Consider the following 115343-nt stretch of genomic DNA (forward strand, 5'->3'; position numbering starts at 1 on the left):
GATAAAACCTACGTCAACCACTCAAGCGATCCCAGACTTTTCTGCTTACGAGCAAGTGGTTGAAAAGAAACAAGCCTTCTTTGACTATTTAAGACCAGAAGTAGAGCGGCAAAACGACTACTTACTCAATTTGCGTTTGCAAATCCAGAATATGCAGCAAGACTACAATGAGAAAGGCGGGCTCTCTAGCCTTGATGGGAAACGACTGAAGTGGTTGATCGCAGAATATAACATTGAGCCCGACTTATCTATCGATGAGCAATTTGAATTGCTGATGCGTCGCGTTGATATTATTCCTGCTGATTTAGTGCTTGTGCAGGCGGCAAACGAGAGTGCATGGGGCACGTCACGTTTTGCTCAAGAAGGTTACAATTTATTCGGTCTGTGGTGCTTTCGCAAAGGCTGTGGGTTCGTGCCCAGACGCCGTAATAGTGGGGCCAATCATGAGGTCGCTAAATTTGATAACCTTTCCCGTGCTACATACACCTATATGCGTAACCTGAATCGTCACAGGGCGTACACTCAGCTACGCGATATTCGGCGTAAACTGCGCGCCAATCAAAAGCCTATAACGGGGATCGCACTCAGCGAGGGTCTGATGCAATACTCAGAACGAGGTGAAGACTACATTGAAGAGCTTCAGCACATGATTCGAATAAACCGAGAGTATATTACGCTATGAAAATCCAAATTAAATGCGTAATGGCGTTAACAATTGCGCTGATAAGTATACCTGTATTCGCCGAGACTATTGAGTTGCGGTATAAAGACTTCTACAGCCACGTGCGCAAGCTATCCGGTGAGGATACACAAGCGTTGCAATTTGCGTTTGGTTTTCAGCATGTAAGTGAAGCTCGACTCTGTGAATTAACTAGCGCTGAAATTGTGACTCAAAAACAACGGTTACCACTGGCTATTAGCGCGGAAAATCGTTTTACCATCCAATCAGAGAGAGCCCTTAACCTAGCAGATGCAACGGTTGTTTTAGAGACAAGCGATTCGGTTGAACAGTGTGATATGTCAGTGCAATTGGAAACTAAACCTGAATACTTAAAACAATACTATACCAGCGAGGAACTGAGGTTTATCTTTGAGCAATACGCCGCTTTTTTCAATGAGATGGGGAGTTTTCTATCGTTCATGATGCCCCAAGTGGATGGCTTGATGTTACACTTTGACGACCCAGAGTTAGATCACGATATTCGGGACGCACCGTCAATTGTCAACGGAATGTTGCAACTGCGAAGTGACTATTGGCAGGGGAATAAAACCTTAGTTTTGCCAGAGGTACCACTGCGAATAACCGCTAGAACTGACGAGTCGTAAAATTAAAAGAAACAATCTTATTCTTCTGGGTTAACAGCAACATATCGGTTTCGTCCACTGCGTTTAGCTTCGTATAGTGCGCTGTCTGCTCGTTTGATGATGTCCGTGTGATTTAGCGTCGACACAGGAACAGTGCTTGAAGCGCCAACACAGCACGTAATCCTAACCACTTTATCATCGTGCTCAATTTGCATCGACTCCACAGCGTGTCTGATCCGTTCTCCAGTGACTTTTGCACCTTCGGCATCAGTATTAGGTAAAAGCGCTATGAATTCCTCGCCGCCGTAGCGTGCGATGCAATCAGTAGGGCGCTTTAACTCATTAGAAATAACCGCCGCGGTGCGCCTAAGTACCTCATCACCAAACAAATGACCATATGTATCATTGAGCTTTTTAAAGTGGTCTAGGTCAATCATGATGACTGAGATTGGCGCATTCAATCGATAGCTACGCCGCCATTCGTTGTCAAACTCTTCATCAAAATACATCCGATTTTTCAACTGGGTTAATTTATCGGTGGTACTGAGTTGCTCCAGCTCGGTCGCTCGTTCTTCAGCGATCAGATGATTTTTGATCGCCGACCAATAATTTTCGCGCGGATACTTCGACGCTGAAATGATATAGATGTATGAAATTAGGATGGATACTGCGTAAACAGTGTTCAGCGGATCTTGCGAATAATAAAACATAAATAGCGGTGGCACATACAACGCTAGTGGATAGAAAATTCTTAATACATTGGAAATGGCCAGAGCGCTTGCACCACCCATCGCGAATGCTGGCAAGACGATTAACATTAAATGCGATGCATTGTTAGCGGATTCAAAGGTTAACACCCATGCGGTTAAAACTCCCCAATGCAATGCCGACAAGAGTACGCTGAAAATGAGTAAGTGGTAAAGGAGTTGAACATTATCTTCATTAGCATTTTTGATGTAACTCATGTGCGCAATGCGAATCGCCATCATCACGAGCAAGATAATAGAGTTAATCACAACCAACGGGATGCTCATCGCGACAAAATCAAACGCAATAACGAACACAAGCCAAATCGCGCAGTATATATAGATACCCGCTCTGGCTCGCATAGACAGATCAAATAACGCCTGCATCTTCAGTTGTGAGTCTTGGGATAATTTCATATGTCAACAGCATACGTATTAATACCACAAGAATAGGTTGTGGTTATAAAGACTGCAACTTTAAGCATCAAAATCAATAAGTTGATATGCGTTTGAAAGACCTGTCACGGCTAGCCAGGTTGGTCGTTATGACATATTGAGCTGATAGCGAATTTGCTGAGCTAATCGTTCAACGCTCTCTTCGCCACGCTTGGCTAACTGCTCTGCGCGATGAAACTCAAGTAAACCCACGTCTCGTAGTTGTGGCTCAATTAATATATCTGGCGGATCACCAGCGAGGCGCGAACGAGTTACCCTCGCTTGAAGAATCTCTAGCGAGCTACTCATGACACTCATTATACCGGGTACCGATTTTTTTTCTGGTTTAGGGTCTGGTGAAAACCACTGGCGCAACATAGATGTTTGCTGATTCGAGTCTAGAAACTCGTCAGTTTTTTTCTGCATTTTTTGGTGCTCAATACTATTTTGCTCCAACACCTGCGGTCGAAAATCGGCACTAAGGTTAACGGCGATAACAAAGTCAGCCCCAAGCTGTCGGCACAAATTCACTGGAACAGGGTTGACAACAGCACCATCAACAAGGAATCGTTCACCGTGTTCTACTGGAGAAAAAAGCCCAGGAATGGCACAAGAAGCGCGAATCGAATCACCAATTTCACCCGAATTAAATGTAACTTCTCGCCCGCTGTACAGGTCAGTCGCAACCGCAGCAAAGGGTTTTTTCATTTGTTCATAGCTGGGTTTGCAGAAATCTTCAGCAAGCTTATCAAATACCTTTTGACCGTTTGCCAATCCGCCACGGCGAATACCGATCCCTAACAAGCCAAAAACTTGCCACTCGGTGAGGCTGCTTGCCCAAGCTTCGAGTTCCAACAACTTACCACTCGCATAGGCAGCACCTACATATGCACCGATAGAACAACCAGCAACAATGTCGATATTGATACCCATACGCTCAAGCGCTTTAATGATACCAATGTGCGTCCATCCTCTAGCGGCACCAGCGCCCAGTGCAATTCCAATCTTCATTCTTGTTTCACAATCCTTTAATTTAATGAAATGATTTGTGGCTCATCATCGGCACTTATTGACTGCGGCTTTAGCTCAGGCGGATCAAATGCGCGATCACCTTCTCCTGCAAAAGAGGTGTCGGTGGTGATAGTTTTAAAATCAAATAAATCATTATCTGCCAAATGCGAGGGGACAACATTTTGCATGCCCTTAAACATTGACTCAATGCGTCCGGGGAAACGCTTATTCCAATCTTGCAGCATTAGCTTGATGTTTTTACGCTGCAAATTCTCTTGTGAACCGCAAAGGTTACACGGGATAATTGGGAATTCAACAGCATCACTATAGCGCTGAATATCATGTTCGGTGCAATAGGCTAGGGGGCGAATCACCATATGTTCGCCATTATCACTGACTAACTTTGGTGGCATAGACTTTAATTTACCACCGTGGAACATGTTCAAAAATAGAGTTTCTAACATGTCATCTCGATGGTGCCCCAAGGCTATCTTTGTCGCACCTATTTCTTTAGCTGTCCGGTACAAAATACCGCGTCTTAACCGAGAGCAGAGCGAGCACGTGGTTTTCCCCTCGGGTATTTTGTCAGTGACTATGCTGTAGGTGTCTTCTTCAACTATCAGATAGTCGACTCCGACAGAATCCAAATAGCGAGGTAAAACATGTTCTGGGAAGCCAGGTTGCTTTTGGTCTAGGTTGACCGCAGTGATCTTGAAGTCAATGGGGGCAATATTGCGCAAAAACATCAATATATCGAGCATTGTGTAACTATCTTTGCCACCCGAAAGACAAACCATTACATGGTCATCGGCTTCGATCATATTAAAATCTGCGATCGCTTTACCCACGTTTCTCCGCAAGCGCTTTTGTAATTTGTTAAAACTGTAGCGCTTTTTACTGTCGCTAGGCTGTGCGTTTGTGTTACTCATCTAATGCAATTTACAATGACTAAAAACCGCTATTGTAAAGCTTTACGGCAAGGTCGCAAACACTCATATGACTAACTTTTTATCGGCGACTGAAATCCATCCGGTTTGATTGCTAGGACATCACAGTTCAACGCATCAATTACATGTTCAGCCGTATTACCTATTAGTGCCGCTGAAAGTCCGACTCTGCCGATAGTACCAATTACCACCAGTTCGGCATCAATATCAGCCGCGACTGTTGGAATTGCGACTTCAGGTAATCCTTGTTTTACATGCGTAACCTCGGCGTGCACGCCGTGCCGCCCTGCAAAGGCCTGCATTTCCTTTTCATGATGATGCTTAACATTGCTGGTGTAACCTTGAGGGTCAAATTCAGGAATTTCAATCGCTAGGTTGAGCGGGGTTCCAGGATACGCGTTTACGAGGTGTAACCGTGCCCCTAACAACTCGGTTATGAGTTTAGCTGTATTGGTGACCTTGTCATTAAGTGCTTGATGTTGGTTGTCTTCAGTACCGACATTGACTGCAGCGATCACATTGCCATTTTCGGGCCAATCATGCTGCTTGACCATCAATACCGATGTGGGGGATTTGCGCAGTAAATGCCAGTCTGTCGGCGTAAAGATCAGTGAAGCTAAATCATCATGTGAATTTGCTGCCTTAATTATGAGATCGGCCTTTATCTGTATCGCGTGTTTTATTGCGGCAGAATAAACAGAGTTATCCCATACGACACAAGTTTCGACTTCCTCAGGGCTATCATACGTTTTACAGATGTTTTGTAACCACTCGGCTCTATCAGTTAACACGGCCTGACGCATGGCATCGCGCTCTTCATGCGACAGCATTGTGGTCATTTCATAAGAAAAGTCATATATGCACATAAACGCCGTTACCTTAGCTCGTGTTTTGCGAGCTAATAAACAGGCACGTGCTAAGGCAGGTTGTGATTCACTTTCCGGATCAATAACAACGAGTAAGTTTTGATAGGTTGCCATATAACACCTCTGCAAGTAGAGAACACTTTTCAGTGTAATCAGAGTTACAAAGATTGCCAGACAGGAGGTTGCGCCAGATCAACGCAACCGCCAAAAGGATTAATCAATTGAACAAGTGGGGATTTCTGCAGCGTGCAGTTTTTCTTCCATTAAATCGAAGTCGAGAATTGTGATAAGTTTACCGTCGACAGCGATGATGCCGTTATTTTGAAAACGCGTTAACAAGCGACTGATGGTTTCAACCGTCAACCCTAAGTAGTTGCCGATCTCATTGCGTGTCATAGTGAGATTGAATTGTTTCGGTGAAAAACCACGCTCTTCAAAACGCTTGGATAAATGCGCAATAAAGTACATCAAACGCTCCTCAGCCGTGCGTTTGTTGAGCAACATCATCAAGTCGTGGTCTTGCTTTATTTCAGCACTCATAAAACTCATGATTTGCTTACGCAACTTGGGGAATCTGGCTGACATTTCATCAAGGGTATCGTAGGGGAGCTCACATACCATGGCTGTTTCCAGCGCTTGGCAATAACTCTGGTGTTGCTGCTCGCGCAGGGCGTCAAAACCAATAATATCGCCAGGGAAGTGGAATCCAATCACTTGCTCTTCGCCATCTTCATCGCTGATAAAAGACTTAAATGACCCCGAGCGCACAGCAAATAACGAGTGAAACTTATCGCCTGCTTTGATCAGCTTGTCGTGTTTGTGTAATGGTTTTTTACGCTCAATGATGTCATCAAGAGAAACCATCTCCTCTTCGTTAAGGGCGAGAGGCAAACACAAGTGACTAAAACTACAGGTTTGGCAATGAATCGACAGGTCGTTACGACCTAGCTTATTCGGCATAACACGCCTACAAAAAAAGTATTAAAACAGATCAATTTATATTCTTAAATAGCGTAAAAATCAAGTAGAGCCCAAAACTTACAAGCAACACAGCAATCAGTTGGCGGGTTATATGATGACGAAAAACAACGCTAGCTGACTTTGCACCGAAACTCACCGCTAACATAGCGGGCAGGGTGCCTGCACCAAAGGCTAACATAACCAGTGCTCCTCTAGACCAGCTTCCCGTGGTAAGTGCCCAACTCAGTGTTGAATAGACTAAACCGCAGGGTAAAAAACCCCACACGGCGCCGTATGCAATTGAATGTAATGGCGTTTTGAACGGGACAAAACGCTTGGCCAGCGGTTGAAACTGCCGCCAAACGACACCTCCTAGCTGCTCAAGGCGACTCAATCCCATGTACCATTGGCCGATATAGCACCCAAGCAATATGAGTAACACTGCACTCAACGCACTTAACACAGAAAAACCGAATGGACTCGCATGGGTTGCAATACTGCCAATCGCGCCAGCTAGCGCACCTGCTGCTGCATAACTAAATATACGACCAAAGTGGTAGGCTAAGGTATACGCATAAGAGTGCTTTCCCGCTGGTACTGCTGACTGCAAGGCTAACGTAATTCCACCACACATGCCAAAGCAATGCACGCCGCCCGCGAGTCCTATAACAAACGCTGCGAATAAGCCTATGTCACTCACTGCGTGACTCGAGGTCTTTCTTGCGTTGCTCAGCCAAGGCTTTTTCCTCTGGCGGTAAATCGTCGTCAAACAGAATGTTATATCCTTGACGCTCTAAATCTTCAAACTGATTTGACTTCACAGCCCAAAAAAACACTGCGACTGCTATGGCGACAATAATTACAGCGATAGGGATAAGGACATAAATAATAGTCATCAACAAATACTCACATTAACGCAGCAGTCGAGTCGAGTTCATCACAACAATTACGGAACTCAAAGACATACCTAACGCTGCCATCCATGGTTCTAGTACACCACTGACGGCGAAGGGTAACACCAGCACATTATATCCCAAGGCCCAAAGGATATTTTGTTTGATTTTCAACTTAGTTTTGTCAGCCAGTGTGAACAGTTGTGGTAATGCGGAAATACTCTCATTGAGTAACACTACGTCAGCTGAACTTTTGGCCAAATCGGTAGCATTGCCGACAGCCACTGATATATCGGCTTTGGCTAAGACAGGAGCGTCGTTAACACCGTCACCAAGCATCATAATATGCTTACCTGCGGTTTGTTGGGTGGTCACGTAATTCAGTTTATCTTGCGGTGACTGTTTGGCTAAGTAATCATTGAGTGCAAGTGATGAAGCAACGGCTTCAACATTGGGCTGAGTATCTCCGCTTAACAGAACCTTTTGAACTACGGGAATGCGTCGTAGTGTGTCGTCAACTGCAGCTTTTAACGTGTCATTTAACCAAAATATCGCGATAATGTTATCGTCTTTTGACAACCAAACACTGGCTTGTTCTAGCGCTTTATTGTCTATTGCTGTTACTTGGGTTCGCGCATGGGTACCAATAAACCTTTCAGCACCCATCCTATAGTGATGCCCCGAAATATCACCAGCGATGCCACCACCGATAGTCGTCGCATAATTCTCTACTTGGAGTGGCTTATCGGTACTAAACGCCGCGGCAATAGGGTGCTCAGAGCGCATTTCAAGTGATGCGGCAATCTGCATTACTTCAGCAGAATCAATGTCCGGTGCATGCCACTGTTGAGTAATTGAAAAGCGGCCTTCAGTGAGGGTGCCAGTTTTATCCAATACCAAGGTGTCAATTTGTGTTATTTGCTCGAGAGCGTCAGCGCGCTTTAATATGACGCCGTTGTTATTAAGCTTTGCCATAGCGCACGTAAGTGCAGATGGGGTTGCTAGGCCGAGTGCGCACGGACAAGTTGCTACCAACACTGAAATAGTAATCCAAAACGCTTCCGAGTTTCCTTGCCATGTCCAATAGGAAAATGTCAGTCCTGAGATCACGAGGACTGCAGTAACAAAATAACGCGATAACTTATCGGCAATCTGAGCAATTTGAGGTTTAGTCGCCATTGCGGTTTCTTGCATACGCACAATCTGATTAACCATTGCATCTTTCAAGCTACGGGTCACTTTGACCGTAATCGTACCCGATAGATTAACGGTTCCGCCAAAGACACGGTTACCAGGTGCTTTTGTTGCAGGCGCAAATTCGCCGTTTAACATAGCTTCATTAACTTCGCTTTCACCTTCGACTACCCGACCATCCACAGGGATTGTCTCGCCCGCCTTTACGAGTACTAATTGTCCGGGTTTTAATTGTTTCGCTAATACCGTCGTCACTTCCTGTTCTTGTACCAAGCTGGCAGACACAGGGATATATTGCAGCATGTTAGAAGAATAGAGTGCTGCTTTGTGCCTTGCGCGATGCTCTAATGCTCGACTGAGTAATAAGAAGAAAATAAACATACAAATGGATTCAAAGTACACTTCACCCACTTCTAAAAACGTTGCTTTGATCCCCGCTATATACGTACCAAAAATTGCGATAGTAACTGGGACGTCCATGTTGACAGTTTTCGCTGATATTGCTTTGAATGCACTGACGTAAAAAACACTGCCTGAATACAGAACCACCGGTGTGGTTAACACCAAGCTAATCCAATAAAAATACTGGCGAGTTTCGGCTTCGATATTACCGAACAAATCAAAATACAATCCCATCATTAGCATCATAACTTGCATCGTCATAATGCCAGCTAGGCCGACTTTTTTTAAAAAGGACTTTTGTTCGCGTTTAAACATGTCCTCGTGTTTATCTTGCTGAAATGGCGAGGCGCGATAACCAATTCGCTGGAAAGTACTAAGTATTTGACTCAGCTTTGTTTCTTCGGGCGCAAAATCAACCAATGCTCGGCGCGTAGAGACATTCACGGCGATGCGCTTGACGCCAGCGACCTTCGCCATTTGTTTCTCGATCAACCAACCACAAGCGGCGCAGGTGATACCCTCGACGGTAAGCTGTACTTGTTTGTGTTGCTGATTATCGAAAACAAATTCCTCTTGTACTTCTGGTTTGTCATAAATTGACAATTTCACCATTGTTTCATCCAGCAATTCATCGCCTTTGGATGCGGGTTCAGTACGGAATTTGTAATAGTCTGCCAAACCGTTATCTACGATTGCTTGAGATACAGCATGACAACCTGGGCAACACATGTGGTGTGTTTCACCATCGATTTGAACAGGGTATTTATGACCTTCGGTGTTGGGAAGGCCACAGTGAAAACATTGACTCAAGGGGCAAACCGTATTTCAGTTTGTTGCGGGAGACCAACGACTTGCTGAATTTTCCAGCTTTCATCCATGGGTAATAACGTAATTCGCCATTTTCCCGTTAGGTCTTCGTTTATAACGCCACGAAAAACGCCGGTGGCATCAGCAGTCAGTAAGACCTCAACATCGCGTTCGTGCAGGGTTACGTGGTACAAACTGAGCTTTAACGCAGTATTATCGCGTGGTAAACCACTAATAAAGCGCAAACTAACGGTGCCATTTTCAGTAATGGTAAGGCCAGTGACTATGCGCATTTCTTTTGCTTGTTGAATCTTGTCTAAACGCGCGTTAATGGCTCGTCCTTCCTTATAGTAATCGTCAACTACTAGACTATCAGTAGTATTAGTTGCTAGGTGTAAAACAAAAAAACCAACAATAAATGAGGAAAGCGGCACTGATATCAAAAACCACGGCCAAAACTGCTTATACCAAGGTGTGACTTTTGTTCGTTGCATATTCTAATCTTATCCCATAAAAAAGCCCCGCGAAAACGGGGCTGATTATCTCACTAATTTTTTACTTATTCGATAAGCTATAAACGTACGTTGCAACAACGTGAATCTTATCTTCGCCTAAGGTTTTATCAAAAGCAGGCATTACACCGTTACGACCGTAGTTAAGTGTTTCGGTTACACCTTCTAACGTGCCGTCGTATAGCCAGATTTGATCGGTCAAGTTTGGCGCACCAAGCAATTGATTACCTTTGCCATCCATTCCGTGACAAGCTGCGCAAGCAGCAAAACGGGCTTGACCTGCTGTTTTCAAACTTTGGTCTACTTCTCGACCACTCAGGCTAAGCGTGTAAGCGACAACTTCTTTAATACCTTGCTCGCCAAATGCATCCAACCAGCCGGGCATTTGACCGCTGCGGCCGAGGACCAAGGTCTCTTTAATTTTGTCGCCAGAGCCACCGTATAACCAGTCGTCGTCCGTCAAGTTGGGGAAGCCGCCATTTTGACCACGTGCATCTGAGCCATGGCACTGTGCACAGTTTTGCAAGAATAAACGCTGACCGATTTTAACCGCTTCTTCGTTGTGCATTAACTCTTCTACCGGTACTTTGGCGTACTCTTCGAAGATTGGATCAAAACGTTCGTTAGCGAACTTAATTTCGCGATCGTACTGAACCAGTGCACCAGAATCGATAGCCGCTTGCTGCTTAGCTTGTGATTCTTCAAGGCTAAGTACCCCTTGGTTTGAGCTCGTCCAGCCCAAGATGCCTTTGTATGCACCAAGGCCAGGGTAGAGCGCTAAGTACAACAAGCCCCAACCGATGACGATATAGAATAAAATTGTCCACCAACGAGGCAACGGGTTGTTGATTTCGATGATGCCATCGAATTCATGTCCCATGCTCTCGCCTTCTTCTACGCCAGTATTATTAGATAAACACCATCTTAGTAGCAGGAAACAACCTGCAATACATCCCAAGGTGATTACTGAAATCCAAATTGTCCAAAACATACTCATTAGTTTTAAGACTCCTGTTTATTATCTTTTGCGTTCTTTTTGTCTTCTTCATCGGCAAACACTAGGTTTGCTGCTTCGTCAAATTTGGCTTTGTTGCGACTGCTAAAAGCCCAGAAGACGATGCCGATGAAAGCGACGAATACGATGACAGTAAATATGCTGCCGATTACACCTTGATCCATAACTATTTCAGATGAGTTCCAAGTGATTGAAGATAGGCAATCAAGGCTTCCATTTCGGTTTTGCCTTGGACCGCTGCTTTAGCGCCTGCGATATCTTCGTCTGTGTAAGGCACGCCTAAATCTTTAAAGATTTGCAACTTCGCACCGGTTTTCTCGCCAGTCAGGATATTGTCTTGCAACCATGGGTAACCTGGCATATTGGATTCTGGAACTACGTCACGTGGATTGATTAAGTGAACGCGGTGCCACTCATCACTATAACGCTGACCGACTCGAGCTAGGTCTGGCCCAGTGCGTTTAGAGCCCCACAAAAACGGACGCTCCCAAACAGACTCACCAGCAACCGAGTAATGGCCGTAACGTTCAGTTTCAGCGCGGAAAGGGCGAATCATTTGGCTGTGACAGCCTGAACAACCCTCGCGGATATAGATGTCGCGACCTTCCATTTCTAATGCAGTGTAAGGACGCAACCCAGTAACAGGTTCCATTGTTTGTTGTTGGAACATCAATGGTGTGATTTGCACCATTGCACCGAAACTAATAGCGACCAAGATAAGAATCGTGAGTAAGCCTACGTTCTTTTCAATTAACTCATGTGGATTTGCCATTCTCGATGCTCCTTATGCTGCTTGAGCTTCTGGCTCTGGGCCAAAGCTTTCTTTAGGGGCGCGGATAGTCTTATAAGCGTTGTATGCCATAATCAACATACCCACTACGATGAACACACCACCAATGAAACGCACTATGTAGAATGGTTTAGACGCTTCTAGCGACTCAACGAAGCTGTAAGTCAGAGTACCGTCTGGGTTAACAGCACGCCACATAAGACCTTGAAGAACACCCGAAATCCACATTGCTACGATATACAGAACTACCCCAATAGTTGTTAGCCAGAAGTGCACATTAATCAAGCTAGTTGAATACATGCCGCGCTGACCGAATAATACTGGAATTAAGTGGTAGACCGAGCCGATAGAAACCATTGCAACCCAACCAAGTGCTCCTGAGTGTACGTGACCAACGGTCCAGTCGGTATAGTGTGAAAGGGCATTAACTGTTTTGATACTCATCATTGGGCCTTCAAAGGTAGACATACCGTAGAAAGACAATGAAACAATAAGGAAACGTAGTACTGGGTCAGTACGTAATTTATGCCAAGCACCTGAAAGCGTCATGATACCGTTAATCATACCCCCCCAAGATGGAACGAAAAGAATCAATGACATCACCATACCTAATGACTGAGTCCAGTCGGGTAGTGCAGTGTAGTGAAGGTGGTGAGGGCCGGCCCAGATATACAATGAAATAAGTGCCCAGAAGTGCACAATCGATAGACGATATGAATAAACAGGGCGTCCAGCTTGCTTAGGTACAAAGTAGTACATCATGCCTAAGAAACCAGCAGTCAAGAAGAAGCCTACCGCGTTGTGTCCATACCACCACTGCATCATTGCATCTACCGCACCCGCATAGAGTGAATATGATTTAGTGAACGACAGTGGAATAGCCATACTATTACCGATATGTAGCACCGCTACTGTCAGCATGAATGCGCCTAGGAACCAGTTCGCTACATAAATGTGCGATGTCTTTCGAATTACCATGGTGCCGAAGAAGTTGATGATATAAGCCACCCATACTAGGGCGATTAAAATATCGATAGGCCACTCTAGCTCAGCGTACTCTTTACCACCCGTGATACCCAACGGTAGTGTTACAACGGCGCTAAGGATAACGACCTGCCAACCCCAGAAGGTGAAGGCCGCTAGCTTGTCACTAAACAAGCGTACCTGACAGGTTCTCTGCACGATGTAATACGAGGTCGCAAACAGGGCGCAACCACCAAAGGCAAAGATAACTGCGTTAGTATGGAGAGGACGAAGTCTGGAGTAGGTTAACCATGGGAGGTCAAAGTTTAATGCTGGCGCAAATAACTGCGCTGCAAGTAAAACTCCAACGGTCATCCCGATGATACCCCAGATGATGGTCATCACGGTAAATTGCCGCACTACTTTATAGTTGTAGTCTGGCTGTGCTTGGCTGATTTCACTCATTTAACGGATCTTCCACTGCAATTGTAAAAACGTGTATTCTCAAAAAACTCAGCGCTTTAGTTGTTTTTATTGGCGCCAAGCCAAATTTTGACGGTGCGATAATAATGCTTTTAAATACATAAAGATACCAAAAGCATGTTTCAGTTGATCTCGGTCAATAAACGCTATTCAAACGTAAACTCAAGGTTAAAAATACGTTAAATGACGATGCAAAAATATACAGTTTTAAGTGCCACTATAATTTTATCTATAATAGCATTTATATATATAAATATTGCGGTTCAAACTGACGACTCGCTAACGTCTGATGCTCTTACTATAGCAGGACTGAATGGATGTTCTATTCAAAATAACTACTGTGAATTTGCGCTTGATCAACAAAATTTCGAAGTAAGCCTGCCAGAAGGCGCAAAAATTGAAGAAGAATCGTTTGTGAACATAACCTCTAACCAAGGGTTTGTGATCGAAGCTATTTGGATCGAGGGCGTCAACATGTATATGGGCCGCTCACCGGTGATTGCAGAGATAATTGAGGATACGCGTTTTAACGGCTTATTTTTCTTAGGTAGTTGCAATACTGCAAAAATGGAATGGGTTATGAAAATACAGCTGGCAAAAAAAACGCACCCAGTAGAGGTGCGCTTTTCAACATCGATGTAAGCTTACATCTGTGATTGTAAATAATTAGGTAAGCCTAACCGCTTAATGAGTCCGAGTTGCTGCTCTAACCAGTACGCGTGATCCATTTCTGTATCGTCGAGCAACACCATCAGCATATCGCGTGTCACGTAATCTTCTTCACGCTCAGCAAGCGCTATTACTTCTTTGAGCTTGGCATCAACTTCGTACTCTACGCGCAAATCACTTTCAAGCATCTCGGGAACGTCTTTGCCTACTTTGAAGCCCACTCGAGTTTGCATGTCTGGTGTACCTTCTAAAAACAGCATGCGCTCGATAAGCTTTGTGGCGTGGCCACGCTCATCGTCGAATTCATGATTAATTCGCTCATACAGCTTGTTCAAGCCCCAATCGAGGTACATCTGTGAATGAATAAAATATTGATCCATTGCGGCTAACTCATAACCCAAAAGCTCGTTTAATCCGTCAATTATATTTTGCTTACCTTTCATTTTATTCTCCTTCCTCGACTTGCGTCTGTAAGTAGTTTTCGAGGCCTAACGCTGAGATTTGGTATTGCTGGGTCTCAAGCCAATCTACATAGTCTTCTTCGTACTCAAGAATGTCTTCAAGTATATCGCGGCTCACGTAGTCTTGCTGCTCTTCACACAACGCGATTGCTCGCTTTAACAGTGGAAGTTGCTCCAACTCAAAATCCATATCGCACTGCAACATCTCTGGCGTGTGCTCGCCAATGTATAGCTTGCCCAATTTTTGTAGATTGGGAAGGCCTTCTAAGAACAAGATGCGCTCGATAAGGGCGTCAGCTTGTTTCATGTCTTTGATTGATTTTTTGTAGGCTGCACTGTTGAGGCGTTCAAGGCCCCAGTTTTTGTACATTCTGGCGTGTAAGAAGTATTGGTTGATTGAGGTCAACTCACAAGTGAGGACCTCATTGAGCACAGCGATTACCGAGCGATTGCCTTGCATTTATTTAATCCCAATGTTTAATTTAGTGAAGAAGTATAGAACATCGCGTGATTAAAACAAGAAAAACCTTTAAAATCAGATAGATGCATAATGATAATGGTTATCAATACGACCATTGTTTTTGTTTGGCTCAATCATTAACCCGTGTAATTGGTTGAACGGATTATTGGGTCATTAACTCGCGATCTTCAACGAAAGCGAGGCTCTCTTCAGCAAAACCTAACCCCGCTTCTTTGAAGAAATTAAACACCTTGTCTACACCGTTGTTGCGCAGTACTTCAACTTCGTCCTCATATCGCGCGATCGCCGCAATCTTGCCGCTAAAATTAACCGTACGTAATTGTTGCGCGATATTAATTGAATCCTCGATAGAGGGGAGGGCTAACATCACCAACTTGACATGACTTACGTCCAAGCTTTCCCATAAATCGGCGTCTTCACCATCACCGGTAATGACCTTCAAGCCCTGTTTCTCGAGCTTATGAATCTTACTGCGATCTGCATCCATACCCCATACAGCTCCATCAGCGAGCTTGTTAAGTGAAGAAAACGCGCCTAAACCCACACGTCCCATACCGACAACTAAAAATTGACATTGCTCAAGCGTAGGGTATCGATCCTCTGGTAATCGCGTGGACTTCTCTAGACGTTTAAGCTGATTGTTAAAGCGACCGTACAGATTATGTGCTGACCGATATACGATACTGGTCAGTACAAACGACAGTGATACCGCTAGTGCAATAATCACTAACCATTCTGCCGTCAACATATCGAGGGTCACAGCGAGCGCCGCTACAATTAATCCGAATTCACTAAAATTGGTCATCACCATACCCGTGAGAAAACTGGTGCGGGCACGTAGTCTAAGAATCGACAGAATTGCGTAAAACAAAAAGTACTTAAGTGGCAACAGCACAGCTATGACCAAAGCAATACCAAACATCTCCAAAGTAGGTAAAGCCGTTAAGCCGATACTGATGAAGAAGCCGATCAAAAATAAGTCTTTGAAGCTCAAGAGCGATTTTGCCATCTCAACGGCTTTGAAATGCGAGGCTAACAGTAATCCCATAACCAAGGCGCCCAGGTCACCTTTAACACCAACAAGCTCAAATAACTGGTAGCCGCCAAGCGCAAAAATTAAACCAGTTAAGGGTAGCAGCTCACCGTGTCCCGACTTGGTGATCACTTTGCCAAAAACAGGGGCCATCGGCAGCAATAACACCAAAGCCAATGCCCAAATTTCCGGTAACTTACCCGTGGCAACAACCAAGAAAATGACCGCGAAGATATCTTGCATGACTAGAATGCCCATGGCGACTTTGCCGTGTCTAGTTTTGCTTTCACCGCTTTCCTCTAACACCTTCATCACGCAGACAGTACTTGAGAAACTCAACGCAAAACTAATCAGCGCGATAGTTTGCCAGCTAACGTCACTGAAGTAGGCTAACCCGAGGATTGAAAGCGCAGTGAATATTAGGCCGGCTATCACAATCCATAAGCTAGTATGCAAGATACTTCCCAGCCAAACTTCACGCTTAGCCAGATCGCGCATATTGAGTTTAAGGCCGATTGTGAAAAGCATTATGGTAATACCGAGATCGGCCAATTGCTGAATGGTTGCGTTGGCCTCATAGCCAGCGAAATGCAAAATAAACCCAGCTAATAAGTATCCAACTAAGGGCGGAATACCCACTAACTTTACGGTTAATCCGCAAACAAAAGCAAACAGCAGAATAATATAATCCATAAATTAGATTGTAGTGCTCAATGGTGATGATGACTGTGATTGTGTAAGAAAAAGCCCGCACTTGTAAATAGTTGGCGGCACTTATTAGTGTTTGTCTTTTAACCTTTCCGACAAAGAGTTGAGCTCCATCAACAAAGCGTTTTCTTTAATCCGTAATGCACCTAATTCGAAAGTGATTTCAGCTTCCCGCTGTTTTACTTGTTCATAAGTCATATCTCGCGGGGCAAGATGGGGCACGGCGCGCGCCGGTTCAACTGGGGCTTGTGTTGCAGCAGATTGAGTTGGAGGCTCTGGCTTCTCGCGCAGCGCACGATTGCGTTCAGCCTTATCAATGAGCTCTAGTTTGTCAGCGAAACGCGTCAGCGCAATACGATTGATATTGATCCCGAGCTCATGACACTGCTCGAGAGTTTTATCGTACAGTCGATAGTTATTAGCGCGGATCAACTTTTTGACAAGTTCAACCTTATCGTCTTTAAACACAAAGCTCTCTATTTATTGCTGCTATTGGCGTTATCGGCCGAATCGAAATTTTTACGAGCGTTGCGTGGTAAAAATATGATTTTTAACGGCAAACGCGGTTCGCTCCGGTGCTTCCATCATCGGCATGTGGCCTAAATCGTACCATATGTGCACTGTGCATTGCAGACCTTGTTGCCAAACGTTGGCACTGCTGACATGGATAAGTTGATCTTGTGCGCCCCAAATCACTAAAGCTGGACAACCAATTTCACTGAGTTCTGCTTCTAGATAGTTGTGTTGACGGTTGTAGTCATTAAATATCTTCGCTAGTTCTTGGCTTCTGGCTTGATAGGTTTGGCTAAGCGCGTCGGTCACAACTTTCGGCGCAAAGGGGGGACGCGCCATCACCATGTTGTAAAACTCATAAAACTCCTTATCAGAGTTCATAACAAACGGGTTACGGCCACTTTGGAGCATCTGTAACATTTTACTCGGCTCTGGCGAGCTAACACCAGCGGGATCTATTAGCGTAATGCTGTTGCACATATTGCTGTAATACCGCCCCATATGTGCGGCAATAAAGCCCCCCATAGAGTTACCGACGATGTGTGCAGATGAACAACCTAAACAGTGCAATAGTGCAGCCATTCGTTGCGCCTGTGATTCAATTGAATAATCCCATTGTTGTTCGAAGCCTGTTTCACCATGTCCGGCTAAATCGGGAATAATGACAAAATAGTCGTTATTGAAGTAACGAGCGAAGCGCAACCAAACGGCATGGCTAGCACTAAAACCATGGATTAGAAGTAGGGCAGGTTTGTTCGATTTGCCATTGTGCCAATATACGTGGTCTATTCCCTCAATACTGACTATTGCGCGTTTGAAACCATATAGTTTTGCTTCTAGATTGTTACCGCTGTGATAAAGCCAATGACCAAAACGAGGGTAAGAATGCCAGTACGCAATTGCGATAGCTATCGCCAATAAACCTAAAATTATCATTTATCTACCTTTTTCTCTGGTACCTGAAATCCAGGGTGATCAAGTCTATAGTCATTTTGCATGTCTAATTGCCGCATTTGTTTACCGACCAATTTAGCCAACCAGTTTAAGGGCAACAGTCGCGAGGCCATATGCACTAAGCCCGACTGATTACCATAAACAATCCGCGCTTGGTTACGCATAACGCGAAGCGCAATGTGTTCAGCAATTTTTTGTGGCGCAGTAGTTAGAAACTTACGCTTAAAGGATTGTGAGTTATCACGCCGCGCAATGTTGGTGGAAATACCGCCTGGATGAACGAGTTGAATTTGAATGTGCGGATAAATTTCGGCTAGTTCTGCACGAAATGCCTCAGTGTAGCCACGCACAGCAAATTTACTCGCGCAATAGTCTGCCGCGTTGGCAGCGCCAATCATACCAAAGATACTCGATACATTGACGATTGCCGCCCAAGGACGGTCGATAAGATAGGGCAACACTGAGCGAGTGCCGTGCACAACACCGTAAAAATTTACCGCCATGACCCGTTCTAAAGTGGCAAAATCTGAAGCCCACACTGGTGCAGATGTACCTTCAATACCGGCATTATTTATACAGATATCAATGTGACCGAACTGCGTATAAGCCTGGTTAACAAAAGACTGCCACGCCTGTGGATCGGCAACGTCCATTTCACGCGTAATTACACTAGCTGCATTATGTTCTTCAATTAGCGCCTCAGCAGTAGCAACTAACAGTTCGCCATCTCTATCGCAGAGTGCTAAATTAGCACCATAACTAGCAAAAACCTTTGCTAGCGCTTTACCGATACCCGAAGCTGCACCGGTAACTATAACGGTTTTATTGGTGTAAAACGCTTGGACTGAGGGCATCAATTGCCTCCGAACTGGTGATGGTTGGGTTTAAACTTTGAACACAAGCGACGGAAGGTAAAACTGAAGCCAGGAAACATTGCGGTTACTTTACCATTTTTACTCTTATACCAAGAGTTACAACCACCTGATTGCCATACAGTTTGCTGCATCTCTTGGTGAATATGGTTGGTATAGTTTTCTTCAGCCTCTGGCTGTACTTCGATGAAAGCACAATTACGCTCTCGCACGGCTCTGATACAGTGCGCGATGTAGCGCATTTGTGATTCAATAACGAACAACGCGGATGTATGGCCTATGCCTGTATTGGGGCCTGTAACGATAAACAAGTTGGGAAACTTCGGAACGCTGGTACCCAAATATGCCCGCGGGTAGTCGTCCCATACATCGCTTAATTGCGCGCCATCTCTGCCAATAACGGGATAAGAAATAATCCCATCAGCGGCGTCATAACCAGTTGAATAGATCAAAACATCGATAGGTACTTCTGTACCTCGGGTGGTTCTGATACTCGATTCCGTTAACTCAGCGATTGCATCATTTTTGTCATGTAGGGTGGTACTCGTATGTGCTAATGCAGGTAATAACGTACTGGAGACGATGATCCGTTTGCAACCAATAGTGAAGTTTGGCGTTAACTTTTCGCGCAGTTCGGGATCAGCAATTTGTTTATTTAACTGACGTTTGGCCGGGATAGTACCCAAAAAGTGCAACAGGCGCCGTGAATATTTAAAGCCAAGAATACGAACTTCTAACAACCAGTAAATTAACCAGCGCAGCGCATAGTAAAAGGGTTTCTTGCGCAATAACCAACGCTGCCAAGGTTTGAAGATAATGTCCCAACGCGGCAGCAACCAGTGCGGTGTGCGCTGAAACACATGGAGTTCTTTGACCTTGTCTACAATAGCGGGGATCACCTGCGCAGCACTGGCTCCGCTACCCATTATTGCAACGCGTTTGCCCGCCAGATCAATACTGTGATCCCAGTTGTTGGTATGCCAAGTGTGGCCTGTGAACTTTTCTTGGCCAGGGATTTTGGGAATGATTGGCGTGCTGAGAGGCCCTGACGCATTAATTAAAAACTGACTAGTGTATATAGTTGAGTTATTAACTGTTACTTGCCAAAGACTTTGCTCTTCGAGCCATTTAACTTCGGTAACGTTGGCGCTGGTGACTGTTTTTTCTGTTAGCCTGTATTTGGTGTAAACGTGTTGTGTGTAGTTTTCTAGCTCTTTTTGCTCTGCAAACATACGCGACCAATCGTAGGGCTCGAAGGAGAGTGAATAAAGTGGGGAGTGGACGTCTACAGCTGCGCCGGGGTAGCTATTTTGCGCCCATGTGCCTCCAATGAAAGCTCGGCGCTCGAGTAGCAAATAGTCCGTAATACCCATTTTGTTTAATTCGATAGCGGCACATTGACCACCAAAACCACTGCCAATGATAAGGGCCGTGAACTGTTTTTCCTGTTGCACAGTCAGTCTCTTATTATTTTATTAATCAATACTCTACTCAGGCTGAGCGGGAGATGCTATAAAAACAGTAATCTGTTTGCCAATCACTACGATGGAGTTGTCAAAATGGAACAACGGGCGATAGCGATTTTAAGTCTTTTGTTGATAGTGTCGTTAGTCGCCACCGTTAGCTTTAACGGTCCAATCTGGGTTCCAGTGGCGCTTGCACTATTAACTGCGCTTGCGATTTATGACCGCGTGCAACGAAAGCACTCGATTCTTAGAAATTTTCCTTTTGTTGGGAGAGGGCGTTGGATAATTGAACGAATCCGACCGTTTATCCAACAATATGTTATAGAGTCGGACACCGGCGGTGCACCCATTCAACGCATGTTTCGCAACATCGTCTACCAACGTGCGAAAAATAGCCTAGAAACAATCCCGTTTGGCACGCAACTCGATACTTATCAAGAAGGGTACGAGTGGATTGGTCATTCATTATCAGCTAATGAAGTTGATAATATTGATTGTTCTCCCCGCGTAACTATTGGCGGACCAGCTTGCAAGCAGCCTTACAGTGCCAGCATTTTGAATATCTCTGCAATGAGCTACGGTTCGTTGAGTAAAAATGCAATTTTGGCATTGAATAAAGGTGCGCGAAAAGGGGGCTTTTATCACAATACCGGCGAAGGCGGCCTAAGTCCTTACCACCTGAAACACGGCGGTGATATTGTGTGGCAAATAGGCACTGGATATTTTGGTTGCCGAACCGATGACGGTAATTTTGACCCAGAGCAATTTAAACAAAATGCCCTGCGCGAAAGCGTGAAAATGATAGAGATTAAGCTTTCCCAAGGTGCAAAACCCGGTCATGGCGGTATCTTACCGGCGCATAAAAACTCACCTGAAATCGCAAAAATACGCGGTGTTGAGCCCTATACACAAGTAGATAGTCCAGCTCGTCACAGTGCGTTTAAAACACCGCTGGAAATGATGGATTTTATTCAACAACTGCGAGAATTATCCGGTGGTAAACCGATTGGAATTAAGTTGGCACTCGGTCGGCGCAGTGAGTTCGTTGCGATGTGCAAGGCAATGGTAGATAGCGGTATAAGCCCTGACTTTGTCACCGTCGATGGCGGCGAGGGCGGTACCGGTGCAGCACCACTGGAATACAGTAATTCAATAGGCACGCCACTCAAAGAAGCGCTTGCCTTCGTTGATGATATTCTCACTGGTTACGGGCTGCGCGATGCAATTAAAGTCATTGCTTCCGGTAAGATCATTACCGGTTTTCACATCACTAAACACATCGCGTTAGGTGCTGATATATGCAATAGCGCGCGTGGAATGATGTTGGCACTTGGCTGCGTTCAGTCACTATCGTGTAACACTAATAAGTGCCCAACCGGCGTCGCAACGCAAGATGAGTCACTGGCAAAAGGGTTAGTTGTTGAAGATAAATTTGAACGCGTTTATTCATTTCACAAACGCACGGTCCATGTTACAGCGGATATCATTTCTTCGGTTGGTTTAGCGCATACTGACCAATTAAATCGAGCCCACATATTTCGTCGCGTAAACCAAGAAACAGTTAAACGCTACGATCAAATTTATCCAATCATTGGGCACGGCGCATTTCTGCAAGGTATGGTTCCCGAGCACTATCGCTTAGATGTTGAAGAGGCCAGTGCGAATTCGTTTGTACCACGCGTGCAATTAACCAGTGTCGATCAAAACGAAACATTTATTCCAATCGCGGTGGTAGGAGAGAACAATGGCAGCAAGTAAAGTTGGTACAATGGGATGGCTAGACTTAACAGTCGATAATGCCGATGAGGTTAAAGCGTTCTATCAGCAAGTCGTAGGTTGGACATCAGCCGATGTATCGATGGGCGAGTATAATGACTATATGATGAAAGCTGAGAACGGTAACGAAACTGCAGGTATTTGTCACAATCGTGACGCGAATAAAGGCTTACCTGCAAAATGGTTACCTTACTTTATTATTGCAGATATCAAATCATCACTCACAAGTGTCACGAATTTAGGTGGTAAACAGCTATCTGAAATTCGCAGTTATGGGGACAGTCGATTTGTGATTATTAAAGATCCTGCGGGCGCAGTTTGTGCGTTATATCAGGAGTAATTGAGTTGGCCGACAAACATATCCGTTGGGGAATTTTGGGGTGCGGCGGCATCGCGCAGATGTTTATGAGCAGCATCCAACCTGTAGCCAATACATCCGTTGTAGCCTGTGCAGCACGAAATCATAAAAATGCACAGGCTTTTGCCAATGAGCATGGCATTAAAACGGCCTATGCGAGCTATGCGGATCTTATAAGTGCAGACGACCTTGATGCGATTTATGTCGCTAACACCCACAATGCGCACTATGCAACAGCGAAAGCCTGCCTTGAAGCAGGAAAGCCCGTGCTATGTGAAAAGCCACTCACGGTAAATACAGCTCAGTCAAAGGCGCTTTTTGAGCTAGCGAAGAAACACAATGTGTTACTGGTTGAAGCGGTATGGACACGTTTTTTACCCGCGATTATTGCGCTTCAAGAGCAACTATCTAAAGGCATTATCGGCGATGTTCTTTCGGTTAATGTAAACTTTTCAATTACCGGCGAATTCGACCCTAAGCACCGATTAAACAATCCAGAAACGGCAGGGGGTTCATTATTAGACTTAGGGATTTATCCGATCACTATGGCTGATATTGTTTTCGACGCCGAGCCGATTAATATTCAAAGTCAGGTAAGTAAGGGCCCAACCGGCGTCGATCAGCGCGCTCAATTTCTAGTTGAATACCCGAATGAAAAGCATGCAATGCTCAGCTGCGCTTTTGTGCAACACGCCCCCATTGTGGCAATAATTTCTGGCACAGATGGTTATATAGAGGTCCCGCATTTTTTGGGCGCTAGAGAATTAATCGTGCAAAGAGCAGGGCGCGTGGAGCAATTAAATTTTGAATATCCAGAGGGCCATAATTTCACACCTGAAATAACGCAGTTTAATGCGGATCTAAGTGATGGCAATATACATTCAACAATACTGCCACCAAACAAAACAATGAGAGTAATGAAAATTATGGATACTCTGCGTGAGCAGTGGCAATTGCGTTATCCTGAAGATATTGAGTCTGTGTAAACGGTTAAAAAACTTGAAGAGCAACGTAAAAGCATTGCACTATAAATTTCGAAACCACTTCTACTTTTTTATTGGAGTTAAAAATGATTAGGGAAGATCTAGAATACGTAGGTTTTTTTGCGAGAGTCGGGGCAAGCATCATTGACGGTGTTTTGTTATTGGTAATTTCTTTACCGGTATTATTTGTGATCTATGGCGACGATTATTTATACAGTACAGAAGTTATACAAGGGCCTGCTGATTTCTTCATTAATTATGTTTTACCCCCGTTCATTGTCATTTCTTTTTGGGCGGCAAAACAAGCCACTCCCGGTAAAATGGCGGTAAGAGCTAAAATTGTCGATGCACAAACGGGAAATGCTTGCGGGTTAGGTCAGTTAATAGGTCGCTACCTTGGCTACATCATATCCATGCTCCCTTTGGGATTAGGCCTATTATGGGTCGCTTTTGATGATAAAAAACAAGGGTTCCACGACAAACTGGCTGGGACGGTCGTTGTGCGTAAAAAAGAGCGTAAGCCGAAAGCTGTTTCCTTTGACTAATTTGCAACGTGTTTCGCGGGAGGGTTTAGCTCCAGCTTGACAACTCTAAAGACGAACATTGGAAGGTAATAATTCACTTGGAAAGCGAAGACTCGCGTAATTACTCGCTATTGGGATGCAAAGGAAAACCTATAAGCTATATTTATAACAATTGCACACAGTAATAATGATTTAATTCAAATGCCGTATGAAATTCATGTTAATGATAACCATGTATTGATAAGGCTCACCGAGGTAGTTACATCAATAGATTTGTTGAAATCCCTCGAAGATATTGAGTTTTTGAACTGTTTAGAAAAGACTGGCGTTGCGGTTTATGACTATAGTGACGCAAAAGAATCTCTTGTAACGATTGAAGATGCCGCACATTTAGCACATGTCGCGAATAAAATGGTTGAGTATCAACCATCGCTAAAGGTAATCATTATTCCGCTAGATCCCAATAAACTGGAAAAGGCACATGCTTACGAGTCGGCGATTACCAATCCTAAAGTCTCAGTGCACATATGTAAAAGCCTCAAACAACTAGACGAAGTATTGAATAACCAGTGACACATTGGTTGGATAGTTAGTTGATTAGCTCTTCGGCGTTTATTAACTTTGCGAAGGGCATACGTTCTTGGGTTTATAATCTTAATATAGTATTTAACATAATATACATTATGCGCAATATAGGGTATGTGTAAATAGTGTGCTAATTTAGCTATAACTGCTGCATATCATCGAAGTTTAATAACTGCCATTTAGTACGCCCTTGAAGTAACACGTGTACCCAAAGCCAGTTCTCTAATCTTGTTGTAATCAGACTTGCCCTGAGTGCCATATTTTTTATCAGTCGATTATTACTAGATACAGATACTGACGATATGACTCAGTCGTAAAAAAGCTTTTGCAATAATGCTAATTGAAAAAACGGCTTGTCACTGTAATATACAATTGCCTGATTAAGGAAACGTCATTTAAAACCTAAACTTAGCTGGGCGACCAAAGCAATGTATAACACTTAAATATTTCTAGGAATCACAACGGACTTGAATATTTTATGGTAGTAAAAAGTCAACGCAATGGCTTCACACTTATTGAGCTTATTTTAGTCATTGTAATAATTGGAGTGCTTGCAGTTATTGCTGCCCCGCGGTTTATCGACTTATCCGGTGATGCGAATGCGGCAGTAATGAAAAACATGGAAGGCAACCTGGAAACATCGCTCAATTTAATCCTTGCGAAAAAAGCGATACAAAGAGCAAGCAGTACCGTTGACTACGGTGGCGACACGATAGTCCTACAAAGTGGATTCCCACAACCCGATGCGTCCCAACTGCGCTATTGGCTCAATACCTCTCTACCTTCAACTACATTTACAGCCGATCGCTACACGGTTCCTTGCGATCTCTCTGACTTCTGTGTCGTTGGCAACAGACCCGCTTCTGAAGCGCCTGTAATTCCCGGTCTAAATTCTGGAACAAAGCTTTATATTTGGCCTAAAGGATACGTACTTGATGCTTGTTTTGCCTATTACGGAAACCCAGATGATGGTAGCTTGCCAGTTATCGGTGCAATAACTACAGGATGCTAATCTTTATTACGTCGCTTTCCTTTAATTTCATTCAGAAACAAATTCCATATCCAGTGTAAATTGAGTATTCACCGTGTAAATCCAACGGTTTATTGATTATGCTGATAGACTTACGTTTTCATTTAGATAAAACACCGATTGAGCAAAATCATTGAAACCCATTTTTAAAGACCTCACCCCGAACAGTATCTATTTATTTGTGTTGGGATTAGCGCTTGTTGCGCTTGGCCACAACCAATTTATGGCGCTAGCGGAAGGTATAAATCCCAATTTTGTTCTGGTATTAATGGTATTGGGACCCGGTTGTTTATTTATGGTGTCATTCATAACCACTGCTTCACCAAAGCTTTGTCGCAGTCACCTTCAAGCCTACGTTGCCTTTATCAGTGGCGTTGAAATTGGTATCGCTATGTACTTGGGATATTGTGCCGCGAAATGGTATCAATTCCCTGATGCGTCGCACCTAGAGCCAACAGTCGTTTGCTTAACCCTGGTCATTGGCTGCTTACAGTGGTCTAAAAGTAAGTGGGAAAAAAGAGTTAAAGCATTAATAGAAGTCACTCAACAAGCTAAATAACGACCTAAACATTGGGCGTTACAACCCCCTACTCAATACCCTAATCAACATAGCTCTTGGTTAGTTCAAGTTGTTCAACAACGGCTTGTTCTGCTGCTGCAATAATTTCTTCAAGTTCACCGCTATCACGAAAACGTCTTATAACAGCGTCAACCTGAGAAACCATATTGGCGTGGCGAATATGCAAGTAGTGATACAGTTCGCGCTCATCGATTATGAGATTATGGACTTGGATATTTAACGATGGTTCAAACTGTAGTGCGAGCTCACCATTGAGCCGATGCGTTAAGCCAATATCGGCAAAGCCGTCATCTAACAAACGCATCATGGTTGAAGTGCTATTGATATCCGCGGTTTTAATTGCGTTTTGACTCAGTATGTCGGTAACTACTATGCCTCTTATCTTAACGATTGAATAATCATTTAATTGTTCAGGCGAATCTAATTCGATACCGCTATTTGAGTGCGAAAACGCAGCGGTTGAGACAACATAATAAGGTGTTGGGACACGAACAACGCTAGGGTTGTTCACTCCGTACTGATAGATCCGCATAACCTCGCCATCCACTATCCCAGCGCGCAGCGAGGAAGCAAGGCGTTTGGCCGGTTTATGGATAACATCAATGTCGATGTTTAACTCAGCATAAACGCGTTCGATGACTATTTCGCCTACGCTCTGCTCGTAGAGATGACTAATCCTACCCAACTCTAATACTGGCTTTTCAGCAAAAACATTATAAGAAAAGCTTACCGAACAAATCAGAAAAAATAGTCGCTTAGTACAAAACCTGTGCACTTTTCTATTCTACTCTACACGTCATTCCTGTTTGAACACTATTCTAGTAGAAAAACTATTAAATCTCTTGCTGAAGAACCATTGTTTAAAATTTAAAATTACGACAGGTATAAAGTTTAATTTATGCTCTTATGTGGAAACAGGTATCAAATAAAACCACAACAATTTCAAATAGTGTTATATATACTGTAACAAGTGCAGTAATCCAAATGTCAAATGATCCGGTCCATTTTTAACAAGTATTACCAAAATCTGCTGATTGTGATTCTGATTTCACTGTTAGCGGTATTTGCAGTTACCTGTTTTATTGCCATCAATAATATCGTTAGTGAACAAAGTAAGATCCAACAACAATCAGTTTCTCCGGTTTATGCGTTGGTTAATCGAGAACTGTTAAAACCCCTTCACATTGCTGAGACGTTTGCTGAAACGATAACATTTAATGGTTTACTTGATGGTGGTGCCGTCGACCAAGACCTTATTCTTGAGCAATTGGCGCGTATGGAAAAGCGCTTGAACCTTACTTTTTTCGTTGCTTTAGAAAATGAACGCGTTCAGTTAATGTCCAACGGACGTCAATTTGACCTCATCGAAGGTCAAGTTTATTGGTACTTTGAGGCACTAAAAAGCGACAACCGTATACTGGCCGATCTTGGCCAAGTGGGTGACGTGCACTTGTTTTTTGACGTCCGCATTTATAGCGATGATGGCGATTTTCTTGGGTTTGTTGGGGTTGGAAAGCGCATAAAACACTTTGTTGATACTTTTGCTAGTTATAAGGAAACGTATAACTACGACTTTTTGTTTGTCAATGAAAACGACCAAGTTATTCTGACTTCCCTACCCGATCTTGTCGTTACCGATGAATTTATTCCAAGTCTTGCATCTTTAGCGTGGTTTGAAGACGGACAAATGAATTTACAGAATCTCGACAGTCAAATCGTTGAGCATGATGGTCTTGATACGCTGATTACAGAAATACAAATTCCACAGTTAAATTGGCGCTTGTTATTACTAGTACCATTGGCAGAACGTCAAGCAAAACTCACGCGCACTTTTGTGGTCAATGCGGTACTGGCATCTACGGTAATCATCGTTACCTTGTCTATCATGTTCTTCTTATTTGTCACCTACAAGCGTCATCTAGAGAAGAAACTGGAGATCGACAACCTAACTGGCTTGGTGAATCGAAGTTATCTACATCGTCGCTTCAACCGTTTACACACAACATCGACTGACCTATGTGTTGCAATCGTTGATCTTGACCACTTTAAGCAGGTCAATGACAACTATGGGCATAACGCCGGTGATCTGGTCCTAAGACAGGTGGCAAATATCTTAACGTCGGTACTGCGAGCCGATGATACTGTCTGTAGATGGGGGGGCGAAGAATTTGTTCTGATGTTACCAAACACGTCGGCTGATAATTGCATGGCCCTACTCGAACGGGCACGGCTTAAATTTGTTGAAACACCCGTTGTATTTGCAGGAAATACTATTGAATACTCCGCAAGCTTCGGTATCGTTGCCGGTAACTCAAAAGATCAATTGTCTAAATTGCTAGGTAACGCCGATGTTGCCTTGTATGAATCAAAGCGTCAGGGCCGCAATCGCGTTACGCTCTACTCAGAATAAGCGAGTTTAAAAGCATCATATCGCATATTGCTTTACACATTTGAAAGCGGTAACGATGTTTCATTCTTTATCTTTTCCATCGCAAAACTCGACGTAACGTCAGTCAAAGGCACACCAGCTATAAACCGCTTATAAAAGTTATCATAACCCTGCATGTCAGCGACCATTACCTTTAGCATATAATCATACTCACCACTTAATCGGTAAATCTCTATTACTTCCTCAAAGGCTGCGGTATGACTAGCGAACTGCTTAAGCCAAGTAGGTTCATGCCTCGCTGTTTTTATATGAACAAACACGGTCAGTTTTAAATTTAGCTTGTCAGGATCTAACAGCGTTACTTTTGATTTGATTATGCCGATTTCTTGTAGTCGCTGGATCCGTTTCCAACACGGAGTAGTAGACAAGCCTACTTGTTCTGCTATCTCAGCCGTCGTTTGTGTTGCGTCTTTTTGCAATACACTCAAAATATGTTTATCTAACTTATCCATAGTAAATATTTTCATAATTTGGATATTTGTAAGAATAGTATTCTATAAAAAGGCCGCAAGGAAGAAATTATGGAATTATATTCACACGTGCAAATGGCACACTGTCTTACAGTTACGCAACTGGATAATACACAATGAAGCCATTAACGGGATATCACCCTTTCGCACAGCAATCGTCACAACGCATTTGTGCTGATATTACAGAGTGTATTGGCAATACACCGATGATTGAGCTTAGTCGTCTCGCAAACCTGCAAAACTTTGCAGGGCGGGTTTTGGCCAAAGCAGAATTTTTTAACCCGATGAGTTCGGTTAAAGATCGTCCGGCCTACGCAATGCTCCAAAACTTAATGGCTTCGCCAGATTTTTCAGAACACACTCAAATTATTGAAGCTACATCCGGTAACAATGGAGTGTCGTGCGCTTGGCTTTGTGCCATCTACGAAATACCACTGACAATCGTGATTCCAGAACATATGTCAATTGAACGTCAAAAAATGATTAAGCATTTCGGCGCCAAAGTAGTTACAACTCCGAAGCATCTTGGTACAAAAGGAGCGATTGATTTGGCGACGCGGATGGTTGCCGAACAGCCGCACGCAGTAATGCTCGATCAGTTTGCTAACAACGCTAATCCACAATGCCACGCCAACTCGACAGGGCAAGAAATTTTGCAAGCGACTGGTGGCAATGTCGATGTTATTGTCGCTGGCGTTGGAACCGGTGGCACTTTGTCAGGTATTGCTAAAACACTTAAACAATATAATAAAAGTATTCAAGTAGTTGCTGTCGAGCCTGCTAACTGCCCGGTACTCAGTAAAGGACAAAGCGGCGTGCACGGCATACAAGGGCTTAGCTCGGGACATGTACCCGATACATTATCGCGTGAACTTATTGATACAATCATCACTGTTGAAGATGATGAGGCTATCGCATTTGCTCGCTTGCTTGCGCGAACTGAAGGACTTGCTGTGGGAATTTCTTCTGGAGCTAATGTATGCGCAGCTGCTAGTTTAGCTGTCAGGCCAGACTACGCGGATAAAACTATAGTAACGATCTTGGCAGATACCGCAGAACGTTACTATAGTACTGGGCTATTTAGCCAATAGGTTATCAATCTCGTGGATCGGGCAGGTGCACCCTGCCCTCCATTAATATCCTTGCGCTGCGACTCATAATAGCCTTATCAATCGTCCAATCACCGTCGTTGTTCGTTGCGGCTGCACCGACTTTTAAGGTTCCGGAAGGATGACCAAAGGTCACAGTTTCCCGCTCAGTACCGCCGGCAGCCAAGTTTACCAATGTGCCTGGAACCGAAGCCGCAGCCGCTATCGCAACAGCTGCAGTGCCCATCATCGCGTGATGCAACTTGCCCATGGATAGCGCTCTAACCAGTACATCAACATCCTTCGTCGTAATTGCTTTACCACTACTAGACACGTAGTCCTTGGGCGGAGCTACGAACGCAATCTTCGGTGTATGTTGGCGCGCTTGAGCTTCGCTAACGTCGCTAATCAACCCCATCGCAACGGCACCATGTGCACGCAAGCTCTCAAATTTAGTTAATGCTATAGGGTCCTCATTAATCGCGCCTTGAAGCTCAGTACCTGTGTAGCCAATATCTTCAGCATTGACAAAAATAGTCGGTATGCCAGCATTAATCATGGTTGCTTTCAACGTGCCAAATTCTGGCACCGTGAGCTCATCAACTAAATTGCCTGTTGGAAATAAGGCCGCATCGCCTGCTGCCGGATCCATAAACTCAACCACGACTTCCGCTGCTGGAAACGTTACACCGTCTAACTCAAAATCCCCGGTTTCTTGCACTTCACCATTAGTAACAGGAATGTGCGCGATAATCGTTTTTTGGATGTTAACTTGCCAAATTCGCACCGTTACAACGCCTGTGCCTTTAACACTTAACAATGGGTCGTTAACCATACCGTTGTTTATGGCAAAAGCGCCAACTGCGGCGGTTAAGTTGCCGCAGTTACCACTCCAATCCACAAAGGCTTTATCGATAGCCACTTGTCCAAACAAGTAATCAACATCATGCGATTTAGAGTCAGACGCGCTCAAGATCACTGTTTTACTGGTGCTTGATGTCGCGCCCCCCATCCCATCGGTTTGTTTGCCGTAGGGATCGGGACTGCCAATGACGCGCAGCAAAAGCGCGTCACGCAGCGGTCCTGGTTGCTGCGCAAACTCAGGCAAATCGGCTAGTGCAAAAAATACCCCTTTACTAGTACCGCCACGCATGTAGGTGGCAGGTACTTTTATTTGTGGTTTATGCATGTTGTCTACCTTAGGCGCTGGCTTTTTCAGCCGCTAAAAAGTCTTTGGCAAAGCGCTGTAAAACACCGCCTGCATCGTAAATAGACACTTCCTCAGCCGTGTCTAAACGACACTTCACTGTCGCTTGAACACTTTCACCGTTAGCTCGGTTAACCGTTAATGTAAGCATGGCGCCTGGCGCAATATCACCGCTCACATCAAAGGATTCCGTACCATCGATGGCCAGCGACTTACGCGTTTCACCACCGGTGAATTCCAGTGGTAATACACCCATACCAATCAAGTTGGTGCGGTGAATACGCTCAAATCCTTCAGCAACGATGACTTCAACGCCCGCTAAGCGCACACCTTTGGCGGCCCAATCACGTGATGAGCCTTGACCGTAGTCAGCACCGGCAATAATGATAAGTGGTTGCTTGCGATCCATGTAAGTCTCAATCGCTTCCCACATACGCATGACCTTGCCTTCTGGTTCCACACGCGCTAACGAGCCTTCTTTAACCTCACCATTTTCAATGACCATTTCATTGCGCAAGCGCGGGTTCGCGAACGTTGCACGCTGCGCGGTTAAGTGATCGCCGCGGTGCGTTGCATAACTATTGAAGTCTTCTTCCGGTAGCCCCATTTTAGCCAAGTACTCACCCGCTGCACTGTCAGCCATGATGGCATTAGAGGGTGATAGGTGATCGGTAGTGATGTTGTCGCCAAGTACTGCAAGTGGACGCAAGCCTGACAAACTACGCTCGCCCGCCAACGCGCCTTCCCAGTATGGTGGACGGCGAATATAGGTACTTTGTGGACGCCATTGGTAAAGCGGATCGTTGTCCTCACCGTAATCGACGCTTAAGTCGAACATCGGGTTATAGACTTTGCGGAATTGCTCAGGTTTAACACTGGCTTTTATTACTGCATCGATCTCTTCGTCACTTGGCCAAATATCAGCTAAGTAGACTGGATTTCCGTCGGCATCAGTACCTAACGCATCTTTTTCGATGTCAAAGCGGATGGTACCAGCAATTGCATATGCCACCACCAGTGGTGGTGACGCTAAGAACGCTTGTTTCGCATAGGGGTGGATGCGGCCATCAAAGTTGCGGTTACCACTTAATACTGCTGTGGCATATAAATCCCTGCGCTTGATCTCGTCAACGATCTCTGGACGCAACGCACCACTCATACCGTTACATGAGGTGCAAGCAAAGGCGACTATCCCAAAGCCTAACTGTTCTAGTTCTGGTAATAGTTGCGCTTCTTCCAAATACAATTGAACGGCTTTAGAGCCCGGTGCCAATGAAGTTTTAACCCAAGGTTTACGCGTTAAACCTTTAGCATTGGCATTACGTGCAATTAAACCTGCAGCAATCATATTGCGCGGGTTACTGGTATTGGTACAACTGGTAATTGCCGCAATGATAGTGGCACCATCAGGCATTTCGCCATTGTCGCTATCTTCTACAACACCTGAAATACCCTTTACTTTTAGATCGGCAGTAGAAACCCGTGAGTGAGGGTTCGAAGGCCCCGCAATGTTGCGACCAACAGTTGATAAGTCAAACTGTAATACGCGTTCATATTCGGCATCGACCATATCATCAGCCCACAAACCGGTGAGTTTGGCATACTGTTCAACCAGCTCTACTTGTTGCTCTTCACGACCTGTAAGGCGCAAGTAATCAAGTGTATGCTGATCGATATAGAACATCGCAGCGGTAGCACCATACTCTGGCGTCATATTACTGATCGTTGCTCGATCACCAAGGGTTAAGTGCTGTGTACCTTCACCAAAGAACTCTAAATACGTTGATACAACTTTTTCTTTACGCAAAAACTCAGTTAGCGCTAGCACAATGTCGGTCGCGGTAATGCCAGGTGCGGGCTTGCCAATAACTTCTACACCCACAATATCCGGTAACCGCATGTAGGAAGCTCGGCCAAGCATTACGCTTTCTGCTTCTAGTCCACCTACACCAATCGCTATAACACCAAGGGCATCAACCATGGGTGTATGACTGTCGGTACCGACTAAGGTATCGGGGAAGGCAACGCCGTCTCGGTTTTGAATAACAGGCGACATACGCTCAAGATTGATCTGGTGCAAAATACCATTGCCTTGCGGAATTACATCAATGTTGCGGAAGGCGGTTTTCGTCCAGTTAATAAAGTGGAACCGATCTTCGTTACGCCGGTCTTCAATTGCACGGTTTTTGGCAAACGCATCTTCTTCATAACCTGCGTGTTCAACGGCTAGCGAGTGGTCTACAACCAATTGGGTTGGTACTACTGGGTTCACTTTCGCTGGATCGCCACCTTGTGCTGCAATCGCATCTCGCAGACCCGCTAAGTCAACAAGTGCGGTTTGACCTAAGATATCATGGCATACCACACGCGCTGGAAACCACGGGAAATCAAGATCGCGCTTGCGCTCAATGATTTGCTCCAATGATGCGGTGAGTTTTTCCGGTTCACATTTGCGCACTAAGTTTTCTGCCAGCACCTTACTGGTGTATGGCAGCTTGGCATAGGCACCGGGTTTGATCGCCTCAACCGCAGCGCGTGTATCGTAGTAATCGATACCTGCGCCCGGTAACGGTTTTCTGTAATCCATATTCATTGTAATTACCCGCGCTCTTCGATTGCTGGTACTGGTCGCAAATCTTCACCAATGTACTCAGCCGATGGACGAATAATACGGTTGTCAGCGCGCTGCTCCATTACGTGTGCAGCCCAACCTGTTAGGCGTGACATAACAAAGATTGGCGTGAACAACTTAGTAGGAATTTGCATAAAGTTATATGCTGATGCATGGAAGAAATCCGCGTTACAGAATAGTTTCTTCTCGCGCCACATCACTTCTTCACATCGAACAGATACCGGATACAACACAGTATCACCCACATCAGCAGCTAATTTCTCAGACCATTGCTTGATAATTTCGTTACGCGGGTCGCTTTCTGAATAGATTGCATGACCAAAGCCCATGATTTTTTCTTTGCGGGCCAATTTACCCATCATTTCTTCTTCGGCGTGATCAGCTGATGTAAAGCCTTCTATCATTTCCATCGCCGCTTCGTTAGCACCACCGTGCAACGGTCCACGCAATGAACCAATTGCGCCAGTAATACACGAATGCATATCTGAAAGCGTTGAAGCACAAACACGTGCGGTAAAAGTAGATGCGTTAAATTCGTGCTCTGCGTAGAGGATCAGCGATACGTGCATAACTTTAACGTGTAGCTCATTAGGTACTTCGCCGCGTAACATATGCAGGAAGTGTCCACCGATAGAATCGTCATCGGTTTCTACGTTAATGCGTACATTGTCGTGAGAGAAGCGATACCAATAACAAATGATACTTGGGAAGCACGCTAACATGCGGTCAGTTACGCTTTGTTGTTGCTCAAACTCAGTTTCCATCTCAAGGTTGCCTAACATCGAGCAACCGGTGCGTAAAACGTCCATTGGGTGGGCATCGGCTGGAATGCGCTCTAGTACATCTTTTAGCGCTTGTGGCAAACCACGCAGACCTTTCAATTTTGCTTTGTAGTCATTGAGTTCAGTTTGGTTGGGTAAATGCCCTTTTAAAATCAAGAAAGCGACTTCTTCGAACTCACATTTTTCCGCTAAGTCTTTAACGTCATAACCGCGATAAGTTAATCCTGATCCTGATTTACCAACAGTAGACAAGGCTGTTTTTCCAGCAACTTGCCCACGTAAGCCAGCACCACTTAATACTTTAGCCATTTTAATTCTCCAAATAGGGTACGATTTTGTAAGGTTTTAATTTTTTGATTCAGCGAAAAGTGCGTCGAGCTTTTGCTCGTAATCGTGATAACCAAGGTAATCATAGAGCTTCATACGCGTTTGCATCATGTCAACGACCGCTTTTTGGTCACCGTCTCTGAGGATTGCGGTATACACAGTTTCAGCCGCTTGGTTCATTGCTCTAAATGCACTAAGTGGGTACAACACCATAGCAGCGCCCCACTCGCCTAACTCTTTAGCATTCCATAATTCGGTTTTACCGAACTCTGTGATATTGGCTAAGATTGGAACATCAAGCGCTTCGGCAAAGGCGCGATAATGCTCTTCAGTTTGCACGGCTTCTGCAAAAATACCATCTGCACCAGCAGCTACGTAAGCTTTAGCGCGCTCTATGGCAGCCTCCAAGCCTTCCTGAGCAAATGCATCAGTACGCGCCATGATAAAGAAATCAGGGTCAGTACGCGCATCTACGGCCGCTTTAATACGATCAACCATCTCAGCCGTTGAAACGATTGCTTTGTTCGGTCTGTGACCACAGCGTTTTTGCGCCACTTGATCTTCCATATGAACAGCGGCTGCGCCAGCTCGTTCCATATCTTTAATTGTTTTGGCGATGTTGAATGCTCCACCCCAACCAGTATCTATGTCTACCAGTAACGGCAAGTTAGAAGCTGATGTGATGCGTTGTACATCGGCAATAACGTCGTTGAGTGACGTCATGCCTAAGTCGGGTAACCCGTAAGAGGCGTTTGCCACGCCACCACCAGACAGGTATATCGCTTTATGGCCGATCTGTTCTGCCATCATTGCCGCATAAGCATTGATAGTCCCAACTATTTGCAAAGGATAATTTTGCTTTAGCGCTTCGCGGAAACGTTTACCTGCACTCATAATTGCCTCGTTTTAGTCTGAAAGTTTGGTTTGAATATTGTTACGCGAGTAAAGAATATGGCGGCGCATTAGCATTTCTGCCAATTCTTCATCGCGATTTGAAATGGCTTTGACGATTTGAAGGTGTTCGTCATAAGCGGTAGATACTCTAGGCCCTGCCATGCCTAATTGGACGCGGTACATGCGCACCAAGTGATAAATGCCGTTGACAAGGAACTGAATCAACTGTTGGTTTTTACTACCGAGTACAATTCGATAGTGAAAATCCACATCGCCCGCTTCTTGATAGTATGTCTCGCCGTCTTTTGCAGTAGAGTGATGTTCTGTTAATAACGCAAAGAGCTCATCGATTTCATCATCGCTCATATGGCGCGCAGCTAAGCGGGCAGCCATGCCTTCTAGTGATTCACGTACGTCATAGAGTTCAACTAAACCAGTAGCTGATAATGCTACGACTCGGGCCCCCACATTGGCGCGTCTTTCAACTAAGTGACAGGACTCTAATCGATTAATGCCTTCGCGAATAACTGCGCGGCTTACTTGATAAGTTGTCGACAATTCGTTTTCGCTGAGTTTCTGCCCCGCAGGAATAACACCTTCGACAATGTCATTGCGTAGCTGTAAAAACAGCTTATCAGCAGATGTAATGGCTTGTTCGACGAGCATGTTGGACCTGATTAACTGATATTGTCGACAATAGTAGGCCTAATTTAGGGGTTTATCAAGTCATCAACACTTAATTGTCGACAATTTAACCTAGGGCATGATTGTCACTTGCACTTTCTGTACTGAACGTTCTAGGCCCCAAACGTACTTTTCGCTCGTAAATGACGTCCAAGGTACGCCATAACGTACTTTTAGGTAGCTACGCCTTTTTAACGAACTTTGCCGTTACCATCATCTCGCCGGCTCCATCTACTTTACAGTCGAGTTCGTGGTCTTTTTTATCCATTACCCTGCGCACAAGCGCCTTCGTACCTATTTTAATTACCTGCGAGCTACCCTTTATTTTAAGGTCTTTGATTACAGTGACTTTATCGCCATCACTTAGCACTGTCCCATTCGCATCTTTCACTGCAAAAGTATCATCTTGGTTCTGTTCATTTGGATCCCACTCAAAGCCACACTCTGGGCAAATTAACAATCGCTGATCTTGATACACGTACTCTGATTGGCATTGGGGACAAGGGGGCGAGGCAGACATTAACGGTCCTTAACTGAAGAGCACAGCGCCTAACTGCTGTACTTTGTGCTTATTCTTTTTTTAGTTTACCACGTTGACCAGCGCAGCGCTTCGAACAGTACACAACATTTTCCCAATCTCGCTCCCATTTCTTACGCCAGCTAAATGGCCGATCGCACACTGGGCAAATCTTGGACGGTAAATTAGACTTTTTCATTAACGGCTAATTTATCGAAAAAGCGTTCAGCGTCTTCAAACATTGCTTGCAGCTTACTGTCATCCATCCGCCCCATCGTCTTTAAAATCATACCCATGCGATGGTTATTCTCAAGCTGTGCTTTATGGCGATTGATAAAATCCCAGTAAAGATAATTGAATGGGCATGCTTGATGTCCGGTTTTCTCTTTCACGCTGTACTCGCAGCGTTTACAGTAATCCGACATTTTGTTGATATAACTACCACTGGCTGCATAGGGTTTGCTGGCTAGTTGTCCGCCATCGGCATATAAAATCATGCTCGATACATTTGGCATTTCCACCCACTCGTAGGCATCTGCATACACGAGTAAATACCATTCGTTAACCTGTTCAGGATCGAGGCCTGCAAGTAAAGCAAAATTACCCAACACCATTAACCGCTGAATATGGTGGGCATAGGCATTGTCGCGAGTTTCGGTTATGCATTGCTTCAAGCAATTCATACGAGTATCAGCAGTCCAATAAAACTCAGGTAAGTCACGCGTTGCATTCAAGGCATTCTTTGTGGCGAGCTCAGGCATAAAGTACCAATAAAAGCCTCTAATATATTCACGCCAGCCTATAATTTGACGCACAAAACCTTCAACACTGTTCAGCGGTGCCTCTCCAGCATAATAGGCCTGTAAAACTGCTTCTATGACTTCTTTAACGTCAAGCAGACCGCAATTCAAATAAAAACTGATATGACTGTGAAACATCCACGGCTGATTCATCACCATGGCGTCTTGATAGCGCCCAAAATTCTCTAAACGCTCGTCTATAAAGGTGTTGAGGACATCTAACGCTTGGTTACGTGTAACGGCAAATGCGAAATTATCAAGATTGCCAAAGTGATCGTCAAAGGTATCTTCCACCAGAGCAAGAACGTCCTGGGTAATTTTATCTGCCTCATAGTGTGAGCGCGCGGGCACGTCTTTGTCACTGGGCATTGGCTCACGATTTTGCGCATCGTAATTCCACTTTCCCCCCTCGGGTTCACCATCATTCACTAAGTAGCCGGTGTGCTTGCGTACTTCACGGTAGAAAAACTCCATACGCAGTTGCTTTTTTCCTTTCGCCCAATCGTCGAAGAAGGACTGTGGTACTAAGAACCGGTTGTCCTCTTGCATAGAAACCGTAACACCGAGCGACTTTTCCCATTCACACATTGCTTGCCAGAGACGATACTCACCTGGATGAGTAACAATAACTTCATCGAGATCATGCTGCTCAAGTGCCCAAATGACTTGCGCTTCCAGCGATCCACGATTGTCATCATGATGATAGTCGATATACAGAACATTAAACCCGTCGTCTTTAAGGCTCTTGGCAAAATGCCGCATCGCACTGAAAAGAAACGCAATCTTTTGTTTATGGTGTTTAACGTAAGTAGCCTCTGATTTCACCTCAGCCATTAACACGATATCGCGCTTCTTATCGATGCCTTGCAAGCAGGAGATCGAACGGCTGAGTTGATCGCCGAGCACCAAACGAAGTGCAGCCATTACCCTTTCACCTCATCGTAGGCGCTTAGTGCACGTTGGCGTGATTCTTTCAGGTCAACGATGGGGTTAGGGTAATCTTTTCCTAACACAACGTCGGCTTCGGATAACACCTTGTCAGGCGCTTCCCACGGTTTGTGGATGTACTTATTGGGTAATTTGCTTAGTTCTGGACAATACGTCTTCACATATTCGCCCTGCTTGTCAAATTTCTCTCCCTGCAAAATGGGATTAAAGATACGAAAGTAAGGCGCTGCATCAGCACCAGAACCTGCGACCCATTGCCAACTAGCCGTATTCGCAGCAAGGTCAGCATCGAGTAAACAATCCCAAAACCATTTTGCCCCTGCGCGCCAGTCAAGTAATAAGTTTTTGACCAGAAAAGAGCCGACCACCATTCTGACTCGATTGTGCATATAACCGGTTTGCCACAGCTCTCGCATGCCTGCATCAACGATTGGTATGCCTGTTTGCCCACGCTGCCACGCAACTAATGCATTTGAATCATTCAGCCACGGGAATTGGTCAAATTTTTTATTAAAGTTATCAGTGGTGATTTTAGGCCAGTGATACAGCAAGTAATAACTGAATTCGCGCCAGCCCAGTTCACTCAAATACGTATCAATATTATCATTATCGCTGCCGCCAAAAGCATCCAAAATCGAATACCAAATCTGATTGGGTGAGATCTCACCAAAATGTAAGTGTGGTGATAATTTTGAGGTACCTTCAACAGCCGGAATATTGCGTTGATCGCGATATTGTTGAGCCGCATTTTCGATAAATTTTGACAGCTTTTCGGCCGCGCCGACTTCTCCGGGTTCCCAAAGTGCATCAAAATCATCAGCCCAATCCAACGTTGGTAACAACGCTAAGTCTTCGACGTCACCCAACTCAACATCGTGGTTGGAAAATTTTATATCATCAGGCGATTGTAAGGGATAGCGCGGCGATGCGTGACCAAGGCAGCCATTGCGGTAATAAGGCGTGTAAACCTTATAAGGTGTCCCATCGTTTTTCAGGATCTGCATGGGCTCCCACAATAAACTACCGTTAAAACTTTTAACCTTGTAATCCGCTTCTTTAAGCTTCTGTTTAATGTCTTTATCGCGCGACAATTCACCCGGCTCATAACGCCGATTCCACACAATCGTGTCGACGCCAGCCGCTGCCGCGAGCGCCAGTATCTCATCTGCAGCTTTTCCTTTTCGAATAATCAGCTTGTCTTTGAGTGTCTTTTGCAGGCTTTGTAAGGAATGATGCAACCACCATTTAGAGGCCCCGCCTAACGGCTCAACGTCATCGCTTTGCTCGTCAAAAACATAGAGCGGAATAATATCCCCCTGCTCTACGGCCCAACTCAGTGCAGGATTGTCTTTAATACGGAGGTCTTGTCGAAACCAAACAAGCGTCGTTTGTTTTGTCATGTTTTTAGCGTGCTGAATTACTTTAGTGATTGTTACTGAATACACAGATTTTTCGATCCATTTATTCAGAAAAACACTACAAAAAATCGTCAAAACTAACGGTATTGCAGACAATATGAACAACCATGTAAAACGCGGATTGATGATTTTCAGAAATGACTTGCGTTTAAATGATAGTCCGACGTTATCGATGCTCGCACAGCTGTGCGATGAGTTACTTTGTATTCGCATTATCAGCGATAGCGAACAAGAGGCCAACGCATTCAATTTGGTAAGCCTCGGTGCACACCGGTATCGATTTTTACTTGAGTGTTTAGCTGATCTCAATACACACTTGCACGAATACGAGCAGTCCTTGGTGGTACTGCAAGGTGACCCCTACACCGTCATTGCTGACTTGATCAATAAAGGACACTTTAGTCATGTAGGAATGGCGAGTGATTGTGGCGTGTATGAACGAGAGTTATCTGTATTTGTGAATAAATGTTGCAAACAAAACCACGCGCGTTTCATAGACGACTCGGCGGAATGCTTATACCAACAATCAGATTTGCCCTTTTCACTCGAAAATATGCCTGATGTTTTCTCGCCATTCAGGCGCAAAGTAGAGAAATACACTGAGCCAAGAAAGCCAATCAAAATACCCAATGAGTTGCCTAAACAAGCTGCTATTCCCGGTGAATTAATTCCCATAAATGTAGAGCGCGCACTGACATCAACCACGCCCAATAAAGTCGCCCAGTTTATCGGTGGTGAGAAAATCGCTTGGCAGCAAGTCACCTATTACTTTGATAAGACACATTACATTCAACGCTACAAGGATACGCGCAATGGACTGGACGGTTGGGATTTTTCATCAAAACTCAGTGCGTGGTTGGCACACGGCTGTATTTCCGCTGCTAGTGTGGCAGATGCTCTGGCTAATTACGAAGCCCGTGAGCATCAGAACGAGTCAACTTATTGGTTGTTTTTTGAATTGCTGTGGCGAGACTTCTTTCATTGGCAGATGTACAAGCAACAACATTTGATGTTTGTGTTTTCAGGCATACAAAACAACTTCCCCAACACCCTTCATGATCGTGAAACATTCGAAAAATGGTGTGCTGGGGAAACCGGTTACGACATTGTGGATGCCTGTATGCGCCAACTAAACGCTACAGGGTTTATGTCAAACCGCGGTCGTCAGTTAGTCGCAAGTTGTTTCGTTCATGAACTTGGACAGGACTGGCGCTATGGTGCAGCTTACTTCGAACAGCAACTGATCGATTATGACGTTGCAAGCAATTGGGGTAATTGGCAATATCTAGCGGGCGTAGGCAGCGATCCGCGCGGTCATCGACAATTTAATTTGCATAAACAAACGCAGATGTACGACCCCCAACATCACTTTATTAACCATTGGCTACAGCGCTAGTGTCTAAATCGATTCAAATTGTTTGGTTTAAAAGGGACTTGCGCTTGCGTGACCATGCGCCATTGGCAGAAGCGAGTTGTCGAAATGAACCGACTGTACTGTTGTACATTATTGAGCCCATGCTTATCAATGATCCGCACTTCGATATTCGCCATTGGCGCTTTATCACTCAATCTATTACAGATTTGAACGAACAGCTGAGTGCCAAGGGCGCATGTATCACGCTAGTTATCGGTAACGCGGAGCAAGCATTCGCATCGATTGCTAAGCAATTTACTATCGCAAGAGTACTTAGTTATGAAGAAGTCGGGCTTGATAATACCTACCAACGCGATAAACGCCTAAAAGCTTGGTTTAACGGTCATGGTATCGATTGGCTGGAGTTTGCGAATGGTGGCGTAACACGTGGATTAAACAACCGACGTAATTGGAAACAGCAATGGCACGATTACCTGAGGCGACCGGTTGACGATCCGGCGCTTGAGGCCTTGCAAGTGATTGAGCCAGAGAGCTTGGGTACACCTTTGTCACTGAGTAACGCTGTAAAAGTCCATCATTTGGATGATACAACAGACATTATCTCTTCATTAAACGCATTGACCGCACCTGCGCAAACCTTCCAGCCAGGTGGCGAAAAGCGCGCGTGGTATACCCTTAATCACTTTTTAGCCGAACGTGGTATTAGATATGCGCAGCAAATTTCCAGTCCTAGTCTAGCAAGAAAGTCTTGTTCCCGATTATCGCCATATTTAGCGTGGGGAAATATTACACCGCGTCAGGTACTCAATCGACTGAACAGTAAAAAATCAGACAGTGATTGGAGGCGCACAGTAAAGGCGTTCTCGTCTCGTATTCAATGGCGTTCGCATTTTATCCAAAAGTTTGAGAGTGAGTGCTCGATGGAAATTAGTCCCGTTAATAAAGCCTACGAGAACTACCCATACGCTGGTGCGCTGGACGCCGAACCCAAAGTTACCGCTTGGCAACGAGGAGAGACGGGGTTTCCGTTAATTGATGCTTGTATACGCGCAGTAATTGCAACAGGCTATTTAAACTTTCGGATGCGTGCAATGCTGGTCAGTTTTTTAACGCACCATCTAAATGTCGATTGGCGCAAAGGCGTGGTATTTCTAGGACGGCAGTTCCTTGATTTTGAACCCGGCATTCACTACCCACAGTTTCAGATGCAGGCCAGCGTAACAGGTACAAATACCATACGCCTTTACAATCCGTTAAAACAAGCACTAGATCACGATAAAGATGGTCGTTTTACGCGTAAATGGGTACCTGAATTAGCTGAAGTCCCCGATGACTTGATTCACTCACCATGGAAGCTTAGCGCGATGGAACAAAGACTTTACGGTGTGGAACTTGGCCGAGACTACCCATTACCTATTATTGATATTGAACAAGCGAGTCGCGAAGCGCGTGACCGTCTGTGGTCCTTTCGCGAACGTGATGATGTTAAACGCGAAGCTCGACGAATATTAAGCAAACACACCATACCTGGTTCGCCCAGAACCTAAACTAAGACGCTTTTTTGATGCGTTCTTTAGTGTTTGCATCAACTTGAGATTGAGCCTCCATTTGCTGCTTAGCTTCTTGCTCTTCTGAAGGCTCATGATCTTTAAGCCATTTGGTCAGTAATCCAATTTGCCCGCATTTATACGCTGCGTAAGTCAACCGTAATGCATTAGATAAGGTTTCGCTATCGTTCCAATTTGTTACGTCGCTAATTTCTTTGTAGCACCGCATCGCTTGCGGCGTAATGTAACCGCGGACTAATTTCTTTCCCTGAGCCTTTTGACGTTCTCGAAACCGTTTTTGTTTTAGCGCGTTTGCGGAAGGCGTTTTTTTAGTGTTTTTCTTCTGGCCGATTTTCATTTTTTTATCTCATTCTTATAACTCTGAAAATTGTAGCACACCTTCCTCTACACGGTTATGCGTTACCATGAAAAACAACACTAAGTGACTAATAATCATACACTTTATAATTGACTCTTGGTTTTCTGTAAGAACTATAATAAAAATAATGCTACATAGGCTTAATGTGACAATTTATTGAAAATTCACTGTTCAGAGTTGTTTAGCGTACAAGTGTTCGCTAAATTAGCGGCTCATTTACAGCAGTAGACGGTTTTATGTCATTACAAGATAAAAATAGTTTTAGTCGAGAAGAGCTTTTAGCCTGTAGTCAGGGGGAGCTTTTTGGTCCGGGTAACAGTCAGTTACCAGCACCTAACATGCTTATGATGGATCGTATAGTATCGATCACTGAAGAAGGCGGTGAAAATGGTAAAGGTGAAATCATAGCCGAATTAGATATCACACCGGACTTGTGGTTTTTTGATTGTCACTTCCCAGGCGATCCAGTAATGCCGGGCTGTCTCGGGCTTGATGCTATGTGGCAATTGGTTGGTTTTTTCCTAGGTTGGAGTGGCGGCCCAGGTAAAGGAAGAGCACTAGGCGTAGGTGAAGTTAAGTTTACCGGCCAAATCCTACCAACAGCTAAAAAAGTCACTTATCACATCCAAATGAAACGCGTTGTTAAACGTCGTTTGTTCATGGGCTTGGCTGATGGCGTCGTCAAAGTTGACGGACGTGAAATCTACAGCGCCAAGGATCTGAAAGTGGGCTTATTTCAAGATACTAGCAGTTTCTAAAAAGAACCCCGCAACAAATGCGGGGTCTTACTTCATACTTATCGATAACGTTAGCGCCTAACGGGTAAGTCCTAGGCTTCTGTCTTCGAGTGCTTCTCTCCAGCCTCCTAACCATTGCGACCTGGCGTCTGAGGTCTGAAATGGACAAATATCTTTTGAACGTCCAGAAATTCCTGCTTGATAACCTTTTGCGTGAGCACGCGTCAACTTGTCTCTTTTTTGTCTTTTCATTGAGTTACCTCGGTTGAATTAAACACAAGGCGCTTTTTGAACTTCTTTCTCTTTCTGTCGCAATTTTGCTGTAAAGTTTTGCAGCGCCACTATTAGAGATAGAGGATCACTGAAGCGCATTCAAGTGCAAATAATCAAGAACACTATTGACATCGCTTAACATGATGAAAGTTTTATGAATTTTTTATTACACTATTTGGTTATAAATTTAGGCGTTTTTATGGTTAAAAAGAACGCAAAAAAATGGAACTTATCAGCAGTGCTTTTTTCACATAAAAAAGCCCGCATCAGCTTGCTTGTAACGATTCCTCAGACTTTTCGTCTGCGTCTTACTATCATGGCTAGCAACAATGCGACTAATCCAAAATTCCAGCTCGCTCCCTGACGTTCAATGACCTCAACCTCAAACTGGCAGTCGTCAATTTCACCATTCGGTATAGGAATTAATTTAACCGCATAGACAGTATCAACTAACGTCGTTTCGCCAGCATCGTTTAACACAGGCTCACCATTGACCTCTTTGCTTGGCGCACGCAAACGCGCATTTACAACTATTTCGTTGTTATTATTGATATCAACAGCATCCACTAGCGTATATTCGCTATCACACTCTATCAGCGTATTGAGGTTAATAAACTCTTGAGTATCAATGTTAAACATGAAAGCATTTTTTTCGCGCACAGTTTCAACTGACGCTTCAACTTCACTTTCACCCACTATGATGTTGTTGTCGTTTATTGCCCGCGGGGTTGTACCTGCGGTGGAGAAAAAGCCTGAAGGATACTCTACAGTTTCTGTCGCTAGGTCATATACAAACAGTGTTTCACGCGATACACCATTCGATTCTCGCGTTACTGTACCAACGATGTAGTCGTCATTTATCAGTAATGCGTTGCTCAATTGATTTTCTTCACGCGGTAGCAATTCAGTGGTAACCCCATTGCTGTACATTGTTGCAACGAGCTGCGCCTCCGTTTGACCGAAGGAGCTACCTGGTCGAGTTACCACGACACCTTCACCGGTCATCGAATCGCCAACAGCAATACCAGCATCATTAATATCAAAAGCACGTGCAATATAATTAAATGTATCGTTTTCTTCTGGGGTAAATAGTAAGTCATACGTTTCTACATTAATCACCGCCCCATTCACATCCAACTGCCAAATGTGTGGTCGCGTGCGCGCTGAGGCTCGCAGCGCATTGGTCGTTCCTGCGCCGGTTTCACGGATGTTACGTAAACACAGCTCCTCAGGGATATCGCCACGTACCTCTGGATCAGCACAAGTATCAATCAAATCAACACCACTGCCATATAATTCTGTTGCTCCAAAGCCAGCGACTTGCATATTAGAATTAATAGCATACGCTTCACTGTACCCACCTAAGCGCGTTTCCACTGAAGTTAAGCCTGTAGTTACCCCGTTAACCTCCACAAACCCCCGCGTAATATGGTCACTTAGCACAAACGTTTGTTCATCACCATCCGCGTTTACATAATCAACTGTCAAGTAGGGTGCATCACTACTACCGACAACAGTAGAGCTACCCAAAATGTCGCGTGCGCGCACATTTACGCTGTTGGTGTAGTCGTCAAAAGTCTCGGTTACGATATCCAACCCAGGAATGAGGTCATATTCTGCCCCCGTAACAAAATAACTCCGGAATTCTGCTAAGCGTTGCAGTGTTACACTGTTATTTGCGCGGGCCGATAACAATAAGTTAACCAACGTTGTGTAGTCAGCTAAATTAAAGTTTCCCGCACGAGCTGCATCGACGTCGGTAAGCAAGTTGATTAACGATTCGCTGTCAAAATCCAACAAGGTTAAATCAATCGGTGGGTTAAATTCATTCTGCGTGGTTGCAACAACTGTCCCATCGTCAGCGATAGCTTGAGCGAAATGATTGATTGAAACAGTATCTAGAGGCAATGGCTCTAATCGATATTGGGCTGCATTAATACTACTTGCTGAAAATGCAATGGTTGCTGCCACTGCAAGCCTGGAAAACTTCATTCACTATCCTGTTTAGTTATTTATTCTAGCGCACTTTCTAATTCATCCCAGCGTGCATAAGCGTGTTCTAGCTTAGACTCGACGTCAGCTAGCTGGTCAAGCACAGACTTGGTTTCATCTGCTGGCTGGTTGAAGAATTTTGGGTCGTTAATTGTCTCTTGTAATTCAGTTTGTTCAGTTTCTAGCGTGGCAATTAAGGTCGGTAAACCATCTAATTCACGCTGATCTTTATATGATAACTTTTTGTTGCGCTTCGGAGAAGCCTCCGATTGCTTAACGCCATCGCTATGACCCGAAAATGATGGGTTAGTTTCATTCTTTTTAGTCTTTATCGGTGATTGCGATTGCTCTGTCAGTTTGTGTTTAGCATACCAAGCTTGAACATCGCTATAGCCACCCACAAACTCCTTAATTAAACCCTGGCCTTCAAAGAATAAACTCGCACTAACGACATTATCTACAAACTCTCTGTCGTGACTCACGAGCAACAGTGTGCCCTCATAGTCAACCAATAGAGACTCTAATAGTTCTAATGTTTCAACATCCAAATCGTTTGTCGGTTCATCGAGGATCAACAGGTTATTCGGCTTTAACATAAGGCGAGCCAATGTGAGGCGGTTCTTTTCACCGCCTGACAGTGCGCGAACGGGTACGTTTGCACGCTCTGGCGCGAATAAGTAATCTTGTAGATAACTCATCACATGACGTGGTTGGCCATTGACAACTAAATCGCGTTTACCATCACCGACAGTATCAATAACCGTCTTATCGAGATCCAAATCACTGCGATGTTGATCAAAATAGGCTATTTCTAGGTTCACTCCCCGTAATACTGCACCTGATTGAGGCTCAAGCTCCCCTAGCAACAGTTTGATCAAGGTACTCTTACCACACCCATTGGGACCGATGACCGCTACTTTGTCACCGCGCAAAATACTTACATCTAAGTCTGCCACTATCGGCTTGCCAGCTATTGAATACGATAAGCCATGGGTTTCAAACACCCGCTTACCCGAACGCTGAGCTTGGTTTTGCGTGACTTTTGCTGTACCCATTACGTTGCGCCGTGCTTTGCGTTCTTCACGTAGTGCTTTAAGTGCTCTAACCCTGCCTTCATTTCGCGTTCTGCGCGCTTTTATGCCTTGTCGGATCCAGACTTCTTCTTTGGCCAGTTTTTTATCGAATTCAGCATTATGGTTGGCTTCTACCTCTAAGTCTTCGGCCTTCTTCACAAGATAAGTGGCATAATCCCCTGGGTAGCTGGTCAATTTACCGCGGTCTAAATCAACAATACGCGTAGCGAGATTGCGAATAAACGCACGGTCGTGACTGATGAATACTATTGCGCCTGAAAACGCTTTCAAATGTGTTTCAAGCCACTGAATCATTTCGATATCTAAGTGGTTTGTCGGCTCGTCCAATAAAAGTACATCGGGGTTACCAACTAAAGCCCTCGCTAATGCAGCTTTACGGCGCCACCCACCACTCAACTCAGCTAATGACTGATTTGGGTCGAGTGACAACATCGTGAGTACATTGGCGATTTGTTGCTCTAGTTGCCATGCGTTGTGAGCCTCTAACTCTTCTTGTAACTGCTGTAAGCGGTTGAGCTGCTTTTCACTGGGGTCGTCAGAGACGACTTTTAGTTGCTTAAAGTAAGCCTTGAGAATGTCTCCGGCATCGCTCAGACCCTCAGCGACGTAGTCAAACATAGTGATCTGCACACTTTCTGGGGGATCTTGAGGCAAGCGTGCGATCTTGGTCTGACTGGGAACGACCCGCACACCGTCGTCGTAGCTAATTTCGTTGGCTAACACTCGCATTAAAGTCGACTTACCGCTGCCATTGCGGCCAACTATACAAACACGCTCTTGGGGTTGCAGGTTGAATTCGACAGCATCGAGCAGTGGCGGCGTACCGTACAACACCGATACTTTCTTTAATTGGATCAAACTCATTGTAAAAACCGTTCTATATCTTGTGCCGTAAACGGCCAACCAAGCTCTAGATCATTGTCTCTGCGTTTTAATACGGGAATACGTACCGCATACAAATGATAATCGTCAGGGTTTTCGCGAATGTTTCGCTTCTCTACACTAAACGTAACATTGTGCACCTGCTCTAGCTCAACTAAAGCCAGATCACAAAGGTGGCATTGAGGTCCGGTGAATAAAATTAACTGCACTTTGTTAGTCGCCAACACTGATGAATTTTTGGGTTGCGTTTAAAGTCTTCAGGTAACGTTTCACCCGAGATGTTCTCGACACTTAAACCCAAGGCTTCGACTGCCACTTGATCGAGTTTAAAACTCCGCAGATTATTGGAAAAATAAATTACGCCGTTTTCAGTCAAGTTTCGGACGGCGTCAGCAAGCAGTGCCACATGGTCACGCTGCACATCCCACGTCCCCTCCATGCGTTTAGAGTTAGAAAACGACGGCGGATCGATAAACATTAAATCAAACTGTTTGTTGTTATCAGCTAACCATTTAACGCAATCGGCTTGAATAAAACTATAAGCGCCGGTTAATCCATTGAGTTTGAAATTGTCCTTAGCCCAATCCAAATAGGTCTTTGACAAATCAACCGTGGTAATTGAGCGAGCGCCCCTCAATGCGCAGTGCACCGATACACTGCCGGTGTAGGCAAATAAATTTAATACGTGCTTTTGCTGTGCCTGCTCTGCGAACATTTGACGCGTTACACGATGGTCAAGGAATAAACCACAATCGAGGTAGTCAGTCGGGTTAATATAAAACTTAGCACCACTCTCCTCAACGACTATCCGAGACGACTGCTCAGCAACCTTTTGATATTGAGCGCTACCTTTCTGTTGACTGCGCACTTTAACCGCGATTTTTTGTGGATCAAAACCGGTGATACTCGGCAGTTGTATAATGATGTCATTCAACCGACGACGTGCTTTCTCAGCTGGAATATTTTTCGGCGGCGCGTATTCCTGCACCACTAACCAATCGGCATAGACATCGATTGCCACGTTGTAATCAGGTAGGTCGGCATCGTAAATGCGATATGCATTGGTATTCGCTTTCTTTAAAAAGCGTTGTAGTTGTTTGATGTTCTTCTTCAGGCGATTGGCAAACTCACTTGTTGTTGATGAATCTCGAACTTCTAAATTCGCAGTATCCATGACGTAATTCGCAAGTTTACACTCGAGATTGCCGTTCATTAGCGCGTATTCGTTCTTTGCTCTTAGCTTTAACTGGCGTAACAAATCTCGCTGCGATGACAACAAACTGATACGCCAATTGGCAAAATTCTGCTTCAGCGCAATCCCCCACTGATTAAAAAATGGAACTAGGGTTGCCATGTCGCTCAGGCGCTCTCCGTATGGAGGATTTGACACCATAAAGCCTTCGTCTAAACCCTCAGGAACCAGACTTAATGCGTCTTGGCGCTGGAACTTTATGGCGTTAAATACTCCGGCTGCATCGGCATTCTTTTTGGCTATGGCGATTAAACTAGACTGATTGTCATTGGCGACGATGGGCCCTTTGGGGTCACAAATACTGTCTTTAGCATGGCTTAAAATTGATTCCCACAGGCGTTGATTGTGTTGTTGCCATTGGGTAAAGCCCCATCGCTTGCGCGTTAGACCTGGCGCACGATTAGTACTAATCAGCGCAGCTTCAATAGCAATTGTTCCAGAACCACACATGGGATCTAACATCGGTTTTGACTGCGCTTCAAGCCAACCGGAACGATAAAGAATAGCACTGGCGACATGTTCTTTTAATGGCGCTTCACCGGTTTCACTGCGATAACCACGTTGATGCAAACTACCACCCGATAAATCGATACCGAGAGTTACCGTATCTCGCCATAAACGCGCTTGAATGATTACATCCGGATTGAGTTTATCGACATCGGGGCGAGCATTGCCTAGTCCGATAAAGTGATCAACGATGCCATCTTTTACTCTTTGTGCCGCAAACTGGCTATTCTTCAGTGCGCGATTAGTGCCGCTAAAATTAATCATAAACGTCTGTTTAGCATCAAAATGCTGTTGCCACTCAATGCTCGATACAGTGTCATAAAGTTGTTGAGCGTTGTCCGCAGGGCCTTGGGTTAATACCCAAATCACACGGTTTGCGAGACGCGACCACAAGCAGAGACGGTAGGCATCAGCGAGCTCCGCCTCAACGATCACCTGGCCAGGCTTTAAACGCGGTTGTAAGTTTGGACAAATACGTGTGACTTCATCGCGAAGTAACTCGTCTAAGCCTCGGCTCGTGGTAAGAATAAGCATTTGCGGCGCACTGGCCGTTGCAATGTTCAAATTAAAGACCATTTACAATTGTTTGAACCAATTTCGGTCCATGATAAATTAGCGCAGAATACACCTGAACAAGACTAGCACCGGCTTGGAGGCGTGCTTTAGCGGCCTCCGCCGAATCAATCCCGCCGACACTAATAATAGGCATGCGCTGTTCTAGCGCATCAGCAAGTACACGCGTAACGTGCAAACTCTTTTCGGTCAGTACCGACCCCGACAGGCCGCCGGCCTCATCAGCGTGCTCTAGGCCTTCAACCGTACTGCGATCCAATGTAGTATTCGTTGCGATTACGCCGTCAATTTCAGCAGTGAGTAACGATGTAGCTATAGAGTTAATCTCCTCGTCGGATAAATCTGGCGCAATCTTTACTAACAGCGGTTTATAAGCGCCGTGTTGTTCACACAATTCACGCTGTCGCTGCTTTAAACCGGCCAGTAGCGCATCAAGCGCTTCACCATATTGTAAATTGCGTAGTCCAGGTGTATTGGGCGACGATATGTTAACGGTAATGTAGTCGGCGACGGCATAGACCTTGTCTAAGCATATCAGGTAATCATCCAGCGCATTTTCTTCAGGCGTGATTTTGTTTTTGCCAATGTTGATTCCCACAATACCATCAAATTTTGCCCGTTTAACCTGTTCAACAAGATAGTCCACACCTTTGTTGTTAAAGCCCATGCGATTAATAATGGCTTTTTTCTCAGGGATCCTAAACAAGCGCGGCTTATCATTCCCGCTCTGAGGTAACGGAGTAGCAGTACCCACTTCAACAAAGCCAAACCCCATAGCTCCGAACGCGTCTACACATTCGCCATTCTTATCCAAACCTGCGGCTAAACCGACGGGGTTTGGGAATTGAAGACCGAACACCTCTACCGGTTTATTGGCCACTTTTTGCGAGTAAGTACAGCGCAACAAATTAGATTGAGAGTACTTTAACCAATTAATGGTCAAATCATGCGCTTTTTCGGGGTCACAGTTTAATAAGGCGTTTTGCACCAGTCCGTACATAAGGGGTCACTATCCAGATAAAAAAAAGCCCCGCATTGCGGGGCTATAACTTCGCAATAGGTACTATTTTAATGGTTTGCCTTCACGCTTAACAGCATCAATTCACGTAAAGCGACAGAAAACTTCGCAAAATCGTGTGTCGCACTGGTTTTGAACTCAGACATCATGTGATACCAACGTTGTAGTAAAACCTCGTTGGCATCCATCCAATCATTCAAGATTACATTAGCGTCTTTTTCGTTTGGAGCATTAAGCAGCAAGTTATTGGTAATCGAACGCTGTTGCCAATCGAGCTCTTCTCGATACGAAGCACGTGCGAGTGCCTGCCAATGATTACTAACAGATTGATGGTTAATCTGGGTTAAGAACCAATGCAGTTCAAGCTTAGAGCCCAACTGATAGTACAGTTTCGCTGCGATTGCGTTGCCGCGTTTGTCGGTTTGCGCGATTTGCGCCAAATCCAAGCAACAGAACATATTACTAAAGCTAGCAACTGAGCGAGCAATTTCTTCTGGCACGCCCTGCTCCATTAATTTAGCCGTTTCGCGTTCAACCTCAGCGTATTCTTCTTTAACAAGGTATTCGCCCAGATTGTCGCGCAGATCGCGGTAAATTTCACAATATTGCTGAATCGCCTCATCAATAGCCAATGCTTGGTTACCGTGGCGCAAGTACCAGCGAGAAGCTCGGCGAATTGTACGACGCGCTTGTTCAAGCATGCTTAGCTGAACGTCTGCAGGTACTTTGTTATCGAGCTTCTCTATTGCTTCCCATAAATCGCCAATGCCAAATATTGCTTTAACGATACTGTATGCAATAGCAACTTCGGAAACCGATGCCCCCGTTTCTTCCTGCACACGGAACATATAGTTAAGGCCCATATCGTTTACAATTTCATTGGTCAACTTAGTCGCAATAATTTCTTTGCGCAGTGGATGGTTTTGCATCTGCTTGGCAAACTTCTTGCGCAATACAGCAGGGAACGCGTTTACCAATAGCTGATCGTAATAAGGATTATCGGTAATTTCCGGCGTATTGAGTTGGTCTTTTAACACCATTTTGCCATATGCAATCAACACAGACAGTTCGGGTCGCGTAAAGCCAGCATTAGATGCAAGACGATCAGACACTTCTTCATCGTTGGGAATAAACTCTAACTCACGATTCAGTTGTCCTTCGCGCTCTAAACCATGAATAAATCGTAACTGCTCTTTAATGAGACTTGCGCCGGCGCGCTCAGTGATCGATATCGACAGGGTTTGACGATAACAGTCTTGTAAAACAATGGTCGAAACATCATCGGTCATGTCGTACAGCAACTTATTACGCTGCTTAACGGTAAGTTCGCCATCATTAACTAATGCATTGAGCAGGATCTTAATGTTTACTTCGTTATCCGAACAATCAACACCCCCTACGTTATCGATAAAGTCTGTGTTAACTCGGCCACCATTCGCAGCAAATTCGATACGTCCCAATTGTGTTAGACCTAGATTACCACCTTCGCCGACGATCTTGGCGCGAACATCTTTACCATTAACCCGTAAGGAGTCATTGGCGCGATCACCCACTTCATTGTGGCTTTCTTTACTGCCTTTAACATAAGTGCCGATACCGCCATTCCACATCAAGTCCACTTCCATTTTCAAAATGTTGTGGATCAGTTCTGTTGGCGTCATGGCATTTTGACGAGTATTCAACCACTTCTTCATCTCAGGAGAGAGTTTGATTGACTTTGCAGAGCGCAGAAAAATACCGCCGCCTTTGGAAATCAAATCTTGATTATAATCAGCCCATGACAAACTCGGGTTTTCAAACAAACGTTTGCGCTCGGCATAAGTCTTCGCAGCATCAGGGTTTGGATCAAAGAAAATGTGTAAGTGGTTAAAGGCTGCAATCAAACGCGTGTGCTCGGATAACAACATACCGTTACCAAATACGTCACCGGCCATGTCACCGACACCGATACAGGTAAAATCTGTGGTCTGGCAATCAATGCCAATTTCGCGGAAATGCCGTTTGACCGATTCCCAAGCACCACGCGCGGTAATACCCATTTTCTTGTGGTCGTAACCGATACTGCCACCAGAAGCAAACGCATCACCTAACCAGAAGTTGTATTCTTCAGAGATACCATTGGCGATATCTGAGAATGTCGCCGTGCCTTTATCGGCGGCAACAACCAAATACGGATCATCTTCGTCCAAGCGCACAACGTTTTCTGGGTGCACAATTTTGCCATCAACAATGTTGTCTGTGATGTCTAGTAAACTGCGGATAAAGGTGCGATAACACGCTTGTCCTGCTTCAAAGAATTCCTGACGCGACAATTCGGGCGATAAATTCTTACAAACAAAACCACCTTTTGCACCTACCGGAACAATAACGGTGTTTTTAACTTGCTGTGCTTTAACCAACCCTAAAATTTCCGTGCGGAAATCTTCTTGGCGGTCTGACCAACGCAAGCCCCCCCGAGCAACTTTGCCACCGCGTAAGTGAACCCCTTCGATCTGCGGAGAATACACGAAAATTTCAAACTTCGGCATCGGCAGAGGCATGTCGGGAATATTTTCTGGCAACATCTTAAATGAAACATAAGATTTAGGGTTGCCTTGCGCATCTACTTGATAGAAGTTGGTCCGTAATGTCGCTTTAATTAAATCTAAATAGCGTCGGATAATCCGATCATCATCTAAGTTAGAGACATTATCTAAGTGCGCTTCGATATCCGCTTGTATCGCCTCAGACTTTTTCGCATTGCGTTTTATTGCAGGATTGAACTGCTGCTCGAAAAACTTAACCAGACACTCAGCGATCTGCGGGTATGCGGCTAATGTGCTGGCGATATAATCATGGCTAAACGACGAGCCAATCTGCTTCATGTATTTGGCGTATGCACGCAAGATCGTAACATTGCGACCGGTGAGATTAGCGCCAAGAATTAAGCGGTTAAAACCATCATCTTCGAGCTCTTGATCCCAAACTTTCGAAAATGCATCTTGGAATAAGCCTTGTGCTGTCTCCATGTCAAAATCTTGCACGCGTTTGTGCAGCATTTTGAAGTCCATAATCCAGTTCACATTACCTTCTTGGCAGGTTACTCGATAAGGACTTTCATCGATGACGCGCAAGCCAAAGTTTTCAAGCATCGGTAAAACGTCAGATAAATGAATTGGCTCATCTTTGTGGAACAGCTTCAATTTAACGATTTGGCTGTCTGATGGTTCTTCTTGAGGACGATAGAACAACATATCCAAGGTGTTATCAGCGCTGAGCAACTCTAACCGCTGAATGTCTACCAATGCCGCACTAGGTAAATTTGATTCGGTATAACTGCGCGAGAATGCGTTGGCATAACGTTGCTGTAGGGCCTTACCGGCTGCTTCACCGTGGGCAGAAACAATAGCAGAGGCAAGTCGATCGCCCCAGGTTTTTGTCAGCTCAATGATGTTGTTTTCTATTTCCTTCACATTGTATTCCACGTTGTTGTCTTTCACTTGTGCAATGTAATGTGTGCGGGCATACACAGACTCAGAGAAATAAGTCGTAAACTCCACATCTTTTTCACTGCCAAAAGCTTGTTTGAGCAAGGCTTGCGTTTCTTTACGCAACTGTGTGTTGTACTTTTCACGCGGTACAAAAACCATACATGAAATAAAGCGGCCAAAAATTTCTTTACGCATAAATAAACGCGTAATTCCCCGCTCTTGCATCTTAAAGATACCCAGAACAATCTGGGTAAGCTCTGCGTCAGTACTCTGCAGGATTTCATCGCGCGGATAGGTTTCTATAATATTGACAAACGCTTTATAAGCATGAGTGCCAGGTTGTAGTCCTGATAAGCTACAGACGCGTTCAATCTTCTCTTTCAGCACAGGGATTTGAGTCGCACTGCTATTGTAAAACGACGCGGAATACAAACCAATGAAGCGATGCTCACCAATCACCTCACCTTTTTTATTAAATTCCTTAATGCCAACATAATCCATATGCGCTGGACGGTGAACCCGAGAGCGTGTATTGGTCTTTGTCAGTATTAACGGACTATCACTTAGCGCCGCCTTTTGCGCGCTAGCTGCCATGCGTGAAATCAAACGGTCGCGATCCGTCTTAGAATTTTTCATCAACCCTAAGCTACTGTCATTGTCAGGCATCCAGCGATGATCACCTTTGATTGCATTGACATCGTAATGACGATAACCCATCAAGGTAAAATTGTGATCGGCTAACCACTTTAAAAAGGTTAAAGACTGTTGCTTGGCTTCAGGCGTTTGAATATTCGTTTTATCGTTATTGATTAGTTCAATAACGTTATCGAGTTTTTCGCGCATCGCCTGCCAATCGTTAACGGCTAAAGACACTTCGTTTACGACTGAATACAGTTCATCGGTTAACTTTTTAGCTGCTGTAGCTGAGTTTTGACGGTCAATTTCAATCAGAAAAACCGTTTGCTTACTCAAATTAGTAGACTGACGTTTGGTTGGATTATCGATAAATTCAACCACGTTACCATCAGCATCGCGCTTAAGTGTCATAGGGCTGTGCAACAATAAGTGCGCAGTAATATCCAGGCGATTAAGTGCCATACGGACCGAGTCAACCAAAAATGGCATGTCATCGACGATGATCTCTACAATCGTATGACTGCTATGCCAGCCGTGCTTGGCGATTTCTGGGTTAAAAACACGAATTTCCGGAACACCGGTTTCGTATTCTTCAAATTCATGCCAAAGACTCAATGCGGCGCCGTATAAGTCGCTGTCATTGCGATCGGCTAGATCATCAGAAGCCATGTTCACATACAGGCGTTGTGCGAACTGTTTAACCAATGCAGAGAAAGCGCCTTCAACATTTTTATCGATAAGTTTATAAACGTTTTCGAGGAGTACAGAGTGAGGTTTTGTGGCGAATGTCATTCATCAACCTTTATTATTGTCTTCGCTATAGCGAGATATTGTTTAAATACAACATATTAGACGTGTATTTTCGCCAAAACTGGCGCGCTTTTAAAGTGATAATTTAACGACTTCTTTACACTTTAGATACTTATTCAAAATACGCAATAAAAAAGGGCAATATATGCCCTTTTATCACTTAAATATGCGGAAAATAACTGGTCTATCCATTATGTCCATTGTCGATATCACATGCTTCGCTGCGATTAAACCAAAGCAATCGCGCAATTGCTGGCAGAACCACAATAGCACCGAGCATATTCACCACGAACATAAAGGTTAACAAGATACCCATATCCATCTGGAATTTAAGCGCTGAGAACACCCATGTGCTTACGCCAACAGCGAGTGTTATACCCGTGAATAACACCGCACTTCCCCGCTCTTTTAATGCATCTAGATAGGCTGACTCAACTGAAGCACCTTGTTTCAAACGTCCGCTCATCGTCGATAGTATATAGATACCGTAATCCACCCCAATACCAACACCTAAGGCAATAACCGGTAAGGTGGATACTGTGAGCCCGATCTCAAGTATGGTCATCAATGCTTGAGCCAATACTGACACAACATAAAGAGGAATGACTACTGACAAGGTAGACCGCAGTGAACGGAAGCTCAGTAAACACAACAGTATGACGGCACCAAACACATATATCATCATTGGGTCTTGCGCAGCACTTACAGCTTCATTGGTTGCAGCCATTACGCCAACAGGCCCAGAAGCAAGCTTGAACGACAAGTTTTCGTTCTCAAACTCAGTGCGGTATTCCTTTACTGCGTCAACAACCCGCTCGATGGTTTCTGCTTTGTGGTCTGCCATAAACAAAATGACCGGCATGACCGAACAATCACCGTTAAGCAATCCTGAAGACGTCGGCACACGAGAGATTGCTTGCACTAGTGTTTGGGTATTACGCGGTAGGGTTTGCCATTTAATATTGCCTTCGTTGTAACCGGCATTTACCACTTTGGCCACAGAAGCCAACGAAACTGTAGACTGGACCCCCTGGACATTTTCCATGCGCCATTGGAAATCATCAATTGCACTCATAACTTCGTATGACGTACAAGACTCTGGTGCGGTCTCAACGATGACAGAAATATAGTCCACTGTAATTTCATAACGGTCGGTAATTAAGAAAGTATCTTGGTTGTACCGACTGTATTCGTGCAAGGCCGGCGCACCTGCGTGTAAATCTCCAATCTTCATTTTCTGAGATTGCATCCAACCTAGCGCGAATAACAACGCAGTGATCAACACGATACTGATCGCAGTGGTCTTCTTCGAACAAGACGCTATGGCATTCCAGAAGGCATTTGAACGATTCTCTTTACCGCTAAACTTTTGCTTGTACTTATCACCTAAGTTTACGTAGGACATAAGCACAGGAAGCAGAATTAAGTTAGTAAAGATAATCACTGCTACACCCATACTGGCAGTGATTGCCAATTCGCGGATGATGCCGATATCGATAACCAATAACGTCATAAAGCCCACGGTGTCAGATAACAATGCGATTCCGCCCGGGATTAACAATACGCGGAAGGCATCTTTAGCTGCATCGAGCACAGACATACCAGCTACAACGTTTTTACCTACAGCGTTAATCATTTGCACGCCGTGAGATACACCTATCGCGAATACTAGGAATGGCACCAGAATTGACATTGGATCGAGCCCAAAGCCCAACACTGTGAGCAGGCCTAACTGCCAAACGACCGCAATGATTGAGCATAGCAGTGGTAAAAAGGTTAACATTCCGGATTTACAGAAGAAGTAAACCATAAATGCAGTGATAACAATTGCTATGGCGAAAAACAGCAACACGTCTTTAGCACCATTGGCAACATCGCCAATCATTTTGGCAAAGCCAATAACGTGTATGCTGATCTTATCGTTTTCGTATTGACCGCGTAATTGATCTTCAAGTTCACCCGCTAACGCCAATGTATCAAGCGCTTCGCCTGTTTCAGGATCAATATCGAGCAACTGCGCAGTTACCATCGCACAAGAGTAATCATCTGAAACCTGACGACCAACAATCTTTGCCTTTTCAATATTTGCGGCAACCGTGTCTAGCGCATCTTGACTGGTGGAGTTAAAGTCAGCTGGAATGACTGGACCGCCTGCAAAACCACCTTCAACAATTTCAGTAAATCGGGTTGATGGTGCAAAAAGTGACACAACTAATGAACGGTCGACACCGTTGATAAAAAACAATTGGTCATGCACATTCTTGAGTGTGTCAAAAAAGTTCGTATTAAAGATGTTACCGCTACGATCACATACCGACACCAATATGTTATTCGCCCCGCCGAAATCTTCGCGGTGCTTCATATACGTTTGCATATATGGGTGCTTGAGCGGAATATTCTTTTCAAAGCCTGCGTCGAGCTTCAATTGTGAGGCGCTATACAACAAGCCAATAGTAATCAGCCCGAAAATGCCAATTACAAATCCGCGATTATTAAAAATTAATTTCTCGAGGAAGTTATTTATTTTCGACATAGGTCTTCCTACTTAGAAGTTAATGGGAGTAAGCCATCAGACGTAACCGCTGTATAGCTATTGTTATTCTTAAACACGGTAGCGATAGCGCTTTTACTCTCTAACTGCGTTATCCGCATCCCATTAGTACTGCAATTGTTTACAGTACCAGAGAATAATGTATCGACGTCGATATGGATGATCGCGCCATTATTACCGACCACTAATAGCTGACCATTATCTAATAACTTGACTGAATTCAACGTAGACGTTGTACAACTGTTGACGCGTTGCCAGTCGCCTTTATCGACTTGCGTATAAACCGCTCCGCGCAAACCAATCGCAACATTACGGCTGTCGTCAACGGGTTGGAAGTCGAAAAACGAGCCGAAATAATCGAGCTCATCACGCCCCCATGACTCACCCAAATTTTCACTGACTGCCAATAAGCCCGTTTCACCAGCCGCATATACTTTACCATTGGCATAAACGATGCGATTGATGTGCGGCAGGATTGAGTTTAGCTCTTCCAAATAAAAAGATTCATCCTCAGCGCGTATCTCTTCAAGGTATTCGATGTCGATTGGGTTTAACAAGGTTGCATGCTGTTCAGCATTCCAACTTTGTCCACCATCTCTTGTCCGGTAAAACAAGCCATAAGCGCCTACTGCTATACCGTGGGTGTCGTTGAAAAATAAAATATCCAGAAATGGACGCTCCATGTCAGGCTCGTTCATCTGTATTTCCCAGGTTGCTCCCCTGTCAGGCGAATGCATGATTGTCGCATCGTGACCGGCGACCCAAATATGATCGCCTAATACGTCTACCGCAGTGAGTGTCACCGCCAAAGGCAATGATAACTGCGTGAAATCTTGGGAATCTAATTCGCTAATTACTACATGACCACGTTCGCCTACGACGACGTGATATTGGTCAGTATCAGCATCTAGTAGTAATGATTTTTCAACTAGAGGTGCTTGAAAAGTTTCCGCGCCAACGGCGAAAGAGAGAGGAATTAAAAAGCTAGCCAGTAACCTTTTTCGTTGTGTCATACTCACCCACTTATAAAAAAACGGTTGGCGCTGCTCTCGCAACACCAACCGTTTCACTTGTTACGAATATTAACGCTTACCTTCGCGACGCAATGCAGAAGCGGTGAACTCGCGTTCATCTGGACGAATTGTGAAGTCATACATTTTTTCTTCATTATCCAATCCAATTGCTAGATAACGTCTTGAGTTAAGATCATGATATACATCAAGCGTAGACCAATGTGTCGGAACATCATAATAATTTACGCCATATGCTAACCCGACGCGATAAAGTTCGCCACGATTATCATACATATCAACAACATGAACTTGCCAACTGTCTTCGTCAATGTAGAACACACGCTTCTGATAAACGTGACGGAACTCGTCTTTAAGTGTTGCTTCAACCACCCATACACGATGTTTTTGGAAACGCGTTAGGTCAGGATTAACGTGATTTGGCTTCAGAATGTCTGCGTAGGAAACTTGGTCGCTGTGTAGCGCATAGTTGTTGTACGCAATGTACATTTCTTGTTTACCTTTAAGCTCCCAGTTGTAGCGATTCGGCGAGCCGTTGAACATATCGAAGTCATCGGTAGTACGCAGACCATCTGCAGCAGTTCCCGGTGTATCGTACGCAATATTAGGCGCTAAACGCACACGACGCTGACCCGTATTGTACGTCCAGGCTTTACGTGGCTCTTTAATTTGATCCACCGTCTCGTGAACAAGCAGTGCTGTGCCCGCTAAACGCGCTGGTTGCGTGACTTGTTGCTTAAACATGAACAAAATATTGTCTTCAAGCAACTGCTCTGGTGTTGCCGTTGGACGGGCATAATTGATTAACAATTCTTCATCGAAACCAATAACAACGTAATCACCGTTTGCTTGTACCGCAGCTTGACCGCCAAAACGAGCAACTGCTTCACCGCGATAACGCAGAATGTGATTCCAAATAGCTTCCAAACCGTTTTGTGGAATTGGGAAAGGAATACCAATTGCTGCGCCTTTAAGACCGTTACCACCGTCAAGCAACTCCGCACGCGTCGCGTTGGCTAGCGTTGCGTCATAGATAGCTTGTGGGTTAGATGCGCTGCGACGAGTTTGGTATACCGGCATGCGATAGGTATCAGGGTACGTCTGAAACATTTTCTTCTGACCTTCAGATAAAAACGCTGCATACTGCTGATAGTTAGCGGCCGTAATTTCGAATAATGGCTTATCATCAGGGAACGGATCAACATGGAAACCACCTGGCTGAAAACCTGCAGGAATTTCAGTGATGCCACCCGTCCACGCAGGGATAGAACCATCTGCGTTTCCAGCTTTTTCAGCACCTAGAGGTGTAAGTGAATCCCCTAATTTTGCCGCCTCGTCGGCACTTACTTTGGCAAGCGCTGTATGACTAGACAACGCAATCGTTAGCGCTGCTGCGACTATTCCTAATTTTTTAATCATAATACTTCTCTCTAGATTGCGTACTTAATATTAAACGACACAAAGTCACGGTCTGATAATGCGTTTGCAGTACCTGAGCCACCCCAGAATGCATTGTACGCTGCAGAGAATGACCAACGACTTAAGTAATCAAAAGTAAAGCTGACATTCGCTGATTTCACATCTTCAGTAAACAAGAACAGCGGGTTAGGCGTTGTTCCATTAACGTCGTGCGAGAATGCCACTCGAGTGCGTAAGTTCACACCTGAGAATATGTTGTTGTGGTCTGCCACAGCTAGCAAACGATAACCCCATGCACTCGCTGTTGCGAATTCATTGGTTTCAGGACCGTTTGATAATCCGACATGTAAACCTTCACGGAAGTTCAATGAACCGTCGCCATTTACTAGCGGCTCTAGCGACGGAGTACGAGCTGTTCCCGGAGTTTCGAGACGAATTACGCTCTGATCAGGGATATCTTGGATACTGACCACACCGACTTCACCAAGAAGAATGAAGTTATCAGCCCCGAACATTGGACCAAACACATGTGACGCGGTCATCTGAGCTTGCACAGTGTCTGAATAAAGTACACCGTCAACGATACCACCTGGCGCTACCGTGCGGCCCGTATTGGCGTATTGAGAAATGCCCGCCAAATCAGGACGTAAGCCGGCAGCAGCAAGCTGTTCTGGCATTGCTGCGTATAGCAATTCAACGTCGTCCATTTGCAATGGCTCGTCTTGACGATAGGCGATTTCACCGGCAAGAGCAGTAGTACCAACGTTAGTATTAAAGCTAAAACCGTAGAGTTTGATGTCTTCTGGATAAATAAACACAGCTTCAGCGAAAGTGTTTAGATCAGTAATGTTGTGGCGCGTGATTTCCTGTGTCGCCAAAACATTCAGGTCACGACCAATACCCGCTTGGGTAAAGTCAGATGCAATACCATTAATCAGTGGACGTTGGCTGTGGTAGTTAATGTGATAGAGACCAAATTCAGTGTTATTTAGCGCTTCAGAGAAATAGCCAATCTTAATACCGTATTGACCCTGGTCGTCTGCATCTTCATGAGCTGCGTCACTAAAACCACGAACACCCACTTTGGTGCTGTATGCTAACAACGCATTACCGATAGCACTGGCATCCGCTCCGGCGCGCAATGCGTCACCGAGATTATTCATTTCAGCCAATAAGTGGTTAAGGTCAATATCAGGGTTACCCGTGAAGCCAAGCTGAACGTTGTTAACCTGACCGCCCTCGCCCGCGAAATCGTTAGTAGAGAAATAACTACCGGCGACCGGTAATAAACTCTTTTCCCACTCGTATTGATAGTACGCAGAAAGACTTAGGTTATCAGTTACACCTAATGACGCCCATAGCATACCGACAGGAATAAATACTTCACTTAACTCCGCGCCTGGCGCTCTTGCACGAGGCACGTCAACCGGGTTAGTGGTGTTGATACCGTGTTGAATAAAAGTACTTTCGCCCCAGCTTACTACTTGATCACCCAAGCGCACTGAAAGTGGCATATCCCCGATGTAGGTATCGACATAGGCAAACGCGTCCAACAGACGAATATCTTGACACAGCTCATTACGCGCCTCTGGATCATCACAAAGGTCCGTTTCTACACCTGTAATTTTGTTAGACCACGGGCGGCTGCCATTGAGTAGTTCAAAGTCATGGAAATAAAAGAAACGCGTGAAGAAACCATAATCGCCAGACGAAATGTCTAGTTCATGTAAACCGATCACCTGTGTTGAAAAGGCTTGGCCTTGGTCAAAGTTAAGGTTCCCCAAGTCACTATTGGTACTGTAAGAACCTTGACCGCCGGCAATAGCCCAAACGTCAGCCGATGGATAGATAACGTTGGTTGCAGCGTTGTAACCTGTCCAATCGAATTGTGGCAAGTTGCTGTTACCAATCAACCCTAAATCACGTTTTTCAGTACGAATACTGGTCGCCAACGTAAATGTAGAGTCTAGATTAACTTCAACATCACCAAATTCCCAAGTTTTTGCATTCACATTACATGAGCCTGCAATCAATGCAGCAATACCCATTGCAAGAGGTGTTCTTTTGAATGCACTAGGCCTATTTATCATCGTTTTTATTCTCCTGAGCCTTTAACGATTAGTTAATGGCATTACGACCATATGTATACTGATTAACAAAATGATTACATCATTTGTACGCAATCGCAAGGACAAATCGTACCAGTTGAGTGGTATTTACATAACAGATATCTATTCCGGCTATTTTGTAAGCGATTTAACTGTACGAAAATTAGCTAATCTTAGTCAGACTGAGAATTTTATTGTCTGCGGTGGTAACGAGTCTGAAGGTGCCCTGAATTCCGTTTGGCCCAACGAACGGACGTAAGTTTTTGGTCGGCAACTGCACTCGAACCCCCGATGTGGTAGTTACCACTACAGTGTTGTGTTCACGCATGTACAAGTGTTCACATTGTGCATAACTCGCACTGATGGACAAATCGTATTCAATGTTTTTACTTACCATTGACTACTGCGCCAGACTTTTACTCACTTTCTCAAACAAATCACTACTTATTTGCGGGTTGTCCAAGATACGTGTCAAATGGAATTTAATTTTATCTTGACGGTCACTGTCGAATTTACGCCAGCTTAACAAAGGCGTAACGATCCGTGCTGCCACTTGAGGGTTAACCGGGTCAATAGCAAGCAGGTGATCGGTAAAGAACCGATAACCACTGCCATCTGACAAATGCAAGCCAGCGGTATTGTAAAATGCAAAACTGCCCAATATGGCACGGATACGATTGGGGTTTTTCAAGGTGTACTGCTTGTGCTCCATCAGTAGCTGTAGGCGCGCTAGAATATCAGGACGCTCAGTAGTAGCGTGAAGAGCAAACCACTTATCCAGCACCAACGGGTCATCCTGCCAGCGCTCTTCAAACTGTTGCATCAGAGACTCAAATGTTGACTGATTACCCAATTGAGCCGCTTGCAACGCAGTTAAAGTGTCAGTCATGTTATCCGCATTGGTAAAAAGCGTCGTTAACATGTCACTGGTATCTTGGCATTGGCTATACAGCTTCAGTAGTGTATTTAGCGCTTTGCGCTGAACAATTTGTTCAGGTGTGTAGGCATATTCATCACGTAACACCAAAGCAGCAAGTAGCTTTTCCAACATCGGTGCACACTCTATTGCTACGCGTTTATATACTGCTTTGTGACTATTGAGTAGCGCATCAACATTAACTTGCTCTAACCCTGCAACTAACGACTCCACCGACGGTGGTATCAATACCTCGCTAAGCAATGCCAAATTACGTTGTTCAGCGGTGATAAACTGCGCCATGAGTTGAGCGGTTTCATTTATAACACTGGCGTCGCCTTCCATATTAGCCAGCATCGCTTGCTTGAAAAGTGCCTGACTCGCCTCCCAACGATCAAAATCGCTTTTGGCGAAGGATAAAATACTGCCTAACTCAGCAAGGCTCGCTTGTTGCTCTACGATTACCGGCGCACTAAAACCGCTATTGACGCTAAGAACTCGATTACCACTGGAGACAGGCAGCAAAACCTCTTGCGTTTCACTCTTAAGCGCAACGGTCAGTTGGACCGACTCGCCTTGCCCGTTACTTGGAACCATTTCTAATTGAAGTGGAATAAGCAAGGCTTGCTTTGACGCTTGATCAGCCGTCGCGGGTGTATGTTGTCCTATGGTCAGCTTATCACCATGTTGAGCTATCGATATCCGTGGTGTACCCGATTGCCCATACCAACGCTTGAACAGACTTAAATCAATATCATTTGCGTCTTGCATAGCATTGACGAAGTCGTCACATGTAACGGCCTGTCCGTCATGGCGATCAAAGTAGAACCGCATTCCGCGCTTAAAGCCTTCAGGCGTCAGCAAGGTCCATAACATGCGGATAACTTCGGCGCCCTTGTCGTAAACAGTGACAGTATAGAAATTATTCATCTCTATGACTTCATCAGGTCGAATAGGATGACTCATTGGTCCCGCATCTTCCGCAAACTGATGTTCGCGGATGACTTTCACTTGCTTGATGCGTGTCGCTAAAGGTGAGTTAAATGTTTCACTAAAGATTTGATCGCGGAATACCGTTAAGCCTTCCTTTAGTGATAGTTGGAACCAATCGCGGCACGTGACTCGATTACCCGTCCAGTTGTGAAAGTACTCATGGGCAATGACCGACTCAATATTAAAATAATCATCATCTGTGGCCGTTTCGCTATCAGCCAACACAAACTTACTGTTAAAAACATTCAGTCCTTTGTTTTCCATTGCGCCCATATTGAAAAAATCGACCGCAACGATCATGTAAACATCTAAATCGTACTCAAGACCAAATACTTCTTCATCCCAGCGCATCGCTCGTTTCAACGAGTCCAGTGCGTGTTGGCCCCGGTTGAGTTTGCCTTTGTCAACATACAACTCAAGAGCGACAACCCGGCCACTCTGCGTAGTAAACTCATCGGTGAGCAAGTCAAAATCACCGGCCACTAGTGCGAACAAATAACAGGGCTTGCGGTGCGGATCCTGCCACTTAACCCAATGAGTTCCATCGTCGTTATGGCCACTCGCAAGCTTATTGCCATTTGATAGTAATTGCGGATACTCATCTTGTGGTGCGGTAATTGTCACATCATACATCGACAATACATCCGGGCGATCGAGGAAATAGGTGATCTTGCGAAACCCCTCTGCTTCACACTGAGTGCAAAACGCGCCGTCTGACAAATACAGTCCTTCTAACGAAGTATTGTGTGCAGGCGCAATCTCAACTACAGTGCTGAGAACAAAACTATCTGGTACTCCATTTATCGTTAATGCTGTCTCTGATAGTTGATAATCTGTCCATGCAATACCGTCAACCTCAACTGACTTAAGGGTTAATTGTTCTCCATCAAGACACAATGGACGTTCGTGACTGCCAATGCGCGTAACTTGCAACACTGCAGATACGCTCGTTGCGTCAGCAGCTAGCACAATCTTTAAATCAATATGATCGACCGTAAAATCTGGCGGTAAATAGTCTTCACGACGCTTAGCGGCTTTGATACTCATCGATAACCTGTCTTACTTTGTTTCTACCATATGTGGTTTGAGGTTCGGTGGTGTAACGCGCAAGATTTTTATACCTAAATACGCGTAAATAACAGCCAAAATAGGGCTAATTACATTAAAGAACGCATAAAATATATAAGTAAACGGGTGAACGCCTAAAACACCAGACATATATGCCCCACAGGTGTTCCAAGGAATTAATGGCGAGGTCAGTGTGCCACCATCTTCTAGGCTGCGAGACAGATTTAATTGATCCAATCCGCGCGCTTCAAACTCTTCTTTATACATACGGCCTGGCATAACAATCGCCATGTACTGATCAGCGGTTACCATGTTTGTGCCTATACAAGTTAGAATAGTCCGTGAAATCATATCACCGGCGGACTTCGCGCCATGTAAAATGGCGGAAACTACACGTTTCAAAAGCCCTACTTTTTCAAGCACTGCACCGAATGACATAGCACAGATAATAAGCCAAATGGTATTGAGCATACTCGACATACCACCACGCGATAACAGCGAGTTTAAGTTCTCATCCCCGGTGGAAAAGTTCATCTTTTCAAACAGCGCTGTCCATACAACCGTTAGATTGCCCAGAAAACCCGAGAATTCAGAATTATTCATCGAAGCAACCACATCAGCTTGAAACAGCATCGCCCATAGACCACCTAATAGTGCGCCAATTGACACCGCTGGGAATGCTGGCATTTTACGTACTGCCAAAACCAGCAAAACGACTAACGGTACCAATAAATGGATACCTAAGTTGAAGTTTTCAGCAAGTAACACCTGCATCTCGGCTATACGCGCATTGGTTGCGTCTAAGTCTTGGTTAAATCCAAGTAATAAAAACAATAGTAGTGCGATAATAAAGCTAGGGATGGTAGTCCAAAGCATATAACGGATGTGCTCGAACAGGTTTGTTCCTGCAATCGCTGGCGCTAAGTTAGTGGTTTCCGATAACGGCGAAATTTTATCGCCAAAATAAGCACCAGAAATGACTGCTCCTGCGGTGATAGCCGCTGACATGCCCATCCCTTCAGAGACGCCCATTAACGCCACACCGACCGTTGCTGCTGTGGTCCACGAACTACCAATACTCATAGCAACGACGGCACAGATCAGACAAGCTGCAGCATAAAAAATAGCAGGGTTTAGTAATTCTAGACCATAATAGATCAGCGTCGGCACAGTACCGGCTAACATCCACGTCCCTATCAGTGAGCCAACCGCAAGTAAGATAAGACAGGCACCCAAAGACATTGAAATACCTTTGACAATCCCCTTTTCAATAGCATCCCATGTATAACCGTTCTTCAAGCCGATAATTGCGGTAATACCCGTTGCAAGCAGCAACGCGATTTGGTTGGGACCAAAAGATGAGCCGTCGCCAAAAATATACACGGCTCCACCCATCATAATAATAAGCAGCACCAATGGAATCATGCTATCGAGTAACGAAGGCTCTTTCAGCTCTGGCGTGTTGTTCGTTTCGTTTGTCATTGATAAGCCGTCCTATAGCACTGAGCGGATAAACATAAAGAAGATGACGACCGGGCAAATAAACTTTACATAAACCGGCCAAATTTTCCAAAACAAGGTGCCCTCAATATCCGGCGAACCTTCCTTCAACTCGTTGAGCAAACCATTGCGATTCCAGACCCAACCAGCAAAAATACACAGTACCATTCCCAATAGCGGTTGACTGTACTCTGTTGTGGCAGTGATCACTAAGCCAAACAGCTGGCTAAAATTTAGGATAATTAATGTACTTACCGCGAAAATCACTAGCGCGATAGACCAAACAGCTGTCTTACGACTAACGTTTTTGCTTTCAACCATGTAGGCAACGGGGACTTCTAGCATTGAGATAGACGACGTAAGTGAAGCAATTATCATTAGTGCAAAGAACGCAAATGCGATAAGTGGACCTACGGTTTCAATCGTGTCGAACAATGCCGGTAGTACGGTAAAAATCAATTGGTCGCTGCCAATCAACTTGCCTTCGGCGTCGAGAATTTCAACGCCATTGGTTGCGGCAACGTACATTGCGGGAATGATCAGCATTCCCGCTAACACTGCCACGCCAATATCAACCAATGCAACACTGGCCCCTAAAGACGGTAAGTGCTCTTTCTTGCTGATGTAAGAGCCGTAAACCAACATAGTTCCGACCCCCAAAGACATGCTAAAGAACGCTTGCCCCATTGCGCTAATTAGCAGCTCGGGATTTAATACTTTAGAAAAATCCGGGACTAAATAGGCTTTCCAACCCTCTGCTGCACCCTCTTGTGTGCTTACATATACGATCAGCAGCAATATTATGAAGATCAGTGTTGGCATTAAACGCACTGACCAGCGCTCAATACCTTGGCGTACACCACCGGTGACAATAAATGCGGTCAAACCAAAGAACAGCGCACAAAGAATTAAGTTCCGCGACGTAGAGAACCCGACCAACCATTCACTCACTGCCGTGGCACCGACAAAGCTCGTCACTGATTCAGCGAAATAAGCTATCATCCATCCGCCAACGATGGCGTAAAAAGCCAGTATTAATGAAACCGTAATGCAGCCCCATATCCCGACGGCTCGACCGACTTTATTACCAGAGATTTTACCTAAGGCATCGACCATGTTGGAGCGCTTTGCGCGGCCAATCACTAACTCCGCCATTAATACTGGATAGGCCAACACAAAGGCAAGCAGCAAGTAGACTAGCACAAAGGCTGCACCACCATTATCCGCTACTTGGTTTGGAAAGCCCCAAATATTCCCGAGTCCAACAGCTGAACCAGCTGCGGCTAAAATAAAGCCAAAGCGAGATGAAAATTCTCCGCGAGCACTCATGCATATCCCTCTTTATTGTAATTATTATGCGGTCGCCAGATGACGAAAAACGGGCTCTACAAAAGAGCCCGTTGATTATAATCAGTATTTAGTTAATTTGTTCGAATCGCGTATTTGCCGGTATCAATCATATCAACAGTGATATTCGCGGCTTCCAATAGGAATGGGTCATCGAACTCAATATCGTCAGGTAAATCGTCCAGACTTGCCACTGTCTCTTTGCCCATGCGAACTAAACGTTCATTTACACGTGCAAGGCGTTTCTGCTCGGTTTCAGCTTTTTTCGCTAGCCGTTCAGATTCAACCAAAGAGACAAAGGTTTCGTCTTTATTCGCTTGATACTCAGCGATGTCTTCGTATAAATATTGGAACTCAGGATCTTGCATCACGCGCTTTTTGTGTTTAGCGGCCAACACGTCCAGAGTCTGCTGGCTGTCACTAAACGTCATGTAGTTCGCGCGATTAATACTATCCCATGGCAAAGCATTTTCTTCCTGACTTTCCCCCCACTCAGCTGGGTCAACGGCACTCGGGTAAGCAATATCTGGCACAACCCCTTTGTGCTGAGTACTACCTCCAGAAATGCGATAAAACTTAGCGATCGTGTATTGCACGCTACCTAGGGGGTTATCGTACAAATCGTATACCCGACCTAGAGGCTTGTGCTGTTGCACTGTGCCCTTGCCAAACGTTTGCTCACCGATGATCAATGCACGGTTGTAATCTTGCATTGCTGCCGCAAAGATCTCTGAGGCTGAGGCACTGTAGCGATCAACCAAGACCGTTAGCGGCCCGTCGTAATGCACTTTACCGTCGCGGTCTTTATCAACTTTAACGCGACCTTCGCTGTAGCGAATTTGTACCACAGGGCCCTGTTCGATAAACAACCCCGTCAATGCAATGGCCTCTGGTAAAGAACCACCGCCATTGCCGCGCAAATCGATGATGATACCTTTCACGTCTTGCGCAACAAGTTTATCAATTTCGCGTTCAACATGTTCGTGTAACGCATTGTAGAATGAAGGGATCTCGATAACGCCAATCTTCTCGCCAGCATTAGCCCCAATCTCTGGAATAATTACTTCAGATTTGGCTTCGCGATCTTCAAGTTTGATTTTGTCACGCACAAGTTCAACAACAGACATCGCTTTGCTGTCGCCACTGCCCTTCATGATTTGCAGGCGGACTGTGCTTCCCTTAGGGCCTTTGATGAGATCGACCACTTCATCTAAACGCCAGCCCACAACGTCCACAAACTGTTCTTCAGCTTGCGCTACAGCAACAATTTTGTCTTCTGGCTTGAGCTTGTTTGAAGCATCAGCAGGTCCACCCGGGACGATGCTTTGGATCACGGTGTAATCATCTTCTAACTGTAAAACCGCACCTATCCCTTCAAACGATAAGTTCATTTCCATTTGGAAACGCTCAGCATTGCGCGGTGAAAGGTAGCTAGTATGTGCCTCGATACTGCGAGCAAAAGCATTCATTACAGTTTGGAATACATCCTCACTCGATGTCTGAGTCAGCCGTTTAATCGCGCGCTCATAGCGCTTCGTTAACAACTCACTGATTTCCTCAGAAGTTTTATCTGCCATGTGTAGATTAAGCGCATCGTATTTAACCCGTTGTCGCCAAAGTTCATCAAGCTCTGCAGTCGTCGTCGGCCACTCTGCGTCTTCTCGTTGGTAATGGAATTTGTCACCAGCGACCGTAAAGTCAAATGGCGTATCGAGTAGCGACAATGCGTACTTGAAACGTTCAACACGGCGCTGTAGGCCTACACTGTACATTTCGTAAGCCAAGCTTAAGTCACCCAATTTAAGCGCCTCATCAAACTCCGTTTGACGAGCACTAAATTTGTCAACATCAGACTTTAAAAGAATGTTCTTATTCGAGTCTAACGAACGCAGAAAGCGTTCAAAAATCTTGATAGACAACGCATCATCTAACACCACGTCTGAATAGTGTGCGCGGGTAAATGTTCTAGATACGCGTTTGGCCGCAGCCTCGTGCTGTGACTCTTGTTGTAAAATTGGTAGGGAATCGACAGATTCAGACGTAGGTGCTGCTATGGTGATGGCAGATGCTGCAATGACAGCAGATATCATCGACAAACGGAGCATTTTTTTCATATTACGACCTCTTGGAACTCGCCAAACGCAACGCATTTTGGTCCACCTTTACGACCATACCCGTGTCGAGTTGCACATGGATACCATCTTTCGCGACTTCAGTGATTACGGCAGGCATAGGTACTTTACCTAACTTAACTGTAACTTTAGTACCTACAGACACATCTGTCTCAGTGAGCTTTTGCGGAATTGGCTTATTAGAGCGAGAACTAGCTGAGTTAGTTCCCTTCTTAGCACTAAATGTCTTAGTGGATTTAGTGTTGCTTCCCGGTTTTTCGAATCGACGCTTTGGTTGCGCCTTTTTGAATTCTTTGCGCTTTTCTGCTGCTGCGGCCTTGCTTTCTTCTAGTTGTTTCTGTGCGTGCTCAGCGTGTTCTGCTTCGATTTGGGCATCAGCTTCACCTTGCAGATTTACGCGACTCACACCTTCTTTGACACTTTCCAAATAACGCCAGCTATTGGTGTAATGACGGAGTGACGAACGCAGTAACGTCTTACTCACGCGCGGCTCGTCTTCTAACGCCGCCGCTAAATCTTGAAAGATCCCAATTTTAAGGGGTTTAGCATCACCATTGATACTAAAGCAATTAGGGAATGTTTCAGCTAAAAATGCGATGACTTCTTTACTATTGGCAAATTTTTGCGGTGTTTCCATTGAGCTTGAGGCACTATTCATAATTCGTCTCGTGTTCTGAATCATCCCAAGTTGCTAGCAATTGGTCAACCCAATCAGACAAATCATCATCGTCTATTTCAGTTAGTTGTTGTTCTTTGTACCAAAACTCCCACGTGTGCTGCAGCATTTTTTCAAGTGATGCGGTATCTATTTCATCATCAACACGACTGTAGAGTGCATGCAGTAATAGATTCAGCGAATCACTTGCTGCCTCAGGATCATCGTGGTAATCATCCATATCAGCAGGTGTCGACAACACCGTATGAATATCAATCAGCTCTTTCATGACCAGTTTGCCACAAGAATATTTACAATTTCGCTAAGGTTTTCTGCATCAATCGCGCTAAAGCGGTCAAATTCTGGGCTATCAATGTCTAAAACAGCCACAACTTCATCATTAACAATCAGCGGTATCACGATTTCTGAGTTGGAAGCAGAGTCACACGCAATATGTCCTTCAAACAGATGAACATCGGCGACTATCTGAGTGACTTTTGTCGCTGCAGCTGTCCCACAAACACCTTTACCAAAGGCGATGCGAATACACGCAGTTTGACCTTGAAAAGGACCTAATACTAATTCACCGTCAACAACACGGTAAAACCCTGCCCAGTTTAATCCTTGCATACCGTTAAACAGCAATGCACTTATATTCGCCATATTCGCGATAACATCGCTTTCATCGGCAGTCAGGGCGCGCGCTTGCGCAATCAGAGTTTGATAGTCGGTTGTCATAATTACCTTACAATAGAGAAAAAACGGCCGTTACGTTTGCATTAATGACTTGCGTGCCAGCCAATGCCGTTGACATCTCAGCATCCATTGTCATTGCTCGATGCTGTGGAATCCCTTGATTATGGTGTTGATTAACAGAAATTAAATAGCCAATGCTGTCCTTAGTTGGCCGCACAATAACTTCAGCCTTTTTTTGCGCGTCTTGCATCGCTAGCGCTAATGCTTGCTCATACAACGCGTCCGCATTACTCACTATAAATTCAAAATTTTCAATCCCTGTTGCGCCAGCGCGCAGAACCGCGTCGATGAGTTGGCCATATTGTCCAATACTGCTGTGGTTAACACTGATCATCCGGGTTAAAACGAAACCAATTTGAATGCGTTCTCTGTCGCGCATTTCAAATCCAGGGCGCAGCGAAATTTGCATCGTTCGCACATACGATCGATCAACCTCAAGCGCATCAAGTGCATTGATAATTGCACGGGTTTTCTCTTCAATTTGCTCATTCAGTTTTGTCGCCACAGGGCCTTTCAATTCGACACTAAATACTACCCGAAAGCGGTCAGGAATAGCGCTAACGGCTCCCTGACCTTGCACGGTCACTGTGCGCTGTAGCACCTGATTATTCTGCGAATACAGCTGCGCTTGAGCTACTACTGCGGGCAAAAACAGCCCGATACTAATTACCCACTTTGCCATCCAAGTTGTCATGTGTTTCTCCTGGTAGATGAACGAATGAGCTTAGACTATCTCGACAGAACTGAACACCTAATGAACCGATATTCATTACTACCCAAAAAACCAATAGCTAACCATTATTGCCGTAAAAATACCGGCAAAATCGGCGGCCAAACAACACCCTACTGCGTAGCGACTGTGTTTGACTCCGACAGCACCCAAATAAACGGCCAATACATAAAAGGTTGTTTCCGTGGAGCCTTGCATCACTGAAGCTAAGCGGCCGACAAATGAATCTGCACCGTGATACTGCATTGTTTCAATCATTAAAGCGCGTGCCCCAGAACCACTTAGAGGCTTCATCAATGCCGTTGGAATAGCATCAACAAATCGCGTATCAAAACCGAGTAAAGCGACACCGCCAGCAATCGCTTCGCCGACATAGGTCAATAAGCCACTCGCACGTAACATGCCAATCGCAAACAACATCGCCAATAAATAAGGAATAATCATGATCGCGACGTCAAACCCCTTTTTGGCTCCTTCGACAAACAACTCGTAGGTATTTTGTCCTTTGCGCCAACCGGCAATAAGTACTATCACCACAAAAGACAATAACGCAAAGTTAGCCACCAGACTTGACTGCTGCGCCAATTGTTCAGATGCCAGGGTGGAAAAATACAAAATAATGGCTGTCAACAGGCTAAAAATTGCCAACAGATAAAGCATCACAACACGATTAAATAAATTAACTCGTTGCACGGCACAGGTTACAAATAGCCCGACCAAGGTTGATGCACTTGTTGCGAGTAAGATTGGAATAAAAACATCGGTAGGTTGGGCGGCACCCTGCTCTGCGCGGTACAAGAATACGGCAATAGGAAAAAGAGTAACTGATGATGTATTCAATACGAGGAACAGTATTTGGCTATTGGTAAGCGTTTCCTTGTCATGCGCCAACGATTGCATATCTTGCATCGCTTTTATACCGAACGGTGTTGCTGCGTTATCAAGGCCCAAGACATTGGCTGACATGTTCATGGTAATACTGCCAATTGCGGGATGACCACGCGGAATATCCGGCATTAATCGGCACAGCAACGGCTCCAGTACCTTAGAGACTTTTGCAATTAAACCGGAATTCTCAGCAACCTGGAATATACCTAACCAAAACGCCAGCAAACCAATCAGGCCAATCGCAATTTCAACACTGAGTTTCGCCATTGCCGTGATGGCATCCATGGTATTGGCAAAAGCATTGAGTTCTGCAGAAAAAATGACCTGCCACAGCGTGGCTAAAAACGCTGCAACGATAAACGCCAACCAAATCCGATGTAACATGTAACCATCTCAAAACCGATCTACTTACATGGTACACCAGATGTTTTTTTTTGAGTAATTTTAGTTATTTAACACCGCATCCAAGGCTGCGATACAGTGTTGAACATTTTTCTCTGTACACGTACTTCCCATCAAACCAATCCGCCAAACTTTGCCGGCAAATTCACCTAAACCTGCGCCAATTTCAAGACCGAAACGCCGTAACAATTCACTCCGGACTGCTGCGTCATCAACACCATCAGGAATGTTGACTACGTTTAACTGTGGGAGCCTGTAGTCCTGGCTAACAGCAAAGCTCAAACCTAAGCTCTCCAGACCATTAACAAGTTTTTGGTGATGTGCGGCATGACGCTGCCAGGCATTTTCAAGGCCCTCTTGATGAACCATTAATAATGACTCGTGAATTGCATACAAACTATTCACCGGCGCCGTATGGTGATAGGCGCGTTTAGCCCCTTTACCCCAATAACCGACGATAAGGTTCATATCTAAAAACCAACTCTGTACGGGCGTTTTGCGGTTTTGTATAACATTAACTGCGGCGTCGCTAAACGACACAGGGGAAATACCAGGAACACAACTTAAACATTTTTGTGAGCCGGAGTACGTTGCATCGATTTGCCAATCGTCAACCTCAAGCTGCACTCCCGCCAGCGATGTTACTGTATCCACAATAGTCAAACAGTTGTGCTGCTTGGCGATCCGGCATAGCGTTTCAGCGTCATTGCGCACACCGGTGCTCGTTTCTGCGTGTACAAACGCGACGATTTTGGTATCCGGATGCTGTTTAAGTGCGGCTTCAAGCGCTTCGGGAGAGGTTTGTGTTCCCCAGGGACTTACAACCTCAACAGCAACACCACCGCAACGGATGACGTTTTCCTTCATCCGGCCGCCAAATACTCCGTTTATACACACAATGACCTTGTCATTTGGCTCAACCAAATTAGCGAAACAGGCTTCCATACCCGCAGATCCTGGCGCAGAAATTGGCATGGTTAAGGTATTTTTTGTGCGGAATACGTACCGCATTAAATCCCCGACTTCATCCATTAATCCAATGAACTGCGGATCTAGATGTCCCAACGTTGGACGAGCTAACGCATTCAATACACGAGGACTGACATCAGAGGGACCAGGTCCCATTAATGTGCGTTGTTGTGGAATAAAGGTTGAATAGTTTTGGCGAGATTGCGTATCACTCATTGAATACCTCCGGGAGAATCTTTTGTGATTGTTTCATACATTCACAGAAATTCAATTACCCATAACAGACATTCACGCAAATTATGTTTTGAGGATAACTTTGTGGATAACCAGTGGAACAAATTTTTTTTTACAAAATAACAAATTGTTTGTTAGGAAAAAATACTCGATTAGCAGCCAATATTGGCGTTCAGCTGCAATCGGAACCGGTCATTTTGTGGTCTAATAGCAATAGAATTTGCAGTAATCTGAACTTTTTAGGAAAATATGTTTAATATTTAACCAATTATGTTCTATTATTAATGTTCGAAATTTTGTAGTACATTTCTCCCAAGGAAAAGTTAGCGCACGGCTCAGCAATGAGCCATTCCCCTAGGCCCAGAATTTTTTAATTCTGGGCATTTTTTATGCGTAATAAAACCACAAGCACACAGCCTGCTATTGACTAATTAACGTCAACTGGCTGTTAAAATCCTTCGCATTTTGGGCGTAGTGTGCGGCCGATTTTTCCAGCTGTTCGCCCATTGCTTCAGGAATTGTCTTTACAATTTTTGCTGGGGAGCCCATCACCAAAGAATAGTCCGGAATCTCCATACCTTCGGTCACGAGTGAATTAGCACCAATTACACAATACTTGCCAATCTTAGCACCATTTAAGATTACGGCATTTATACCAATTAGGCTGTAGTCGCCTATTTCACAGCCATGCAACATAACCTTGTGACCAACGGTTATTCCCTTGCCTAATGTCAAGGGAATACCAAAGTCAGTGTGTAATACACTGCCGTCCTGCACATTTGTTGACTCTCCAATGGTAATCGTATCGCAATCTCCACGAATCACGGCGTTAAACCATACGCTAGCATTTTCATGTATTACGACCTTCCCCATAACATGCGCACCAGGAGCAACATAAGCGCTATTAGCGATATCCGGACAGTGTTGTTTAAACTGGTAGATCATTATTTGCCCCCTGTGTAACGCACCAAGCCTTCTTGCGCAGTGCTGGCGACTAACACGCCGTGTTGATTAAAAATCTTGCCATTGACCAACCCGCGAGCATTGCCACTTTTGGGGCTTTCCATTACATATAAATGCCATTCGTTTATATTGACCTCTTGATGAAACCATATCGAGTGGTCGATGGTAGCGATCCGCAACTTAGGGTCATTTATAGCTACCCCATGAGGCTGCAAGGCGGTACCCAGAAAGTGAAAGTCAGACGCGTAGGCCAAAACTGCGCGGTGCAAGCTGTCAGTATTTGGTAATGTCACCGGCGCACGCAACCATACCTGCTTTTGTGGCACAGTAATTTCAGTACTGTAAGGTTTCATTGCCTCCACTGTGCGCAGATCAATGGCCTTGTGGTAATGCATCGCATTGCGCATCCCTTTGCCAATCAAATGCCCGTTTTGTTCATAAAATTCGACGTCACTCAATGTAGATTCACAATCGGGTGCATCCGGCATCTCAGCAAACTGATGGGTTAAATTGTCTTCTTGTACTTGAAACGATGCGGTCATGTAGAAAATGTTTTTCCCGTTTTGAATTGCTTTCACGCGACGCGTGGAAAAGCTACCGCCATCGCGGACGTTTTCTACTTCATAAATAACCGGCTTACTCGCATCACCGGGTAGTAAAAAGTACGAGTGATAAGAGTGACATACCCGATCGTCAGGCACAGTTCTCGTTGCTGCCTCTAGAGACTGTCCTAATACTTGCCCCCCAAAAAGGGCGCGAAAGCCCAAGTCCCAGCTAATTCCACGATAGAGTGAAGCATCTAACGTTTCCAGTGCCATTAATTCTTCTAGGGATGCAATTTGTGTCATTCACTTGCCCTTGTTTGATTGGGATAATAATGCGTTTTTGCCTTTGCTCGATGTTCAAAGAAGCGCGTATCTTTATAGGGTAATTTCATAAAACCTGAAATGCCAATACCCTCAATAGTTGGTATTAGTTCGATTACACGCTCCAATAACTCAGAAAAACGCTGTTCTTCGCGATGATCGAGCAATTTGTAATAGTTGTGTATTTTCAAGTGTTTGGGTAATGCCTCGAATATAATACAACCGGTGTGATGGATTTTGTTCAGTTGGGCGATAATATCGAGTAACGGCTCGGGTAACTTAAGCAACTCGTCCGGATCTTCACCATCTTCAAAATACGAGTGCATCCGGCCTTCATCCTCAAATACCGATAATTTGCTTTTCTCAAACGGTATACGCATACCCGCGCTCGGCTGAAACGCCTGTGCCTCATCATCGCGTTCAATGTGTAAGGTGTCTTTGGCGTTGAACATGCAACTTTTAAAAATACCATCGCGGTGGATCGCTCGCGCGAGTGTAACAACCACGTTAACCGACATATCAAAACTGTATTTGAGTTCTGGGTCGAACAAATTGAGGCTTGAATCAATAAATACACCTTCTGGCTGCCAACGCACAACCAAACCGCCAACCACCGGATATTTACCTAAGCGAGAAACGGCAGCAATAAACGCCTTTTCTGTTTCGCCCATACCCTGCATATAGTTTTTGTAATAGCGCTCAAACTGGGCATCATTAATGTATTTTAAATCGTCTTCATCGATTTCTGCCTGCTGTCGTAAATAAGATTTTCTCGAGCTATACACAACAGTCTCAATTTCTTTTTCTCGCCGCGTAGCCCAGGAGGGTATTAAAGCAGCCATGGTCGGTGGCGGCGTAGTTGCCAACTTGATGTTCTTCAGCAGGTATATGTGTTTAAAGAAGGCATCGCCTGCCGCTCGTCGTTGTTTGTCATCGTCACTGAGTAAGCCAGTTAAAATATCTGCGAACACCCGCGGTAAACCCAGTGCCGAAGGGGGGATCACGTGGCGTCCAAACCGCGCAGACTGCCCCGATGCCAACGCATACAAAGTACTAGCAAGACCTTGCTCGTCAAAGCGTGGCGAGGACAACGCCCCATTTAGCTGATCATCGCCGATAAAATACACATCGCCCAAGCGCGAATTAGTGTGCTGGATATCAGCCGACATCAAATCCATCACGTTTTGATTAACATGCTGACCGTATTCATCTAATTGTGCATGGACACTACTGCCCCAATCTATCAAGCCTACAGTCTCTGTGGCGGCATCCCAAACCACGTTTGACGGCTTAATATCACCATGCACAATTGGCTTTAACCCCTTCACAGTTTTGTTGGTGCGCAGTGCAATCAACACATCGGCAAGCTGTACAGCAATTTTCAGCAGCATCCCTACCGGCAGTGGTCCTAAGCGTAATGAAACTTTCTCTAAATCTTCACCTTGTGCTCGGTGCATGACAAGAATGGATTGTCGCTTGATCTGTTGAAATTGAATTAATGGCGGCACGTGCGGATGCTGCACTTGGCCGAGCATAAAGGCTTCTTCTTCAAGACGATCTTGAACGTGTTGTGGTAGGTTAATACGTGAAAACTTAAACACATGTTCTTCGCCGCGGTTATTAGTGCCAGCGAAGGCAAAGCCAAAAGCGCCTTTACCGATCATCTCAATGTTTTTATAGCCCAAGCGTTGCAACTGTTTAGTACAGAGCGCGAACCAATCTTTTAATTTTTTGGCGTCCGCATGAGAGAGCAAATAAATGCTCTGCTCTTCGGGGATGTAAAAGTGTTTTAAATCACTTTGGTTCTGCATGACTACTCAGCGTGCACTAGCCAATCAAGTGTAGTTTTGGTCGCACCTAACTGGTGCGATAAATCGGGCAAGACGGCCTCGATAGATTCAAACAGTTGCCATGGCGGATTGATTATCAACATCCCTGACCCGTACATGCCTACATCACTGGTGGGGTCACTGACTTCAAGTTGTAAATTAAATGCGCTGGCGCATTCAAGTTGGGCTAATGCCGCTTGCATTTGTTCGCTGGCTTTGGCTTTCTGACCTGCCCGTTTTGTTAGCATTGGGTACCACACTAAAACGCACGCATTAGCCCAACGACGGAGCAATTTACCCACCGACGAATTCACTTGTTCATATTCACTTAATTGCTCATATGGTGGGTCAATAAGCACCACACCGCGTTTAATTTGGGGCGGCGTAGTCGCCAGTAGCCCTTCAAAACCATCACGGTTATGAATATTCGCGTTGCGTAAAAAACGCTGGCGCTTTAATTTTTGATATTCAGACGGATGCAGTTCCATAAGCGTCAGTTGATCATTATCACGTAACTGACTAGCCGCTAGCCAAGGGGAGCCTGGATATACCCCCTGCTCTGCCGCGGTAATAAGCAATGCCTGGTAGCGCTGTAATAATCCGTGATGCTGGGTGGCGGCATTAATCAGCGCCACACCCGTTTGGTATTCTTTGTTTTGTTCAACTTGTGCGTCGTCGAGCGCGTACGCACCTGCGCCTGCATGAGTATCAATAACCGAAAAAGGCTTGGTTTTTTGCGCCAGCTTTTCCAACACAGCTAACAAGCTTAGATGCTTTATAACGTCGGCGTGGTTGCCACTGTGAAAGGCGTGTTTATAGCTTAACAAACTGAGTTTCCAGGGGGATTTTATGCCAGCATTTAATCATTTGTGACCCCCTGAGTAAACTTGAAAAGCGCGCGGCTCGATGCCGCACGCAATTAATTTATCGCAAGCTAACCAACATTGTTGCTGGGTTTTGCAAATAACTCATAAACAGGTTATTAAATTTAACCATAGTTGCACCGTCAATTACTCGGTGATCACCTGACCAATTTATCGTCATAATATTTGCGGCAATGACCTTACCATCGGCATCAAAGCGAGGTAATTGTTGAGTTTTACCCAATGCGACAATGGCTACTTCGGGCTTATTGATCACTGGCGTTGCGGTTGTACCACCGATAGCACCTATATTTGAAATGCTAATCGTACCGCCGGTTAAATCAGTATTACTCAACCGACCCTCACGGGCTTTGTCGATTAAGGTATTGAGTTCAACCGCAATTTGCTCAATCGATTTATCTTGCACCTGCTTAATGTTAGGTACCAACAAACCAATCTTGCTATCGACTGCCAAACCAATATTGTGATCCGCTAAATACGTAAGCTCAGAACCATCAGCGGACAAGCGGCTATTCAACACCGGGAATTGCTGCAAGGTCATCGATAGTGCTTTGATAAAGAAAGGCATAAACGATAGTTTTATCCCTTTCTCAGCAAGGCTCGCCTTAAGCTGTCCGCGGAGTTCAATCAGAGCTGACATTTCTAATTCATCACTAACCGTAAAATGCGGAATCGTACTAACTGATTCAGTCATTTGCTTAGCCATGGCTGCCTGAATGCCTTTCACCTTAACCGTGACATCTTCTCGGCTGCTCGCTACTGGCGCGGAAGCTGACAACTCTGGGGCGTTTTGCGTTGCAATATTCGGTGCAGGGCTTTGCGATGCGCCAGCGGTCGCACCAGACGCTGCCGCCAGTACATCTTGCTTTAATACACGACCTTTTTTACCTGACCCTTTTACTGCAACCAAGTCGACATTGCGTTCACGCGCGATTCTGCGTACAGCAGGACTCGCCAGCACGCGACCAGGGATCGCAACCGGAGGTTCAAATTCGCCTCCTTGTTCGGAATGGTTAGCTGCCGCCACCGTTGTAGCACTAGCTGGCGCAGCAGCAACTGCCGGCTTGCTTGTGGCTGCGGCACCACTACTGTGCTCAGATTGCAGAGCAAAAAGAGGTGCGTGCACTTTAGCTATTTCACCCTCTTTGTAGTAGTGCTTAACAATGGTACCTGAATGTTTAGCTGGAATTTCAACCACGGCTTTATCCGTCATTACTTCAATAACAGCCTGATCTTCTTCAACGGCTTCACCTTCGGCGACTAACCACTTGATCACTTCACACTCAACAATTCCTTCACCAATATCCGGTAAAATAAAGTCTTCCACACCGCCGCTACTTGCGGCTGGTGTCTCAGTGGCTGTAGGCTCTTTGGCAACCTCGGCTGCTTCGTCAGACACTGGCGCTGCCGCTGTGTCACCATCTTTTACCATGGCAAACAATGGTGCATGTACTTTGGCTATTTCGCCTACCTGATAATAAAGCTTTTCCACTGTACCCGAGTACATGGCAGGAATTTGAACGGTCGCTTTGTCAGTCATAACCTCGGCAACAGGCTGATCTTCGACTACCCGATCGCCTTCTTTAACTAACCATTCCAGCAATTCGCATTCAACAATGCCTTCGCCAATATCGGGTAAAATAAAATCAATGCTCATAATCTTTTACCCTTAGTAATTCATTGTACGCTTAATAGCTTCGTAGGTTTTTAAATGATCCGGCATGTATTCCTTTTCGTGCGCCAGCGGATATGGCGTATCCAAACCACATACACGCGCGATGGGTGCTTCAAGATACAAGAAACATTTGTCTTGAATCGTCGCAGCGATCTCGCTTGCAAAACCGCCAGTTTGCGGCGCTTCGTGGTTAATTAACAAACGGCCAGTTTTCATTACTGACTCACTAATTCGCTGCGCATCCCACGGTAAGATACTGCGCAAATCAATCACTTCGCAGCTTACGCCGTCTTCACGTGCCATGGCTGCCGCTTGTTGTACAACTTCGACTTGCGCGCCCCAAGCAACTAATGTGATGTCAGAGCCCTCCTCGACCACATCAGCCTTGCCCAATGGCAGGGTATAATCTTCCTCAGGTACATCACTTACCGCGGCACGGTATAGGCGTTTTGGCTCCATAAACAATACGGGGTTGTCATCCCGCATTGACGCCAATAACAGGCCTTTTGCCTGATAGGGGTTACGCGGTACTACAATTTTAAGCCCCGGTGTATGTGCGAAGTAGGCTTCAGGGGATTGTGAGTGATACAAACCACCGTGAATACCGCCGCCGTACGGGGTGCGAATAGTCAATGAACCACAGCTAAATTGACCACCAGAGCGATAGCGCCATTTCGCCGTTTCGTTAACGATTTGGTCAAACGCTGGGAAGATGTAATCGGCAAATTGAATTTCCGCGACCGGAAACGAACCCTGTGCAGCTAAACCATTTGCAAAACCGATAATACCCTGCTCTGTTAGCGGTGAGTTAAAGCAGCGGTCTTTACCAAACTTTTCTTGTAAGTTACTTGTTGCTCGGAAGACTCCGCCAAAATGACCAACGTCTTCACCGAAAACCACGACCTTTTCATTGCGTTCCATTTCGGTGATCAGCGCATTATTAATTGCTTGGAGTAAATTCATCTTGGCCATTATTTGACCTCCGCTGACGTTTTCGGATAGTTATCCGGGTACTTTTTAATATGTGTTTTCAAATGAGTGAGTTGTTCTTCTAAGTGCCATGGAACCGTGTCGTATACATCATTTACCAAGTCATCAATGTCACATACGGCAACTTTTTCGGCTGTTTTCACCGCAGCAAGAATATCCTCACGTGACTTCGTAATGTACGCCTCGTGTTCTGCCTCGTCGAACCAACCTTTGCCTATAACCCATTGTTTAAAGCGGTTGATAGGATCTTTTAAGCGCCACTTGGCTTCTTCTTCTTTTGAGCGGTAGCCGGTTGGATCATCTGACGTTGAGTGTGCCGCTAAGCGGTAGGTCATAGCTTCAATCAATACCGGGCACTTGTCTTTCAATGCGATTTCACGGGCTTGTTGAGTTGCAATAAATACGGCAAGCGCATCATTACCATCAACGCGAATAGTTTTAATCCCGTATCCAATACCGCGAGAAGCGATACCGTCGCCGGCAAATTGCTCTTCCGCGGGTGTAGAGATGGCATACCCATTGTTTCGGCAGAAGAAAATAACCGGGCAGTTGAGTACAGCCGCCATGTTCAAGCCGGCGTGGAAATCACCTTCTGATGCAGCACCTTCACCGAAATAACAAATAGTCACTGCGTCATTGCCTTGTAGTTTCTGGCCATACGCATAGCCCGAGGCTTGCGGGATTTGGGTGCCTAATGGCGATGAAATGGTCATAAAGTTAAGCGCTTTATCACCATAATGAATAGGCATTTGGCGTCCCTTATTGGGGTCCAGTCGGTTACTGAACATTTGATTCATGAACTGTTCAGTGGTGTAACCGCGGTAGGCCAGAGCGGCTTGTTCGCGATATTGTGACATGATCATATCGTGTTCAAACAATGCTGCAGCGCTGGCTGTTGTAGCAGCTTCTTCGCCGGTACACGCTAAGTAAAAGCTAATCCGCCCCTGACGCTGGGCTGCAATCATACGCTCATCTAATAAGCGAATGTATTCCATAGTTTTTAGGATGCGCGTTGCTTGATCTTGGCTTAACTCAGGTGCGACTGCGCCCTTGAGTAGCTCACCATCTTCATTGAGCAATTGCAGCATAGGGATATCGACAATACCGTCTTCGATAATGTTCACCGATGTAGTCGATGACACCTTAGACAAGTGATTCCGGTCGTTCATGTAGACTCCGCGAATATATGTAGGGTTTTATTATTGAGCGCAAATGTTACGGCAACTGCGCTAGCCAGACGTTGCTTTTTCGACTTTTTGATACCAGTTAAATAAATTGTTTGTTTCAAAAATGTAAACAAAATTGAAATAAACATCCTACAAATTTAGATATGTGGGATCCCTGTCTTAAAGAACCACAATAAATGATAGTTTATTGCTCAATAGGCTGTGATCTATATGCGTTAAGTGCATATCAGAAAAAAGGAAATTTCTTTTTTATTGGCATTACAAAGCTGAAAAAAGTGTGCTAGAAATAGATGAGTGTCGATCAGATCGGCATTTTTTATGATCGGTGATGCATCAGTCATCACCAACACATAATAACAATAACCATTTAAATCCCAGGGACTTATTCCCACAACAGGAAGACGGAGGTTAACCTGTGAACCATAAAGTGACATTAGCTGTCTCTGCAGCTTTAATGTCAATGTCAGTTCATTCAGCCACCCAGCTGAGTGTCGCTGCAGTAAGCAGTTTTGATGTTGACGTTGAGCAGTTGCAGTCTGCACAGGCTATATCAGTAAACAAGGATCTAGACCGATCTTTGTTCAATAGCAAACGGACCTTTGTAAAAGAAAAAGGTCTTCTAGATAAACCCTACACTTATATTATTCACCTCGACAACGAACCAGTAGCTATCTATGACGGTGGCGTTGAAGGTTTTGCAGCAACGAATCCGAAGCATAAGCTTCGTGCTGCTTCTGCCGTTCAGCAACCGCAGCAGGTTAAGCTAGACGTTTCTGCACCAGAAGTCGTCGCTTATGCGTCGTACCTCGAGCAGCAACAAGCGTCTGCGCTCGCTCAAGTGCAAGAAATTGCCGGTAGCGCAAAAGTCTTAGCTCAGTATAAGTATGCCTTGAACGGTATGGCGGTTATGTTAACGCCAAGCGAAGCCGAAGCAGTTTCAAACATACCTGGGGTTAAATTTGTAGAACGCGACCAGTTGTACACACTCGATACTGATACAGGTCCAAGCCTAATCGGCGCGCCTGCAGTATGGGATGGTACGGCAAACAGCGGCACCGAAGTTCGCGGTGAAGGCGTTGTTGTCGGTATTATCGATAGTGGTGTAAACACTGACCACCCATCTTTTGCAGCGACAGATGCCGATGGTTACACGCACACTAACCCACTGGGTGATGGCGTTTACCTTGGTGACTGTGCAGGTGATTATCCTGAACTGTGTAACGCCAAACTTATCGGTGTATACAGCTACCCTGTAATAACTGACAACTACGATGACACAACAGTATTCCCAGCCGATTTACCTGAAAACGGTGAAGATTACGGCGGTCACGGTTCACACGTAGCAAGTACTGCAGCGGGTAATACCCTGTATGACGTGCCAGAAGTAACGCCAGAGTTTGGTGTTGAAGAAAGCTCTGGTATTCCAACTGGTTTTGAATTCGATCGTATCTCTGGTGTTGCACCTCGCGCCAACATCATTTCTTACCAAGTGTGTTTCGGTGGCCGTAGTTCGGCTGGTGATACCTATGGTGACTGTCCTGGAGCTGCAATTGCAGCGGGTATCGAATCAGCCCTTACCGATGGCGTAGATGTGATCAACTACTCTATCAGTGGTGGCGGTTTCCCTTGGAACAGTTCAACTGAACTTGCCTACTTATCTGCCCGTAACGCAGGTATCTTTGTTGCAACATCTGCCGGTAACGGTGGCCCTGGCGCAGCAACTACACCTAAGCATGCGCCTTGGTACACTGCGGTAGCAGCTGCTGAGCACGGCCGTTCTGTAGAGTATGATAAGACTATTGGTACATTCACTGGCGGTGATTCTGATCTTGCAGACATCGACGGTGTGAGTAACTCTGGTGGCATCACAGCGTCTATCGTGTATGCGGGCGACTATGAGAACCCGAACTCTGATGACGATCCAGCACAGTGTCTTGAGCCATTCCCAGAAGGTACATTCAGCGGTGAAATCGTTGTATGTGACCGTGGTTCAATCGCGCGTGTCCAAAAAGCCATTAACGTGGCAGACGGTGGCGCCGGCGGTTATGTTTTGGCTAATATCCAAGGCGGTGCTACGTCACTAAACAGTGATGCTTATGTAATCCCTGGTATTCACATTAGTGCAGATAATGGCGATGCGTTAAAAGCATGGTTAGCATCGGGTGAAGGTCACACAGCGACAATTACCGCTGCTACTGGTGAGCTAGTTATCGACGAAGATCGTGTAGACGTGCTTGCGGGCTTCTCTTCGAAAGGTCCTAACAGCAGTATCTCTACGCTAACTCCAACGATCACAGGTCCTGGTGTTAACATCTACGCCGCATACGCTGACCAACACTTCGGCCATGACGGCAGTGGTCCTGCGCCAAGTGATTATGATTACCTGTCGGGTACATCAATGAGTTCTCCGCACGTTGCCGGTGCTGCTGCACTTGTTAAGAGTGCGCACCCAACTTGGACGCCGGATAACATCCGTTCAGCGCTTGCGATGACTGCAGTACCTACGGTTAAGAAAGAAGACGGCGTTACCGCTGGCGACTGGTTTGACATGGGTTCTGGTCGTGTTCAAGTTGACCTAGCAGTTCAAGCAGGCTTGGTGATGGACGAGACTGCACAGAACTACTTAGATGCAAACCCACTTGAAGGTGGTGATCCACGTACATTGAACCTACCAAGCGTTACTGATGACAACTGTGTAGGCACATGTAGCTGGACGCGTACTGTAACGGCTACGCAAGATGGTACTTGGACTACATCTGGTGCAACGATTTCTGATGGTCTAGAAATTACTGTTTCTCCAGCTGAGTTCACGCTAGCTGCGGGTGAGTCACAAGAAATCACTGTTAACATCGATGCGTTCAGTGCTGAAAGCGACGTATGGTCATTCGGATTAGTTAATCTTGAATCAGACTCTGCGCCTAACATGCACTTGCCTGTATCGGTAATCGCGTCTAACGGTAGCGTACCAGAAGAAATCATTCTGGATGCTGGTCGTAACCAAGACTCGTACTTGTTAACAGACTTGATGGCTGTTGAAATTACTGACTTCCAATCTGCTGGCTATTCAGTCGTTGCTCCAACGGTTGTGGCAGGCGAAGTTGCACAAGACAGTGATAACTCATCAATTCTTGACGACTTAACTGATGGTCTATTTATCACCACTGTTGATGTGACTGATACTGACCTTCGTATGGTTGCCATGACAAGCGATTCAACGGCTCCAGACCTTGATTTGTGGGTTGTACTTGACCGTAACGGTGACGGCATCCCAACGGGTGACGAAGTGGTTGGTTTAAGTGCTTCTGCTTCAGCAGATGAGCGTGTTGATATTATGTTCCCAGAAGCCGGTATGTACTGGTTAATCGTACAAAACTGGGCAGCTTCTGCAGCAGATGCGGTTGACACGTTCAACCTCAGCTATGCGGTAGTTGACGCAACACCTTCTGACGCGATTTCTATCACTGGCCCATCAGCGGTACCACAGTTAACTGAATTCGATATTCGAATGACGTATGACTTAGGAGACGCAGTTGAAGGTGATATGTTCTTCAGTGTAGTAACCATGGGTACAGACGCAGATAATGCGGATAATCTAGGTACTATCCCTGTTGATATGACACGTGTACAAGACGACGTTCGCGTTATCGCACCTGACCTATCGCGTGTAGGCCCTGGTGATGTTGCAGACTTCGCAGTTGAAATTGCACCGAACTTCACGTTCGAAGATCGCGACTATGAAGTATCAGTAACAATTCCTGAAGGTGTTTCATTGGTAGACGGTTCAGTTGATGGCGATTACACCGTTGACGGTGACACCATTACATGGACACAAACACAAGCATCATTGCTTGCTGGCGGTATTCCTCCGTATATTTACGAAATTACCACCAACGCAACTGACGACATGTGTTTCAACCCATCGTTTGGTCCGTTCACTGGTGGCTTTGTTGACCTGGCAGCCTTTGGTATTGGCCAACAACCATTTGATGGTGACGGCGTAGCGGTTACTTTCGGTACTCCAGCTAACTTCTTGGGTACGTTGTATGAAGGTGTTACGGTAACTGAAGACGGCTATGTAACCTTTGGCAATGAGTTTGGCTCTACGCCTTGGGTTAACCAGTTAATGCCAAGTGCTGATGTACCAAACGGCGTTGTTGCACCATTCTGGCGTGATATGGAATTTGATCTTGCTAACGGTAGCGGCCTTCGCGTTGCAACTGCGGGTGCTAATTTCACGTTCTTCCAGTGGGATAACATGAAGCCTTGGGGCGCGTCAGATGAAGGCGATTTAGCGACTTTCCAAATCGTGTTCCAAAACGCAGCAGGCCCAACACAGCCTAACATTGTTATGTCGTATACGCGTATGGCGCATAACTTTGGTGATCAGTTAGGTACATCAATTGGTTATGAAGACCTCAGTGGTACAGTAGGTGCTACTACGCACTACCGTCCATACCCTGGCTCTTCAGCAACGCCAATTGGCAGTGTTGAAACTGATGCAGTAGATGGCTTGCAAGTGTGCTTGTACCAAGTAGAAACGCCTGCTACTCAGCTTGGCTTCTCAGTAATGGTTGACGCCGACAATGCCGGTGGTCCAATCCAGATGATGGCAATGTCTCAGGTGTTTGAATCTGGTACTACTGACGCCTTCCCTGGCACAGGCATGGTAGCGTCTGAAATCTTTGCTGACCTACAAGTTGAAGGTCCTCCAGTTGTATTGATTGATGGCCTAACTGAAGCTAACCTATCAATGGTAGAGCTAACAGAACTTGACCTTCCAGCAGTAGTAACCGAGCCTAACGGCGACGCGGTTGACCTATTGTGGAAACAAGTATCTGGCCCTGCAGCTGTAATTGCCGGTAACGGAATTGCAGAAGCGGTACTAGCGGCACCAGAGGTTACTGAAGACACCATGATCGTTCTAGAGTTAACGGCTACCGACAGTAACGGTAATTCAACAACCTCTATTGCGAATGTAATGGTACTTGACAACCTTCCACCAGAGCTAGCGATCAGTGCACCTATGTCAGTTGTAGAAGGCGATTCGATTACGATTTCGGTTTCAGCAACAGACAACGAAGGTGATGCAGTTGCGATTAGCATCAACGGTGTTGCAGGTAGTACCTATACCACTACAGCCCCAGTGACTAACGCTGACATGACAATGACATTTGAAGTTGTTGCCACAGACGGTGTTAACACTGTAACTGAGCAGGTTTCTGTTCAGGTGAGAAACAAAACGGGCGGTAGCATGGGTTGGATTGCATTATTGCTAATTCCAGCTATCTGGTTACGTCGTAAGACAATGCACTAAGTTTTAGTGTTTACCAATAAAGGGTCGCAATGCGGCCCTTTTTTTTGCTTTAATAAAAAGGGTTCCAAAGAAAGAGCAGGTTTTTATGGAAAATGTAACTGCGTTTATTAGTCATTTGCTTAACGACATTCCTGAGTCGATCTCTTTACAATACTTGTTTGAAGATAAGTTTTTGGACGTAGTAGAGTTAGATTACCAATACGCTTATGAAGTACCCCATACTGGGGGACTGTATTCGGCACCCAAACCTGCGGTTCAATTGAGTAACGATGTCTGGTTATTAATATCTGACCTTGAAGGCGATAAATTAAGACTCAATCATATAGCGTCGTAACATCCGCTTACAAAACCATTCACTATCACACATTTATTCCATCGAAATCGACACCTCCCTGTACTAGTATCTCGGTGCAAAATAATAAGTACCCAGGAGTACCAGTGAAACTTGTTAACACCCTTTTACTCGGCAGTGCGTTACTTGCCGGTGCATCAGCGCCCTTATTAGTCGCCGCCAATACTGACACCGCCGCTGCGGTAGCCTCACAGCAACAAACCGCCCATGAACAACTATTTGCTTTATTTGCCGACTCTAACGAGCGTACATTGGCATTAAACCCCATTGCCGGTTTATTCCGTGGTGATATGCGCCGAGCTGATCGCATCGGTGACTACCTGACTGACGCACAATACCTTGCTTCAAGAACTGACACCTTGCTGAATTTAGAAATGCTGAAGCACATTGATCGCAGTGCGTTAAGCGACACCGATAAAATTGCCTACGATGTGTTTCAGTACAATCAACAGCAGGCGCTTCTTGGCCAAACGGAGGCTATTCGCGCGCTGACTATTGTCCGCCCGGTTAACCACTTCAGTGGTTTCCACACGTTTTATCCAACCTTCGCCAGTGGCCGCGGTGCAGCGCCATTTGAAACATTGGAAGACTATCAAAACAACTTGTCGCGCCACAAAGACTACATCGCTATTAACGATCGCGCGATTGAGTGGTTCAAAGTCGGCATGGAAACTGGCGTGTATGAAACCAAACTCACCATTGAACGCGTGATCAGTCAGCTTGATACACAATTGGGTTTAGCCGTAGAAGACTCTCAGTTTATGGGTCCTGTGGGCATGTTTCCTGAAGATTTCACTGACGCACAGAAAGCCCAATTAACCAAAGAATACCGCGCAGCCACTGAAGCGATTTATGCAGCGAACACTCGTATGCGTGATTTCTTGCGCGATGAGTATCTCGCAGTCGCGCGTGAAACGGTTGGGTTAAGCGATATGAAAGGTGGCGCTGAGCTTTATCAACAATTAGTAGAAAGCACAACCACCCTGCCCTTAACCCCGGATTACTTGCACAATTTAGGCCTTGAAGAAGTCGCCCGGATCAAATCCGATATGCTGGCGATAAAAGACGAAGTTGCATTTGAAGGCACATTAAACGAGTTCTTTGATTTTGTGCGCACCGATCCTCAGTTCCACCCAGAAAGTCGTGAAGCACTCACCCAAAGCTACTACGACATTGGCAAGCAAGTCGATGAGCTCATTGGCGAGTACTTCTCGTTGCTTCCTAAGTCAGCACTTGAAATTAAACCTTATGATCCATCCATTGAGCAGTTCAGTGCGGGTGGCTCATACCAGTCTGGCACGCCGGATGGCTCGCGTCCCGGTACGTTCTACTTCAACGCGTACGACCTACCCAGTCGCTTAACTACCGGTAACGTAACCCTGTATTTGCACGAAGGTGCGCCAGGTCACCACTTCCAGATTAGCCTAGCGCAAGAAAACGAAGATTTACCGGCCTTTATGCGCTTTGGTGGCAACACCGCGTATGTTGAAGGTTGGGCGTTGTATGCAGAAACACTGGGTTATGAAATGGGCTTTTTTGACAACCCCTGGAATCGTTACGGCACCCTGCAAGACGAACAATTACGCGCTATGCGTTTAGTGGTAGATACCGGCATACACGCCAAAGGCTGGAGCCGTGAGCAAGCGATTGAATTTATGCTGGATAATTCCGGTATGACACGCACCGAAGTGGTTGCTGAAGTTGAGCGTTATATCGCTATTCCATCACAAGCACTCGCCTATAAAGTCGGCGCGCTTAAAATTCAGGAAATGCGCAAAAACGCTGAAGAGACTTTGGGTGATAAGTTCGACATTCGCGAATTCCACGCGCAGATCTTAAACACCGGGGCTTTGCCATTAGCGGTGTTGGAGAAGAAAATACAGCGCTGGGTTGAGAGCCAGATTTAGTCGCTGAATGTCACTCTAAAACAAAGCCCGCGCTCGCGGGCTTTGTTCATTAATAAAGTCATTCGAGCAAACATACTTTTAGTGTCGAGATTATTTACACACACTTAACAAATTACTTCACCACTTCTTTATCCCATTGTTTTTAATACCTTTTTAATTATGGCCCCAATTATGCAATATACTTTACGAAAGCGTTGATTACCGATTTTTAAGGAGTTATCAAATGATCAAGCGAGTCCTTTTATCCGCAGTGTTTATGTTGTCATTGGTGGCAAGTAATGCAAATGCCTCACTTATTTACGCTATTGGCGATGTTGATGCGGTTAACACCTCTGGGCGCCCAGTAAACTTAACGTTACTCAATAACATGCTAGGCACTAACCAAAACGTGTTGATGATTGGTAGTTGGGCGACAAACGGACGACTCACTAATCTAACGTCGGTATGGAGTGGTTTGTCAGGCGTTAACGTTACAGTTAATGCGGTTGAAAACGTCACCAATGCAGATGTTGCCGGTTTCGACTTTATTCTTTATATGCAAGACGCATTCAATACTAACAATTCAAGCAGTGCTACTTACAACGTGTTGAATAACTTTATTCTCGGTGGCGGCGATTTCTTGTTTGTTAGTCAGAACCTTGGCAATAACGCAAGAAGCGTGTCATACAACAACTTTTTAGCAGGTATCGGTTCTTCATTGCGCACTACAACGGCCCCTTGTGGTGGTACCAGTACCATAGCGAGCGACCCTCTTACCGCGGGTGTGAGTGACTTTCTCATTTCAGGCTGTAATCAGGTTACCGGTGGTACTGCATTGGTAACAGCCAATACAGTCGCTGTCGCATATGAACGTATTGGTGCAAGCTCTGACGTTCCAGAGCCTGCGACACTTGGCCTTGTTGGTTTGATGTTATTGGCAATGCGCCGAATTCGTCAAAACTAATCGTTCAATCAATAAAAGAAAAAGGCAGCCTTAGCTGCCTTTTTTAACGCTTGAAGACTAGCAAAATAACTTATCACGCCACAGAGCTAAATAGCGAATAATGATCGCGCGATTGACGCCGTACAGGTATGGATTTGTGGGCAAGTTCCCTGAAGATTTGACTGATAAAAAAAACGCTTAACTGACGAATGCCTTAGCGTAGTGCTTGGAACGGTTGGGGGAAGCGATATGAAAGGCAGCGCTGAGCTATACCAACAGTTAGTTGAAAGTATTTAGGTGATAAATTCGATATCCGCGAATTCCACGCGCAGATCTTAAGCACCGAGGCTTTGCCATTAGCGGTGTTGGAGAAGAAAATACAGCGCTGGGTTGAGAGCCAGATTTAGTCACTTACTGTCACTCTAAAACAAAGCCCGCGCTCGCGGGCTTTGTTTATAGTTTTTTAACACTTACGCAACACAAAACCGTCAGGATTATTTACAACTCTTCTAAATACTCGCCGCCTAAAAATCGTAACTTGATGATAAGGCGCCCTATTTACGACTCGGTACGAATCCTGCTTACTTTTTGACCAACCTTCAATATGCAAGTTAACGTGACACAAGGAAATAGTATGTCGGCTATACAAAAACGTTTTACTTCATTGATCGGCGCAGTTTGCTTATGTATTTCAATGACCCTTCCAACACAGGCTACAATTATAACCAATGGCTGCGCGGGCGTAAGCTCATGTACCTTGGATGAATTATTTGCGGGTGGTTCAATCGGGATCGATGATGTTACTTTTGGTAACTGGTTCAGCATCTTTAATGAAACCTATCAAGAAGATTTTAATACCGATAGCGTAACCACTGGCACAATAAACACGTCGGGTATCACTGTTGCAGGTATTGACTCAGCAGCAACCGGAAATGCCAATGAATTCACCCTGGGTCTTATGTTTTCGGCCGCCTCTGCACTGCAAATCCTCGACATCGTTGGTGACTTTTTATCTACGATGGAGCTGGATTTTGGTTACAATGCTTCGGCTGTAAATGCCACCACGATTACTGCTGCAAGCCTAACCTTGGGTAATCGCTTTGTGGAAGACTTTGACAGTTTAGTGGAAGTGAGTTTGGCATCATCGGTGTTTACCAATAATTTAGAAACGTTTGAGCGTTTCTTTGAGTTTGATCAGCCGCAAAAAAGTATCAATAATAGCGATTCTGAAAGTTTTGCTGGTGTTAGCGTACTAGATTTGGCGACTATTATAGATTTAGAAGTGGACTCCTACGACGAACCTGGCCACCTATTGCTACAAGATGTCACCCTAGATAGCTTCACCGTAATGCTAACGGTGCAAACTTCATCCACTCCCCCTCCACCTCGCCCCGTAAATGCGCCAGCAACACTTGGTTTGTTTATCGCTGTTATGGGCTTAGTTCTAATGCGTGGTCGAAAGACGCGCCACTAAAAATTACTCTACGCATCAAACCTTTTTGATGCGTATTTCATTCACTTCGGTATTGGCTAATCGATCGTTAGCTGTGTTTCAGTCTGTTGTTACCGACCGTACAAGCACGTTAAGGATCTAAAAATGACATATAAAGCTAAGACTAAGCAGTGGTTAGCGGCCAGCTTAGGGATCGTATTTTTCTGTATGGGCTATGCCCCAAAAACCTATGCGGGTTCAGACCCATTAGTAGGCGATATCATGCTATTTGGTGGCAATTTCTGCCCACGCGGATGGGCCGACGCCAATGGTGCATTGCTTGCAATTTCATCAAATAATGCCTTGTTTTCGCTGTATGGCACTACGTATGGTGGTGACGGGCGAACAACTTTTGCCCTGCCCGACTTGCGAAGCCGAGTACCTTTAGGCCAAGGGAATGGGCCAGGATTAACAGATCGTCGCCTTGGTTCCAAATCAGGAAGCGAGCGATTAATCATTACTGCTAATAACCTTGGTGGGCATACTCATGTAGCAACCACTGCCTCAACGCTTAATGCGTCTAGCTTACCGGGTACCACGTCAGATCCGAGTGGTAACTCGCTCGCCGATGACGCGGGTGAAATTATTTACAATGGTTCCGCAACCCCAGATACAACCATGGCTAGCAACGCCGCCACATCCTCTACAGTTGTTAGTGTTAGTGGTAATGGCAGCAGTACTTCGCCTAGCGGCCAGCAACCGTATATCACAATGCGTTATTGTGTTGCGTTATTTGGTGTTTATCCCGCTCGGAACTGAGTCAGCGATACAAATGGAGATTAAAATGAAACTAAATAAACAATTTATGCCAAGTATAAAATTCTTCTTGCTGGCGACGGTGCTGAATGTATTTACCCCTTCACAGGCATTAGCGGATCAGCCCTTAATTGGAGAGTTGCGCCAGTTTCCCTATACGTTTTGCCCTCGTAGCTGGGCTGAAGCAGACGGTAGACTATTACCTATAGCGCAATACACTGCGCTATTTTCGATTTTTGGTACTATGTATGGTGGTGATGGTCGAACTACGTTTGGGTTACCTAATATACAAGCACGCACCGTTAAAGGCGAAGGCCAAGGGCCTGGTTTGTCTCGCTACCTGCAAGGACAAACTGGCGGAACTGAAACCATGGTACTCAGCGCAATTGATATCCCAAGTCACACGCATAGTGCAACAACAACAACCTCGATCAACGTATCAACACTGTTAGCCGACACCCAAGTGCCTACCGACGCATTATTGGCGGATGATGCAGGTGATCGCATATACACACAACGCGCCCCGAATGACACTATGTCAGCAGGCTCGATAACTTCTACTACGGTTGTTGAGCCCAACACCGTAGCAGGTGCCAACGACTTTGTTCGCAGACAACCCTACATAGGTATGCGCTTTTGCGTTGCGATTCAAGGCATATTTCCATCTAGAAGCTGATTAAGGAAGACTAATGAATATCAATACAAAGAAACACCTCATCGTCGCTCCACTGTTAGCGACAACATTGATGGCCGGGATCCAGTCAAATGCGTTAGCCAATGCTGATCCTTTTATAGGTGAAATACAGATCACAGGAAATACCTTCTGCCCGCGCGGCTGGGCTGAAGCCGCTGGTCAAATATTGCCAATCAACACCAATCAAGCGCTGTTTTCGCTGTTGGGTACTACCTACGGCGGCGATGGGCGTACGAGTTTCGCACTACCCGACTATCGTGGGCGCGTGCCCGTTGGGTTGGGCTCGGTACCCGGCTCTAGCTCTATCAGACTCGGCGAAAAAGGTGGGCAAGAGACGATAACACTTACGCCTAGTAACATTCCGCAACACACGCACACTGCAACTACGACAAGCACGCTCAATGCTTCGTCAGGCCGTGGCCGCACTCCCTCACCCTTTGATGCTGTGCTAGCCGATGATGGTAACGACAATGTGTATAATTCGGAAGCACCTGATGTAGCGATGGCCGAGACCGCGGTTACTTCAACAACAACACTCGGTTCTACAGGCAATCAACCAATATACAACATGCAGCCATACACAACAGTTAGGTACTGCATCGCGTTAACGGGAACATATCCATCAAGAAGTTAAACCGGAAATTCCCTTAACCTCTATGCATAAGGCAGCCAAAGCTGCCTTTTTTCTATCGAATCCTTAAACGAAAATCAGCCTGTCTTCCGACTTGTTTTCATTTGAAGAACGTTTAGATGTAAGTACCCCATAACTATAGATGAAATCTCAAGCTTCAATTATAGGCGTACGTTTCTTGAACAACATTGTGATTTCCTGTTGTGTAGGTAATTTGATCATTACTCAAAAACAACACGTTGCTCGCAGGGACAAGATTTTTAGCCTTGTATATTACATGTCCGCTTTCTAAATCAATCACACAAGCATTAATGCCGCATGTTGCGGCAGCTTTTGCTTCGGATGGATGTAGGTTGGTGACATTAATATCTTCCATATACTCAAAGTTGAGCGGCTCTAGAGAACTTTTTATTTGAAACACCTTGCTGTCTAACCTCACATAATCTCTAGAATTATGAAACTCGATATCCTGTCGACCTGTGCCTTCGTATACCATCTCACCATTGGATATATTATAAAATTTTACCGTGAAATTGGGTATCAACTCTGTTTGCATCAGATATTTGCCACTTCGGGAAAATCGTAAAAAGCCAGCCCCCCTAAATTCATTGGGTAAAAATGAACTATCAATAGAATCATTGGCCTTGTACCAGTAAATTTTTTTGTCTTCTGAGTTAAACGCACTGTGCCAATAGAGTGCACCAGTTGGAGAAAATCCGACCTGAAACAGACTGCTTTCTTCCAATTTGCTGCTTTGAAGTAATCGTGGTGACTGTTCAGACCCTGTATGACTTTCCCAAATTTGATACAACGGCGGCTCTTGTTTATTTGTTGTTATCGTCAAAGCGCGTTGCGATTCAGCATGCTCAATATGATAAAGAACGTCGACTCCTCTGCCCTTGAATAGCGCATCAGTTTTTGCACTTGCCCAAGCAAAATTGTCACTTTCCCAATTAAAGGCAAATTCATTGTCATTAATAAAAATCCCTTTGCGCATGAAGTTTCCTGTGATCAAAGCATGCGCTTGCAAGTGATCAATAATACTCTCATTAACTGCTGGGACATTGTCGTTGACTTCTAAGACATTCATTCTTAGGTCAAATGGATTCTGTTGCGTACCAGCAGTCACACTGCTGCATTGTCCGAAGAATTCATTAAACGTCTCTACCCTTGATGAGATTAAAAACTGCTTATCAGACAAACCAATTATCCGCCCGAAACATTGCCCATCAAGCTGATGGCTATAATTCACTTGGTCTCCACGCCAATCAATGACACTTACGTTTCCACCTGACGCTTCATTACTCAACACAAGCGTATACAATGTTGTATTAACAGCCTCTGATATTTTACCCCTTACGACGTGGTTAGACTGTGGTGAATATCCGAGAATATCGTAAACCTTCCACACTTTTTTATCCGCTAAACAATGCAACCTACCGGTATGATCTATCCTATGTGACTCAACACACTGCGTAGGAATTGCTACTAAATCAGTACCTTTTTGAGGCTCTACACGCGCAATTTGCTGTGGGTCGTTTTGGATATAGAGCTGGGGTAACTTGGATTGAATACCGTAGTGCCAGCGGTTATTCCTTCTTAGCCAACGAACGTGTGTGGTATTAAAATCTACGTTAACCAAGCCGTAATACATATCTTCGTGGTTCTCACCCACAAATATTGATTGGGCTAAATCGACTGCTTTGAACAAACTGATATTGTCGAAACGAGTCGTTGAGAGATCTCTGGTATTCAAAATTTCTACATAATCTATTTGGTCTTGGTCAATACCTTCTGATTTATTAATCAGCAGGTACTTTAAGCTTTCATCTGTAAACCTTATAGACGTTACATTTTGCAAACTCGTTAACGCCTGCCACTTATTATCTTTCATATGCCAAGCTATCAACGCATTTGACTGGGGATCGGTAAAAAACATAAATGGCAATTGAGGATCAAACCAAACATCGGACTCGACATTCTTAAACGAGTCTTGAAAACGCTTCGGCAGAAAAACCGTCGTATCGGTAGCGAAGTCCTGTAACACAACCTCTTCGCCTTTCGTGTGAATTATCCAACCATTGTTCAGTGAGTAGAGCGTTGCAGTTGAAAACTCTGATTGTAAGTTGGCGAACTGGTTGTATATCGCTGACTGCTGAATGGGGAATTGCGTTAATTCACCAGTTATTAAATCAACATTAGATAATTGCCATTTCCCCTCTCCTTTTGCCAAGACAAACCAAAACCTCTCATTCGACAAACTGGCAGCGATCATTCTTCCCGGGGTGTTTCGATATGAACCCCATAAGCTGGAATAGCCAGTTACCCCTTTAATTTCGAATTTCTTAGTCGCCGTTTCCGTGTTAACGACTAATACAAACGCTTCGTCTTCTTCAACAAGTCCAGCTAGAACCATTCTGTTGGGTGAGGTCATCAAATGATCGACTAATCCTTTTTCGCTGACTAACTGACTGTTAGGAAAGGCTGCGTTTATTCTTTCTGCTAACACCTGAAAAAGACTAACCTGGTCTTGACATGCCTCGAGTGATCTTAATTGAGTGAGTACTTTTTGCGCTGAATCATATTGGGCTTGATTTACGAGTGAAAAGGCTTCACTGACTAATTGATGGCAATACTGTCTTTGTGCAGATTCTTGTTCTCTTAAATTTTGCATGTGCAATTGAATAAGAAAACCTACCACTGCTATGACGACCGCAAAAGCGACCGCCAATTGCTTCTGTTTACGTTTTTTAAGCCGTTGTTCTATATCTGCAAAACGAACCTTAAAAAGACCAGCAATGAGTTTGTGAAACGCCCTTTTTTCGCCATCTCCCGTCGCCCTTGCATCTGCGGCAATTGGCTCAAACCGCTCAGCCGACAAAATTCCATTCTTATCTACTTTATGTTTAACCTCATTGGGAAAACATTCGAGATCTGGGGGTAATCCCTTATCCGTCGCATTCGGTTCACCATCAACAATTAGGCACAATAAATTGTGGTAGCCATTTTCGGCGAGATACTCACTTAACCACCGGGAAACCTCTTTGGATTTTGGCGCATTGGGCGAGCAAACCAAAATAAGACGTTGTGACTTTAACGCCTCTTTTGCTCCTGGAGAGCCAATCGGGTAATTAAAACTTATTTTGGCACTTGTGATCCGGTCGTACCGAGTATCCGATTGCGTTTGTTTATCGGCTAATCGTTTAGGCAGTTTATATGCTAATAGTCTAGCGCTCAGCTTCTCCGCTGTGTTTTTATCGGCAGGCGCAGCAATTATAAGTAGATCTACAGATGCTTGTTTCATCGACGAAATTTCTTACTGTGGTAACCGCAACATAAGCGCCAAACGAACCAACTCCTTCCAGTCCTTGTCTGTTGGGATCGTGTACCTAAGCCCCTGTTTCGTCATTAGCCAAGCGCTCTCGGCGCCCTGATTATTTTCAACATAAATTACCATTGGGCCATAATCAAAATCAGAGCTGCCTGTTGTGCTTGGGAGCCGAAATTTTATAATGGTTTTGTTATTTTTAGTGTCCTGTACGCATAATTCACTTCCTCCGCTGAATGAATCGATAACAATGAGCCAATCATTGTGAGCAGCGTAATGATAATGTTGAGGGGGGTTCATCATGTTCTGCACACTACAACCTATTGGTACAACTTCATCTTGCGACAATCTGTTTAAATAAAGTTTATTGTCTTGCGAAAACAAAACTTGGTCGTTCATTAATAAGCTATCCGCGTAATGTAACGTGGAACCATTTTTATAGTCGAATTCAAAAGCCTCTCCTGTTGACTTATTGATGATTAAATCAATGCCTTGATTCGCAAAGAACTCCTCTCGAGAAAAATGCAGGTAATCCCCAATAGTCTTTAAAGAAGGCGGAGAAAGTGAAGAAAATGTACTCGACTCGAAATTACCTACATTCCTGATTTGTAGAGAGTCTAAATTCAACTCAAAGATCGGATATTTTTGTTTTTCAACAGACGACACAGAGCCTTGGATGTAAACTACATTCGTGTGTTCATCCTGAAAATACTTCGCCAAAGGATCTAGCTTAATATCTAGGGTTTTAGATAGGGTTGGCTCGCCGTTTTCATCAAAAACACCAATATGCATGCCCTTATCTAAAAATTGAGGTTCAAGGTATATAGGTTGTCCATTACTTTGATCGATCGTGATGTAGGGCTTCTGCGACAATAAACGCTCGGGTTGAGACTGACCATATCGATTAATCTGATATTCTTGAAATCCAGTTTCAATGATTATTTGATTGTCTAGTGGTACGAATTTATGAGCACTAGACGCCTGGCTGACACTCCAGCTAAGTTCCTTGTTTTCAAGATCTATGCTTTCTAGTTTTCGAGTCCCCATAGACTCCGTAGATATCAATGCATACCGATCTTGGTATATCCCCAACAGGTGCTTTTCATTCGTCCATTCATACTCGAGCAGAGGTTCAACTTCATTTGTATTGGGGTTAAACCAATTCAAATAATTATTACTGGTAATAATAAAGTGCTTTTCATTATTCACAGTTAAATATTCCTTAATCCATGCATCTTCAAGAATTCGAGTTGGTGAAAATGAATGGGTCAGGTGTATCGTTGAAATTGAGCCGTCATTATCGATAACGTAGCCCGTATCCTGATCAAGCCAACCACTGGCGGTTAAAATTGATCTGCTTGTGTTGTTGATTAAGTACTGGATTTCATTTTGCTCATCAATGACCATCAGCCCTTTACCTGGTTTGTTTGATATCCAGTATTTATCATCAGGTGACAGCGCATTAAGCGTCACGTACAAACCCGTATTTTCCGACAGTGTTAACGTTTTTTCGATAGCCTGTTTTTCTATGTTTATTAGTGTATATCCGAGAAGAGCCCCCATTTGTCGATGATAGCCAAGTCTCAGAATGTTTTCGTCATTAGGGTCCAGTGATATTGACGATGGCATTTTCTCCAGTGGCAATTTGAATAGTACGGTCTTCTCTTTAGTATCAAACGCCATCAATTGAAAACTCATATCTTCTGCTTGATTCGCAATCATCAGCATAGATTTATTTGGCACAGGTAAAAGCACTGGCCCTTCATACTCCATTGATGACCCGTTTAAATAACCGGCAAAAAGAGATTTTAACGTACCCATTATATGACTACGCCACTGGAGCTTTTCGTCCTCGGCTGCAGCATTATCCCAATCGATAACGGGTGCAAACATGGCATTAGTTTCTGAATCGTAAGATTGAAAAGTGAATAGTACTCTTGACTCGGAAAATACTTCCAACAAGTAAACTTGCTGTGACCATGGCACGGGTAACTCAAGTTTCTTCTGACACGTCTTGGTGTCGATCACGTCCATCATTGTAATGGTTTTAAAATCTGCTTGAGGATTCAAATAGTGCCACTCAAGAATATGGTCATCCACTATCCAAGGCGTAGACCCCACTTGATGAATGCTTGGAAATGAATCTAGTGGTATTTCACAAACTGGATTGCCCTGTGACAGCTCAAAGCTGGCCAATTTATCTTGTTGTCTAATAACAACGTGGTTTAAAGAGTTAATCCCAATCTGAAGAATTGGACCAACATCTATATGCCACCTAATTTTTCCCTCCAGAACGTCTACCATATACAATTTATTGGTTTCATCCAGAATGAGCTTAATCTGCGATTCTTTTGTGTCGAGTGAAAATAAAATCTTCGCGTCAAGATTTAATCGCTCAACTTTGAAGGTAGGGTTACTTAATATTTTCTGTAGTGCGGCACGTGCACTTTCCGAAACGGGTCGTTCTGGATCCTCTAAATTCTTAGGTAGCGCTTGTAAAAGTGTTTTGATCGCTGAAAAATCATTCCCCTGCTCTGCCTGTTGCAAGGCTTCGACGGCTAGGGTTTCTGATTGTGCCAACAACTCGGCCTGACGTTGTTCTTGAATATTTGTATAAATAATACTTGTTACAAAAGAAATGATGGTCGCCATAATAGCCAAAGCAAAAATTCGAATACCCTTTCTTTTCTTAACAGCGGACTCCAATTCTTCTCGATCCACATTTTTTAGCGCATGGATGAGTGCAATAATCGATTGACTGGTGCGTCCAGAGGTTCTGCCGTCAACGATATGGAATATATCTGAGTTTTGTTCCTTAAGTTTAACCAACTCAGGTGCCAGACAATATGAGCTTTCTTGTGCCGAATCGTCTATCTGTCCATCGATTAAAAACGCGATGATCTTTTTACCCGGCGAGAGCCTTTGATAGTTTTCAATTTCAGCATTGACCCAAATAGAATTTGCGGACTTCGGAGAACATAACACCAGTAATGCGTCTGAGTTTTTTAGGTTTGAGAACAACTGATCAGAGAGATCCGCAGAACCCGGCAACTCATCTCTGTCCCTAAAAATTGGGTGTAAACTATTTGTGGTTAAATTGTATTTGCTACAAATAGATCTTGGAAACCGAAAGGATTCTAAGTTTTTATGAACCCAATTGCTCCATTTATCATCGGCGTGACTGTAACTCAAAAACGCGTGATAACGCACTTGATTTTTATCCATTTTAAACCGTTTCCTAGTTTCACAATGCGAGACATTGAATGCAGATATATGACCCAAGTGTAGTCATCAAATACTGCAAATTGAAATAAATCGAAAACAGCGAGAATGGCGCGCCCCACTTCGCCGTTATTTGAGATGAAAGTTAAACAAGCAGCAACAAAAAACCCGGCAATGAGTCATCACTGCCGGGCTTGTTATTAACTTAGCTGTGCTTTAACTAGGTTATAGGGCTAACACATTAGCCTGTGCTTAAGGCTGAGTAACTAACTCCACCCAGTTTTTCATCACGCCAACGCTACAGCCATGTTTCAAGTGACCTTTACCCAGCCCTTGTTGCTCTACGATCTGTTCACATGAACAACCCGCAGTTTCAGCAATGCTAAAGCTCTGCTTAGCCTTACCTTTAGTATCAAACCAAGTGTCGCCATCGAGTAAAGCGAAATGATTCGGTTTCAAGCCTTTCTCAGGCGCTTTTTCAGGCAACGATGTTGCGGCGCACATGTCTAATGTATCGATAACGCTGTCGTTATCTGAATCCATTTGAATGTATACCACTAAGCCATCATGGTCTGACGTGCGCAGTGCGTTTTCGTCATTATTGACTAAGTTAGCTGGAGAATCTGCATTGCCACGCGCATACTCAAAATCAGTCACTAAGGTACTAAGGTTCGTTGTGGTCAAGGCATGATCAAGCACTTGCGCACTACCACCAAACACGAATGAATACTGCTCTTCAGCCGAGATTTCATTCACCTGATTAGTCAGAGCCGGGAAGACCGGACTTGGCTGCCAGAGCAAGTTGTCATTCTCTACCGCAGTACCTGCAATATGACCAACCACATCGACGTAGCCGTCAGTGAATTGGTAGGCATTAAAGTCACCAGTAACAATTAAGTTTACATCCGGATCGTTAGTCTGAATGTCCTGTACGATTTCCGCTACGAATTGGGCTTGTTGCAGACGCTTGTTACGGACACGATCACTGCTATCAACGCGACTTAGTGAGCGATTGTGAACAACTAATACCTGTACTGGGAAATCACTACCATTTTCAACGACTCGACCTTTGAACAACAATGGTGGGCGGTCGTTTAGAAGTGAGCCATCGTATTCAAAAATGGTGTCTTTGCCGTACTGTACAACGTCATCCATTTCCACGTAGCTACGCACTAAGAAACCAACATCAATTCCACCAATGTCGTTGCCTTCTTCAAGATACGCAGTGTAGTTAATCGATGGGTAATCATTGTTGATTTGCTCAGCGATAGTATTGAGAACTTCAAGGCTTTCAACTTCACTGACCGCAAGAATATCTGGCGCATTCATAACTTCTCGTACAAATTGAGAAATCTTACGTAAACGCTCAGCATAAACGCTTGGGATCTGTGAAGGACGGAACATATTTAATGCACCAACTGTCATTTCGCCAGCCGCTTTTGTCCGCACAGACGATAGTAGATCAGGAGTTTCACCCACTGTTAGCTCGAGCGGCCAAACTTGGTAATCACCGAATGAATAACCAAGCGGGCCTGTTGCACTGACACGCTGACCAGCAAACAAGCTTTGATTAGCCAACAGCAAACCATCTGGATTTAATTCAAAGATCTCTGGGTTACCATCCCATACAGGTAAGCCCGCAATTCCCGGGTATTCAATACCTGGTTCGCGGAATGCTCGTGTATCACCAGCTACAACTGCGGTATCACCGAAGCGATCCGTTGCTGCTGAAGCAATCCCGTCGAAACTTACGATCATACCTTCGAAGCGCTCTAACTCATTGTCAGGCTGAGGCTGTATCCGTGATGGTGTGTTTTCGTCGAACACAACTACCGGCGGCAATGCATTACCATTACTAACAACTGTGACTTGTGTGCCGTTGCTAAATTCAGTGAAGTCAAAAAACTCAATCACTTGACCAACAACGTTAACCTCGTCTCCTACCATTACGCTGGGTGCAGCATTCGTAAATACGAAAATACCATCTGAGGTTTCTACGTTATTATCACTGCGTGACACTGGCGTTTGCATAAAGAAGCCATTGGTATCAACCGCAGTAACGATGTTGCCCAATGACTTAACGAACGCACCTTCAAACGGCGACTGCATACCCGCACTTTGAATATCAAAGATCTCAACCACAGGCACGTTACTAACACCTGGAGTTGCGGTTTGTTGCAAGTAGTTTGCGGTATCAAGCGCTGCGCCACCATCAGGCACGCGCGCATTAGCATGATTATCTTTATCGCCGGCACCACCTTCGTTTTGTTGTGCTTGTCCGGGGGTTAAAACCGCCAATAAGCCATTGTCGTCTGAATCAAAGGTGTCATAGACCAGCGCATCGACCAAGCTGATGCCGGTGACCGGTGTATCATTGCCAAAATCGACTGCGTTGCCCGCAAATACGGCCACTGCATCCGCGCCGTTTTGTAAGCTGTTATTAGGAACAACAATACTAGGTAACGGTGTTACAGATGCATTGCCGATAAGGAAAAAACCATCTGAATCAGTAGTGAAACCGTCTAGGTCAATCGCATTGCCATACGATGCATCATCGGAGCCGTTGAAAAATACGACAACTAACCCGTCTAAAGCGGTATTACCCGCGCCGCCGTCATACAGTTCGATAAACTCTAGCGTGTCTGAGCCTGCGGTATCAGCATCAACTTCGTTGATGCGAATTGGAGAGTCAACCTGTGTTCCAAATCGGAAAGAATAGTCGCTCTCCATAAAGTCTGGACCATCATTCAAATCTAAATCATTCACCAAACTCGCAACAACATTAACATCACAGACTTCATTGGCCTGTAATTCGTTGTCGAGAACTAAAGTAAAATGCTGCGAACCACCTTCAACAGATGCAGTCTGCGTGCCACTGATTGAGCACTCAATTGAGAACCAGTTGCCTTGTACATTGACCGACTCGCTGAAACTAATATCAACGCTTGCATTTAGCGCAACGGCGCCTGTGTTGTCTGCAGGGCTTGTGTTAATCACTACTGGCGCAGTATCAACCGCAGGACCACCACCGCCAAAGATTTGATCGGTATTAACGCTTCCAAATGATTCGTTTGCTGGCGCTTGCCAGACGAAGTCATCGTATTCACTACCAGTACCCACTAGTTGCAACGAGAAACCTACGGGTGTAGAGCTAGTCTCGGCTACGCCGATATCAATACTTGTCATGCCGGCTGCTGGGCCGCTAGCCGCGGTGAAAGAGCCTTCATAGCTTAAAAACTGGCTGACTGTTCCGGTATTGTCGATTAGAGCAAAACCGTCGGGTGAACCATTTTGAATACCAGAGATGGCAAATTCAACCGTACCAAAACCATCTTGTTGGTTCGGGATGACGCCGCTTAAATCTACAGTTCGGTATACGCGCAATTGGCTGCTTGAGCCGTTGTATAATGCTAAAGACATACCACTTAAATCGGTGCCTGCGGGACCGGCAATTTCGATTCCTTCGCCAGAATCACTGCCCGAATTATCGTAGTGGATTTCGTTGATGAACACGTCTGTCGCCAGTACAGCTGAAGAGCTAAATAGCGCCAGCCAGGCCGTGTGTGCCAGTTTCATGTAAACTCCTTTTAGGTATGTGTCGGTAGGCCGACATCTTTTTACAGTGTTTATATTACGTTTTAATGATCTAAGACTTTCTATGAAAGCGTGGCGCCGACGAAGCAAGAATTACGCCCAAATAAAAAAGCGCTATAAAACATGGGATTGATGATTTCAGATTCAGAGATTCAACAAAAGCGTAAAAAAACCTGACGCTCAACTGGTTGATTTTTGTACTATTTTAAGGGACTGGGCGTGAGCTTTCGAAATACACTTGGATAAGTATTTTCTCAATTGCTAAACGACACGCGAGTGTTTTCTATACCAATGGTAGAGGTACTCAATGAACGTAATGCCGACATTGTTATCTGCGCAGTGATCCATTTTTGAGCATGGTGTGTATCTACTATAGCTTAGTGGTTTGGGAAAATACGTCATGAATACTTTAACAATGGCTTTCACAACGTTGTTTTTAGCATCAATTGGTTATTTTATTCTGCTCATGGGTAGCGAAAACTGGCTGTATTTTATTGTTTTACCGCCTCTTTTCTTTGGCTTATTTATGATGCTTGCAGCCCGAATTCCTCGAACTAAAGAAGAACATAATGCTACCTACGAAAAGTGCTTAAAATCACCTTCTAGTAACCAGAATCGTCATTATCAAAATCGCTGAGTTTTTCACTCGAAGACACGTCAGAGTCCAGTGACTGTAGTGTTGTTTTTTATGATCACAGACTTCTTAAAATGACGAAAGAAAAGCATCTAACCAAACTGAATCAAAATCCATAACATCCACTCGGCATCAACTAGTACTTTTCAGCACCCGAAGTACACAAGTTTGATTGGTAGTGGTTAGATTTATATCTACGGGTAGCAGAGACAAGCGAGGTAACTTAGCTGCTCAGCAGCTACGCCTGAGCAGCTTTGTGCAGCTAAATTAAGCAGCTACTGCTTTTGGATTGGCACCGTGCTGGTTGTCACCTTCATCGCTGTCTTGAACGAAGAAGATAATTAACACAATTGGCCCAATAATGGGGATTAAACCAATTAACATCCACCACCCTGTTCTACCAGTATCGTGTAAGCGACGCACACCTACAGCAATCGCTGGTATCAAGATAGCTAAGCTGTAAATAGCGCCAACAATACCCGGACTTCCCATCAAACCTTCTACAAACCCGAGTGCAAAGGCGATAATGAAGTTGAATAGAAAGAACATCCAATATTCTTTACGTCGCGCTCTCCCACTAAATACAGCGTATTTTTTCAGTACGGCAATATACCATTCCATTTTGTTTCTCCTGGCCCCTACTTTAATTATCAGCTTCGCCGCGGGGAAACGAGCGAGGCTGCATTTTTAATTTTTATTTGTTTATTAAACCAACTTTTTCCATTACTGCAATGATTGATCCGTATTTTTTGTTGAAAAACGCATCAACACCGCCCTACTTTAGGCTTTTTGCCGCTCCAATGTGAGCCGGCCATCCAAATGAATATCGCGCTGTGGAAACGCAATGGTGATATTATTTTGTTTGAAGATCTCATCTATTGCGTGACGGATATTACTGCGGATAATCCGCAAATCACGCTCAGCACCCGCGCTGACCCAGAAGTACACTTCAAAAATTAATGCGCTATCGCCAAAATCATCAAAAATCACCAGTGGCTCAGGTACAGTTAACGCATCTTTATTGTTTGTCATCACTTGGGTTATTAGCTCAGACACTTTGCGTGTCGGTGAGCCATAAGCAACGCCAACTTTAACTGACGTGCGTACATTGCGGTCAACTAACGTCCAGTTGATCACAGTATTTTCAAGTAATTTACTGTTGGGGATGAGCATATGCACACCATCCACCCTGCGGATCCGCGTTGAACGGGTATTAATGGATTCAACAAAGCCTCGAGAGGTATTTTCAATTTCTAAAAAATCACCGATTCGGATTGGGCGCTCCCACATTAATATCCAACCGCTGATGAAGTTGTTAATGATGTTTTGGGCGCCAAAGCCTACACCAATCGCTACGGCACCGGATACAAAAGCAAAAGCAGTGATAGGAATATTAAAAAAATCTAGCGTTGTGATCACTAATATGATCAGGGTGATAAAAAAGAACAAACGCATTGCGAGATGCGCAACATCAGGGCGCACATTGCGTGCTAACAAGCGTTTTTTGAGAAAACCGCTAACCCAACTCAGTGCATATAACCCCCCTATCACCAAAATAGGTACTAGCAAAACCTGACCAAGCGTAAAGGTTTGCTCATTTGCGGTGAACAGTTCTCTATCGAGCAGGTTGTTGATTTCTTCTAACATTGCTTACCTCTTCAGTCAGCAAACTCAAATCTGATTCCCTGAGTAATAACAGCATCACTCATACATCTTTATTTATCAACTTAAACAGATACTTATTTGTCACCAAGTAAGTTTCTATCATTGATTACAGAACAATGATAAAACGGTCTTTAAGTATTGAGATCCTATGTTTGCGAAGTTTTTATACAACGCGATACATACAAAGTTTGAAGAAAAGTATTCTATACTTAACACGAATATACATATTCCAGCCCAATAAAAGAGAAAATTATGAAGAAGTATCCACTGGTAGTATCTGCAGTTTGTTTGTTCGCATTATCCCTCCCCGTAACAGCCACTCTCGATACGAGTGCTGCAGACAGCCAACAACGAGATAAGGCGGATAAGGAAGCCGACAAACAACAGCGCAAGGCTGAAAAAGAAGCGCGAAAACAGCAGCGTCAAGCCGAAAAAGTAGAGCGTGAGTATGACCGCGAAGCTCGTCTAGAGGCCGAAGAACAAGCTAGGGAAGCTGAAAAAGATGCACGTGAGCGTGAACGCGAGGCGCGTTTACAGGGTGAAGAACGCGCCAGAGAAGCACAAGAAGAAGCGAGTGAGCGACGTCTAGATGCAGAAGAACGTGCCAGAGAGGCACAAGAAGATGCGCGTGAGCGAGGAGAAGATGCGCGTGAGCGAGGAGAAGAAGCACGTGAAGACGCTGGGAAGCGCACTAAACAGAAGGCCAAAGATAAAGGCAAAACAGACGAGCCGTTAGCTAACTAATCGACCTTTTCGATCGTTTTCAGTGCGTCTAGCCTCTATTGCTAGCGCACTGTTACCTCAAACCCGACTGATATGGTTTCTTATGAGTGTCCAGTTACTTTACTGATTGGCGATAACGTCATTAGCCTCGGTTTATAGACCAAAAGGTGTTGCAACAACGAAAAACACTACAGCCACAGAGGCTATACAAGTGGTAATAATCCCGCTCTTTTTAGACCGCATCCAGCCGGACAACCCAATACTCACTAACAAACTTAGAAAACCTAGCCCATAGCCAATTAGCATCCCAGCCCACAAAATCATAATGACTGATTCGTTTACTGTAATTGGAATTTCGGGATGCAATAGAATTGTTAATCGCCAAGATGCCACTACCGCAATCAACAAACTACAGGCCGCTAATGTTGAGGTGGAAACAATCCAACTTACTGATTTCTTCGGTGACGTAAAAACAACGATAGTGACCAAAATCGTTGTAGATATCCCGCCAAGAAAGGCACTAACGAAAGATAGCTGCTCAGCAACTGCAATAATGTAGTTTGGTGTGAGCTCCTGCATGTTGACTCCTTTACACTGAGTGACGTTCTTTTATTAGCAGCAGCGCAAACAAGACTCAAGTTTTCACGCGAAAAAACATTTGTGAAAATTTGATTTGAGAGAATGGCTTATCGCCTACAGATAAAAAAAGAGCGGCTAATCGCCGCTCTGTTTAACTCGCAGTTTGTTCTGTTGTCATTGTTTGTGGCAATGGCTTTTTGCGTCTTAGTACGGACTTAAAATCATCCAATATGAGATATAACGCCGGCACCAGCAACAATGTAATAACGGTTGCAAACAAGATCCCGAATGCTAGAGAAATTGCCATCGGGATCACCACTTGCGCCTGCAAACTACGCTCAAAGATGATTGGTAACAAGCCCATAAAGGTAGTTAACGAGGTCAAAATTATTGCACGGAAACGTTGAGCACCCGCCTCTATCGCAGCGTTGAGTAAAGAGTGGCCTTCTTTGCGCGCACGGTTCACAAAATCAACCATAATCAGACTATCGTTCACCACTACGCCGGAAAGTGCAATGATACCGCAAATAGACAATACGCTAACCGCTTGCCCAAGCAACAAATGCCCGACGATGGCACCAACAATCCCAAAGGGAATCACAGACATAATAATCAATGGTTGCGAATAACTCTTCAGTGGTATCGCTAACAATGCGTAAATCGCAAACATGGCGAATAGCATGCCTTTTACAAGGCTGATAGATGCTTCTTGTTGCTCACGCGAATTACCCTGTAATTTAAATTCAACGTGCGGGTAACGTTCTAGCAAGTCCGGGATCACGTTACTGGTGATATCGTTAACTGCCTCACCCGGCTCTAAAACTGCGGTGTCGACTTTTGCCGAAACGGTTACAGAACGAAACCCATCAACACGGATAATCGAATCAAACCCTTGCCCTAACTCAATATCTGCAACCTGTTTAAAGGGCACTTCTTCACCAGAAGGTGTGCGCACACGCATATTTTCTAAGTGCCCAATGGATGTCCGTTCCTCTTGTGGGTAGCGGATCATGACTTTGACTTCTTCATCATCACGCTGGACTCGCTGCGCTTCAGCGCCATAGAAACCAAAACGCACTTGTTGTGCCAGCTGCTGTAACGACAGCCCTAACGCTTGAGCTTCTGGGCGAATGTTTAACACAACTTCATCAGAACCACCGCTGAAAGTATCGTTAATTTCCGTAATGCCTTCATAGGATTCCAAGAACACTTTTAAGTCGGTGCTAATGGCCCGCAACTCATCAATGTCAGAGCTGTTAAACTCAAAACTTAAATCAGAACCACCGCCTGGACCACCCGGTGCACCAATGGTAAATGATTTCACACCCGGTATTTCGGGCACGTATTTACGCCATTCGTCATGGATTTCTGTATCACTTAATTCCCTATCTTCACCTTTGGTAAGTTCAACAAAAACCTGACCACCAAGCGCACCGTTATCAAACGCGACGGAATGCTTCACCACGCCTACGCCATACTTCTCTACCATTTCCTGATCCATCTGGCGCATTGCATTGAGTACGACTTGTATACTGTCATCACGCTGCTGCAAAGACGAACCGGGCTGGAGTTCAACAGTTGCCATCATAAAGTCATTCGGTATCGTCGGGAAAAACACCGAACGCACAAAGCCGCCTTTCAGCAGGCCCGCAGTTAAAATCAGCATTGCGAAAAATACTGCAAGTGTGGTGTAGCGATTGCTCACGGCTTTCTCTAAAAACGGGCGATATTTGTGTTTCACAAATGTCTTTATTCCCTCACTAAAGAAATCTCGAAAACGTTGCAGACCATTAGCCTTAGCGGGATCATATGGCTTCACCTTCATATGGACTAAGTGAGCGGGCAAAATAAGCTTTGATTCGACCAGCGAAAACGCTAAACAGATGATCACGACCAAACCAATGGTCTTCCATATCACACCGAATACACCGCTAACCATTAACATCGGGGTAAAGGCTGCAATTGTAGTGAGAACACCAAAAGTTGCAGGCATGGCGACTTTTTTCACGCCCGCTATAACATTGTCGGTAGAGTGCCCTTTGCGGTCTATTTCGGTATAGGCAGATTCCCCCATAATGATGGCGTCATCAACGACTATCCCAAGTACTAAGATAAAGGCAAATAAACTGAGCATATTGATCGATACAGCAATAGTATCGAGCGACATCACCATCAAGGTGCCTAAGAAACAAACGGGTAAACCAACGATTACCCAAAACGCTAATTTAATGCGCAAGAATAATGAAAGCACAATAAATACCAGCAAAGCTCCCATAGCCATGTTTTCGAGCATCATATTGAGTCGGTCTGCGAGGTAATACGAGCTATCCCCCCAGGAGTCTGCTTGGATGTTTTTCGGGAAGCTATCGCGATTTTCATCGAGATAACGATTAATTTCTTTGGAGATTTGTAATGCGTTTTGATCGCCCACAGCTTGAACACGAATACTAACTGCGGGTTTACCGTCAAACAGGGCAAATTGGTTCTCTTCTACAAAACCGTCATCGATCGTAGCAATGTCGCCGAGTAATAAACGCGTACCATCTGCCCGCGTACTCAGTACGATTTGCGCAAAATCCCAGCCAGTATAGGCTTGACCCGCCGTTCTTAAAAGTATGTCACCGTTGCGTGATTTGATCGCGCCGCCAGGCAAATCTATTGACGATTGGCGAACCGCATTAACTACATCATTGAACGTCAGGCGGTACTCCTGTAAACGCTGCTCAGATAATTCAATTGAAATCTCATAATTCCGATCGCCGACCACGGCCACTTTTGAGATCCCAGGCAGATTTGCAAAATCGTCGCGTAAGTCTTTGGCAAACTCTTTAAGTTCGCGTTCACTGGCATCGCCATACACCGATACCCAAATCACGTCTTGTTGCGCTTTAACGCGATACACTACGGGTTTTTCAGTGTTCGCAGGAAAACTCGGGATAGCATCGACCTGTGCCTTTACTTCGTCAAGCAAGGTTTGTGTATCGTAGGTATCTTCCACCTCGATATTAACGCTACCAAGCCCCTCGACTGCAGTAGAGGTGATTTTTTTGATCCCCTCAAGGTCTTTTATCGCCTCTTCTACTTTGAGAATAACCCCTTCTTCAACTTCTTGTGGCGCTGCACCTAGATATGGCACTCGCACTTGCACAATATTCAGTTCAAGGTTGGGGAAGACTTGTTTTTGAATCGCAATCGCACCAAATAACCCGCCAACGATCAAGATGATCATAAGCAGATTCGCGGCAACATTATTGCGCGCAAACCACGCGATAACGCCGGTATGGGTATCTATTTTATTCATTACGCATCACCCTGCTTAGCAATCTCGTCGTCACTGTCTTCAACGTCTTGTTCTGATTTAGTGGGCTCGGGCTCAACAGGATCAGAAGAAAGTCTAACAGGCATGCCGTCGTAGGGATTGGGAACCGCACTTACCGCCACTTTATCGGTGGGTTGTAGCCCACTGCTGATATACACAAACTCCTCATCTGCCCGCACAACTTCTACATTGCGAATTGCGATTTCGCGCTCTGGGGTCACCGCTAATACGCTGCCATCTAACCGTAAGGTATGACGCGGTAGAACAATAATATTATCGGCTTGTTTACCACTGATCGCAGCGTTGACAAACTGTCCAAAACGCAGTGGTAGGCCATTGCGTTGGCCATTGCGCAGGTACGGATCATTCACTTCAACAACGGCATAAACAACGCGCGAGCGCTGATCTAACACCCCTTCACTGCGCACCACTTCCCCCTGCCAAGCGCTCGGTTTGCCCGCGACGACAGCTGAAAGCTCAACGGGAAGTGTTCGCCCACCGTCGAGATTAACGAATGCAAGATCACTATCAGTTAAAGGTAAGCGCACTTCTGCTACATCGGTGGAGTAAATCTCGCCGAGATTCGTTTGCGCCGAAACAAACTGTCCAATATCTGCATTTCTGGCAACAACCATCCCTGCGTAAGGCGCGGTTATTTTAGTTCTTGCCAAATTGCGCTTGGCACGCTCCAGTTGTGCTTGGGCCGCCTTAACATTAGCCTGCTCTCTGGACAGTTGTGGCTTACGCAAGCCCAATTCTGGTGGCACGGTATTGTTTACAGAACGCCATTCTTGTTCTGCGACCCGCCCTCTTGCTATCTCTTCCTCCAGGGCAGCTTGACTGCGCGCGAGTTCCGCTTCGGCTAGTTTTACATCGGTTTCGAAATCAGCTGACTCCAGTTCCAGTAACACATCGCCTTGTTCAAAAAAGCCACCTTCAACAAATACAGGAGATATAGCAACTATTCGGCCGGATACTTGAGGTGTTAATACGGTTTGATTTTTAGGGACAACATTGCCTTGTGTTGCTACGGTA

93 protein-coding genes and 1 pseudogene (2 of these 94 only partly in view) are annotated in these 115343 nt (G+C 44.9%); 25 read left to right on the forward strand and 69 right to left on the reverse strand.

Annotated elements, in window-relative coordinates; translation table 11 throughout:
• A protein-coding gene (locus QTP81_RS09465) for a glucosaminidase domain-containing protein (RefSeq protein WP_289365106.1) crosses the window boundary here: on the forward strand, positions 1-682 show its 3' portion. Its footprint begins 107 nt before the window's first position; 682 of the gene's 789 nt are visible here — the last part of the coding sequence; its start codon lies off the left edge, out of view; it ends in the stop codon at positions 680-682.
• Positions 679-1326, forward strand: coding sequence for a DUF2987 domain-containing protein (locus tag QTP81_RS09470; RefSeq protein ID WP_289365107.1), 648 nt, complete (start codon positions 679-681; stop codon positions 1324-1326). Before QTP81_RS09465 ends, QTP81_RS09470 begins: the two co-directional genes overlap by 4 nt.
• A 17-nt stretch (positions 1327-1343) precedes the next feature.
• Here the strand turns inward: QTP81_RS09470 and QTP81_RS09475 are convergent, their stop codons facing one another.
• The 13 genes from QTP81_RS09475 to ccoN all read right to left on the reverse strand — a co-directional run bounded on the left by QTP81_RS09475 (position 1344) and on the right by ccoN (position 13311).
• Positions 1344-2468: a GGDEF domain-containing protein gene (locus tag QTP81_RS09475; RefSeq protein WP_289365108.1), complete on the reverse strand. Its 1125-nt coding sequence runs from the start codon at positions 2466-2468 to the stop codon at positions 1344-1346.
• Between the two features lie 126 nt (positions 2469-2594).
• Positions 2595-3497, reverse strand: a complete 903-nt coding sequence (gene rssA, locus QTP81_RS09480; RefSeq protein WP_289365109.1) for a patatin-like phospholipase RssA — start codon at positions 3495-3497, stop codon at positions 2595-2597.
• A gap of 17 nt (positions 3498-3514) precedes the next feature.
• Positions 3515-4426: a tRNA 2-thiocytidine(32) synthetase TtcA gene (gene ttcA / locus QTP81_RS09485; RefSeq protein WP_289365110.1), complete on the reverse strand. Its 912-nt coding sequence runs from the start codon at positions 4424-4426 to the stop codon at positions 3515-3517.
• 71 nt (positions 4427-4497) lie between these two features.
• The gene (uspE, locus tag QTP81_RS09490) at positions 4498-5424 is read right to left on the reverse strand and encodes a universal stress protein UspE (RefSeq protein WP_289365111.1); all 927 of its coding nucleotides are present in this window, start codon (positions 5422-5424) and stop codon (positions 4498-4500) included.
• Positions 5425-5523: 99 nt separating this feature from the next.
• Positions 5524-6270 (reverse strand): fumarate/nitrate reduction transcriptional regulator Fnr, encoded by a 747-nt coding sequence (gene fnr, locus QTP81_RS09495; RefSeq protein WP_289365112.1) that lies wholly within the window; start codon positions 6268-6270, stop codon positions 5524-5526.
• Positions 6271-6301: 31 nt separating this feature from the next.
• Entirely contained in the window at positions 6302-6970 is a 669-nt protein-coding gene (locus QTP81_RS09500; RefSeq protein WP_289365113.1) for a sulfite exporter TauE/SafE family protein, read from the reverse strand.
• Complete coding sequence (ccoS, locus tag QTP81_RS09505; protein ID WP_289365114.1) at positions 6963-7166, reverse strand: cbb3-type cytochrome oxidase assembly protein CcoS; 204 nt, start codon at positions 7164-7166, stop codon at positions 6963-6965. The genes QTP81_RS09500 and ccoS overlap by 8 nt, the downstream gene beginning before the upstream one ends.
• Positions 7167-7181: 15 nt before the next feature.
• On the reverse strand, positions 7182-9569 hold the full coding sequence (locus tag QTP81_RS09510; RefSeq protein WP_289365115.1) for a heavy metal translocating P-type ATPase: 2388 nt from the start codon (positions 9567-9569) through the stop codon (positions 7182-7184).
• The gene (locus QTP81_RS09515; RefSeq protein WP_289365116.1) at positions 9566-10060 is read right to left on the reverse strand and encodes a FixH family protein; all 495 of its coding nucleotides are present in this window, start codon (positions 10058-10060) and stop codon (positions 9566-9568) included. Before QTP81_RS09515 ends, QTP81_RS09510 begins: the two co-directional genes overlap by 4 nt.
• A 61-nt stretch (positions 10061-10121) precedes the next feature.
• On the reverse strand, positions 10122-11075 hold the full coding sequence (gene ccoP / locus QTP81_RS09520; RefSeq protein ID WP_289365117.1) for a cytochrome-c oxidase, cbb3-type subunit III: 954 nt from the start codon (positions 11073-11075) through the stop codon (positions 10122-10124).
• Positions 11076-11080: 5 nt separating this feature from the next.
• Positions 11081-11257 carry a cbb3-type cytochrome oxidase subunit 3 gene (locus tag QTP81_RS09525; protein WP_289365118.1) on the reverse strand — a complete coding sequence of 59 codons (177 nt, stop codon included), beginning with the start codon at positions 11255-11257 and terminating at the stop codon, positions 11081-11083.
• A gap of 2 nt (positions 11258-11259) precedes the next feature.
• Positions 11260-11865 carry a cytochrome-c oxidase, cbb3-type subunit II gene (ccoO, locus tag QTP81_RS09530; RefSeq protein ID WP_289365119.1) on the reverse strand — a complete coding sequence of 202 codons (606 nt, stop codon included), beginning with the start codon at positions 11863-11865 and terminating at the stop codon, positions 11260-11262.
• A gap of 12 nt (positions 11866-11877) precedes the next feature.
• Complete coding sequence (gene ccoN, locus QTP81_RS09535; RefSeq protein ID WP_289365120.1) at positions 11878-13311, reverse strand: cytochrome-c oxidase, cbb3-type subunit I; 1434 nt, start codon at positions 13309-13311, stop codon at positions 11878-11880.
• Between the two features lie 201 nt (positions 13312-13512).
• Here ccoN and QTP81_RS09540 point away from each other — a divergent pair, with 201 nt between their 5' ends.
• Positions 13513-13971: a hypothetical protein gene (locus QTP81_RS09540; protein ID WP_289365121.1), complete on the forward strand. Its 459-nt coding sequence runs from the start codon at positions 13513-13515 to the stop codon at positions 13969-13971.
• Positions 13972-13973: 2 nt separating this feature from the next.
• Here the strand turns inward: QTP81_RS09540 and bfr (QTP81_RS09545) are convergent, their stop codons facing one another.
• The 7 genes from bfr (QTP81_RS09545) to QTP81_RS09575 form a co-directional block, all read right to left on the reverse strand.
• Positions 13974-14441, reverse strand: coding sequence for a bacterioferritin (gene bfr, locus QTP81_RS09545; protein WP_289365122.1), 468 nt, complete (start codon positions 14439-14441; stop codon positions 13974-13976).
• A 1-nt stretch (position 14442) separates the two neighbouring features.
• Positions 14443-14919, reverse strand: coding sequence for a bacterioferritin (bfr, locus tag QTP81_RS09550; RefSeq protein WP_289365123.1), 477 nt, complete (start codon positions 14917-14919; stop codon positions 14443-14445).
• A gap of 163 nt (positions 14920-15082) precedes the next feature.
• The gene (locus tag QTP81_RS09555; protein ID WP_289365124.1) at positions 15083-16666 is read right to left on the reverse strand and encodes a cation:proton antiporter family protein; all 1584 of its coding nucleotides are present in this window, start codon (positions 16664-16666) and stop codon (positions 15083-15085) included.
• 84 nt (positions 16667-16750) lie between these two features.
• Positions 16751-17149 carry a hypothetical protein gene (locus QTP81_RS09560; RefSeq protein WP_289365125.1) on the reverse strand — a complete coding sequence of 133 codons (399 nt, stop codon included), beginning with the start codon at positions 17147-17149 and terminating at the stop codon, positions 16751-16753.
• A 51-nt stretch (positions 17150-17200) separates the two neighbouring features.
• The gene (locus tag QTP81_RS09565) at positions 17201-18130 is read right to left on the reverse strand and encodes an alpha/beta fold hydrolase (protein WP_289365126.1); all 930 of its coding nucleotides are present in this window, start codon (positions 18128-18130) and stop codon (positions 17201-17203) included.
• Positions 18127-19002, reverse strand: coding sequence for an SDR family NAD(P)-dependent oxidoreductase (locus tag QTP81_RS09570; RefSeq protein ID WP_289365127.1), 876 nt, complete (start codon positions 19000-19002; stop codon positions 18127-18129). Before QTP81_RS09570 ends, QTP81_RS09565 begins: the two co-directional genes overlap by 4 nt.
• Positions 19002-20474: a flavin-containing monooxygenase gene (locus QTP81_RS09575; RefSeq protein WP_289365128.1), complete on the reverse strand. Its 1473-nt coding sequence runs from the start codon at positions 20472-20474 to the stop codon at positions 19002-19004. The genes QTP81_RS09570 and QTP81_RS09575 overlap by 1 nt, the downstream gene beginning before the upstream one ends.
• A gap of 105 nt (positions 20475-20579) precedes the next feature.
• Between QTP81_RS09575 and QTP81_RS09580 the strand changes: the two genes are divergently transcribed.
• From QTP81_RS09580 to QTP81_RS09610, 7 genes are all read left to right on the forward strand, one after another.
• The gene (locus tag QTP81_RS09580) at positions 20580-22244 is read left to right on the forward strand and encodes an FMN-binding glutamate synthase family protein (RefSeq protein WP_289365129.1); all 1665 of its coding nucleotides are present in this window, start codon (positions 20580-20582) and stop codon (positions 22242-22244) included.
• Positions 22231-22602: a VOC family protein gene (locus tag QTP81_RS09585; RefSeq protein ID WP_289365130.1), complete on the forward strand. Its 372-nt coding sequence runs from the start codon at positions 22231-22233 to the stop codon at positions 22600-22602. The genes QTP81_RS09580 and QTP81_RS09585 overlap by 14 nt, the downstream gene beginning before the upstream one ends.
• 5 nt (positions 22603-22607) lie before the next feature.
• Complete coding sequence (locus QTP81_RS09590; RefSeq protein WP_289365131.1) at positions 22608-23606, forward strand: Gfo/Idh/MocA family protein; 999 nt, start codon at positions 22608-22610, stop codon at positions 23604-23606.
• An 83-nt stretch (positions 23607-23689) separates the two neighbouring features.
• Entirely contained in the window at positions 23690-24148 is a 459-nt protein-coding gene (locus QTP81_RS09595; protein ID WP_289365132.1) for an RDD family protein, read from the forward strand.
• Between the two features lie 180 nt (positions 24149-24328).
• Complete coding sequence (locus tag QTP81_RS09600; protein WP_289365133.1) at positions 24329-24700, forward strand: hypothetical protein; 372 nt, start codon at positions 24329-24331, stop codon at positions 24698-24700.
• Between the two features lie 490 nt (positions 24701-25190).
• Positions 25191-25724, forward strand: a complete 534-nt coding sequence (locus tag QTP81_RS09605) for a prepilin-type N-terminal cleavage/methylation domain-containing protein (RefSeq protein ID WP_289365134.1) — start codon at positions 25191-25193, stop codon at positions 25722-25724.
• Positions 25725-25875: 151 nt separating this feature from the next.
• Positions 25876-26301: a hypothetical protein gene (locus tag QTP81_RS09610; protein ID WP_289365136.1), complete on the forward strand. Its 426-nt coding sequence runs from the start codon at positions 25876-25878 to the stop codon at positions 26299-26301.
• 40 nt (positions 26302-26341) lie between these two features.
• Here the strand turns inward: QTP81_RS09610 and QTP81_RS09615 are convergent, their stop codons facing one another.
• Positions 26342-27097, reverse strand: a complete 756-nt coding sequence (locus QTP81_RS09615) for a type 2 periplasmic-binding domain-containing protein (RefSeq protein ID WP_289365137.1) — start codon at positions 27095-27097, stop codon at positions 26342-26344.
• Between the two features lie 216 nt (positions 27098-27313).
• On the opposite strand from QTP81_RS09615, the gene QTP81_RS09620 reads away from it, so the two are divergent.
• Entirely contained in the window at positions 27314-28732 is a 1419-nt protein-coding gene (locus QTP81_RS09620) for a sensor domain-containing diguanylate cyclase (RefSeq protein WP_289365138.1), read from the forward strand.
• Positions 28733-28764: 32 nt separating this feature from the next.
• Here QTP81_RS09620 and QTP81_RS09625 read toward each other — a convergent pair whose 3' ends face one another.
• Entirely contained in the window at positions 28765-29223 is a 459-nt protein-coding gene (locus QTP81_RS09625) for an Lrp/AsnC family transcriptional regulator (RefSeq protein WP_289365139.1), read from the reverse strand.
• A 134-nt stretch (positions 29224-29357) separates the two neighbouring features.
• Here QTP81_RS09625 and cysK point away from each other — a divergent pair, with 134 nt between their 5' ends.
• The gene (gene cysK / locus QTP81_RS09630) at positions 29358-30332 is read left to right on the forward strand and encodes a cysteine synthase A (RefSeq protein WP_289365140.1); all 975 of its coding nucleotides are present in this window, start codon (positions 29358-29360) and stop codon (positions 30330-30332) included.
• Positions 30333-30336: 4 nt separating this feature from the next.
• Here the strand turns inward: cysK and prpF are convergent, their stop codons facing one another.
• The 9 genes from prpF to QTP81_RS09675 form a co-directional block, all read right to left on the reverse strand.
• Positions 30337-31518 (reverse strand): 2-methylaconitate cis-trans isomerase PrpF, encoded by a 1182-nt coding sequence (gene prpF, locus QTP81_RS09635; RefSeq protein WP_289365141.1) that lies wholly within the window; start codon positions 31516-31518, stop codon positions 30337-30339.
• A 10-nt stretch (positions 31519-31528) separates the two neighbouring features.
• Positions 31529-34129: a Fe/S-dependent 2-methylisocitrate dehydratase AcnD gene (acnD, locus tag QTP81_RS09640; protein WP_289365142.1), complete on the reverse strand. Its 2601-nt coding sequence runs from the start codon at positions 34127-34129 to the stop codon at positions 31529-31531.
• Positions 34130-34134: 5 nt separating this feature from the next.
• Positions 34135-35259 (reverse strand): bifunctional 2-methylcitrate synthase/citrate synthase, encoded by a 1125-nt coding sequence (prpC, locus tag QTP81_RS09645; protein WP_289365143.1) that lies wholly within the window; start codon positions 35257-35259, stop codon positions 34135-34137.
• Between the two features lie 36 nt (positions 35260-35295).
• Positions 35296-36171, reverse strand: a complete 876-nt coding sequence (prpB, locus tag QTP81_RS09650) for a methylisocitrate lyase (protein ID WP_289365144.1) — start codon at positions 36169-36171, stop codon at positions 35296-35298.
• A 12-nt stretch (positions 36172-36183) separates the two neighbouring features.
• Positions 36184-36837 carry a GntR family transcriptional regulator gene (locus QTP81_RS09655; RefSeq protein ID WP_289365145.1) on the reverse strand — a complete coding sequence of 218 codons (654 nt, stop codon included), beginning with the start codon at positions 36835-36837 and terminating at the stop codon, positions 36184-36186.
• Positions 36838-37036: 199 nt separating this feature from the next.
• A complete protein-coding gene (locus QTP81_RS09660; protein ID WP_289365146.1) occupies positions 37037-37375 on the reverse strand; it encodes a zinc ribbon domain-containing protein YjdM in 339 nt (112 codons plus the stop codon).
• A gap of 49 nt (positions 37376-37424) precedes the next feature.
• Positions 37425-37571 carry a DUF2256 domain-containing protein gene (locus QTP81_RS09665; protein WP_289365147.1) on the reverse strand — a complete coding sequence of 49 codons (147 nt, stop codon included), beginning with the start codon at positions 37569-37571 and terminating at the stop codon, positions 37425-37427.
• Positions 37558-39096, reverse strand: a complete 1539-nt coding sequence (locus tag QTP81_RS09670; protein WP_289365149.1) for a cryptochrome/photolyase family protein — start codon at positions 39094-39096, stop codon at positions 37558-37560. Before QTP81_RS09670 ends, QTP81_RS09665 begins: the two co-directional genes overlap by 14 nt.
• Positions 39096-40520 (reverse strand): cryptochrome/photolyase family protein, encoded by a 1425-nt coding sequence (locus QTP81_RS09675; protein WP_289365150.1) that lies wholly within the window; start codon positions 40518-40520, stop codon positions 39096-39098. The genes QTP81_RS09670 and QTP81_RS09675 overlap by 1 nt, the downstream gene beginning before the upstream one ends.
• A 115-nt stretch (positions 40521-40635) precedes the next feature.
• On the opposite strand from QTP81_RS09675, the gene QTP81_RS09680 reads away from it, so the two are divergent.
• Both QTP81_RS09680 and QTP81_RS09685 read left to right on the forward strand, forming a co-directional pair.
• On the forward strand, positions 40636-41934 hold the full coding sequence (locus QTP81_RS09680) for a DASH family cryptochrome (RefSeq protein WP_289365151.1): 1299 nt from the start codon (positions 40636-40638) through the stop codon (positions 41932-41934).
• Positions 41934-43460 (forward strand): cryptochrome/deoxyribodipyrimidine photo-lyase family protein, encoded by a 1527-nt coding sequence (locus tag QTP81_RS09685; protein WP_289365152.1) that lies wholly within the window; start codon positions 41934-41936, stop codon positions 43458-43460. Before QTP81_RS09680 ends, QTP81_RS09685 begins: the two co-directional genes overlap by 1 nt.
• Before the next feature lie 91 nt (positions 43461-43551).
• Here the strand turns inward: QTP81_RS09685 and QTP81_RS09690 are convergent.
• A pseudogene (locus QTP81_RS09690) lies at positions 43552-43818 on the reverse strand (hypothetical protein); the annotation flags it as partial.
• A gap of 257 nt (positions 43819-44075) precedes the next feature.
• Here QTP81_RS09690 and fabA point away from each other — a divergent pair.
• Positions 44076-44597, forward strand: coding sequence for a 3-hydroxyacyl-[acyl-carrier-protein] dehydratase FabA (gene fabA / locus QTP81_RS09695; protein ID WP_289365153.1), 522 nt, complete (start codon positions 44076-44078; stop codon positions 44595-44597).
• 57 nt (positions 44598-44654) lie between these two features.
• Here fabA and rmf read toward each other — a convergent pair whose 3' ends face one another.
• The 29 genes from rmf to QTP81_RS09840 form a co-directional block, all read right to left on the reverse strand.
• Positions 44655-44828: a ribosome modulation factor gene (rmf, locus tag QTP81_RS09700; protein ID WP_289365154.1), complete on the reverse strand. Its 174-nt coding sequence runs from the start codon at positions 44826-44828 to the stop codon at positions 44655-44657.
• Positions 44829-45137: 309 nt separating this feature from the next.
• Positions 45138-46841, reverse strand: coding sequence for a DUF3466 family protein (locus QTP81_RS09705; protein ID WP_289365155.1), 1704 nt, complete (start codon positions 46839-46841; stop codon positions 45138-45140).
• Positions 46842-46861: 20 nt separating this feature from the next.
• The gene (gene uup / locus QTP81_RS09710; RefSeq protein WP_289365156.1) at positions 46862-48799 is read right to left on the reverse strand and encodes an ATP-binding cassette ATPase Uup; all 1938 of its coding nucleotides are present in this window, start codon (positions 48797-48799) and stop codon (positions 46862-46864) included.
• Positions 48796-49026: a glutaredoxin family protein gene (locus QTP81_RS09715; protein WP_289365157.1), complete on the reverse strand. Its 231-nt coding sequence runs from the start codon at positions 49024-49026 to the stop codon at positions 48796-48798. The genes uup and QTP81_RS09715 overlap by 4 nt, the downstream gene beginning before the upstream one ends.
• Entirely contained in the window at positions 49017-51110 is a 2094-nt protein-coding gene (gene rlmKL / locus QTP81_RS09720) for a bifunctional 23S rRNA (guanine(2069)-N(7))-methyltransferase RlmK/23S rRNA (guanine(2445)-N(2))-methyltransferase RlmL (protein ID WP_289365631.1), read from the reverse strand. The genes QTP81_RS09715 and rlmKL overlap by 10 nt, the downstream gene beginning before the upstream one ends.
• A gap of 31 nt (positions 51111-51141) precedes the next feature.
• Positions 51142-52149 (reverse strand): quinone-dependent dihydroorotate dehydrogenase, encoded by a 1008-nt coding sequence (gene pyrD / locus QTP81_RS09725; protein ID WP_289365158.1) that lies wholly within the window; start codon positions 52147-52149, stop codon positions 51142-51144.
• Between the two features lie 68 nt (positions 52150-52217).
• A complete protein-coding gene (locus QTP81_RS09730) occupies positions 52218-57065 on the reverse strand; it encodes an NAD-glutamate dehydrogenase (protein WP_289365159.1) in 4848 nt (1615 codons plus the stop codon).
• A gap of 202 nt (positions 57066-57267) precedes the next feature.
• Positions 57268-59616, reverse strand: coding sequence for an efflux RND transporter permease subunit (locus QTP81_RS09735; RefSeq protein ID WP_289365160.1), 2349 nt, complete (start codon positions 59614-59616; stop codon positions 57268-57270).
• Between the two features lie 8 nt (positions 59617-59624).
• Entirely contained in the window at positions 59625-60647 is a 1023-nt protein-coding gene (locus QTP81_RS09740) for a beta propeller repeat protein (protein ID WP_289365161.1), read from the reverse strand.
• A gap of 69 nt (positions 60648-60716) precedes the next feature.
• Positions 60717-62084, reverse strand: a complete 1368-nt coding sequence (locus tag QTP81_RS09745; protein WP_289365162.1) for a DUF1329 domain-containing protein — start codon at positions 62082-62084, stop codon at positions 60717-60719.
• Positions 62085-62095: 11 nt separating this feature from the next.
• Positions 62096-64174: a DUF1302 domain-containing protein gene (locus QTP81_RS09750; RefSeq protein WP_289365163.1), complete on the reverse strand. Its 2079-nt coding sequence runs from the start codon at positions 64172-64174 to the stop codon at positions 62096-62098.
• 181 nt (positions 64175-64355) lie between these two features.
• A complete protein-coding gene (locus tag QTP81_RS09755; RefSeq protein WP_289365164.1) occupies positions 64356-64589 on the reverse strand; it encodes a DUF2835 family protein in 234 nt (77 codons plus the stop codon).
• 3 nt (positions 64590-64592) lie between these two features.
• Complete coding sequence (gene pepN / locus QTP81_RS09760) at positions 64593-67148, reverse strand: aminopeptidase N (protein WP_289365165.1); 2556 nt, start codon at positions 67146-67148, stop codon at positions 64593-64595.
• 12 nt (positions 67149-67160) lie between these two features.
• Positions 67161-68651 carry a Na+/H+ antiporter NhaC gene (gene nhaC, locus QTP81_RS09765; protein WP_289365166.1) on the reverse strand — a complete coding sequence of 497 codons (1491 nt, stop codon included), beginning with the start codon at positions 68649-68651 and terminating at the stop codon, positions 67161-67163.
• Between the two features lie 12 nt (positions 68652-68663).
• Positions 68664-69998 carry a sodium-dependent transporter gene (locus tag QTP81_RS09770; RefSeq protein WP_289365167.1) on the reverse strand — a complete coding sequence of 445 codons (1335 nt, stop codon included), beginning with the start codon at positions 69996-69998 and terminating at the stop codon, positions 68664-68666.
• 92 nt (positions 69999-70090) lie between these two features.
• Positions 70091-72130: a carboxy terminal-processing peptidase gene (gene prc, locus QTP81_RS09775; RefSeq protein WP_289365168.1), complete on the reverse strand. Its 2040-nt coding sequence runs from the start codon at positions 72128-72130 to the stop codon at positions 70091-70093.
• Position 72131: 1 nt separating this feature from the next.
• Positions 72132-72785, reverse strand: coding sequence for an RNA chaperone ProQ (gene proQ, locus QTP81_RS09780; protein WP_289365632.1), 654 nt, complete (start codon positions 72783-72785; stop codon positions 72132-72134).
• 13 nt (positions 72786-72798) lie between these two features.
• Positions 72799-73092: a hypothetical protein gene (locus QTP81_RS09785; protein ID WP_289365169.1), complete on the reverse strand. Its 294-nt coding sequence runs from the start codon at positions 73090-73092 to the stop codon at positions 72799-72801.
• The gene (locus QTP81_RS09790) at positions 73089-73541 is read right to left on the reverse strand and encodes a GAF domain-containing protein (protein WP_289365170.1); all 453 of its coding nucleotides are present in this window, start codon (positions 73539-73541) and stop codon (positions 73089-73091) included. Before QTP81_RS09790 ends, QTP81_RS09785 begins: the two co-directional genes overlap by 4 nt.
• Before the next feature lie 7 nt (positions 73542-73548).
• A complete protein-coding gene (locus QTP81_RS09795; protein WP_289365171.1) occupies positions 73549-74253 on the reverse strand; it encodes an SIMPL domain-containing protein in 705 nt (234 codons plus the stop codon).
• Positions 74254-74331: 78 nt separating this feature from the next.
• A complete protein-coding gene (locus QTP81_RS09800; RefSeq protein WP_289365172.1) occupies positions 74332-75561 on the reverse strand; it encodes a nucleoside recognition domain-containing protein in 1230 nt (409 codons plus the stop codon).
• Between the two features lie 60 nt (positions 75562-75621).
• A complete protein-coding gene (locus QTP81_RS09805; RefSeq protein WP_289365633.1) occupies positions 75622-76704 on the reverse strand; it encodes a pyridoxal-phosphate-dependent aminotransferase family protein in 1083 nt (360 codons plus the stop codon).
• Positions 76705-77202: 498 nt separating this feature from the next.
• Entirely contained in the window at positions 77203-77727 is a 525-nt protein-coding gene (locus QTP81_RS09810) for a gamma carbonic anhydrase family protein (protein ID WP_289365173.1), read from the reverse strand.
• Positions 77727-78593, reverse strand: coding sequence for an acyl-CoA thioesterase (locus QTP81_RS09815; protein WP_289365174.1), 867 nt, complete (start codon positions 78591-78593; stop codon positions 77727-77729). Before QTP81_RS09815 ends, QTP81_RS09810 begins: the two co-directional genes overlap by 1 nt.
• Positions 78590-80422, reverse strand: coding sequence for a protein kinase domain-containing protein (locus QTP81_RS09820; protein WP_289365175.1), 1833 nt, complete (start codon positions 80420-80422; stop codon positions 78590-78592). Before QTP81_RS09820 ends, QTP81_RS09815 begins: the two co-directional genes overlap by 4 nt.
• A 2-nt stretch (positions 80423-80424) precedes the next feature.
• Positions 80425-81267 (reverse strand): 23S rRNA (adenine(2030)-N(6))-methyltransferase RlmJ, encoded by an 843-nt coding sequence (locus tag QTP81_RS09825; RefSeq protein WP_289365176.1) that lies wholly within the window; start codon positions 81265-81267, stop codon positions 80425-80427.
• 97 nt (positions 81268-81364) lie between these two features.
• Positions 81365-82981: a dihydrolipoyllysine-residue acetyltransferase gene (locus tag QTP81_RS09830; protein WP_289365177.1), complete on the reverse strand. Its 1617-nt coding sequence runs from the start codon at positions 82979-82981 to the stop codon at positions 81365-81367.
• Positions 82982-82993: 12 nt separating this feature from the next.
• Positions 82994-83971: an alpha-ketoacid dehydrogenase subunit beta gene (locus tag QTP81_RS09835; RefSeq protein WP_289365178.1), complete on the reverse strand. Its 978-nt coding sequence runs from the start codon at positions 83969-83971 to the stop codon at positions 82994-82996.
• Positions 83971-85158, reverse strand: a complete 1188-nt coding sequence (locus QTP81_RS09840) for a thiamine pyrophosphate-dependent dehydrogenase E1 component subunit alpha (protein WP_289365179.1) — start codon at positions 85156-85158, stop codon at positions 83971-83973. The genes QTP81_RS09835 and QTP81_RS09840 overlap by 1 nt, the downstream gene beginning before the upstream one ends.
• Before the next feature lie 433 nt (positions 85159-85591).
• Here QTP81_RS09840 and QTP81_RS09845 point away from each other — a divergent pair, with 433 nt between their 5' ends.
• The 8 genes from QTP81_RS09845 (at position 85592) to QTP81_RS09880 (ending at position 97247) form a co-directional block, all read left to right on the forward strand.
• Positions 85592-90490: a S8 family serine peptidase gene (locus tag QTP81_RS09845; RefSeq protein ID WP_289365180.1), complete on the forward strand. Its 4899-nt coding sequence runs from the start codon at positions 85592-85594 to the stop codon at positions 90488-90490.
• An 85-nt stretch (positions 90491-90575) separates the two neighbouring features.
• A complete protein-coding gene (locus tag QTP81_RS09850; RefSeq protein ID WP_289365181.1) occupies positions 90576-90824 on the forward strand; it encodes a hypothetical protein in 249 nt (82 codons plus the stop codon).
• 104 nt (positions 90825-90928) lie between these two features.
• Positions 90929-92749, forward strand: a complete 1821-nt coding sequence (locus tag QTP81_RS09855; protein ID WP_289365182.1) for a DUF885 domain-containing protein — start codon at positions 90929-90931, stop codon at positions 92747-92749.
• A 223-nt stretch (positions 92750-92972) separates the two neighbouring features.
• On the forward strand, positions 92973-93692 hold the full coding sequence (locus tag QTP81_RS09860) for a PEP-CTERM sorting domain-containing protein (RefSeq protein WP_289365183.1): 720 nt from the start codon (positions 92973-92975) through the stop codon (positions 93690-93692).
• A 613-nt stretch (positions 93693-94305) separates the two neighbouring features.
• On the forward strand, positions 94306-95145 hold the full coding sequence (locus QTP81_RS09865) for a hypothetical protein (protein ID WP_289365185.1): 840 nt from the start codon (positions 94306-94308) through the stop codon (positions 95143-95145).
• Positions 95146-95268: 123 nt separating this feature from the next.
• Entirely contained in the window at positions 95269-95922 is a 654-nt protein-coding gene (locus QTP81_RS09870) for a phage tail protein (RefSeq protein ID WP_289365186.1), read from the forward strand.
• Between the two features lie 25 nt (positions 95923-95947).
• On the forward strand, positions 95948-96595 hold the full coding sequence (locus QTP81_RS09875; protein WP_289365187.1) for a phage tail protein: 648 nt from the start codon (positions 95948-95950) through the stop codon (positions 96593-96595).
• Between the two features lie 13 nt (positions 96596-96608).
• Positions 96609-97247 carry a phage tail protein gene (locus QTP81_RS09880; protein ID WP_289365188.1) on the forward strand — a complete coding sequence of 213 codons (639 nt, stop codon included), beginning with the start codon at positions 96609-96611 and terminating at the stop codon, positions 97245-97247.
• Positions 97248-97401: 154 nt separating this feature from the next.
• Here QTP81_RS09880 and QTP81_RS09885 read toward each other — a convergent pair whose 3' ends face one another.
• The 3 genes from QTP81_RS09885 to QTP81_RS09895 all read right to left on the reverse strand — a co-directional run bounded on the left by QTP81_RS09885 (position 97402) and on the right by QTP81_RS09895 (position 107370).
• Positions 97402-100548 (reverse strand): hypothetical protein, encoded by a 3147-nt coding sequence (locus QTP81_RS09885; RefSeq protein ID WP_289365189.1) that lies wholly within the window; start codon positions 100546-100548, stop codon positions 97402-97404.
• 12 nt (positions 100549-100560) lie between these two features.
• Positions 100561-103797 carry a toll/interleukin-1 receptor domain-containing protein gene (locus QTP81_RS09890; protein WP_289365190.1) on the reverse strand — a complete coding sequence of 1079 codons (3237 nt, stop codon included), beginning with the start codon at positions 103795-103797 and terminating at the stop codon, positions 100561-100563.
• 249 nt (positions 103798-104046) lie between these two features.
• Positions 104047-107370: an Ig-like domain-containing protein gene (locus QTP81_RS09895; RefSeq protein ID WP_289365192.1), complete on the reverse strand. Its 3324-nt coding sequence runs from the start codon at positions 107368-107370 to the stop codon at positions 104047-104049.
• 418 nt (positions 107371-107788) lie between these two features.
• Here QTP81_RS09895 and QTP81_RS09900 point away from each other — a divergent pair, with 418 nt between their 5' ends.
• Positions 107789-108025, forward strand: coding sequence for a hypothetical protein (locus tag QTP81_RS09900; protein WP_289365193.1), 237 nt, complete (start codon positions 107789-107791; stop codon positions 108023-108025).
• Between the two features lie 264 nt (positions 108026-108289).
• On the opposite strand, the gene QTP81_RS09905 is transcribed toward QTP81_RS09900, so the two are convergent.
• Positions 108290-108643: a DUF805 domain-containing protein gene (locus tag QTP81_RS09905; protein ID WP_289365194.1), complete on the reverse strand. Its 354-nt coding sequence runs from the start codon at positions 108641-108643 to the stop codon at positions 108290-108292.
• A gap of 159 nt (positions 108644-108802) precedes the next feature.
• Positions 108803-109669, reverse strand: coding sequence for a mechanosensitive ion channel family protein (locus QTP81_RS09910; RefSeq protein WP_289365195.1), 867 nt, complete (start codon positions 109667-109669; stop codon positions 108803-108805).
• Positions 109670-109939: 270 nt separating this feature from the next.
• On the opposite strand from QTP81_RS09910, the gene QTP81_RS09915 reads away from it, so the two are divergent.
• On the forward strand, positions 109940-110431 hold the full coding sequence (locus QTP81_RS09915) for a hypothetical protein (RefSeq protein WP_289365196.1): 492 nt from the start codon (positions 109940-109942) through the stop codon (positions 110429-110431).
• Between the two features lie 132 nt (positions 110432-110563).
• Here the strand turns inward: QTP81_RS09915 and QTP81_RS09920 are convergent, their stop codons facing one another.
• The 3 genes from QTP81_RS09920 to QTP81_RS09930 all read right to left on the reverse strand — a co-directional run.
• Positions 110564-110989, reverse strand: coding sequence for a hypothetical protein (locus tag QTP81_RS09920; protein WP_289365197.1), 426 nt, complete (start codon positions 110987-110989; stop codon positions 110564-110566).
• Positions 110990-111140: 151 nt separating this feature from the next.
• Positions 111141-114290, reverse strand: coding sequence for an efflux RND transporter permease subunit (locus QTP81_RS09925; RefSeq protein ID WP_289365198.1), 3150 nt, complete (start codon positions 114288-114290; stop codon positions 111141-111143).
• Positions 114290-115343 carry the 3' portion of an efflux RND transporter periplasmic adaptor subunit gene (locus tag QTP81_RS09930; RefSeq protein ID WP_289365199.1) on the reverse strand. It continues 167 nt past the right edge of the window, so the window shows 1054 of its 1221 coding nt (coding positions 168-1221); its start codon lies beyond the right edge, outside the window — the gene reads right to left on this strand; it ends in the stop codon at positions 114290-114292. The genes QTP81_RS09925 and QTP81_RS09930 overlap by 1 nt, the downstream gene beginning before the upstream one ends.

This window comes from Neoalteromonas arenosi (genome assembly GCF_030362855.1).
Lineage (GTDB): Bacteria > Pseudomonadota > Gammaproteobacteria > Enterobacterales > Alteromonadaceae > Alteromonas_E > Alteromonas_E arenosi.

Coding starts and splice junctions, on each gene's coding strand:
- QTP81_RS09470 (WP_289365107.1), top strand. CDS start 679: ATGAAAATCCAAATTAAATGCGTAATGGCGTTAACAATTGCGCTGATA.
- QTP81_RS09475 (WP_289365108.1), bottom strand. CDS start 2,468: ATGAAATTATCCCAAGACTCACAACTGAAGATGCAGGCGTTATTTGAT.
- rssA (WP_289365109.1), bottom strand. CDS start 3,497: ATGAAGATTGGAATTGCACTGGGCGCTGGTGCCGCTAGAGGATGGACG.
- ttcA (WP_289365110.1), bottom strand. CDS start 4,426: ATGAGTAACACAAACGCACAGCCTAGCGACAGTAAAAAGCGCTACAGT.
- uspE (WP_289365111.1), bottom strand. CDS start 5,424: ATGGCAACCTATCAAAACTTACTCGTTGTTATTGATCCGGAAAGTGAA.
- fnr (WP_289365112.1), bottom strand. CDS start 6,270: ATGCCGAATAAGCTAGGTCGTAACGACCTGTCGATTCATTGCCAAACC.
- ccoS (WP_289365114.1), bottom strand. CDS start 7,166: ATGACTATTATTTATGTCCTTATCCCTATCGCTGTAATTATTGTCGCC.
- QTP81_RS09515 (WP_289365116.1), bottom strand. CDS start 10,060: ATGCAACGAACAAAAGTCACACCTTGGTATAAGCAGTTTTGGCCGTGG.
- ccoP (WP_289365117.1), bottom strand. CDS start 11,075: ATGAGTATGTTTTGGACAATTTGGATTTCAGTAATCACCTTGGGATGT.
- QTP81_RS09525 (WP_289365118.1), bottom strand. CDS start 11,257: ATGGATCAAGGTGTAATCGGCAGCATATTTACTGTCATCGTATTCGTC.
- ccoO (WP_289365119.1), bottom strand. CDS start 11,865: ATGGCAAATCCACATGAGTTAATTGAAAAGAACGTAGGCTTACTCACG.
- ccoN (WP_289365120.1), bottom strand. CDS start 13,311: ATGAGTGAAATCAGCCAAGCACAGCCAGACTACAACTATAAAGTAGTG.
- QTP81_RS09540 (WP_289365121.1), top strand. CDS start 13,513: ATGACGATGCAAAAATATACAGTTTTAAGTGCCACTATAATTTTATCT.
- bfr (WP_289365122.1), bottom strand. CDS start 14,441: ATGAAAGGTAAGCAAAATATAATTGACGGATTAAACGAGCTTTTGGGT.
- bfr (WP_289365123.1), bottom strand. CDS start 14,919: ATGCAAGGCAATCGCTCGGTAATCGCTGTGCTCAATGAGGTCCTCACT.
- QTP81_RS09555 (WP_289365124.1), bottom strand. CDS start 16,666: ATGGATTATATTATTCTGCTGTTTGCTTTTGTTTGCGGATTAACCGTA.
- QTP81_RS09565 (WP_289365126.1), bottom strand. CDS start 18,130: ATGATAATTTTAGGTTTATTGGCGATAGCTATCGCAATTGCGTACTGG.
- QTP81_RS09570 (WP_289365127.1), bottom strand. CDS start 19,002: ATGCCCTCAGTCCAAGCGTTTTACACCAATAAAACCGTTATAGTTACC.
- QTP81_RS09580 (WP_289365129.1), top strand. CDS start 20,580: ATGGAACAACGGGCGATAGCGATTTTAAGTCTTTTGTTGATAGTGTCG.
- QTP81_RS09585 (WP_289365130.1), top strand. CDS start 22,231: ATGGCAGCAAGTAAAGTTGGTACAATGGGATGGCTAGACTTAACAGTC.
- QTP81_RS09595 (WP_289365132.1), top strand. CDS start 23,690: ATGATTAGGGAAGATCTAGAATACGTAGGTTTTTTTGCGAGAGTCGGG.
- QTP81_RS09600 (WP_289365133.1), top strand. CDS start 24,329: ATGCCGTATGAAATTCATGTTAATGATAACCATGTATTGATAAGGCTC.
- QTP81_RS09605 (WP_289365134.1), top strand. CDS start 25,191: ATGGTAGTAAAAAGTCAACGCAATGGCTTCACACTTATTGAGCTTATT.
- QTP81_RS09620 (WP_289365138.1), top strand. CDS start 27,314: ATGATCCGGTCCATTTTTAACAAGTATTACCAAAATCTGCTGATTGTG.
- QTP81_RS09625 (WP_289365139.1), bottom strand. CDS start 29,223: ATGGATAAGTTAGATAAACATATTTTGAGTGTATTGCAAAAAGACGCA.
- cysK (WP_289365140.1), top strand. CDS start 29,358: ATGAAGCCATTAACGGGATATCACCCTTTCGCACAGCAATCGTCACAA.
- prpF (WP_289365141.1), bottom strand. CDS start 31,518: ATGCATAAACCACAAATAAAAGTACCTGCCACCTACATGCGTGGCGGT.
- acnD (WP_289365142.1), bottom strand. CDS start 34,129: ATGAATATGGATTACAGAAAACCGTTACCGGGCGCAGGTATCGATTAC.
- prpC (WP_289365143.1), bottom strand. CDS start 35,259: ATGGCTAAAGTATTAAGTGGTGCTGGCTTACGTGGGCAAGTTGCTGGA.
- prpB (WP_289365144.1), bottom strand. CDS start 36,171: ATGAGTGCAGGTAAACGTTTCCGCGAAGCGCTAAAGCAAAATTATCCT.
- QTP81_RS09655 (WP_289365145.1), bottom strand. CDS start 36,837: ATGCTCGTCGAACAAGCCATTACATCTGCTGATAAGCTGTTTTTACAG.
- QTP81_RS09660 (WP_289365146.1), bottom strand. CDS start 37,375: ATGTCTGCCTCGCCCCCTTGTCCCCAATGCCAATCAGAGTACGTGTAT.
- QTP81_RS09665 (WP_289365147.1), bottom strand. CDS start 37,571: ATGAAAAAGTCTAATTTACCGTCCAAGATTTGCCCAGTGTGCGATCGG.
- QTP81_RS09670 (WP_289365149.1), bottom strand. CDS start 39,096: ATGGCTGCACTTCGTTTGGTGCTCGGCGATCAACTCAGCCGTTCGATC.
- QTP81_RS09675 (WP_289365150.1), bottom strand. CDS start 40,520: ATGACAAAACAAACGACGCTTGTTTGGTTTCGACAAGACCTCCGTATT.
- QTP81_RS09680 (WP_289365151.1), top strand. CDS start 40,636: ATGAACAACCATGTAAAACGCGGATTGATGATTTTCAGAAATGACTTG.
- fabA (WP_289365153.1), top strand. CDS start 44,076: ATGTCATTACAAGATAAAAATAGTTTTAGTCGAGAAGAGCTTTTAGCC.
- rmf (WP_289365154.1), bottom strand. CDS start 44,828: ATGAAAAGACAAAAAAGAGACAAGTTGACGCGTGCTCACGCAAAAGGT.
- QTP81_RS09705 (WP_289365155.1), bottom strand. CDS start 46,841: ATGAAGTTTTCCAGGCTTGCAGTGGCAGCAACCATTGCATTTTCAGCA.
- uup (WP_289365156.1), bottom strand. CDS start 48,799: ATGAGTTTGATCCAATTAAAGAAAGTATCGGTGTTGTACGGTACGCCG.
- rlmKL (WP_289365631.1), bottom strand. CDS start 51,110: ATGCTTATTCTTACCACGAGCCGAGGCTTAGACGAGTTACTTCGCGAT.
- pyrD (WP_289365158.1), bottom strand. CDS start 52,149: ATGTACGGACTGGTGCAAAACGCCTTATTAAACTGTGACCCCGAAAAA.
- QTP81_RS09730 (WP_289365159.1), bottom strand. CDS start 57,065: ATGACATTCGCCACAAAACCTCACTCTGTACTCCTCGAAAACGTTTAT.
- QTP81_RS09735 (WP_289365160.1), bottom strand. CDS start 59,616: ATGTCGAAAATAAATAACTTCCTCGAGAAATTAATTTTTAATAATCGC.
- QTP81_RS09740 (WP_289365161.1), bottom strand. CDS start 60,647: ATGACACAACGAAAAAGGTTACTGGCTAGCTTTTTAATTCCTCTCTCT.
- QTP81_RS09745 (WP_289365162.1), bottom strand. CDS start 62,084: ATGATTAAAAAATTAGGAATAGTCGCAGCAGCGCTAACGATTGCGTTG.
- QTP81_RS09750 (WP_289365163.1), bottom strand. CDS start 64,174: ATGATAAATAGGCCTAGTGCATTCAAAAGAACACCTCTTGCAATGGGT.
- QTP81_RS09755 (WP_289365164.1), bottom strand. CDS start 64,589: ATGGTAAGTAAAAACATTGAATACGATTTGTCCATCAGTGCGAGTTAT.
- pepN (WP_289365165.1), bottom strand. CDS start 67,148: ATGAGTATCAAAGCCGCTAAGCGTCGTGAAGACTATTTACCGCCAGAT.
- nhaC (WP_289365166.1), bottom strand. CDS start 68,651: ATGACAAACGAAACGAACAACACGCCAGAGCTGAAAGAGCCTTCGTTA.
- QTP81_RS09770 (WP_289365167.1), bottom strand. CDS start 69,998: ATGAGTGCTCGCGGAGAATTTTCATCTCGCTTTGGCTTTATTTTAGCC.
- prc (WP_289365168.1), bottom strand. CDS start 72,130: ATGAAAAAAATGCTCCGTTTGTCGATGATATCTGCTGTCATTGCAGCA.
- proQ (WP_289365632.1), bottom strand. CDS start 72,785: ATGGAAACACCGCAAAAATTTGCCAATAGTAAAGAAGTCATCGCATTT.
- QTP81_RS09785 (WP_289365169.1), bottom strand. CDS start 73,092: ATGAAAGAGCTGATTGATATTCATACGGTGTTGTCGACACCTGCTGAT.
- QTP81_RS09790 (WP_289365170.1), bottom strand. CDS start 73,541: ATGACAACCGACTATCAAACTCTGATTGCGCAAGCGCGCGCCCTGACT.
- QTP81_RS09795 (WP_289365171.1), bottom strand. CDS start 74,253: ATGACAACTTGGATGGCAAAGTGGGTAATTAGTATCGGGCTGTTTTTG.
- QTP81_RS09800 (WP_289365172.1), bottom strand. CDS start 75,561: ATGTTACATCGGATTTGGTTGGCGTTTATCGTTGCAGCGTTTTTAGCC.
- QTP81_RS09805 (WP_289365633.1), bottom strand. CDS start 76,704: ATGGGACCTGGTCCCTCTGATGTCAGTCCTCGTGTATTGAATGCGTTA.
- QTP81_RS09810 (WP_289365173.1), bottom strand. CDS start 77,727: ATGATCTACCAGTTTAAACAACACTGTCCGGATATCGCTAATAGCGCT.
- QTP81_RS09815 (WP_289365174.1), bottom strand. CDS start 78,593: ATGACACAAATTGCATCCCTAGAAGAATTAATGGCACTGGAAACGTTA.
- QTP81_RS09820 (WP_289365175.1), bottom strand. CDS start 80,422: ATGCAGAACCAAAGTGATTTAAAACACTTTTACATCCCCGAAGAGCAG.
- QTP81_RS09830 (WP_289365177.1), bottom strand. CDS start 82,981: ATGAGCATTGATTTTATTTTACCCGATATTGGCGAAGGCATTGTTGAA.
- QTP81_RS09835 (WP_289365178.1), bottom strand. CDS start 83,971: ATGGCCAAGATGAATTTACTCCAAGCAATTAATAATGCGCTGATCACC.
- QTP81_RS09840 (WP_289365179.1), bottom strand. CDS start 85,158: ATGAACGACCGGAATCACTTGTCTAAGGTGTCATCGACTACATCGGTG.
- QTP81_RS09850 (WP_289365181.1), top strand. CDS start 90,576: ATGGAAAATGTAACTGCGTTTATTAGTCATTTGCTTAACGACATTCCT.
- QTP81_RS09860 (WP_289365183.1), top strand. CDS start 92,973: ATGATCAAGCGAGTCCTTTTATCCGCAGTGTTTATGTTGTCATTGGTG.
- QTP81_RS09865 (WP_289365185.1), top strand. CDS start 94,306: ATGTCGGCTATACAAAAACGTTTTACTTCATTGATCGGCGCAGTTTGC.
- QTP81_RS09870 (WP_289365186.1), top strand. CDS start 95,269: ATGACATATAAAGCTAAGACTAAGCAGTGGTTAGCGGCCAGCTTAGGG.
- QTP81_RS09875 (WP_289365187.1), top strand. CDS start 95,948: ATGAAACTAAATAAACAATTTATGCCAAGTATAAAATTCTTCTTGCTG.
- QTP81_RS09880 (WP_289365188.1), top strand. CDS start 96,609: ATGAATATCAATACAAAGAAACACCTCATCGTCGCTCCACTGTTAGCG.
- QTP81_RS09885 (WP_289365189.1), bottom strand. CDS start 100,548: ATGAAACAAGCATCTGTAGATCTACTTATAATTGCTGCGCCTGCCGAT.
- QTP81_RS09890 (WP_289365190.1), bottom strand. CDS start 103,797: ATGGATAAAAATCAAGTGCGTTATCACGCGTTTTTGAGTTACAGTCAC.
- QTP81_RS09895 (WP_289365192.1), bottom strand. CDS start 107,370: ATGAAACTGGCACACACGGCCTGGCTGGCGCTATTTAGCTCTTCAGCT.
- QTP81_RS09900 (WP_289365193.1), top strand. CDS start 107,789: ATGAATACTTTAACAATGGCTTTCACAACGTTGTTTTTAGCATCAATT.
- QTP81_RS09905 (WP_289365194.1), bottom strand. CDS start 108,643: ATGGAATGGTATATTGCCGTACTGAAAAAATACGCTGTATTTAGTGGG.
- QTP81_RS09910 (WP_289365195.1), bottom strand. CDS start 109,669: ATGTTAGAAGAAATCAACAACCTGCTCGATAGAGAACTGTTCACCGCA.
- QTP81_RS09915 (WP_289365196.1), top strand. CDS start 109,940: ATGAAGAAGTATCCACTGGTAGTATCTGCAGTTTGTTTGTTCGCATTA.
- QTP81_RS09920 (WP_289365197.1), bottom strand. CDS start 110,989: ATGCAGGAGCTCACACCAAACTACATTATTGCAGTTGCTGAGCAGCTA.
- QTP81_RS09925 (WP_289365198.1), bottom strand. CDS start 114,290: ATGAATAAAATAGATACCCATACCGGCGTTATCGCGTGGTTTGCGCGC.